A 115343-nucleotide genomic window follows, 5' to 3' on the forward strand; every position below is an offset into this window, starting at 1 on the left:
GGATATTGCTGAATCAGCGCATCCAGCCATTCTTTGTTATAAGCCTCATGTACCAAAAGATCGACTCCTTGGCTGTACTTCAGCATATTCGCTACAGGAATCGTATCCCCTGAAATAACAACCGACTTCCCGTTGTACTCAAATTTATAAGCGATCGCAGGATAAACCGGGCGGTGATCCACTTCAAAGGCTGTAATCTTGATTCCGTCCTTCTCATAGACAACCCCCTCGTTTCGTTCAGTATATTCGATCCGAGCCCCCGCTTCATCCGACAAATTGTAACTGACGCGAAGCTTGACATCGAACTCGAATGATTCCCGCATTTTACCGATGATTTCTTTGGTTGTCTCCGGACCGTAAACATGCAAAGGAGTTGATCGTCCCTCAAATACACGCTCGGGGGTAATGTGTGTACGCCAGCTTGTAATAAACACATCGAAAAAACCGCCGTTGTGATCGTAATGATGATGTGTAAGCAGTACATCGGACACCCTCTGAGGCATGACCCCTGCTTTAATCAGCTGATCCACGACACCGCCGCCGCAGTCGACCAAAAATACTTTATGACCCGCAAGTACGGCCACAGCTGGCTTCGCTCTGCCGTAAAATGCTCTTGGCGAGCCTGTGCCGAGCAAAATCACTTTTAGATACTCATGAAACTCGGGCTGAAGATTTTCCTGTGGCTGTATTTGCATACTTGATTCCTCCTGAATAGTTAAAGGTCTGTTATTTACCGCTCTTTACTTCCTGAAGCAGGGACAAATCAACATGTTGCTCAAATCCAGCCCCTTGAACTTCGATCATGTCTTGATTCCCCCCTTGATGTGTATTCTGAATTAGTGCTTAGACATGAAATTTTCGCAATCGTAAATGATCACCCGTTTCTTTTCGTATTGAATAAGATTCTGCTCCTTCCATTTGTTCAATGTCTCGGTTATTGTCTGTCTGCTGCATCCGATAATGTAGGACATTTCTTCATGACTCAGCGGTAGCCTGACATGAATTTCGTTGTGCTTCCACTCTCCGATCTGGTTCAGGAAATAAGCGAGCCTCCAAGCGACGGGTCTGGAGACGAGCGTTTCGACATACCTTTGGGTAGATAGCAGCCGCCTTGCGTTGGAAACGGTTAGTGCATAAAGCACATCCGGCCGGCTTTGCAACAAACTCCTAAAATGGTCTGCGGGCAGGAGTAGCACTTCGCTGTTCAGTATACATCGCGCGAATCTTTGCCTGTGTTGGCCAGTCAGTACCTCTGCCGCACCGAACACTTCACCCGTACTGCGTAAAAACAGAGTAATGCCGTGACCTTCCTGCGCCGATTGCGAGATTTTAACAAGTCCGGACCTAACAAAATAAATATACTGGCTTTCCTCATCCTCTCTGAAAATAATTTCATTTTTTTTATAATGTTGCGAAACCCCATATTCTTCAAATAGCTCGGCTAATATTAACTGCTCATGATTACCTTTTTCCTTTATCGGGTCCGTTGGTGAGGGAGACTGTTCATTTGACATGCTGTTGTCACCTCATTGCAAGAAATCTTTTAATTCACACTTAACTTATAGGTATTATAGAAAACTTCAAACAAATAAAACAGTCGTCTAGACGACAAAATGAAGTTTTTTTATTAAAGTGATGAACAACCGCAAAAAAAGTCCTTTCATCGAAAAGAATTGCTCACCGTAAAGCTGGCTGAATCGTAGATGATGTCCGGAAGTACACCTGTAGCAATGAGATCTTTATAGTCCTTATTTTTCCCTCTTAAAATGATGTCGAGGGTAATGTGAGGGAATTTCTTTTTGATGGCCTCCGTTACACCCGTACTTTCGAAATCAAAGATACCGGGCTGTCCGAGATATAGGGTTAAATTAATGGGTTCTTTACTCCCGCTTTCTTCGGCCTTTGGTGCAGTCTCTTTTCCCTTGCTGCAGCCCATCGTAACGACAGAGAAAATGAGTAACAAAAGTACAGCCTTATTATACATTTTTATCATATGCAAACCTCCAACTTTCCCGATTGTTGACATTTAAATACGCTGGTGTGTATCATCCCTTCATAGGAGCTCACCGGTATGATGCGGTGTGTTGTACTTTTGAACTAATGTCAGCGATGACTGGCTTGCAAAACGAAGTAATTCGTCGCGCGTAACCAGCGAGGACATTCTTACTTCTTCTTCGCCGTATACCAATCGTTAACTTCCTTCACGCTCGCATCCCCGCCGGCTGCTTTGAACTTTGCAATAAAGGCATCCAAACCTGTGAGCGGTTCCCCATCAGAGATGAATTTGACCGTTTGGTCATTCGCCATCGTTCTCAGAGATGCGTTATTTTTGGAATACTCAGCCAAATATCGCTTGCGAGTAAGAACAGCCGCTCTTCCGAATTATCGATCGCGCTCCTATTGTGACTATTTTCCTCGACCGACACCTTACCGGTGTCCACATACAAAATTCCAACAAACTCTCCACGGTACTCGAAGATAAATCCGTTTAAATAATGATCCGCGAGCTCCTGACATACGTGCTGCACCGCGTAACACAGCAGCTGCCAATCTTGTTCTGATCTCGTTTCCCGAATATCAGCAAGATTATCTACGGAGATGACAATGACCCAAAATGAGGCCGCTCGAAGCAGTTGCAAACCAAGGAAGTCCATTCTCTCCCGAATTCTTTCCGGCTGTGAAACTTTGTCGCTGATCAGCGACATCAGGAACTTCTCCCGAAGGAGCGGCATACTCTCCTTCAGCTTCACCTGCATGTCCTGCATCATCCTGCGTTCCGTAGACTCCGCATGGAGATCGGCAACTACGCGTTCGATGACAGAACACAGTTCTTGCAGGTTCACCGGTTTGAATATATAGTCGACAGCGCTTACTTTCATCGCGGATTTCATATACTCTGCATCATCATGGCCGCTTACGAACACAATCTTAATATGCGGATAACGGCTCCGAATCTCCTGTGAAAGCGTAATCCCATCCATATTGGGCATGCGGACGTCTGTGAGCACGATATCCGGCATGAATTGCTCGATCGCTTCCAGAGCCGTGTCTCCGTCATCCGCCTCCCCTGAGAACTCGATGCCGTATTTTTCCCAATTCATATAATTACGTAAGCCGTATCGAACAGTCGGCTCGTCATCAACTACCAGAAGCTTCTACATAGTGGCATGACTCCCTTGCAACTCAGCTTACTTTACTAATAAGTATATAAGGATGTGCTACATATGAAATATAGGGGAAATCATGAATAACTGGTTGTATTCTATATAATTTTGTTACGGATGCTGAGAGAGGAACAAGCTTGAACCCTTATTTCTATTGATATAAGCACTTATACGAGAATTCATCATTTAAAAATGAAACAAAAATGGAACTAACAAAGGAACTTCTCTTTAACTATACTTAACGTTACTAAAGTAAACAACACAAAAAGAGGTGTTATAAATGGTGAATTTCAGCAAAATCAAGTACTACGAGGGGCCATCTGCATCAACCGCCACTCCCACTGTCAATCGTACGGATTTGTGTATTTATGGTGCAAGCTCTGCCGGAATCGCCGCAGCCATTCAGGCAATCCGCATGGGCTTAAAGGTGGTCGTCACGGAGTTCGGTGAGCGTGTGGGCGGACTTACTACAGGAGGACTTGGCGCTACGGATATCGGAAACAAAGCAGCCATTGGCGGTATTTCTCGGGAGTTTTATCAAGCGCTTGGCCGGCATTACGGTACGACGGAGGGAGACGGAACCCAGTGGACATTCGAGCCGTCCGTTGCGGAAGCCGTATATCTGAACTGGATTGAACAGTATGGCATCGAGGTTCATTTTGGGCAGCGATTAGAGCGTTTGGAGAAAAAGAACGGAAAAATCATTCGCCTTGTCACGGAGAATGGCAATATTTACGAGGCTGGCATGTTTATCGATGCAACGTACGAGGGAGATTTACTGGCAGCCGCCGGCGTATCTTATCACGTCGGCCGGGAAGCGAATTCCGTCTATAAGGAAACATTGAACGGGATCCAGTTCGGGAGTCCTCATCATCGTTTCAACGCGTTTATCGACCCCTACGTCATCCCTGGGAAACCTGACAGCGGCTTGCTCTATGGGGTTTCCGATGCTGCTCCTGGCGTACAGGGGGAAGGGGATCGTTCCGTACAGGCATACAACTTCCGAATTTGTTTGACGAATGTACCTGAGAACAGGATCCCTTTTCCGGCACCGCCGAATTATGACCCCGACAAATTCACACTTCTTGCGCGGTATATCCAGGCCGGCATTTGGGATGCGCTTCGGCTGCACACAAAGATGCCAAAGGGCAAGACCGATCTCAATAATAAAGGGGCGGTTTCTACCGATCATATCGGAATGAACTATGAATGGCCGGAAGGAAGCTATGCCCGACGCGAGGAGATATTTCGGGATCACTTGCAATACAATTTGGGCATGCTTTATTTTCTAAGTAATGATGATCGTGTGCCTGAAGCGATTCGGGAAGAGGTGCGTCAGTGGGGATTGCCTGCAGACGAATACATGGCCTTTGGACATTGGACGCCACAGCTCTATATCCGCGAAGCAAGACGAATGGTTTCGGATGTCGTCATGAACGAGGGCCACTGTCGCGGCTTCCAAAGCGTTTCCGACCCGATTGGGCTGGCTGCTTATACGATGGATTCCCACAATTGTCGGCGAATCGTCTTGGGAGGGCAATGCGTGAATGAAGGGAATGTAGAAATCCCGCCTACCCGACCCTATCCGATTTCCTACCGATCTATCGTACCGAAGGAAGAAGAGTGCGTCAATCTCATTGTGCCTATCTGCCTCTCTTCCTCCCATATCGCTTATGGTTCGATCCGGATGGAGCCCGTATTTATGATACTAGGTCAATCCGCCGCAACTGCAGCTGCCTTAGCGCTCAAAGCTGACGTGCCCGTGCAGAACCTAGATTACGACCAACTGCGTAAACGATTGGTTGAGGACAATCAGATATTGGAATGGGCCAAGGCTTGACAGTTAGCAAGGACGCAAGATTGGAGTGAAACTTTTAATTTACAAATCATTTCAGATTACCCCCGCCCTGCAGATACGTCGGGGGTAATCTGATATAGAGTCTGTGTCCAATATTTACTGCTCCAATGACTGTTTTTGAATACGCTACTCCGGGCCGGTATCAATGCCAGCCTAGAACTCTCGTTATCTATATTTTCTTTTCGATTGCTCATCCACAAAAAAATGGACATTCCCGTCTCTAGAAAACGGGTGTCCACATATAATGTGCACTAAATAATTCATTATTAATTAATTATATTTAATAATTGTTAAATCAATAGCCGTAAAAAAGAGGCTTGGCCGACAAGCCCCGTAATAAGACGTTATGAACTTCTCGGCTTGTAGTCCATCCTTAGTAAAATATCCTGGTCGTAGTTTCCGAACTTGCGGCCGAACAAATTGATCCCCCCCTGATTCACGGCATCGGGCTTAACGCCGATCCTCACCTTAAAGGAGTGACTACCATCAATCCCCAATTCGTTAACCCTCAAATTCGATACTCTTGTGCCGTCGATGAAGGAGCCTCCCTCGGTTACTTTCCATTTCTTCAGCATCCCGAACTGCGAATCCTGCGTCTCCCACCATGCCGGAGTCAGGTGCCCCCGCTCGCCGCCGAAATCCCCCGGGCTCATCCATGTCCCGATCTCCATCCCGTTGATCCATACCGTAATATCCGACGGCCAATCCGGATTGTGCAGCGGAGCCTCGGAGCATAGCTCCATAGACAGCTCGATTCCGGTCAGCTCGCAGTCGTACGGAAGCCGGTTCGGAAACATATACTCGACAAAGCCCTGCCTGAACCAGAGCAGTTGGGCATTCACCTTGTCCGGTTCATAAAAACTGCGCGGATTATCGAAGAAGCCAATAACGCCGGTTTCCGCGGCTAACCCGCAGGTTGGGCGAACTTCGCAATCGACATAGTGACCGACAGGCATATTGATATGGCAAAAGTTCGTATCTTCCGCCTCCGGAATGGTGCCAAGATGTATGACCAGCCGATCGTATTGAGCGGAGCATATTTTTTGCGCCCCTCTGAGGCCGGGAACCAATTCCGTCCGGATCAATTTGGCGTCCTCCAGCTTTTTGATATTCACGGTAGCAGTCGACGGCGGCAGATTGAACATTTCCGCAATTTCGTTGACATTGACTTTTCTTTTCTGTATTTCCTTGAATATGTCGATCCTGATTTCGGAAGCTAACGCTTTTGCTATTTCCAGCAATTCATCGACCGTGATAGACAATACACGCGACATCTGTTCAAATCCTCTCAGAGCGGCAATTTATTTCATCATTTTAGGTTTTAGTTTCATTTTATCATAAGCGCCCCCATCAGTCGACTTGAACAGAAGCAGCCGTCGTATCGGCCTCACTTTTCTCCCAGCTTGATATTGGCGATATTTTTGTCGGCCTCTTCTTTCGCTGTTCTTAAAGCCGTGTTGATATCCGTTTTCCCCTCAAATACGGAAACGAAAGCTTTCCTGATCGCTGCGTCCACCGGACCGTTATACTTCGATTGCGGGATCAGTGTAGATGGTTCGCTCTTGAAAATTCCTTTGATGTTTTTCCCTTTCGCAAATTCTTGATCGGCGGCAAACTGATCCAAAATCTGGGCGTTTTTCAACACCGTCAGCTTCCCACTGCGCGTGGCGATCGTCTGAACCTCATCGGATAGTGCAATCTTGAGCACCTCCATCGCGGCATCGATGTGCTTGCTCGTTCTGCTGACAAGGAATTGATGGTAGTCTGCCTGAAGATACTTATTCGGCGCTTCCGGATGGGACGGAAGCTGAACCACATCCCAATCCAATCCTTTCGCTTGCGGCAGGAAACTAAACATGCCGATGGAATAATAGGCAGCCATGGCAATATTCTGGTCCTTAATAAATGCATTGATCGTGTCGAGTCCCACAACTTTCGGTTTGTTGTTCGGAATATCGTAGATCTTCATCGCTCTTTCGAAAATGGTTTTCCAAATGTCCGGAACGAGAGCCTGCTGCGTCTTCTTATCTACCATTTCGATTGAAAGTGGAGAAGCAAACGTCGTTACCCCTCCATGAGTGACATACAGTCCGAGATAGTTGACTCCGCCTTCCAAACGGGATACTTTCTTAGCCAGTTCGGCCGCTTGGTCCCAGGTCATTCCGTCCGTCGGATACGGAACGCCGAATTTATCGAAAATCCCTTTGTTGTACCAGAGGGCGAAAGCGTTTTGTGTAAACGGCAACCCATAAAGCTCGCCATTGTCGCCAAGCTGCTTGATCGAATCCATGATGTTCGGATTTATTTTCGAAATGTCGATATCGTGCTTCTTGAGCTGCTCTCTCAGGTCGAGCGGAATTTGCATATCGACCCTTTCGCGTTGCGGCGGCCCTCCGTATATCAAATCGGGGATATTGCCTGCGGCTACCAGGTCGTTTAAAGTTTGACCCTGTGTAGGCCTCAAAATCTCGAATGAGATTTGGGGATACTTCTTTTGTACTGGATCCGTAAAATACTTATTCCATTCATCGTCGGTCATTCCCGGTATTTCGATTAACACTCTCAATGTTACCGGGTCTTTTATGACAAAGGCATCCGATTTATCCCCCGGTGCGTCTCCCGATTTCGTTCCGGAAGAACTGCATGCCGCCGACACCACCATTAGCGCAGAACATAGAACTGCCAACCATCTCTTTTTCATTTTGTACACCTTCCCCTTTTTGTTTTGACACTTCAAGTTAGTTGCCCGGATGATGGAAGAAGTACCGTACATCCGCATCCTGCAATGGTGTATTGTAAATGGCGATTTCGTCCATCAAACCTTCAAAATACGCTCCATCTCCTTGGTCCCCGAATGCATCTTCGGAGAAACGTCTACCCAAACCTCCCCGATCATCATGAGTACCGACCTGCTTGAAGCTTGCTGTCGTTTGATTCAATAATTTTCCGTCGATATAAAGCCTGAAGTCACCTTCGGCAAAAACGACTGCCACATGGTACCATGAACCGGTTTTCGTGAGCTCGGCAGATACGGTCGTCCGCGCTCCTCCTTCCGCTACTGCCGCTTTTACCCGTCCATCCTCAAGCTTGATGGCTAGACCGCCGTTCACCCCTCCTTCGTCGTACAACAATTGTGTCTTTTGTATTCCCTTCGGGTTTACTCGCAGTGATACCGTTCGGAGTGCAAACGGATCACGCATAGAGCCTATACCAGAGCTTTTGTCCGCAAAAGGAACCCCGTCTTGCTTTCCGCCGAATTGCAGCGGTCCGGCTTCGTCCATAGGGTAGCGGGCCGCCACAGAAAAACGTTGTATTAGTCGAAATAATTCTTCTTCCGATATAGGCAAGAAAGTGGCATGCCGGGCTTGATAAGGAAAACGGAATGAACTCTTCGGCAGCTCCGGCGACCAGTGGATCATATCGCTTGATTCTTTTACGCCGAATTTACCGTCGGCCCAATAATCGTAATAGAGATACCACTTTTGCTGCCCTGACAATTGCAATGTTTCTGCCGCCTCTGTCACATTGGGAGTGATGTGCGAACTCATATCGCCATATCCGCGATCAAGCAGATTCGATATGGCAAGCCGGTTTCGCATCGGCCGTTCTTTCTCGTCCTTAAAGAACAAGTAGTATTTGTCGTTATAAAATCTGATGTGCGAGTCGATGACACTAAAACCCGGATCGAATAACAATTCAGCGGGTGTAAACGCTTCCCAATCTGTTGTATAAGATTTGTATATCCGGTTGTTATCCGCTTTGTCCGACCCGAGGGTAGAGGACCAGTGAATCATATACCGGTTACCGGCGGCATCCCAATTCCATTCCGGCGCCCATACGTTAGTTGAATTAGGGAAGCTCTCCATGACAGTCAATGCTTTGGGACTTGTAAACGTTATCAAATCTCTCGATCTGGCGTACCCGAGTTGTTTTCCCCGTTGCGCGGATCCCGCAGACGAATTCATCGTATACACCAGATGATACGTACCGTCAGGAGCTTTGCCGATGAAAGGATCCCGAATAACGCCAGCTCCGACGGAAGTCTTCCAGACCGCTTTGTTGTCGTTCAGTTCGTACCAATGAAGTCCGTCGCGGCTGAAAGCGTAATGCAGCCTCAAATCCATTTGCGTTTGATTCGGCCCCGAGCGAAAGTAAGCCATCAAATATGCGGGGCTCCTGTCGATTTCTTTCATCTGCGGATCGTCACCTTTCACGTGAACGGCTTTCCAGCTGTCGTTGTAGATAGTAAAGCACAATACAATAAAAACGATAGCGAAAAAAGGCAAAGCAAAAATAAACCATCTATGTCTCAACATTCGACTGGCCCCCCCTATTTCATACTTCATCACCGCCATTGTTTATCTTAATACTTTATATTTATGTGTTAATATTTATTATTTCATGAACTAATCGGCATGTATAGGCGCTACTACACTCGATCCTTCGAAGGAACCGGCTGTTCGGTAATCGTCGGTCCCACCACATAGATGCTGCCGTCTTCCCGGAATCCCATCCGATCCATGCACACTTGGCGGTTGCCGCCACCCTTTTCCGGATCCGTGTGGGTATGATAAATGATGAATAACTCCGTACCATCCGGCGAAGCAATAATGCTATGGTGGCCCGGACCGGATATTTCATCGCAGTTGCTCTCAAGGACAGGGTTACTTTCATATTTGCTAAACGGCCCTAATGGCATCTCAGATACGGCATAGCCGACAGAGTAATGACGCCCGCCGAAATGGTTGGCGGAATAAGTCAAATAATAGATACCGTTTCTTTTCAGCACGAAAGGACCTTCATTCCATAAGTAACCTCGATCGAGAGATTTCATCTCCCACTCCTGATCCGGTTTCGTTAAGCAAACGGCGTCTCCAGTAACAGTGATCATGTCACTTCCCAATTCGATGCCATATAAATGGCTTTCATGGCGGCCTTTCACGATATTTTCCGAGCAATCCCTGGAGTAGTACATATATATCTTGCCGTCATCGTCGAATAAAATATGAGCATCGATCGCCGCATAGCCAAAATCGAAAAGCGGATGATCGTACACATCGATATACGGGCCCTCGGGCCGATCCGCGATAGCAACACCGATCCGCAGACTGTCTTTTTCTTTCCATCGGGCTGTATAGTACATGTAAAACTTTCCATTACGTTCTACTACCTCGGGCGCCCAAAATTGCTTGTATCCCCAGGATCGTTCGTTTTTTTCGTATACAAATCCTTCTTCCTTCCAATAAACTAGATCGTCTGAAGACCATGCTTTGAAGCCTTGCTCGACCGCCGACGTCGGAAAACAGTAATATTTTCCGTTGGATGCTCTCAAAATGTATGGATCCCCAATTTTTTGAATGGGAAGCGGATTTTTGTAATAAGCAGGTTTAGAGGTCACGAATGATTTCTCTCCTCACTATTAAGATATTTTTAACAAACATAAAAAAAGACATTACCTTAATAATTGTTATTTATGTTCTATTTTACATGAACTATTATCGATTTAAAAGCCCCCGTAGGAAAAAACTCCAAATAAAGTTCATATTATCCCCGTCGAATCGCCTCGCATTACCCGGTTATGTCTTCCTTTCGTTGGAAACAATATATATTGGGTAAATACGGCAGAGGTGATGAAATGAAAATCATACTAATTTTTTTCCTCATGTTTTTTTTGAATATGTCCCTTGCCGTTATGGTCGATCTTATTAAGGGAATGAACCTTTCGATGTCTTTGAGTGTGATCCGACATTCTTTTGCGGCCATGTCCCTTGCGGAATATATTATTATTTATGGGATGTTGTGTCTTCTGTTCATTTCAGTGTTCACTCCGTTGTTCAAAATGAAAAACGCCGATCGGACTCCGTCACAGCCGCCGAACGCGTCTCCCACCAAAAAAAAATAGCATCAATCCTCTACATTTGTGGAAAGCGGATGACGATAAAGCCCGAATCGTTTACGAATCAGATGAATTCCGAAAAGCATTACTGGAAAGACGATACAAAATAGAGTTAAGTAATTTTTTAAAAACACTTTCCCTTCCTCGATATGCTCTGAAAAGCTCATTGCGATCATGAGTGATGACAGTAACACTACGAGTCCGGCAGGCAGTACCAGTTGTTGCCGATGGTCATCGTTTCCAGCCATAGATTCGGATTCTTAATCCGACGGCGGACAAGCGAAACATTCACTGCGATAGACTCGGTAAAACCGTCTTTGGGACCGCGAATGACCACTTGGGAGGAAGGCTCAGTTACTTGTCTTACTTCCCCGCCGCGCGTGCTTCCGCTAACCGCTTCCACCGATCCGTTAACCAAGATTACCGTATCCCCGGATAAAATGGATAATATTAATCCGTTCCACTCACTGATGACCTTAACTTCGCCGATAGCCAGCGCGTTATCTTTAATGAAATCAAACATCGTTTTACCGAAAGTTTCTTCAGTGTTGTCCAACATCAGGGAACGTATCATAAAATCGTTGACAATATTCGTATCCGAAAGACGACCGACCGTATACACCGCCGCAACTCGAACGAGCGGGTTGCCGACCTCAAACTCCCTGATTATGACATCCGGGCTGTTTCCGACTTCTGTCTGATCCGTTCTAGGTTGATCCTTATATTCGGATTTAGGGGATTTTTGCCTATGTTCTTAATCGGCTGCGCGATGCCGGTACGTTTCATCGCATTCGTTTGTCTACGGAATCGATTCCAAAAGAACATTCTGCTCCCCTCCCGTTATACAGGCATTTATTCTCAAATCAATTTGTTTTTATACTTCCTGCGCTCTCACAATTATTCCTCAAGCCGGCTTCGGAAGCAGCCGTTATTTATTTGTCCAAAAGCACGGTTTAAACCTGTTTTGGTAAGAATATATAAAAGGGAGAGGCCAATTCGCGGAAAAGAGGATCTACATGAGGGAAATTACCTTTAAAGCCATTGCGATCACGAATGAAATCGATCTGAACAAAGTAGCTATCGATTGTGGCATTCCTAAAAAATATACATGGGAGCAGCCGTTAATTCTGAGAGGGGATATACTTCGGTCGATTCTCCATAAGGATGTGAACGAAGCGCAGCAGGTGCTTATTTTTTCCTTTGGCAGCCTTGTGTTCATCAATCATTCCAACGATCATGAAATAACCAGCTTTCTAAAATATTTGCAAACGTTCGAGCCGGAGATTGACCTTCAGCAGATAGAAAACTATACGGATGACTACAGTCTTCAGATCGGCGACACCGATACGGTCGAATTGACTGATGAATATGTTGTAGTTCCTACCTATGAAGATTATTATCCGGATTTGATATCGACAGTGCTCGCCAAATCTGTAGCGCTTGAGAAGATTGAGGAGCAGCTTGGCAAAATTCAGGACAGCCTCGAAACGATGATCGACCGATTAGAGAGAGGGAAGCTTCGGGTCGGCAACAAGGAACTGGCGAAAACGACCGCCAAAATCGTACGCCACGAGTACAATACGCTAGCGTACATAATGATTCTGGATAAACCGGATATTACGTGGACAAATAGCTCGGCAAGCGAATTTCACGACAAAATGATGGAGTTTTTCGAATTAAACGATCGATACAAAGTATTGAAGAGCAAGACGGACATTCTGTATCACATTATGGAGGGCATCACTAACATGAGTCATTCCATCCGCGGATTGTTCGTTGAATGGATTATCGTTTTTCTGATTGTCGTAGAGGTTATTCTAACTCTTATAGAGTTTGCGGTTCGGTTTTCATAACATGCCCGTTTGGAGAGTTATTTGGCATATACAAGTATAAGTATAATCTTTCAAGCTTCTTTGAAAAAGCTAGACAAGATATTAGCTGGTTTAACGCAGGTAAAGCTGCCGGTTAATTGAGAAATAGGCAGCAGATCATCTCTGACCGGCTGCCTTATTACTCCATCTTCTTTAAAAAACCCATTTCTTAGGCTATACAGGAATGTTTAGCTTAATCACAAGATCAAAAAACAAAAATCTTGAAGCAGCGGATGGCTACAGCCTCACTTCTCTTCCTAATTCGGCGGATTGATATAGCGCATTAAGGATTTTGATCATATCCACCCCGTGCTCCGGCGTAAGGATAGGTTCTGCACGCAGCTGAACGACATCGATAAAATGTCTTAAGTGAGCTCCATGCGCATCTACCGGTTTTTTGCCCATAACAGGTGAAATGTCGGTCAGCTGGCCCGCCATCTCGGTAAATATCCGGAGATCGCCTTTCTTAATGCTGGATCCCGCTTTTGTTCCTCTCAGCTCCACGAAGTTCATCTCTTCGCCGATATTTGAGGCCCAACTGAACTCGATTTGTAAGGTTGCACCGTTCTCGAAGCGAATAAAACCGATCGCCAAGTCTTCAACGTCAAACGTGCCGCCTGCTTGCTTTTCACCGAACCCACTGTGTACGGAATCGGAGATTTCATTATTGGCGAACTTGGTGTAGGTGGCGCCAGAGACGGCGACAGGCTTTGGATTGCCCATTAGCCATACGGAAAGGTCAATCATGTGTACGCCCAAATCGATCAGAGGACCGCCTCCGGATAGCTCTTTCGTCGTAAACCATCCGCCTTTCCCCGGAATTCCTCTTCGGCGAATCCAGCCGCAACGGCCGGTATACACTTCTCCCATATGCCCTTCCGAGATATAGTTTTTCAAATATTGCGCAGCTTGCGTAAAGCGGTTATTTCTCATGGTCATCATCGTTTTCTGCTATCTCTGGCGGCATCCGCCATCTTTTGCGCCTCTTCGGGACTGACCGCGTCCGGCTTTTCGCAAAACACGTGCTTGCCTGCCTTTAGTGACGCAATGGAAATCTCCGAGTGATACAGGTTCGGCGTACATATATCGATCGCGTCGATTTCTTCCATTTGCAACAAGTTCCGGTGGTCTGAGAAGACGTACGGAATTCCGTGTTCCTCTGCGATTTTCGCAGCTTTTTGTTCATTCGTATCGCAAACGGCGACGATCTCCACCTCCGGATGCTCCAACAACGGCTTCAGATGCGCCGACTTAAAAATATTCCCCGTTCCTACAATGCCGAGCTTCAACTTGCTTTTCATGACAAGATGCCTCCCCTTACATTTTTTCGATCATCTGTATCAATTGAGTGTAGCTGGTATGCAGGCAATCCATCGCATCGCGCGGACATACGTCCTGTTCCACTACGTACCAATCAATGCCGTTACTTTCGCCCCATTGTAAAATCGGAACAAAATCAATCACGCCCGTACCGATTTCGGCAAATGTCTGTTCTTCGTCCGACGTCATATCTTTGAGGTGTATGATCGGCATGCGGCCCGCATAGGCGGCGATAAAAGAAAGGGGATCGAATCCTGCTTTCCGGATCCAATACACATCGATTTCAGCTAATATCAAGTTATCCGCCGATGGCTTCAGCAAAAATTCGAGCGCGGAAACGCCTTCTACCGTCGTATCGAATTCAAACGCATGGTGGTGATAAGAGATTCTGTAACCTTGATCTTTCACACGATGGGCGGCATCGTGCAGCGTTTGTTTGATCTCCCGGTACCCTTGCTCCGTCCGCCGGACAGGCTGGACAAAAGGACATATAATATCCCTTGTCCCGAGAATGGCGGCATCTTGCACTATGGCATCCAGACCTGCCGCCAACTGATCATACCCGACATGCAGCCCTGCGGCCCTGAGTCCCGTCTCCTTCAGCACTTCGGCGAGCTCCCCGGGCTCGTGTCCATGGTAGCCGGCAAACTGCACACCGGCCCATCCCCTTCTGCTCAGCTCGCGAAGCACGCCAGGAAAATCCTGCTCGCATTCTTTGCGCAGCGTATACAATTGAACCGCCAGCTTATCCTTCATCTTTGGCTTCCTCTCCCCCGTATTTCGAATCACGAACGACCAAGGTTTACCTTGAACTGCATTAATTTACGGCGATGGAAACGAATGCATTTTTCGGTACTTCGAAGGATTCATTTTGAAATATTTCGTAAACATGCGGCTGAAATACAGACCGTTCTCGTAACCGCACAGCCGTGCGATCCGGTCGATTGAATAATTCGTCTGCACGAGCAGCGATTTGGCCTTCTCCATCCGGATCGAGTATAAATATTTGGAAGGCGGCATAGCGTACACCGCCTGGAACCGGCGCGTAAACTGCACCGGGTGTATCCCTATATATTCCACGATATCTTTCATTTGGACATCGCGAAATGCATGCCGCTCGATCATATCTTTCGCTTCTTTCATCAGCGGGTCGCTCACGACGTTCCCGAATTGGGCGAGCACTTCCGTTTCCATGCAGAATAACAGCCACAGATCGTAGACGAAGTGGGAAGACCATCTCAAATTATCGTTCCGGCTCATTCGGCTGGCCCGGAGCAAATGCCGGAAATCGTTGTACAGCCGGTCCCGCTCGGAAGAAGTGAATTTATAGGAAAACAGGCGACGCAGCTGCTCCGATAACTGCGCTTCCCCGCCGTCCTCTCCGGCATAATAAAACTTGATATAGAAAAAAGAGAGAGGTGTAATCATTTCACGGTGAAAATCTTCATGCGGCGGACATAGGACGATATCCCCCGCCGCAGCTTCGCCAGACAGTTCGCCGATTTCGTACCGGAAACGGCCGGCTTCGACGGCGATCATGATCCAGCACCGCTCGCGCTCCACCTGCTGCACGAATGCGGGCTTTTCTTTCCAATAGCTGTTGCTGATCAAACGAATCGGATGGATGAGCATCGCCGGATTCTCCGTTTCATATGCTGAGCTTTCATCCATGGTACACCAGTTTCGTCCCCCTATTCAATAGCGCTATCGGATTACAGCATCTTCCAGTCGCCGACGCCCGTTCCGACCTGAACGGCGATGTATTGGGCCGAGCCGTCGGCGCTCCTTATGATCTCCCCCAAATACTGGGCGTTAAACACGGGAGTGCCGGAGAAAGACCGACTCGGAACGACTTTTGTCGCCATCGTATTGATGTTCCTGTCCAAACAGTACGCGATCGGCGATACGCCCGGTGTCACTCCGGAATAGGCGCTGCCGGACCCGCTCCATGAATTGCCGATCGCCGTAAGCTCGGACAATATTTTACCGCTCCCGCCCGCGTTAATATTGACGCACTGCAATGTAATTCCCGAGCAGCTGTTGCCGTCGATCATCAGTTTCCCGGCATCGCCTCCGGCCGCGATATCCGCGTACAGAAGCCGCAACCCGTTCCGCACGATATTGCCCCTTATGCCGAGCTCAGCAAAAGACTCGGTGCGAACCGCATTCAGCGTATCGAAAAATTGATTGTCGCGAATGACGATGCCCCGGCTTCCCGAGCTTCCGCGAAACCGGATTCCCGCGTAATTTTTGGAGGCATCCCCCGTGTTCAGGCAATAGAAGCGGTTATCCGCAATCTTGACGTCTTGAACGTCCAACGCACCCCAGGCCGGGGAAAAATTGACCATCTGCCTGGCGTCCGAGCCGGCGGTTGCCGAACGCACATCGTACAACTTGTTTCCGCTAATATCGAAGTTGCGGGGATTTCCGGCAGGAGAGCCGTAGCTCCTCAGATTTATGATGCTGCTTCCCGTGGTATTGAATATTTCATTGTCACATATTCCGATATCCCGCAAAGATTCGCTGTTGAAATTATCGTCATTGATCGCTTCGATCGGAATATTGGCGCAGCCTTCTATAACATTGCCGCGCACTATGCACTGGCTCGTTATAATAATGCCCTTGTTGTTCAGCAGCCGTTTGCTGGCGTTGTCATCGAAGGCGCCGATCCCGAACGTCTGGCCGCATGTAATCTGGTTATCGGCAACGATCGAATAATATCGTCCTTGCATCGAGATCCAAGGTCCCCCAGTCCGGTCGATGCCGTTGCCCGAAAAGCCGACGACGCGTATTCCGTCAGGAAGCATGTCTCCAGGCTGCACGGCTTGCGTCATAATATCGTTGCCGATTATCGCAAACTTCCCGAAATCGCCCCATATGGCGGTCGGGGAATAGCTGCCGCTTCGGCGTTTGTAACCTACGTTGCGAATAACGTTATCCGTAATGAGGCATTGCTCGCAGGAGCGGACGAAGAGGCCGATCACACCGGCTTGGTCGCTCGTATTGCCACGAACGACGATTTGCTTGTTCCGTTCGGACTCGGCTATGGAGATAACCGGTATCCGTTCCGATGCAGCCGTGTAGTCCCGCGGCCATTCGCGGATTTGCAGCTGCGCCCTATCCCCTTCATACCGGTCGGACGTATACATATCGCTCCATCCGTCCCGCAAGCTCGTATTCCCCTCGAACAGAAGCGAGGCGAACCCGGCGCCGCCGAAACCGTTGATCGTATTGTTGGCGGAATAATTATTCCGTATGGTCACATTACCGCACTGGATGAACATAGCGCCGCTAAGGTAAGCGTTCTCAAAAGAGCATTGTTCAACGATAACCGTCCGGGTCCGGTAGGCGCTTCCGGACGGACATACTTCGAGTATGCCGTTGGTTCTTCTCGGAACCGTACCTCTGCCGAAGTTATTTTTTGTCGCCGGATAAGTTTGGCCGTCCCGGTTGCCGTCAAAGGCGACGCCGCGAATGGTGAACCGCTTGCCTCCCTGCACGCGGAGAATCGCCTTATGATTGCCGTAATCCACATCGGTATTGACAATCGATCCGGCAGCAAGCCGGAACCGGCAATCTCCCGATATGTCCAGCTCTCCCTCCTGCCCGAGATCGGCGACGCTTTCGCCGCTGAAAACGTATATTCCGTAAGCGGTCAGCACCGGTAGAGGGTACGCGAGGGCGGCTTGCATGGCGGCTGTATTATCGGCTGCGTATGCATCGTACTGCACCCGCAATCCGACCGACGCCAGATCGACTGCACCGCCGCCGCTCAATACGGCCACATTGCCGTTCGCCAGCAGCTGATCGATATAGCCGTTCCCGTTGAGCGCGCTTTCCGGACCGAGCGTATTCCCCCGCAGTGCATCGTAGTCGGTACGGGTGACGATCCGATACATCGCCCCTCCCCGGGGCGAATCCGTCACCGCGTTAGCGATCGCGTAATAGGACGCGGTCCGCACGCTGATACCGGCTTGCAGCGAAGCCGTTTTCATGATTCCGACCGATTCGAAATGCATTCCGCTCGCCGAGCAGTTCGAGTCGCCTGAATTCCCGTAGGTAGCTGCTGTGACCGTAGCGTTGCTCGGAACGAATGGGACGGCTCCGGCCATTCCGGCCGCAAGTACCGCACCCGACCCGCCTAATGCATAGGACAAGAACGTTCGGCGCGATAAAATGTTCCGGCTCTCCTTACTATCTTTCCGCTGCTCATCGTTCATCGGTTGCTCGCTCATCCGCACACGTTCCTCCTCGAAATTTATGTGGATCGTACAACGATAATCCGCTTCTCAAGCCTACTTCTTCATTTCCGATTCGATATATTTATTAATCTGCTCCTCCGCTTCGCGAAGCGCCGTATTGATATCTTTCTTGCCCTGATACACCGGCACGAGTGCAGCATTGGTAAAAATCGACTTCGCCTGCCCGTCGTACGCCGTAGTAGGTACCGGCTTTGCTATCGCGTCCTGGAAAAAAGCGGCCAAGTTTTTGCCATCCAGTCCTTTCAAATCTTTCGCATACTCTTTCTTGACGTTCTCCGAATTGATGATCGGAATGCGGCCCTGACGCGCCATAATCGTCTGTACCTCGTCGGACATCAGGAAAGCGATGACTTGAAATGCGGTATCCTTATGCGGCGTGGACGGCGGAATCACATAGAACGGCGCGTTCATCTGGGAGCTCGAACCGCTCATCCCGTTAAACCGGGGCAGCGATACGAAATCGACATTCAGACCGGCCTCCATCGCCGCGGGCAATTCGGTAATATAATTCGGTCCGGTACGCATGGCTACCGTCTGGTTTTTCAGGAAATTGACTTTCTCGTCGCCGGCCTGGGCGTTGCCGTCAATTTTGTAGAACGAGGTCATGACGTCCAGCCATTGTTTCCAGGCGTCGGTGTTGATCGAGGCCTTGTTCGTCTTCGGATCGACGAAACCTTGCGCCAATTGGTCCTTGTACACGACGTTAAGCGCATTATATTGGAAGCCCTTATATTGAACGCCGTTGTCAGTTCTGGTAACCTTCTTGGCGATATTGAACATGTCTTCCCAAGTCATGCCGTCCTTCGGATACGGAACACCGAAATTATCGAAAATGTTTTTGTTGTAGTAGATCGCGTTGTTGTTCAGCTCAAACGGCATCAGCAGAAATTCCCCTTTGTCGGAATACGATTTTACGGTATCCACGACGCCGGGAGCCAGACGCCCCAGGTCAAAACGGTGCTTCTGAATCAGCGGCGTCAAATCGCCGAGCAGACGCAGCGTTCTCAGATCCTGCAGACTTCCGAGCGAATAGGAGATCAGATCGGGGGTTTGTCCCCCGTTCAAGATGTCGAATATCGTTGTGCCTTTGCCGTCCTTTATCGTTTTCAGCGTAACGTGCGGGAATTTCTTCTGGACGAGCGACTCGATCGTTTCCGCCAAAACGATCGAATTACCATGGGTAAAAAATGTAAGCGTAACCGGAGCAAGCGGCGCCCCGGAGTCGGCAGCTTTGTTTTTCTCTACGGACTTGCCGGAATTGCTGCATGCCGAAGTCATGATAGCTGCAATGCTAACCGTAACGATCAAACCGAATAACTTGCGACCCCTTTGCATTATGTTTGATCCATCCTCTCTTTTCTTATATTTGGAAGCTGAAGATTTAGCGTAGACGCGCTCCTTGTTTTATTAACGATTGCTGTACGTTGCCTACATGGAGTTGACGAGGATTGACTTTGTCCTGCACGCACAGCGCCGCTGCAGTGCCCGCCGCCTGGCCGATCGCTATCGCAATCGGCTGTACCCGAATAGCCGAATGCGCTTCATGCGTAGCCGATATCGGACGGCCGCCGACAAGCAGATTGTCGATTTTCAACGGGATTAATGAACGAAGCGGAATATCGTACCATTCTCCGGGCTTCAAGCTTTGGATGACGGTTCCGCTGCCCGTCGGATTGTGGATGTCGACAGGGTATGCGCCCCGAGCGATGACATCGTCGAACTTGCACGCCGATAGCAGCTCTTCGGCAGTCAACACGTGCTCTCCAATGACCCGGCGGGATTCGCGTACGCCGATCTGCGGGGCGGTCGTTTGCAGGTAAGCGTTTTCGAAGCCCGCGACATCTCGTTTCAAAAAGGCTACCAATTGCTGCACTTGGCGTCTTCCCTCGATTTCGGCTTCGGTTAGCTGCCACGGATCGGTAGCGTCCTTCAAGATGACCCGGGTCGTATTGAAATGGATGACGTCGGGCTGATTCGCATAAAACCATAACACGTCTTCGCGCGGGCAGTCCACTTCACCTTTCTCTTTCGCTTCCAGGAATAGACGCGTAATTTCATTTTTGTCCGGCATGTGCTGAACATCGACATTGGCCATTCGGAAGTTGAGCGTCATCGGCTGGCAATTGCTGTCCACCTCCCGGCCCTTATCCACGACCGCACCGGCTAGCGCCGCCAAGTCCGCATCGCCAGTAGTGTCGACGTACATCTGCGCCTTCATTTCGACGAGCCCCTGCTTGTTGGCCAATTGAATCGATCGGATCGTCTTCCCGTCCTCGTCCATCTTCACGCCCGCTAGAAACGTATGGTACAGCAAGGTAACGCCCGCTTCGATACTCAGCTTCTCGGCGACGACTTTAAGCGCCTCCGGATCGAATGCATTTCTCGCTTTCGGATGTCCGTACATGCCGAGCTCGCTCATACCGTCGATCAGCTCCTGCAGTACGCCGAAAATAATTTGTTCCCCTCCGTTTCCTGCTCGATACGACATCCACGGGTTGACCATCATAGCCGTTCCCGCTCCTCCTAGAAAACCGTAACGTTCAATCAGAAGCGTCCTGGCCCCTTCGCGGGCGGAAGCGACCGCCGCTGCGATCCCGCTTGGTCCGCCCCCTGCAACAATTACATCGAAATTGGTAAGATTACTTTCCACCTGTTCCATCTCCCATCCTGGTGAATATGCATTTATTTAACAACCTCTTATAGTATAAAGGCATTATTCCGGATAAAACGATACAGGAATTTAATAAATTATGCATTTATTTTCACAACTCCAATCGTGTGAAGCTGTTCTCTATCTTGAGAAAATAAAGTATTAACGTTCCGTGCAGGGGAGGGCTCCCAGTTCACTGCATTCACTTTATGTTACGCAGCACCTATTATTATTGGGTGAATAAGTTAGGTAAACCCGATCCAGCTGCTTCTCTGATGACCGCAACTGTACAGAGCATAAATAAAATCGCCCTCCACTTTGCCAAGAAGGCAAGCTGAAGGGCGATTGCTCGTTGTTGGAGTAAAATCCGATTTTGACTCAACCACTCGGTGTGTTAATGACCGAGGCGGGGACTTTAAGCAGCATTCTGATTGTCGGTTTTATACGATTTCGTGGGTTTTCCTCTTTTCCTTCAATTGTCGGGAATGAGATCATGTACTTGTCAAAATCGGGAATGGGATCAAGTTCTTGTCACCCGACATATGGTTTATGTCACAATAAATCGCTTTTATGAAGCAAACCATTCGCTATGTGAAAATTTCGGGGTAGCGTAACGATCGATCCTCGATAAATGTTTTTTTCTCAGTCCGGAAAATAAACTTTACTCAACCAAGGTCTTGATAATTTTCAGACTAAAAAGCGGAGGTACGACCATTACTGCGATCTTAACGATCCAGTACTTTTTTTTATGAGCTCAATCGGACAATGTCTTGAAATCCCCGGAGCTTACTTCTTTTCCGCCGCCTGCAGCTCTGCTATCTTTTTATTCGTATCTTCTTCCGCACCTCGCAGCGCCGTATTCAAGTCGGTTTGGTTCAAAATATATTTCGTAAAGGTGCTGTTCATAATCGTTTCGGCTACGCTGTTGTATTTCGTCAAAGCAGAGGCGGGAGCGTACGTGTCCGGCAGCATCGCTTTAATATTTTTCCCTTTGTAAAGCGCGGTATCGGCTCCGAACGATTTACGCAGCATATCGTTTTTAAGCGCGGTTAAAAATTCGCCTTTCTTCACCCATTCCATCTGATACTCTTCCGTCGCCATGAAGGCGGCCACCTGGAAGGCGTCATCTTTATATTTGCTGGATGTCGTAACGAAAAATGCGACCGGGTACGGCTGCGGCCCGACATTCGGTTTGTCCTTATAGGTCGGGAAGCTCGCCATGTCCCAGTTCATCCCTTGCAGCTCCGCTTCCGTATGCAATGTGCTGACAGGCAGCCACATTGCTACACTGCGCTTTTTAATAAATGCATCGCGCTGGAACGCTAGTGCGGCCGAGGCGGTTGTCATATTCATATTCGGGTTTCTATAAAATTGCCCGGACTGCTCGAACACAGACTTCCAGGCATCCGCATTGAAAGCGGCCTTGGAAGTGGCCGGATCGACGACATTCAACGAATATTGATTTCTGCGGATGACATGGGCAAACGATAGAAACAAACCATAGTACTGCTCGTTTCCATCGAGTCGAGTCAATTTTTTGGACATCTCGTTCAAGTCATCCCAGGTCATTCCGTCCTTGGGATACGGGACGCCGAATTTATCGAATACATCTTTGTTATAGTATAAGGGGGATGGCGACATAAAGGACGGAATGCCCCACACCGCGCCATTGCCGAATTTCTTGAACATATCCAGCGCGGCAGGCTCCACTTTGCTCAAATCATAATTATATTTTTTGATGAGCGGAGTGACATCATATTGAAGGCCGAAATCGACCACCCTAGCTTGAAGAAGCCCGCTGGAAGATATGACGAGGTCAATGGGCTCTCCTGCCGTAATTCGTTTGGAAATGTCGCCTGAAGCAATCCATTTTAACGTAATATGCGGATACTTTTTCTTGATTGGCTCGGCAAATACTTTATTAAACCGTTCGAGCGGAAAATCACCTAGTCCGTCGGCGACGACCAGTTCAACCGGCACCGCACTTTTCGGCGGTTCCGCTTTGCCCGAATTCCCAATAGCCTGGTCATTCTCTCCGCCTGAGCCTCCGCTTGTACCGGCACATCCGGAAAGTACCGATACGAACATCAGACCCGCTAACGCCAATGCACTTTTCCTTCTAACCATGCGACCACGTCCTTTTCTTTTTTTCAAATCTCTCTGCTCACTGCCCGTTGCTTAATGTTGACTTGCATCCCCTTCATTTTTGTAAGCGCATACAAATACAATGTTGATTATTGTTCGTCTTGTTGTCCCGTTCTTGCACTGTTTCGCTTTATCGGCATGAGATCAATGACCACTGCTATTTAAAAAATAACATATGCCTTCCCCGTCCTGCTTTATTCCTAGTGCGTATAATTTCCGGTCACTTATCTCAAAGTGCTAAAAGCGTTATCAAATGCTGCTATACGAAAAATCCACCGCTTCATCAGCGACGGCGTTATTGCCATTTTTCAATATAAGGTTATGAGAAATTTTCGGTATAGCTTAAAACTAAGCAGCACATATGTATCAAATCTCACGTATTTTTTGAAGATGCAAAAGGAGCTGCGCAGGCAGCTCCTTCGTCGTTTATGAAGCAGTTCTTCTTGCTACCCGTTATAAGAAATATGCTTGGTTACAATTCGTCTATAGCTCTCCGGATAGACCGCCTTGCGTCATTGATATTGCGGTTTGCATCCTTCAAGCTATCAAGTGCATCCCGAAGGTCGTCTTCTTGTTTAATCTTATATGGTCTCTTTTTTACTTGAGTTACTTTCTTTTTTACTTGAGTTACATTTATCCTTTTCGTCGCCATTTTGAGTTCCCCTCCTATTTTGAAGATACTTAAATAATATGCCGGAAGCGCCATACCGGTATCAAGCTATTGACTATCTTTATAGTAACTGTACCTAGATTTTTTAAATATGTACGATTCCCTAAAGTATGCAATGTAAAGCTGCCCGATATGCTCCATCAGCGGTGGCATCGATTGCCCAATAAAACGGATGAATCGCTTTTAAAGATGCTGTACCTTTCAACGATGGATGTACTGAAAAAGTGGACGGGACGTGTACAGAACTGGGGACAAATTTCACTGCAATTGCCGGTATATTAGCCAGAACGCGTCCAAGTACGCTAAAAGCAACTTTACTTGGAGGGGGTGGCACGAAAGGCTGGATGCCAGTGCGAATGGGGCATCTTTACTTCATCTCATCTTATAATGGTGAACATTAGTCAATAGAGCAATAGAGCAATAGGGCCCCTATTCACGCTTAGACTACAGTTAATCCCCGTACATAGTCGATGTACGGGGATTTCGCCTGCGACAATCTGTTATTTATGTGCGGCCGGCTGATATTCTCCAGGTACCATGCCCGTTGAAATCGCCATTCGATTCCAACAGTTGATCGCATTAATTGCCATAATTAAATCGACAAAATGGCCCTCGTCGAAATGTTTTCGGACTTGCTCATACAATTCCTGCGGCACGCCAGCTTCCGAAATTTTGGTCACAGCTTCCGTTAATGCTATTGCGGCCCGCTCCGCTTCCGTATAGAACGGAGCTTCCCGCCATGCGCTAAGCATATACAATCGCTGCTCCGTCTCCCCCATCGCACGCGCATCTTTCGTATGCATATCAAGGCAGTAGGCGCATCCATTAATTTGCGAGGCACGAATTTTAATCAGCTCCAACAGTTTGGGGTCAAGACCACTCTTCTTCACATACCCTTCCAATTTTAAAAGTGTTTGTAAAGATTCGGGTTGCACTTTCGTATAATTCAGTCTCATTTCCATGTATCATTACACCCCTTATTTTTTGGATAACCTAATTAATACTTTATAACTTTCTTAAACCCACCACACAAGTTTCATTATGGAACAAAAATAACAATTTTAAAACCCGGAGCGTATGATTTCTCTGCATAAATTCCACCCCAACTACAAAGCGTTCTCAAAATAGGTTCAAGTGATTGACCAAGTTCTGTAGTTGAATATTCGACTTTCGGAGGTACTTGGTTGTACATTTCCTACTAATAAGTCCGTCAGTTTCTAATTCTCTAAGCATTTTAATAAGAATTTTTGAGTAATATTATGCACAAGACGCTTTAACTCGTTCGTCCGATTCGGCCTTTAAATGAGAGTAGCACTATCGTCGATTGTTTAATAATCTCTTCCCCCACGGTTTTAGATACGAAATTGCAGTTAAAAAGATTAATATCGCTAGAACGACCGCGCTTCCAGCCAATAACATTTTTTGACTATGAAGATAGTCAGGGTTTTGCATGGGTTCAAACTCATTTAGGGATAGCGCATGTAAGGCCTTTTCAATCCACGTACCAATGAATATACTTCCAAAGAAAATCGTTGTTAAATTGCCGACCCACTTCACGATAACCCAGTAATAGTTGATGATTCCCCACGCTCCAACAGCTAGCCATAATCCAGTGGCTAAACTCCCTAACGCCCCCGGAACGATTAAGTACCAATCGAAATATTTGATGAAATAATGGGCTGCATAAATAAGTTCGCGATCTTTAATAAAAAGCGTAAAAAGAGTTAAGACGAAGTTGCCTAATACTCCTGTAAAATACATAATCACAAAAAGAACGTGAGAGATCACCCACCATTTTTTCTGTTTAGCGTTTAACCTGATATCCCTCATTTTACCAATAGAGATTACCGGTACTGCAATCAGCAAAACCAACAAAAGTGTCCATAAAAAAGCAATCATTAAAAACAGACCCCGCCCTCATAATTTTCAACTTGCAACTGAACAAGTTTCATTTTACAGGTAGATTGCTGACAACTGTATGTCATAGATCATCTTCATATTGGTAGTTACTTTACACATTTTTTTCTTACGACAAGTACAAATCGGGAGCCTTTGGTGCTCCATGCGATTAACGGTCTCACAGCTCAGTAACGTTATTAAGATTAGCAGGAAAAAACCGTTAAAAACCTTGTTCAGAGAATATTGACATCAGAACCTATTTTTATTATCATCTAATTAAATTATTATCTAATTACTTGGAGGGACATGATGTCGGAACAAGTTGCAAATGCACTGTCCAAAAACGAAAAGCTGAAGAAATCTGTGCTTCGAAATTTTTTCACCGAGCAAGGTAGCCTAAAGCATCTTCCGTCACAATTGAAAAAAAGGTTAATAGTACTCGAGCATCTTGCTCACCAGCTTAATCCCAAAAAAAAGTACACAGAGAAAGAATTTAATGAATTCATTAAGCCACTGAATGAAGACTACGCTACAATACGTAGGGAACTTTTTATACACAAATTTGTAAACCGAAATAACGACATATACGAAGTGAATGAACCTGGAGATTGGCGAGATTGGAGAACTCTCAATTAGGAAATTTGATCAACTTCGATAAATAATCGTAAGTCTTCTTCCAGAAAGGCATTCGACTCAAATGATGACGCCGCGTTGTTATTTCCTGAGTTGTATCAGGGTAGTTCAATGAACAGTCCCTAAAAATGATACAAATAGCTCTTTCCGCTTATGATATTCAGGTGAATCAGAAGGTAACAAACCACATGCATACTCTATAATCACCTTCCGACCGAAAAGAACTTTTTCTGAAGCTTTAACACCACAATCTTTGCAGTTGAAACCACATCCATCTTGTACGTTTTTCCATTGTCCTTCAAACGTGGTAACAGCTTGATGTTCCGCGAAGCTTACAGTGACCCATGGCGAAATTATAATTCCTGAGACGATGAAAACAAGGACTATCGCGATAACAATTATGTGTTTCATGATTCGCCCCCCTACTATGTCTAACATAATTACCATATAATTGTATATTTGATATGCTGTCTGCTTGTTTACCGTTAACAGTTCACTTGTTCCTCCATAGGTCAATAACTTTTTATAACCATTTTTGACCTCCTTAGTTTTGTATCATTTGTTATAATGATCGTGCGCTTAATGAGAGTCTACCAAGGAGGGTCACTGGTTTTATGATATTTGGAGAACTTCAATATACATGTACAGAAGCAAAACAATTTGCCGATCGCGGACAAATCGAGAAATGGGTTCACCTGTATTTGAACTCTGCAGGTAAAAACCCAAAGTTTTCGGACGGACTAATGAAACAGAAACGATACTGGGTTGGTCCCATACTAGTTGACGTTGATCGATTACAACGTTGCCACGGACCTGAAAACGAACCCAACATGGAGTACTATTCCTCGGTGGAACATTGGGAGTATAAAGTGGGGAGATTTGAACGCATGTTTCGCGATAATTGGGATGCCCCTCCTCCAATTATACAACATATAAATGGAGTACTATCCGTACGTGATGGTAATCGGCGAACAGCAGCACTAAAGCGTGCGGGCATCTTGCAATATTGGGTAATCATTTGGGATGATGAAAGTGTAGAGCATATCTTGAATACACTTAGCAAATGATTTTTTTAATAAACATCCCCATGACTTGCGAGACTGTTGTTAAAAGATCCAAACCCAAGCCAGAGCCGTTAAAGCGGGTGTTTGTATAATTCGATCACATTGCCATCGGGATCGCGCAAATGGGCAACCCTGGCATTCCATGCCTGCCTATCATGTGGCTCGTTAAGGAGTACCACCCCTTTATCTTTCAAACGGGCGCAAACCTCATCAACTTGATCCACTTCAAAAGTGAGTAAGAATTTCGATTTTGATTCTGCCTCGGTTAGAAGATTGTGTTCACCGATTACTTCCGCCATATTTTGATTGGAGAAAATTTCGATTTTGGTTTCGCCGGTCATAAACGATGCGAACTGCATTTTCTCTTCGGAAAATTCCAATGGAATCTCCATCACATCTCTGTAAAAAGCCACACTTTTCGACTGCTTGAAAATGCAGAAGAATTCGCTTGCCGGCCGCTTCCAAAGGAATGTCAAGCTGTCTGTTGTACCAGACGAACGGATGATGGGCTTCTTCGCCGATGCCGCTCGCATTCGTCTCGTAAATGAAAGGGACGATAATGCTGCGGTCGCCGCCGAAGTCCCGCTGCCACCCCGCTGCTTCACCGGCGCCCGCATCGTCGAAGCCGAAGCGCCACTCGCCGTTCAGATCGACCCAGTGATCCCTCACGAACTGAGGTCTCGGATAATTTTTCACATATTTCTTAGTCGTCATATCGTTCCTTCCACCCCTTGAGTTATGTCAGCTAATCAATGGACCGAACATTCAAATGAACCGCTTCAAATCCCGCCACATTGGAACGCAGCCCTATTTTCCCATGCGTCCATGCGTTTGCATCGGAATATTCAATGACCGGCGTCTTCATGTCATTCCAAAAAACAGAGATACGATTCCCCTGCGCGCGGATCTTCACTTTGTTGCTTTGCCCCGCTTCCACCTTTACGTTTGCGCTTGCCGCATGTTCAGAACCGTAATTCAGCTTTTTCAACGCCAGCTTATTGGAGTGAATCGACAAGTAATACCCCATCATCGAATCCTGTACCTGAGCCGGGTATTGCGATTCGTTCGTAGCACGAAACAGAATCCCGCCGCCACTCGCTGCATTTGGCGCCTTGACGGTAACATCCGCTTCGATTTCGTAATTCGTCCAGCCGTCATGGCCGATATACAGCTTCACATCCTTGTCATCCTGTGAGATTACAGACGTAGCGCCGTTTGCGATCGGATTCCATGTTCCATGCATCGTTACTTTAGATAGATCGCCAAGCGCATTGGCCATTTGCGCCTTCTCATCCGATGCCTCAAAGAGCTCCATTGATCTAAACGTGATACCGCCCTTGACCAGCTTGATCTCCAACTGATGGAAGCCCTGCTTAAGCTGCATTTTCCCGATTGTTTGCTTGATCCAAGCCTCTTTCATGTCTGCTGCGTGAGCATGAATTTCGAATTTTCCAACCGACTTTCCGTCCAAAAATAGTTCAACTGCCGCTGCTTTAGCCAGCTTCCCCATTGCCAAATCCAATCCGTAAAGTCCGCTCTTCTTCACATTAACCTTATAGCTCAGCCAGTCGCCGGACTGCTTAAGTTCAGCCGCATACCCTCCGTCGCCGCCCTCTCGTATATGCACCTTTTCGCCTGTTCTATATGGATTTTCCCCTGCTGCTGCACCTTGAGCAAAGTACCCCCGATTTTCCTCTTTCATAAAATGAACCGCTTGGATCGTCCCGGGCACGGTTTTGAACACTTCAAAATCGCTGCTCCCATTCACGTCATTGCTAAATGCGGTGTACGAAAAAACAGGCTCCATTCCCTCATATACATACCCAATCGCACCGCCGCCAATCGGCAGCTTGCCTTGCACTTTTTTCATCCCGTCAATATAGATGTGAACCTCATTATCATTCTTCTCTACACGAATGGTGTGCAGCTTCGAAAAATCAGTGTCCGCTGAAAGCTTGACCGGCTCTCCGATCTGGCTTGCAGCACCGCCCTTCATGTGCTTCAGGCTGATCGTTTTAGCCGCAGGATCAATCGATATGTAGGCGTAATTTTTCTTGTCCTTGTACGAGAACATCATGCCCAGCCATGCACCGGTACCATGTTCAGAAACCGTCTGCCCCTTGAAATTGTACTCCGCTACAAAATTTTCTTTCGACGCTTCTTTTGAAGTGATCATAAGCCCCTTACCGATTGCTTCCTTTTGAAAAAACTGCTGCCCCTCCGTACTATCCAACCAGGTGTAAAAATCCGCCTTCTTAGGCGCTTCCTGAATGAAATTCGTCGGTCCGGTGACGGACATTTTTTCCCCGTTAAACACGATTCTATCGATATTAGCCTTTCGGACGACTCCGTTCGAACCCGGTCGCTTGCCAACCAAATTATGATAGACCACATAATAAGAGTCCAAATCCGGCCCGATCGTCACCATGGCGTTGCCAAGTCCGTTCAAATCGTCCTTGGTGCTAAGCAAGAGCGTATAATCGGTGTGCTGAGTGTATTTGCCGATCGGCCCGTCCTTTGAAACCGAATAATCGACGCGATACCCCTTGCTCAAATAATGATTTCCCGTATAAAGCAAATAATATATCCCGTTTCGTTTAAACATGGAAGGCCCCTCGGTCCACCAATTTAAATAAGCGTTCAGCTGCTTTTCAGGACCGATCGTGAGCGAATCCGACATCGGACGGCCGATGATTCCCTTCCCTCCGGCATGGATCATATACCATTTACCGTCATCATCGATAAAAACGTTTGAATCGATTTTCAGTTGTGAGAAATTTTCGGATTGCCTCGTAAACGGCCCCAATGGGCTTTCACTTTTGAATAAATAGTGGTTATTGCCGTTATTTACAGCAGGATACATATAAAACTGGCCATTATGATAAGTGACGCCCGGATCCCATACATTATTCGCATCCGGATCCTTGGAAACAAAATCTTCATATGTCCAGTTGACCAAATCGTCCGAGCTCCAGGCTTTAATCCCCCTCCCGCTGGTTACATACAAGTAATACCTCCCGTTGAAACGTAAAATATTAGGGTCTGCAGCTCCGAACGGCCATTCTTCTTTTAACGAGAACGGATTTTTATACGTATTGGTCGGATTCAATGGAGGTGTTTCAATCCTTTCCTTGGAGGTTTTACAGACGGACAAACCGATTACTAATGCAGCGCCCGCAACAATCATACAGCTTGAAACAATAGTGAGAAGCTTTCTATATCTCTTATTTCTTGGTTTTAGCTTCATCTGTTACCACCTTAAAATTGAACTCCGCCCTGACCGCGATCCAGCTTGAATTCCATGCGGTATTGCTGCTTTTGAACGGAACGGACATTGTCCAATACTTCGTCTGACGTTCTCATCCCGCAGATGGCGACGCTAACTCCCGGATTAGACAGTACGAAATCCAATGCAATCTGCTGGGTATTGAGCTTTTCCGCCGCTTCCGGCGCAACTCGCTTCATAAAGCGGGCAAAAGCCTGGCTGGTGAGCGGCCTCATAACGACGACGCCCACTTCGCGACTTGCCGCTTCGGGAATAAGAGGGTCGGCCGCGCCTTGATAAAACAGATTGTAACGAACCTGGATCACATCAAAATGTCCCGATTGAATCGCCCACAGCAAGGTGTGATCCGGGTTTTCATTCGTAATTCCGATAAAACGGATTTTGCCTTGCTTTTGGCATTCTTTGAGCGCGTCGAGAGGCCCGTCATGTATAAGTCGCTTATAATCCCCCTCTGTCAAGTACCCTCCGTGAAACTGCATCACGTCAATATATTCCGATTGCAATCGCTGCAGGCTGGCATCTACGGACCGCTTCACCTCATCGTAGCCGAGGCTTGAAGCTACCTTCGTGGCGATATACGCTTCCGTACGGCGCGTTTTGAGCACTTCCCCGATAATACTCTCGCCTAACCCCTGACCGTAACCCGGAGCCGTGTCGATATAATTTATCCCTTGGTCGAGAGCCGTGTGAAGCGCTGCTTCGACGTTGCCGCGGCTGTTCCTGGCATCGTAAGCCTCCAGGTAATTGTTGATTCCCATCGGCGCGCCGCCGAATCCGATGCACGAAACGTTTAGACCGGTACGTCCCAGTTTTCTGAACTCCATGTTAATCCTCCTCGTATAATCAGTTTTGAAACTCATTTTAAGCTATTTACCAGTTGATCCGGACAACGGAAGAGAGCTTAAATAAATTTCCAATTAAAAAGATGGTGATCATCTTAACGTTGGATGTGGGCGTAGCCGCCCCCGTACCGCAGCCCGAAAGGCGAGAAACGGAAGTCGGGGGAGCGAAGCCTGCGCTTTTTAGCTCTCGATTCGATCCGGACGAATTAGGCTTGCTTGTGGAACTTAAACATTCGAAATCGATTAAACATCACGCATTCGCGTTTTCTTTCCTCTTATCTTCGTAATTCAATTTAATGGTCGTGTTCATCGGGAGGCGATCCTCTTTGGCCATCGACCACAGGAGCAGCTTCCGGTCGAGCCCGTGAACGATAGGGTCATAGGCCGGGTCGCCGAACAAGTTCGTCAGCTCGTGCGGGTCGCTCTTCAAGTCGTACAGCTCCCCTTCCCCGTTTGCATAGACGTTCAGCTTCCAGTCGTGGGTGCGGATGCTCTTCCCTTTGCCCAGCCAGGCGTCCCGGTAAGCGCACCAAACGAAGTACCGTTCGTCGAACGGATGCTCCGGCCGGCCGGTAATATCCGACAGCTTCGGCGACTCTCCCTCTTCTCCGCTTTCCATAACCACATACTCCCGAGGGAAGTAATCCTGCTCCGACCGGAGGAACGGCGCGAGGCTCCGGCCTTGGCAGCCGTACGGAACCGGTACTCCTACCATCTCAAGCAAGGTCGGCATGACGTCGACCAGCTCGACCATATAGCCGGTACGCTTCGGTCCTTTGTAACCCGGCGCATAGACGATAAACGGTACATGCGTAAACGAATCGTAGAACCCGTTATGCTTCTGGATGAGCCCATGCGCCCCCATCGAATCCCCATGATCGGAGGTGAAGACGATCATCGTATTTTCCATTAAGCCGAGCGATTCCATCTTGGTGAAAATGGTCGCGAGCGTATCGTCGATAAACTTGATCATGCCGTAGTGAATTGCCCTTACCTTGCGGATCAAGTCGTCGTCGGCGCGATCCATCGCGTCCATCACGTGCATGACCTTCTGCCGCTCCGGCTTGCCATCCAGATTATCTTTAGGCGGCAGCGGCACATCGGCCGGGTCGATCATACTGGCATAAGGCTCCGGCACCTGATACGGAGTGTGCGGATCCGGGAACGACAGCCATGTGAAGAACGGCTTCTCCGGATCTCTAACCTTCTCCAGATAGTCTACCATTGATTGGCCGAGGAGGTAGGTGCCGCATTTCTCCAGCCGGGCCGGATTTGTGCCATGTCCGAGCGGGCTGTTCCAGCAGTTGCGCTGAGCCCATTCATGAGCCGCGATACTTTCCGGATCGTTCCGGTACCCGTCGACCATATGGCCGTGCTCGGCAAGACGAACGTGATCGAATACTTGCCGCAGCAGACTGGCCTTCTCGGGAACGGAGCCCGGATAGTACGATTTGGCCGCGTCATTCATGAACGCGTGATTTTTCCCGATAATCGCGGTCTGGTAGCCGTTCTCCTTCAACACCTGAGGCAGCGTCGTTTCGTTCGGGTTGATTAACATATGATTCGCATGCACGCCAATCGTCGAAGCGTAACGGCCAGTAAACATGGATGAACGCGAGGGCGAGCATGCCGGATAGTTGCAGAACGCAAGCTCGAACACGACCCCTTTCTCCGCAAGACGCTCCAAAGCTGGAGTTTGCAGCACCGGATTGCCGTACAGACTTAACGTTTCCGCCGTTTGCTGGTCGGTTTGAATAAGCAGGATGTTGGGTCTGGACATCGGGTTCTCTCCTTATAAAATATTCTATTTCATCGAATTGATATAATTCTCTATCTCTTTGTCGGCCAATTCCCCGGCTTCTCTCAAAGCGGTATTTAAATCGATGTTGTCGATCGTCGCCCGCTGCAGCGCGTTAGACAACTGTACGACGACATAATCGTCATAAAGGGTAAACGGTCTTGGCCCCGCCGGTTGCAGCGTCGTGACCGCCTTCACGTTTTTGCCAGACAGCTCCTTCAGATTGGCCCCGTACTGATCGCGGATCGCTTTATCGTTCAAGACCGTCAGACGACCTTCTTTATTGTAATACGTCTGCATCTCATCCGACAGCAAGTAAGCGATCACCTTGAAAGCTTCATCCTTATGGGTAGACGTAGGCGTAATGCCATAGTATGGGGTATTCACCTGTGTAGCCGTACCTGGCAAATCGCTGAAGGTCGGCATCGTCACCATATCCCATTGCAAATCCGAATCCGGAATCGACATCAAATTGTTCAAATAGTTAATATTGCCGATAAACATGGCGAGTGTCTTTTCCTTGTAAAACAGAGCCCCGTTGCCGATCATTTTGGGCGGCTTGTTGCCGGGTACGTCGTATACCGCCTTCAACGTGGACATAAACTTTTGCCATCCGTCCGAGCTTATGATCGCTTTATTCGTCTTCGGATCGACGAACGGCAGCGACATTTGGCTATTGTTGATCGGGAAAAAACGGTCGAATTCGAGCCCTCTGAACTGTGTTCCGTCATCTGTCTTGCTGACGTCACGTGCAACCGTCATCATTTGCTCCCATGTCATGCCATCCTTCGGATACGGAACCCCGAATTTGTCGAAGATCGCTTTGTTGTACACGAGAACGAGCGTGGCCATACTTTCGGGCAATATTTCGATTTTACCGTCCTTGGAGTAGCTCTTGATCGTTTCAAGCACCATGGGGTGGAGTCTGCCCATATCGAAATTGTACTTTTGGATAAGTGGTGTCAGATCATCAAACACATGACTCAGCTGAAGCTTCCCGTACCATCCGGGCACCGAATAGAACAGGTCGGGAACATCACCGGAAGTCAGTAGAATGTTCATCCCCTCGGGACCGCCTTTTTCCGGCAGCTGCCGTTCCAATGTAACATTAGGGAACTTTTTCTCGATCGGTTCCTTTACGAATTTTGCGTAAACTTCGTCGGAAAATTCTTTAGGGAAATAGATCTTTAGCGTCACCGGCTTCTCGATTACATCCATTTTCCCGGCCGGCTGAACGTTCTCGTTCTGCTTGTTTCCTGCGCCGTCCTTTTGCCCCCCAAAGCTGCACCCCGCGAGTGCAATTGCGAGAAAAACTACCATCAACGCCATCAAACGCTCTCTCTTTTTCAAAGCTGCTTACCTCCCATTTTTCGATACATGTAAACGCTGTTACACATTCGATAAGCGAATGTGCTACAATAAAATAGTAGCATAACGGGTTGCCGAGCAATCGATTAACAATTACGCATTTTCGATTATGTTGGTCCACGTTCAGGAGGAGGCTGGCTCGGGTGGCCATATTAAGCAGAATCAAATTTGTCGATGACCTCTTTATGCGGATGGCATGGGTTATCGAACATGTTGTGAACGCCGAAACGGAGTTCCCTCGGGCGAATTATGCAAAAACGATTATATGGATCGTCGTGGAAGGAAAAAGAACGATCGAGGTGAACGGCTCTCTTCATGAAGTGCAAGCCGGGGATATCGTCGTCATTCCGCCTCAAACACCCAGAACCGTTTTGCCAAGCGACCCGGCTTCCGGTCCGTTTCACTACTATACGATAGGCTGCGATATCAAGATCGGCTCCTTAAACTTTGCGGAGTTGTACAAACTCCCTTTGCTAACGCGGGTCGCGGATATTTCCGCCTTTACGGAGATTTCGAAGCTGACCGCGAAGCTTCTGGTGCAATCCCTAAAAGTGATCAAAGAGCTTAATGCCTTGGATCAGCCCCAGCTGATCATCAGTAGGGTCAATACCGACGAAACGGCCGCGCTGTTCGCCTTAAACGCCTCGTTTCACTTCTGGTTCGCCCGCTTCCTCGACATGATGCGGTGCTATTTGCCTGACGAGCCCCAGGAGATCGATCCCCGCATCAGCAGGATATGCACATATATGCAGTTGAACCTGGACAGGAGGCTTAAGCTGCCCGATTTGGCCAATTATTTGTATATAAGCGAAAGTCACCTGCGTCTTCTGTTCCGCAAAACAATGGGCGTATCGCCTACGGAGTATTTGCGGCAGCTTCGCCTTCAGCGCGCGAAGGAACTGCTCGTCAATACGTCCTACTCGCTGAAGGAAATTGCGGTGCTATCGGGCTTCGAAACACTGAATCAATTCAGCCGGGTGTTCAGCACATACGAGTCCGTTCCGGCCATCCAATACCGGAAGCGTTATTATGGCAGCGTTCAGGGGTAGCTGCCGCTCCACCAGCTTGTGCGGCATGTGCGGAACGGGTGCGGAAATTCACCCGTATGAAGACTACCTGCAAGTTGACAAAAGGACATCTTTTCGCAAATTGCCTTTGGAGCAGTCTGGTCCGTCATTATGCCTACAGAGCCTTTTAACTTCCGTAGATCGATAGGTCCGGTCGGACAAGTGTTGAGCAACGGCAAAAAGCCCGCTTCGCACAGGGCATGCGAACGGACTTGATGTACGGCGGAAAATTTATTTACCTAAAACCATAATTTCGGACAACTGGTCCGTCGCTATGCTTTCGGGGCTCCTTTTATTTTCTGCAAATCGATCGGCCCGGTCGGTCCTTCTCCATCGTTTTTGCCCTTCCAATATTTCAGGTACTCCTCTTTCTTCAGGACGTTCGCCCTTTTCGTCCATTTCTCGTATTCGTCGCTTAGCCGCTTCACGACCTCGGGCTGACTTCTGGCCAAATCGTGCATCTCCGTACCGTCCTTCTCCAAATCGTACAGTTCCCACGGATATTTCTCGAATTTTACCAGCTTCCAGTTGTTGTTCCTGACACCGCAATTGCCCTCATGTTCCCAAAATAAATATTGCTTGCTCGTCGTATCGTTCTCGAGAATCATAAGAAGACTGGTTCCTTCGGCCGGTATAATCTTATGCCCTTTATACTGTTCCGGATACTTGGAGCCGCTCACCTCAAGAACGGTTGCCATCACATCGGTAAGCTGAGCAGGCTTTTTCCTCAGTGCGCCTTTCTCCTTCAAGCCGGCAGGCCAGTGAACGATAAACGGAGACGCGATGCCGCCCTGATGAATGTAATGCTTATACATGCGGAAGGGGGTATTGGATAAGCTGGCCCACCCGGCACCGTAATGACCGTTACCCTCGGCGTAACCCGGTCCGCCAGGCAGCTTCTTCGTATCTTTAATATTGAGAAATTCGGCATTCCCGCCATTGTCCGAAAGAAACACCAGGAACGTATTGTCGAGCTCGCCGGACTTCTCCAGCGTTTGAACCAGCCGTCCGATATTTTGATCCATACAGTCGACCATCGCGGCATACACCTCCATCGCCCGGAGCCTCCATGACTTGGAGCTCTCATTCTCCCAGGCGACGGCTCCCGAATCGGTCATTGCAGGCAGTTCCCACTTCGGGTCGATAATGCCCATCTCCTTCATGCGAGCGAATTTTTCCTGGCGCAGCGCTTCCCATCCCCGGTCGAACCGGCCTTTATACTTGGCGATATCCTTGTCCTTAGCCTGAAGCGGGAAATGCGGTACTGTGTACGACATATACAGGAAAAAAGGCTTTTCCGGCGTCGCGCTCATATGATTCTCCAAAAGACCGATCGCTTTATTCGTCATATCGTCCGTTGAATAATAGTTTTTGCTGATTGACGAAGGAGCGACCTTCACCCCGTTAAGCGAAATACTTTCTGTGGCGAAATAGTCGACGCCGAGATAATGGTACGCTTTGTCAAAGCCTCGCTGATGCGGAAAACCGGGACCCAAATGCCATTTGCCCGCCATGTAAGTGCCGTAGCCGTTATCCTTCAACACCTCCGCGATCGTTACGCAGCTATCGTTCAGCTTCTGCGTGTAAGGACCGAAGTAGCCCTGCAGATGAGCCATTCCTGCTTGATGAGGGTGCAACCCCGTCAAGAGTGAAGCTCTTGACGGCGAGCAGCGGGCCGTATTCGTAAATTGGGTCATCCGGATTCCGCCTGCGGCCAGCTTATCCAAATTCGGCGTTTCGATTTGGCCGCCATAGCAGCCGATATCCGAATATCCGAGATCATCCGCCAAAATAACGACGATATTAGGCTTCTTCTTCATGGCTGCAGGACGTTGCGGAACGCTCCCGTCTCCTGCAGGCAATGCTCCGCCTTCGGGGTTCGACGGGCTGCGCAGCAGCCAGCCTCCTGCCGAAGCGGCAAGCACGGTTCCCCCTAATGCTCCGAGTCCGATCACAAACTCCCGACGCGACAATTTTTTATTCATCCCCACATTCCTCTCACCTGTACTCTGCTGGAATCATTTGGCCGTCTTAAACTGTCGGACAGCCTGATATCATATATAGCGCTATTATATCAACATGCAGTATTCGAGCCTACGTCAGGATCGATTAAGCACTATGCCGATTCGATTAAAAATTTAAACAGCGGCAAAAAGCCCGCTTCGCATATGGGCATCCGTGCGGGCTTTTTGTGCGCGGATGTTCGCGTGCGACCGCGCTTCGTACCTTTTTTGTCGCCGGGCATGTTAGTGTCTAAAAACGGTTATGCACAAATAGTGCATGGACATATAAAATAAAAAAAGCCGCGATAAACGCGGGTATGATCGGCCGATCATCTTATCGTCCGAAAAGCGATGATGTTGTTTCTGTAGTCTAGAATGATCATTCTCAATTTCTCCAATTCTTAACTGTCACTTTTGGGTTTGGCTTGAGATATTCTTAACCGTAGGATTCATTCTACTTTTTGTCATAATGTCATGTTACTGATTACACAGTAAGAGGAGTACTGTCATATGCCCCAACAATAGATACCATCATACCTCCTTCATTCGACGATGCCGTCGAATTCCCGTACGACATTCGAGCATTTTGTCAGAATTGTCGTATATACTCAAATAATTGTGAAGATGGAGTCGACTCCTGCGCTTGCCCGGGAAATGATGCAGGCAATAACTTTACATTTCCCAATGCCGGGCCATATCCGAATTATACAGGACAAGAGCTCAAAGCCTCGTTCATACCGGCTTGGTTCTTGTTCGCTCTTCAATGTCTCGCTCCATCTCCTTGTAATAATCGGTCTTCTCGTTTAAGACCTCTAATGTTACGGTAAGCTGGCCGATCTGCTCCTTGATCTGTTGTTTATGATCCTCGAGCACCCGTCTGCGCTCGGCGACCGTCTCCTCCCCGCGGTAGCGCAGCTCGGCGAAATGCTGCATCTTACGGATCGGCATGCCGGTATCGCGGAGGCGGATGAGGAACCGAAGCCATTCCAGGTCCGTCTTGGAATAAAGGCGGTAGCCGTTATCTTCTCTTGCAATGGCGCGGATGAGACCGGCCCTCTCGTAATAACGCAGCGTATGAGAGGAGAGGCCGGTCATCTCAGTAACTTGCTGAATGGTATACGTCGTTTTCATGCTTTAATTATATCAGAATGCAACGTTATTTCACTTCTCCCGGCAATGTCATGCTGTTCAGCAGGTTCATTCCGTTAATGGCTGTAGGGAACCCCCCGTAAAGAACCGTGTGAATAATAAGCTCCTCCATTTCCTGACGCGTCAGCCCTACGTTGGAACCGGCCACGATATGCACCTTCAGTTGAGTCTCCCTGCCCATCACGGTCAGCATGGCGATCGTTGCGATTTCCCGTTCCCTTAGGCTTAAACCTTCGCGGCCGTAAATATCGCCGAACGTTTCCACGAGAATTTTCCCTAAATCCCCCAAAGGAGCCACAACGGCTTCCCCTGCATGTCCGTCCACCTTCTTCAGCATTTCCATTCCGAATTCATACCGATTTTTCATATGATCAGCTCCTTATGTTTTGGCTGATTCTCATTCTAAACTTTAGAGCGCGCTCTAAAGCAAGACATTTTTCAAATGATTACGATATGTCATCGGGAAGGAATTATATCCCCCGTCTCAAGACAAATAGAAAATTATTCATTCTGCACTATGTGGAAATGCCAGTCGATCATTCTGGGTTGGTGCTGCCTGTCCATCCGAGTTGGCAGAACTATTGCGTATGTTATGCAATGGAGCCGTTATGCTATCTTATATACATCAGTCCGACTTTAACCCCGATAATTTTTCCAGAGCGGCACACACGCTCGTTGATTCTCACTTGTTCGGTTGGGCTCCAACCAGAAAGGATGATTAAATTGCAATATCTCTTCGATATTCATCCAAACAATCGTTGTGTACGTGAATTGTGCGAAAACGATCCTTTACTAGACAAGCTGATAAATTGGATCGGGCACATCCGAATTCCAGGTCAGCAAGATGGTTTTACTTATCTGACGAGATCGTTAGTCGGGCAACAACTTTCGGCCAAGGCCGCTGAAACGATTTTTCGCCGGGTAGAACTTATATGTGGAACTATAACGCCAGATACCATCATAGCCACAAAAGAGGAACTCTTGCGCTCAGCAGGACTATCCAAGAACAAGCTCAGCTATATCCGGAACGTCGCCGAACGGGCAAAACAAGATTTGGTTGACTTTCAAGTGTTTGGCGAGCTGGATGACGAGGAAGTCGTTCGAATATTAACCTCAATTAAGGGGATTGGCCGTTGGACTGCGGAGATGTTTCTCATTTTCTACTTGGGAAGACAGGATGTTATATCTTTCGGGGACAGGGGACTTCATCGTGCTGCGGAATGGCTTTATGCTACAGAAGAGAGCGATGGAAAATCTCAATTGCAACGCAAACATGTCGAATGGAAGCCTTATTCTACAATCGTATCCCTCTACCTGTGGGAAGCAATTAATATAGGCTTGCTTCAGGCTGAACCATTATAAAGGATAAACCATCGAATTCAAAATCACTCTTACTGAATAAAAGCTGCTAAAACCGGCGTTAGATGCCCCAAGACCTCGATACACTCATCGAAGCACCAAAAAGAGCCCGGCCCTAGTGAACGGATCGGACTGAAAAAAGGAAGGCATGACGTTATTGCAGCCAAGAAAACTCGTCTTTTTTCTTCTTTGTCAATTTGGCCTTTTTGGCGATCTTCGGCAAATGCTTGTAACTCCGGAGCATCTCTCCTCGGCATAATGGGCATTCCCGTGAAGACGTAGATAGCTCCTCGCGCACCCAAGCTTTACATTCGGCATTTCTACACTTCAAGATTGGGGTGGGGATCAGCTCAGGCTTAACATCGTCTTTTTGCAAGGTCGTACACCTCCCGCTATAACGTTTCCCAATCGCTTCATGTTCATACAAATTAACTATGTAATAGATTGAACGCAGTCTGTTTGGATAAGTTCCTACTCCTGACCCCAAAGGTTTCGCTAAGCACCGCTTTTCTCCCGCAGTCGAATGTGTTAATCCAGCACGGCTCATAATTCCTTTGTCATAAAGACGCTATACGGATCTTCAATGTAATTAGAAAATGGTTTGCAGTACTGGAAACCAACACTCTCATAAAGTTTCCTAGCTGGTTCGAATGATTCCATAGAACCCGTTTCCAAACTTAGCCTCTGATAACCACGTTCCTTTGCTACTGTAACGATATGTTCAATGATTTTTCTAGCAACACCTTTTCTCAGGTGTAATGAAGACGTACGCATGGATTTAACCTCCCCATGTGTACCATCAAGCTCTTTTAGTGCCCCACAGCCAAGTAATTCATCTTGTTCCCATGCACTCCAAAATGTAATTTCCGGCCTCTTGAGACCATCAAGATTAAGAGCGTGAATACTTTCTGGCGGGGTATTTTCTAACATTCCATTGAGATGTTCACTGATTAATGCTATCACTTTTGACCCTGTCAGATCATCAATCTTGATTTCCAAATTAATCACTCCAAAGTCTCTATTATTTGATATATTTTATCGCACGCACGTTCCTGTGTAAATTCATTCCTATCTAACTCTCTTGCACTTAAGTGAGGTTCATTTCCAACGCCTTCAATGCGTGCATTGTTCATATAAATCTCAGTAGTTCTAACCGTTAAGACTTGTTCACCGGACTGATTTACTTTGAACTTGTCTTTAACCTCATACGTTTCATGAACGGCTGCAGGCAAATCAACAACCGTGCGGTTACTGGTTGATCACCCCAAACTTGTTTCTCCAACAAAAAAAGCCGCCGATGGTTCCGGCAACTCATTCTCACTTTCCCCGACCAAAAGTAAACCGTCAATAATCCCGACTAATGATATAAGTCAGCAAATGTTTCAAAAATACAGGATTGCGCGGCAGCTTTTTCAGCTCCTTCATGGCGAGGCTGTAGTGCTCCCACATCTCTTTTTTGGCGCCCTCCCTGCCCAGGACGGTCACGAAAGTCGAGGTGTTGTTTTCAATGTCAATACCGGCGGGTTTCCCAAGTACATGCAGATCCCCCTCTGCATCAAGCAGGTCATCCTTGATCTGAAAGGCAATGCCCGTATGATAGGCAAATTTGGTTAAACCGGCAATTTCCGCCGCCTCGGCTTTAGCGAGAATGGCCGGCATGACCAGCGATGCCTCAAAGGCGATTCCGGTTTTGTAAAAACATATGCTGTTCAATTGCTCCAGTGTCAGCACTTTTCCTTTGGATTGCAAATCCATCGCCTGACCCGCGCACATGTCCCCCGCCCTTTGGGACGAATATTGCATCAGGGCCATCACTACTTTGGGATCAAACCCGTCCAGGGAAGCCTGTTCTTCTATCGCCTTTTGGATCAGAAACAGGCCGGTCAATTCCGCGGTGGCGCTATCGTGCACCTCGTGTAAGGTTGGACGTCCTCTGCGGACGGACGCGTTGTCCTGCGACGGCAAATCGTCGAAAATCAGGGAGGCCGTATGCATATATTCCAACGATCTCAGAAGCGGAGCGATCGCGGCTGCCTGAAGCCCGTATTCGTCGACTCCCATGACCCAGGCCAGTATGGGCCGCAGTCGTTTGCCGCCCCCTTCGAGACTGTAATTGGCGGAGTCGATCATCGCCTCCTTCATCGGCGGAATCCCGTCTTGCTTCGGAATGAGCAGCAGACTATTGATTTGTTGGCGGACCGTTTTGACCGTATCAAGAAACTGCTGCTTTTCTCGCCGGTCGTTTTTCAGAACGGTCACCATCTGGTCCCTGAGCAGCTTGTCGAAAAAATTCACATCGTCCGCTCGTCTGACCATTTGTTGGACAAGTCGATTGAATTCCGGAATTCCAGAGGCGAACGCACCTATGATTTCGTTATACGTTTCCACGCCTACACGCTGCCTACATCGTTTTAAACCGTTGATGGCACGGTCGAGAATCACTTCCCGGGTTTTGGCGTCGGAGTCATACACGTTATGGATCAAATGCGAGATGACCGCCCAATACAGCTCAAAGGGATTGATCAAGTCCGGACGCTGGCCGCCGTAGGTCAAATAATACGTAAAGGGTGTCACTGCTCCGGCCTTCATATCTTCAAACATATCCGCAAAATCGTCGGCAAGCTGGTTATAGATGCCGTAATAAAAGGTTCGTTCGTCGAAGCCTTCGTCCGCAGGGGCATGAATGACAGACCGGACAATCAGCCGGGAAAAGGCGGATTTCAAGATGATCGGCACATACAGCTCTTCGTTCGTGTAATCCGGATTCGAAAGCTCCTTTGTCCGGTCCATATCCTGGGCATGAAAAAATATATAGGACTGTTCGAAAAAAAGGCGCTGCGTTTCCGGTTGCTGATGCCTCTTGATATACGCGTAAGCATCCCGAAGCTCGGTGTGCACGTACCGGATCAATTCCTTGTTTGGTCCGGCCAATTTCCCGGGTTCCGGTACGGTTCCAGTGAGAAGAGCGGTTCGGATCATGCGGCCATATTGTTCTTTCTCTCGAACTGATAAGACCGGGGAATCGAGCAGATCGTCAATAAAAGGATAAGTCAGGCCGTACGAATACCCGAGCCGGATCGCTTCATCCAGTCTGTGCGCACGCTCCGCGGGCGATGTATGGTCACCCATCTCTTCGATTACGTGCAGAACAACCCCGGTAATGATTTTGATGAGCTTGCGCAGCGAGTGCTCGGAGTTCATTTCTTTCGGAATGTGAGAGGAAACGGCGTTGAGCTTGTCGATTACCCAGATTATGGCGGTTTCTATCCCTTCTTTCCGGGCCCAACGGTACAGCCCGGCCAAGCTCATAAACTCCGGCTCTGCCCCCCCATTTGCCGCCAGGGAACGAATCAAGTACCTTTTGACGTCGGCAACCACCCGCTGAATCCGGTTTTGGGTGGCGGGAGCATTCAGCGATTTGCCCAGATCCCGCATATAAATATAGGAAATGCTTCGATCCAAGAAACCATCCAGTTTGCCCGTATGGTTCAGCCAGCGTATATAGCTGTGATAATCCCGGGAATCCGGTTTTCCAATGGCTTGCGAAAAAAAGGACAGTAGCGAATAGCGACCCATATGGCTTTTTTTCCACAATTGAAAGTCATTTGTCAAAACAGGCACATAGGTTTTTTCCTTGACCTGCTCGTAAAGCGATGTAAAATATCGAGCCGCCTTTCGCTCGGCCAGCCGATACCACAGATCTGCTTGAAGCGTAATTTCCTCATTCATAGGACAGTTCCCTCGACTTCTGTTTTTGTTTAACAAGAATCCATGAAAGGGATTATGTTTACATTTCTATACGTGAAAGTCGGGGCCGGGTTACGAAATCGGCTGAGGCTGGGCGGTTTCCACTATTCTCCATGGCGTTACGCGGCAGGATCGGGATGACACCGACATAGGCGAGCTTCGAGTTCGTGCCTTCGTCCGTCCGCATGCGAAATTCGATTTGCCCGTGGCTTCCACGATCTCTGCGATTCCCCCTCCGGGTTTGCTTAGACGACACTGCCAGTCTAAAACTTTATTTTCATGGTCTAAAAAGTTATTTTCCTTGAACAGCTACCGCGGCGCTCTTTTTTAACAAAGGCTATTTCTTACAACTATTCATTTCATGTCACATGCCTCCCTGACAGCATATTAAAAAGCCTCGGCTCGATATGCCGACGCTTCTTGTCATTCTATATTTTTATTGACGACTACTACTTAAAGCTCAACGAATAAATACATTGGAATTATCTTTATGCAGCTTGTCCACATGATCGATGATTTCGTTAATATTACTACTTTCTAATTGGAATCGGTCATTTAAAGTAATCATCCACTTATCGTTAATATAAGATACTAAGATTACTCCATTAACAGCTTTAACGGCAACGTTACGCATCTTTGCATTTTTCAAGCCCATAATCTCATCATACAAAGGATGAGGTTCGCCATCTCGGAAGAGTTCCATAAAAACCTCCTTTTTAGTTTTAGCCTTTCCCAAAGTTTAGACATTCATTCCCTAGTTTGGGCAATAATGAAACAGTATCACTGCTATCTCCGCCTTCTCTGTCTTGAGCCCGAAAAGGTTCTATCCGGTGCCATCGTTGTTACAGGATAATCTATAGGAGAGGTGTCCGTCGCCATTGCCGATGAGTACGCAGATGGTGACGTGTCCGGAACCATGACAGCTGGTTGTTGGAGAGCCGCCAAGCTTAAGTGAAGTGCTTCCATCAAGTCAATGACAGGCGAAATTTGAGGTTGCTCAATAGCCCTGTTTTGAATCTTAGCTTGAATGAGCTGCTGGAGTGCATCTTCATAGTTGCTTCGATAATCGTTTCGGAAAGCCCCACTGATTTTGTTGATTAATTGAACGGCCATTTGAAGTTCAGATTCCGTAAACGGCGCCTCAGCTCCTTCAAGCCCTGGCACTTCCCTCACTGGTCGCACTTCCGCGGGATAATAAATAAAGTTAAGAACAAGACAGTTACGGTGCACTCGAAGGACGCTCAGATGCTCGCTTGTTCTAAAGGCGATCTTCGCCACTGCGACCATTCCAGTCTGATTCATAGCAGCGTGAAGAAGTTTATAGGCTCTGCCACCGAATTCAGCCGGTCCCAGGAAATAGGCATTTTCATAATAAATTGGATCTATGCTATCCTGATCCGTAAAGTGAAGAATTTCGATCGTCCTCAACGTAGGAAGCGGCAACTTGTCCATATCTTCATCGGTAATGGTGATGAAATTCCCTGGAGCATACTCGTAGCCTCGTATAATTTCTTGATGTTGAATCTCGCGGTGACAAGAGGGACACCATTTTTTGTACTGTATGGGTTGGTGACAAGATGCATGCAAGCTGCGGAAACTAGTCTTATGCTCTTCCGTCGCTTTAAACATACTAACTGGTATGTTCACCAACCCAAAGCTGATCGTGCCTTTCCACATTGCCCGCATATAGACTGCCTCCTATTGGTTTTTCCTTACATTTCCCCTAGCAGGACAAAATTAACCAAGTCTTGTGCTACAAATACTTCATAGAAAAACGCACTGTCGCGGTCACAGACAATGCGTTTAATGAGCCTTATCGGTAAAATGATTTTTTTACGCTGTAGAAAATCCCTCGAAAATAAGGCGGCGCATCAAGATTAAAGAACAACTACCACGCTATCCTGCCCAATTGCTTAACGAGGCTACCGATTGATCCTATTCGGCAGCCTCGTTGTGCATGAAGCACACTAAATTCCGTTAATCAAATGTCCTGACCCCGATCCCGTTGTTCGCTGCCGACTATGCCGCATGATCCTGGATAACCGTCGCTCATCTGCATATCCTCAATATTCTCACGCATTGTCGCATCCCCGGGAATATCGGCAACCAGCTTTACAGGAGGTTGCCTGAACTCCACATGCCCTTTTCTTTTTTGCTTCGTCAATTCTGCTCACCTGCCGTTAATGAAGTCGCAATCCCCTGTAGTTTGTAACCGACAAAAGAATTTTATCCCAAGTTCAACTGCGTGACTCTTTCGCTGCGGCAACCATATTTGAGCTATCGCTGCTTGGCAAGGTTAAACTTTCTGCCCAGCCGGGATCTTGTGTCAGGAATTCCTCGATTAACGAAAACCTTAGGCAAACTTACAAAAATTACTCCTTCTTATTTTGTTGTAGGATCAACAAAGGTGGTCATTAACACTTCGTTTTTCATTGTCTTAAGGATTATCGCTAAAAATACTAAACCTTTTGATGTCACTCCAACCGCAGAAGGTATGGGGGCGTTCAGCGGCAAATTGATACGTATCGGAAAAGATTTTGTCGAATTCGTGCAAGTACCCGGGAGAGTTAACCTCAGAGTGTATCATCGGTTGTGAAGCGAGGTATTTCGGACTGGCTTTCAGCGCGGATCGGAAAAGTTCTCACATGATCATAATAAGAGCACCTCCTTGATGGTAAGGGTTTCGAACCCTTGAACAAACCCATCATACCGAGGCGCTCCTTTATTGGCACAGGACGTTTCTTATCCCTTATAGCAATGTTTAGCCTTAACATATTTCCTAAATCACAGGACCGTTTCTGAAGCATCTAATCTATTCCTGCCAGGTCACTGGTTTATCGAGTATGACGCCATCCGTCTCCACCCATTGACGGAGACTTCCCTCCTGGACTTGAATTACGATGAAATACAAATCGCCAGTACCGTTATTACGCAGCGTACGTTCGCCTTTAGGTGCAACGCGAACAGCTGTTCCTTCTTTCACTTCAAGTATCTGTCCATCCACTTGGAACTGACCTTGGCCGCCAATGAAAAGGTACAACTCCTCATTCTCGCGATGTGTGTGATAGAACGGGATAAAGCCTCCCTCCGGCAGTTGGTTCAGTGAAACCTCCATGCCAGTTAATCCAAGCCTATCCTTCAGAAAGTACTTACCTGGGACGGGATCCTTCGTCATACTCAAAAGACCGCTAAAAGAACCTGCTTCGACCACACTGAAATTTGTTCCATTCATTTGTCGAATCACCTTTCCTGAATTTGTATTCTTTAATCAAAATGTCTTGATTGATAAAGCAATATTATCATAACCGTTGAGATTTGGTTTCTTTTGTATTGCTATTCTTTACCTAATTTTGAATCGCATTAACTCGATACTATCCTGGAAATACATCGCAATCAGGTTTTCCCGGCAAACGCCCATGTCTTGCTTAATCCTTTCCCTCCGACCGTTGCAGCGCTCCGACCAGCTCTACAAAGTGACGCCCGCGTTCTTCAAAGTTACTGTATTGATCATAAGCAGTGCAGGCAGGGCTCAGCAGTACAGTGTCACCCTGTACGGCCAGCTTGTGCGCCTGCACCACTGCCTCGGCCAGGCCTTCACAGCGGACAATGGGCGGGCAGCTTGGCACTCTGCGCGCCGCAGCCTCGATTTGACTGGCCGCTTCGCCGATCAACAGCAACACCTTGACATGATTAGGCAGCAACCGGGCCATCTCGTCAAACGGTACCTTCTTATCTCGCCCGCCGGCGATCAGCAGCACTCGACCCACGTGCGCGTGCAGCGTGGCAATGGTACGGGCGGGGCTGGAGCCGATGGAGTTGTTGTAATAATGCACGCCGCCCACAGTTGTCACCCACTGGTTTCTGTGCTCCACGCCGACGAAGGTGCGCACCGTCTCCAGAATTGCCTCATCCGGTACGATCCCCCGAACGGCGGTCATGGCTGCCATGACGTTTTCCACGTTATACCACCCCGGCAAACGAATGTCACGGATAGGTACCAGCCCGTCGATCATGTCATAGCGGACCATGTGCCTACTGAAATACTTGGTCCGTCCCCGTCCGCACATTGCGGCGGTCGCCGGATTGTCGCCGTTGAGGACTGCAAGTTCGCCAGCCCACTGAAAATCCAGAAGGCGGCGTTTGGCGGCGATATATTCATCCATGTCGCGGTGCCAGTCGAGATGATTGGGCGAGAGGTTAGTGATCACCGCCACATGGGGAGAGCGCGTCATATCCATCAGCTGGAAGCTGGACAGCTCGACCGCACATGCATCCCGCGGTGACATCTCGCCCGCGCGCGTCAGCAGTGGCGTGCCAATGTTTCCGCCAAGGTGCACCGTACACCCCCCGTTGGCCAGCATATCTGCAATCAGTGACGTGGTGGTCGTCTTACCGTCCGAACCGGTCACGCCGAAAATGGGACATGGACACAGCGCGAAGAATTCCTCCATTTCACTGGTCACACGGCTGCCGCCCGCTCGGGCCGAGTCCAGCGCAGGATGGTCTGGGCGCATGCCCGGAGTGCGGAACACCATGTCGCCCCCAACGCGATCCAGGTAATTCTCCCCTAGGTGCAACTCGACGCCCAGATCGTCCCATTCCTCTCGGGGCAGGGCCGGGTTGCGGTCGCGCACGGTGACCCGCGCCCCGGCAGAGCAAAGCATGCGGATCAGCGGTGCGTTGCTGACGCCGGCGCCGATGACGGTTACCTCACGACCGGCCAGCGACTGGATATAGGTGTCAAAAGCAGGATTCATAGGCACCTCCGCTTAGGAAATGTTAGGATAAGCATTCTATCTCGATTTAAATCGGTTTGCACGTGTCGTACCACATAAATCAAGCAATAACCCCCTTGAATTGCATATCATTAAATCAAATATACCACATATTGGAACTATCCTCCCCGTTAACGTAATGAAGCCGCCTGTCATACCGGCAGCTTCGTCAAAGTACCCGTTGCTTCAATTAGAGCAAACGATTGTTTTAAGATAGATGGAATCCTTCAACATCTAAATCGAATGAATGATATTTCATTCCCCTGTTCTGAACCCAAATCTCTAAGGGTATTACCCACGGACGAAAATTTATAAATTTGCGCAATTGCTCTACGTCTACAAATTGAATTTCGATTACATCTTGGTCGGGGTCCTCAATTTATATTAAAGCCCGTTTCTTTATACCCTTGTCTATTAGTAGTTATTCGGAATGTTTCCCCCGGCTCGACTGCTCCTTTCGGCAAACTCCAACCAGACTTATCTTTTACCAAAAGCACAGTATTGTCTTTAATTACACGATTCCAGCAGCAAGATTATGAGCCATTTATTTTCCACACTTCGCAGGTAGCAGATATATAAGTGTTCTATTGACCAAATTATCCCATATTGTTGGAAAGAATTGGGTGACAATTTTGAGAAAATAGTAGGATTCATAAAAAAGCTTTATTCAGATGGTGGTGGCGGGTATTACATAAGCTTCTCAGCCAAGACTTGCATGTTGGCGGGAATTGCTGTAATATAAAAACTCTGGTCGAAGTTAATGATCACAGTGCTCGATTATACTTTCGCGGGGTGGAGCAGCCCGGTAGCTCGTCGGGCTCATAACCCGAAGGCCGCAGGTTCAAATCCTGCCCCCGCAACCAACTTTCAATTCAAGACCGTCACATAAAATAAAATGCCTTCAATCCACGATCAGTGGTTTGAAGGCATTTTTGCTTCCCTTCTTCATTCTTTGCATGGAAGCCGCCGCGGCGGCCATACGCCGAAACCATTTGCTCTTTACGCTTTCATTCTCCCCTTTCAAGGCATGTAAGGTCTGAAGCGCCATTCGCATTGCTAAAAAACCGCTCTTTCGGGGAGCGGCTTCGCAGGTGTCGTCTATGATTGATTAAAACGGCCTTCAATACGCAAGCAGGCTTCCTCGGCACTTTCCATCCCCGCCCAAAGCAAATGAAGCTCGTCGCTTACCATGCCGATCTTTTGTTGGCTGAGGCCCAGCCGGTGAAGCGGAACGGCAAAGGGCAGGACATCGAGGAAACGGTTGTAATGCAGGGGGTGGATGTCCGGATTCAGAAGCGTATCGTCCTCCGCCGCCTCCCGCAGCACGGGGATGGTGCAGCCGAAGCTCTTGAGCAGCTTCTGCGCTTCTATGCTTGTCATGTAATCGATGAGGCGTTCGGTCAGCCGGATCTGTTCGCTTCTCCCATTGACGGCGAGTCCTCCGCCAAGAAGCAGCGTCGCCTGCTTCTTATGATGCGGCACGGAAAGAACGTCCCACTCGATCGAATGATCCCTGAACTCGTTCATGAAATAATAGGTCGACATGATCATCGCAACCCGCTGCTTCATAAATAGGCTTTCCGCCAAATGGCTGCTCCCGTGCGCGTAAATCGGCGAAACGTGATGTTTGTACATGAGCGATGTACAGTATTCGAGCGCCTCAATGTTTTCCGCTTTGGCCAGCGTACTGCGGGTGCCGTCTTCGCTTATCAGCCCGCCTCCATTTTGCAGCAAAAACACCGGCCAACGGTTATACGAGGAAGAAAAACAGAACCCGTACTGCTCCGTCAGACCGTCGCTGTTCGTATCCCTCGTACACTCCCCGGCTACTCGCAGAAGGTCATCCCAATCGCGCAGCGGCGTCTCCTCCGACACTCCATTCTCGCGGAATATGGATTTATTAAAGCAGATTACGACGGGGGAGAAAATAAAGGGCGTAGCCAGCGGCCGGCCTTCGTCCGTAAAAAGCCCGAACACCTCAGGATAGCTGCTTTGCACATGGAGATGGGGAGAAACGTATCCCGTTACGTAATCGCTTTTGCCGGATTGGACCCATTCGCGGAAATGGAAATCCGACATCATAAAAGCATCAGGCCCCTGCCCCTGCTCCATCATGCGGATGAGTAGGTCCGTATAACCGTGCTCGGGCAACAGCTCCAGCTCCACCTTGACGAACGGATGCTTGTCTTCAAAGGCGCCGATGATTTTGCGTACGATGCCGATTTCATACGAGCTGGAAAACCAGGCAAGCCGCAGCGTCACAGGCGTCGTATCCTCGTCCGGCATTTTCACCCGGTTGCCTTTGCCGGCGATTTTCTCGATAAGTCCTTCCGAGACAAGCTCGGCCAGCGCTTTTCTCACGGAGACCCGACTGATCTCATACTGCTGACTGAGCGTATTTTCCGGCAAAATATACTCCCCCGGCCGGATGATCCCGCTGACGATTTCGTCCTTCAGCTCCTGCAAAAATTGATTGTATCGCTCTTGAAAGTTATTTCTTCTGCGCAGCAATATATACCGCTCCTATACATGTCTTTGAGCTTCAGTATATCACGGAGGTATTCGCAATACCATCGTCGCGGGGGAGGACACGAATGCATGTCAGGAGCTTTTCAACCAACGATCCAAAAATTCGTAAGCCAGCTTTCTCGCACGGGGTGGAAAATCATGACCGGATGGGCCCATCCAGAATTCAAACGCTTCCGGCGAAGCGTCCTTCCGATACAGCCGCTCAAGCTCCGTCATCCCTGACGCAATAGCGGCCCAATTCGAGAAAATCCGGTCGCTGATCCCGCTCCACATGAACATCGGGGTCGGCAGCGCCAACGCCGCGATTTCATGCCATTCAAACGGAATGCGATCCGCTTTCAGCAGCTCCGTTAACGCCGGAAAATGCGAGAACCATTCCCGCTGTCCCCACCGGTACGGATCCGGATCGTCCGTGAACATGGAGAAGCCGCAGCTGGAGGCGGCAGCCTTGATCCTGCGGTCCATCCCGGCCAAAAACCATGCGTTGTAGCCGCCCAAGGAGTGGCCGATCGCTCCCATTCGGCCTTCATCCACTTCGGGCAGCGCCGCGAGCAGATTCAGCGCCGCGATATGATCGTCCAGCATTTTGCCCACTGCGGTCCAACCGGGATACCGCTCGTAGAAAGGCGCCGTTTGGAATGGTTCGGTGCCGGGATAAATCCGATTTCCGAACGCGATCGAATCGGGCGCCAGAACGACGTATCCTCGGGAAGCCAATTCGAGGCCGTATCTGCGGTTTTCCCGTCCCTGCGGCGTAGCCACATCGGCCCGTCCTTCGGCCGTCGTCGGATGGAGCGCCAGCACCGCCGGATATTTGCCGCCGCGAAGAGGCGGCTCCTGCAGCGGCACAAGCAAATAGGCATACAGAGTCTCGCCATGATTCGTCCGGTACCGGATGTCCAGCCGCCTGTGATCCGATTCCGCCGTTTCCTCCACGACCTCGAACGAAATCTCATCTCCCGGCCGCGCCGGAAGGTACGACGCCGGGGGAGTACCCAGCAACTCCCGCCAAGCCCTGCGAACGTGTTCCTGCCTCCGTTCCCACAGGCCCGCCGACTCCACAGAATCGGTCAGGCTGGGGATGTTGGTTATGGAGCAGGCGGAAAGCTTGTAATCTTCCATCTATGCCTGCATCTCCTTCCAGTTGAAGCTCCACAGCTCGCTGCCCGAGCCGTAATAAATGTGCCCGTTGTCATATGCAATGCCGGCTGTCGCTTCTTTGGGCGGCACAGCGATCAAGTTAAGCTCGTTCCTTCGCTTGCGGCCTCCCCGAGCTTACGTTTATTACCGCTTCTTCGGACATCCGTTCACTCCCAAGCTTCTTTTGCATCCTTAATCGTGATGCCGCTGTTGGTCTCCTTGATGAGCTGCTCTCCGCCTTTTGACTTCCATTCATCCACCATCTTGTTCCAGTCGGAAATCGGCCGCTGCCCGGCGATCATTTTCGACTGCTCATCCAGCAAATATTTTTTCAGCTCCGCGCCCTTGGCCAGGTCGGTTTCGGATACGACGGTCAGCGCAGGATTTTTGTAATACTTCATCGTCGAGTATGTTTTGGAAATGTTTTCGATCAGTTTGGACATAATCGGCAGGCTATACAACTTGGGATAATCCACATCGCTATCCTTGAGCGGATAGCCGACACCGTCCGTCAAATATGAAATAGGTGCGGTACCCTGCGCTTGGGCCGTTGTTTTCGCAACGCCTATCCCGTCTTTAAGCTCGTAGCCTTGGCCCAAGTTGCCGTATAACCAATCATAGTCTTTGTTCTTATCGTTCTTTTGCTCATTGCCGAAGAAGGTCCGGCCGAGATCAAGCATTTCCAAGATCCGCTTGACCTTGACCGGATCTTTCCCGGCTTCCGCCGATATGGCGGTCATCCCCAGAAATCCGCGGTTCGAGGCGAATCCTTGAGAGCCGTCAGGCGCTTTGAAAGGCTCCAGGTGCACGAACTCGGCCTTCGGATTGATTTGCAGCAAGCTCTCCATGTACTGCTGTGACATGCCTCGCGGCGTAGCGATGAAAATCCCGGCTTTCCCGGAGTAAAACTCCTTATTGGTGGCCCCCCAATCGAGCGATACGAAATCCCGGGTCATGGCCCCTTCCTTATACAAGTCCGCGAACCATTGAATCATATCCTTGCGGGCATTGGATATCATTCCCGGAATAAAGCGGCCTTGCGCGTCTTTATGATACCAGGCGTCCGGATCCCAGTAGGCGCCCATTGGAATCGGATGATTGATGTCTTTGCCGATCGCGAGGCCATATGTATCGTTTTTGCCGTTTTTGTCCGGATCGTTTTTCGTAAAGGCGATAGCGACCTGCTTCAGCTCGTCGTAATTGGTCGGGACCTTCAAATTCAGGCTGTCGAGCCAATCTTTTCTCAGAAGGACGGTAAAGCCGAAACGCGGATAGTACCCCGGAATGGCATACACCTTGCCGTTTACCTTGAATTGATCGAGAACAAACTGGGGAATTCGTTGGAACGTCGGATATTGCTTGATATATTCATCCAAAGCAAGGAAGGCACCCTGCTTGGCAAACTTGTTGTAGCGGTTCGTCAAATCCCCCGATTGCAGCATAATCATGTCGGGGATTTTACCGGAAGCCAGAACCGCGGTCAGCTTTTCGTCATAGGTGCCTTGGGGTACGAGATTTACCGAATAATCCACGTTGAACCTCTCGTTGATCATCTTGATCCCCCGTCCGTCTGAGGGAGGAATGTCTCCGTAAATGTACTTCATGGCGGTTACACCCAACTTCTTGCCGGTGCCCCCCGCAGCACCCTTCGAATCGGTACCGGCCGGTTGAGTCGAAGAACAGCCGATCGCCGATACCGTGATCAGCATCGTCATGATCGCGCTTCCTGCAGCTTTCTTTTTCATGGAATCCCCTCGCTCTTACATTATAGTAAGTACTCGTTTCCGCCTGGACTTCCGGCTTGCGCTCACGCTTTCGCTATCCTTTCACCGAACCGACCATCACCCCCTTCACAAAATATTTTTGCAGAAAAGGATATACGAGCAGGATCGGCAGCGTCGCCATGAGAATGGCCGCCATTTGAATCGTTTCGGGAGGAGGCGGGTTCTCGAACAATGAGATATCGAGCGCACCGAATGCTTTGGAGTCGTTCTGCACGACGATTTGCCTCAGTATGACTTGAATCGGCCACTTGGTCGGGTCGTTCAAATACAAGATTCCCGCGAAGTACGTGTTCCAATGGCCAACCGCATAAAACAAGGCGAACGCCGCGAGCACCGGCTTGGACAAAGGCAGCACGACGCTCCAAAACGTTCTCAGCTCGTTTGCTCCGTCCATAATCGCCGCTTCATACAGCTCGCTTGGGATATTCGTAAAAAATTGCCGGACGATGATGAGATTAAACGGCGCGATGGCGGAAGGAAGAATTAACGCCCAGATCGAATTGATGAGACCCGTCGCTTGAACGATGAGATATGTAGGAATCATGCCCGCGCTGAACAGCATCGTGAACAGCACGGCGAACTGCATCGCGCGATGTCCATATAGATGCCGGGCAAGCGCATAGGCGAACGTGGCGGTGAAAAACAAATTGACCAGCGTACCCATCACCGTCAAATAAACGGTAATCCCCATCGAGCGAAGAAACGAATCCGATTGAAAGATGTAGACGTAAGCGTCGACGACCCATTTCTTCGGCCAAAGCAAGAGCTCGCTGTGCAGAAACTCATCCAGCGTCGTGAAGGAGACGGAGAAGATATAAAGGAACGGAAACAGCATGGAAGCGGCCAGTACGGCAAGAAGAAAGTAATTCGTCCAATCAAAAATGCGGTCGGCTAGCGAACGATGGTACATAATTTCCCTCCTTCAATAAACGCCTTCCTCTCCGAAGCGCTTAGCCAGTTTATTCGCCCCTGCGACCAGGACGAGTCCGACGATGCCTTTGAACAAGCCGACGGCGGTTGCGAAGCTGTAGTTCGATTGTTCAATCCCTTTGTAGTACACATAAGTATCGAGGACGTTGGAGATTTCTTTATTGAATGAGTTTTGCATCAGGAAAATATGTTCGAAGCCGCTGTCCAGTACATGTCCGAGCCGTAGAATGAGCAGGATGACGATGGTGCTGCGGATTCCGGGCAGGCTGATATGCCAGATTCGCCTCCAGCGTCCCGCCCCATCCATCACGGACGCTTCGTATAAGTCCGGGTTGATCCCGGCTAACGCGGCGAGAAACAGAATCGTGCCCCAGCCGACTTCCTTCCACAACACCTGCATAATAATAAGAGGTCGGAATAAGCTCTGATCGGTCAAAAAAGGTACGGGCTTATCGATGCCGAAGACAACTTCAAGGAAGTTGTTGATTAATCCCTCTCCGCGCATGAAGATGACGAAAATGCCGACGACCACAACCCAGGACAGAAAATGCGGCATATAGACAATCGTTTGGATGATTCTCTTGTAGATTTCAATCCGGACTTCATTCAGCATAAGGGCTAAGACGATCGGCGCGGGGAAGGCAAATGCGATTTGCAAAAAGGAAATGACAATCGTATTCCATAAGACACGGATGATTTCAGGCTCGGAGAAAATGGTGCTGAAATGCTTGAGGCCAACCCAGGGGCTTCCGGCGAAACCCATAAACGGGCTGTATTCTTGAAAGGCGATAACGGTTCCGAGCATCGGGATGTACTTGTAGACGAGGAAATACAGTAGGCCGGGCAGCGCAAGGAGAAATAAATATTTGTCCTTTCGGAGTCTTTGGAGCATCTTGCTCCTCTTAGGATTTGCCGCCATCGCAGATTTCGCTTCAAGCGCCGTTTGCTGCATGCAGGTTCCTCCATTTTCGGAAAACTCACTCGATATGTTATTTATAAATACAAGTAGTATACATGTATTAATCATATCGAGTTCAGTAATCATTGTCAATTTAAAATAAATTATTTTGTCCAATGAAAATATAGTATTAAATAGATTTCTTGCTGTTTTAGAAGACACAAATCTGTGGACCTCGATTTTTATACTGAAGTGCTGCAATGCAAAGCGGCAGCCTTGGACCAGAAAATGTCCTAGGCTGCCCTGCTTACGCGATGATTGAATTTATATTTACCACGTCACAAAATAAATCAATTCAGTCATGATAATGGTCCAGCAGCAAGGAAAGAATGCCGATATTCATCAAGTGGATAGGAAAAAAGAGAAACTAAGCTAATGAAAAAGGCACTGACCTACCATAGGTCAGTGCCTCTTACTTTATGGAGATGAAGCGCGGCATGACAAATCCATAATCCGCCGCCGCTTATCGTCAGAAGCGGATTTTGACAAATCAATGCATAGCTTGTTCAGACCAAGGATCGACGCCAGGGTCTTGGCCTTGCGCTATCGATTGAATGCGAGGCATGTAATGCGTCCAGCCTTGTACATGAGAAGCAACCTCCGATGCCGGCAGATCGTAGTGAGTCAACTTTAAGAGAGTGCCGTTATCCTTGGGAGTCAGTCGAAATTCTACGGTACTTGACCCAGGCGGGACTAGTTTCGATTTCTCCCAACCCCATGTCATGACAATCTTCTCGTTCGGCACGATTTCCTTATATTCACCCATCGCAATGTCACTTCCGTTAACATCAATTCGATATTTGCCACCGATACTCGGATCCAGTAGCACGTGGCGCCCCATCCAACGTACTAATTTATCAGGGTCTGTGAAAAAGTTGAAAAGTGTCTCCGGACGGCATTCGATAAATATCTCCTTCTTGATCGTGTCACTGCTGCTGGTTGTGGTCATGCTTTCTCCTTTCCTCCTCTTCCGCGGCTTCCTTCAAGCGCATCAAGCTGTCATCCCAGAAGCTCTCGATATAATGCATTAATTCGGTAAATCCTTCCCTCCTAATACCATAGAATCGTTTGGTGCCTGCTCGCCTAACGACGACGAGTCCGGCTTCTTCCAAAACCTTAAGATGCTGCGATATCGCGGGTGCTGTAACGTCAAAATGCGACGCAATGGCGCTGGAGGTTAGCTCCCCATAACGGACGAGATGTAATATATCTCTGCGCCTAGGCTCCGTTAATGCTTGAATGGCTTTATCGATCATGATATTAATTTAGCACACGCTTAATTTAGTGTCAAATTAAATAACAACCCAATGAAAGATGATCGCAGTTGTTAAACCAATAATAGTCGAAATCGAATTTATGTTAAAAAATTGTAGGCACCATGCCTCCATCCATACGGATTGGGGAACCTTTAAATGCCGATGCATAAGGACTGCATACGAATGCAACCACCCTGCCTATTTCAAAAGGCTTGATAAACCGCTGTATTTCGGATTGGGGCAGGTTTGCAGTCATAAATTTTTTCTCTTTTTCCGAAAATGCCATATCATCAGGAAACAAACTTTCAATGATTTGATATACATTTTCGGAAAGCGTTGGTCCTGGCATGATCGTATTAGATGTGACTTCCGTTCCTATCGTTAATTTAGATAAGCTTTTTGACAGTGATAATAACATAGATTTGGTCATACAATACTGAGGCATTTGCCCTGAAGGCATAATCGCTTCCTCACTTGCAATAAAGATTATTCGTCCATAATTGTTTTTCAACATTTTAGGCAAATAAAATTTAGATAATCCATTAGCGGCAAGGACATTCGTTCGGAAGTATTTCTCCCATACTTCATCGTCAACGTCCTCATATGACATGATTTCATAAATACCCATATTGTTAACCAAAATATCGACATGGGGATATTTCTCAAATAAAGCTTCCCTTTGCTGTGTATCCACAATATCTGCTGCAGCATTCTGGGGAGACGTAGCCGGGAACTCCGACTTCAATTCATTTACGGTTCGTTCTACCTCTTCATGATTCCGTCCATTAACGAGGACATTAACGCCTTCTCTGGCAAGTTCAATGGCAATTGCTTTCCCTATTCCTTTCGTCGATCCGGTTACTAAAGCTGTTTTGTTCCTTAATCCCATATCCATCACATATGTCTCCTTTGTTGTCATTCACGGCAAGCTGAATAAAAGTTATTCTTGGAACATCCTTGTGCTCCGGATAGAGATTATATTACTTTGTCTGGATCGTTTGGTAACTAGCGTACAACGCCAAATTTCTTGTTTAACCCGCCAAATAATAAAACCTAGAAAATGCTAGCCCAGCGCAGAACGGGTTAGGTTGGGGGGATTCTATGACGGCGGGTTTGCCCCAAAATATTCGGAACGCCAATTTGAAGGAGTATCGCCTTCCCAAAGGCGAAAGGCGCGGTAAAACGAGTTTTGGTCTTCATATCCAATTAAGAAAGCCACTTCTTTTATATCGAGCTTGGGGTCTGCCAAGTATTCTCGTGCCTGTTCATGCCGAGCCTGCGACAACAGCTGCTTGAAAGTAGTGCCTTCGTCAGTAAGACGGCGCTGCAAGGTACGATCGCTCATTCCAAGCTCGCTCGCCACAGCCCGAATGTCAAGGCGTCCTCCGGTTAGGTTGCGCTTCAAAATCCACTTCACCATCTCGGGGATTGAACGGCTGCGTTGTTCATCCAATGATCGGTCCAATACGGGAGTCAGGATCTCCAGCAACTCTTTGTTATATGAAATGAAGGGGCGGTCCAGGTCTCTTCGATGCAGCGTCAATCGGTTATCGGTTGCATCAATCCGGATAGGGCAACCAAAGTAAGCTTCAAGGGCCTTTACATCGCCCATCGATTGACAAAATTCCACGGAACGTGCAGTTAAAGGCTGGCCCGTGCCTCGTCGCCCAAGCTCTAGAAGAAACGCCATCGTAGTTCCAATCAACACTGGCGGTCCGGGCTGTTCGCTACGCATCCATTCCAATTCGATTGTACAGCGCTCGCCCTCTTCGGTTATACGCAAGCTTTCCGGAGGGCACAGTTGTTTGTACCGGGCCATTCGGTTAAGGGCGTCACGATAGTCGCGAGCATGGTAGGTCGTTAAGACGGTCGGTGGGTATTGTGCCGTTTCATAGACGGTTGCAAGCTTGATGATTCCGATGGCAGTGTCACCAACGAGATCGGAGTATGCTTGCCAGATTCTGAAATATTGGGTGGCGGTGACTACAGCTGTTTCCGTAATAATGGTCAGGGGCAGCCGCGCTTTGCGAGCTACTTCGTGTGGGGAAATTCCTAATTGTTGTAATCCCGCCCAAAATCCCGGCGGGAATTTTATACGGTCAGATTTCATTACGTATGGATCTCCTTCAGCTTACCTATTCGTTCCGGTTATGATTAAGTATACATAAGAATGTTCTTATTTTCATTATATCGCCCGGCTAAAGGACATGAATTGCCCGTTACATCAATAAACATCAAATTGGAGCAGCGCCGCGGCTAACTGCTCCTTGTTTTACTTCTATGACCGAATGACTATAGGGAATTACGGCGGTAGTAGCTCCCCTTTCCATTCTTTAAGCTATTACGGATTCTCGTAGTTTTTTAACGGCATGCCTACATATTCGCGAAAGGAACGGATCCGATCCGCCTCGAACTCAAAGACAACCGTAAGCTCATTGCGATAAGGCAGACCATTCAGAGTTCCATCTGCGCGAAAAACTACCATCCCGTAGCTCTCATTCTCAAGCTTGATGAGCGGAGTCAGTTGCACCTGCAATACGGAGCGCTCGAACCTGATCAATTCCTCGAACCGTTCTTTGCCTTGCTGTTCTTGATTCCACCCCTCCAAAGGGAGCGGAACGAAGAAATGAAAATCTTCCGTAACCTTATTAAGAAAATCTACTGTATTCCCTGTTTCGAAAGCCAGTCTGAAAGCATCAAATATTTCATGATTTCGGGATGGTACTGAGCCTACGGATTTCTCCATGGAAGAAACCTGCTGTAGTACTATATCGGTATTAACAATCGATTTTGTCATAATAAAACACCTCCTGATTTGGGTTTTGTTATGTGGTTCGCATTATTTGACGAGCTTAAGCTGGCTTGATATGACTCCAAGGTGAATCGCTTCATGCATCAAAGCGAAATTAAACAATTCGCCGGCTGTAACGAATTGGAACGGACCCATTTCAAACGGCGATTGCAGCTTCTGCTTGAGCATTTCAGGTGTCAGTTCGGAAAGACGGGAGAGCTGTGCCATTAACATCCCGATCAGTTCATCCTTCGACGGAGGTGTTACCGTCCAATCCGATGGTTTCGTCCCGGAGTTGAACAGTGTCTCGTATTGAAACGGGATGGCGGATGGAGAGCCGAAGCTTAGCGAAGCGTATTTATCCAACCAATAAACCATATGACCGATATTCCAGCGAACCGTATTAGGGAAGCCCTCCGGCTGGATGTCCATCTGTGACTCCGATACTTCCTGTAACTGGCCGATAATGATCTGACGAAGCACTTTCCCCGTATTGATAATCGATTGTGCCATTCTTGATTCCTCCTCATGTTTGGTTGTTCTTTTCACACCTTAAGCTTACAATTACGCACACTACGCAACAATCACGAAATTCCGATGCAATTGATCGGTTTCAGTAATGATGAATTAGAATTGCTGGATTGGGGGTTAGCCATTATAATGACGAAGGAGATCGATAATCGAAAGGGGCATTGGCATTGGAACTTCGACAGCTTGAATACTTTGCTGCCATTTGTAAGGAGATGCATTTCTCTAGGGCGGCCGAAAACCTCTGTACTACCCAGTCGAATTTGAGTCAGCAGATCAAATTTTTGGAGAACGAGCTTGGGCTCCCTCTATTCGATCGTATTGGCAAGCGGATCAAGTTAACCGACGCAGGGAAAATCCTGCTCGAGCAAAGCCATAGCATCCTTGAACACGTTGACTATGCAAAAAGGGCAATATCGGATCTTAAGAGGATGGAAGGCGGAAGGCTGGATATCGGCATTTTACCGGGAGACGGGGATTTGCTGTTTGACGCTTTACTTATCGATTTCCATAAAACTTATCCTAAGCTATCGATAAGCGTTACGGAGACCACGGATGTCTACGAACAGGTCCTTAATGGCACAAGAGATCTCGGGGTTACAACGGTGCCCCTCAAGCCTGATGACAATATTTCGATTATTCCGTTGTTTCACGAAGAGTTTGCTTTAGCCATCCGAACGGATCACCCCCTGGCGAAGTCAAAGGCTATTCCTTTCGATCAACTTCAGCAGCTCAAAATGGTCATGTTCGGCTCTGGACATCAGATTACGAAGGTCATCCAGTCGTGCTGTCAGGAAAAAGGAATTGCAATTGACAATCCGATCGTAACCTCAACCTTATCGACGCTTATGTCTTTGGTCGGTCAAGGAATAGGAGCTTCTATTCTTCCCCAGATGTTGCTAGATTATATGAACAACGAGAATATCGTTGCCGTAAAACTGCTTAATCCCACACCTAGTCAAGATATTTGTATCTTATATCGTACGGACAAATTTATGGGGCAAGCATCGAAGTTATTCATTAAAGAATTGCAGTCTTTCCTTCAGAACGTCATGAATCATACCAGTCGCTCGTTAGGATAGTACGTCGGCATTATACTTATTTGTGCAACGTACTAATGGCTTATCAAAAATATTAACAAATTATTTATTTAAATGATAAAAAACAAAAATCGAAACTAGCATGAATCTGCGAATGAATGCCGGGTTTACGATAAACAGCGAAAGCCACGGGACAAGCAGCATCCCCCACATGATAACCTTGCTATAAAACCATTATATATCTCCTTCCAGACTGCTGCTTTCAGAATGTGTTTTAAATAGGAAGTTTATGCGAAACGGACTAAAGCATATTCAGCTCTAATAATTTATTTTTGCCAAGACAACTAATAAAAGTGTTAGAAAGTGACATACTATGATGGTCGCGATGTGCGGCCATTAATAGTGAAGGGTGATTTGAATGAACGAGCAACAACAAAAGCAAAGTAGTTATGAAAGCATTAAAGAAGAACAGGCTATCGAACAACAAAATGAAAAAGATATGAATAATAGCCAGTCTCAATCTCAAGGTGGTTGCGATTCTCAGGACAATGACGGTTCTTGCTAAGCGAATGAACAAGCAGAACACCTATTATTTTAGGTGTTCTAATTTTTTATGGTAGATTTATTATTTCCTAAATCAACTTTTTTACAAGTTTTTTGCTACGCCTGTCAGCTTGCTTTTTTGTTGCTCAATGGAATGTGTTCCGTCTACTTCAAAAGCTCTTTAATGAACTTTTTCTGCATCGCTTAAAACAGCTTGTAAGTTATGAATTGGATCTACTGACGACGCCATTTGTTGTAGCTCAAAAAGTTGGCCTTCAAGCATGCTTAACATTTCTGCATTTCCAAATTGCTCTTTTATCTACTGCAACAATGTTTCGACTTCCGACAATTGATTATCAAGCTCTTTCAGTAAATTTATTTGAAGCGCGGTTTCGGATTGTTCCAATAGCTGTTGTTGAAAATTGCTGGCTGATTTGCTGTGTTTGTTGTTGGGACTGCTGAACAAGCTGTTGCATTTGACTCAGCATTTGAAACGATTGAACCGTTTGATTTGCTTGTGCTAAAGTCTGGGAAGCCTGCTGAATCGATTGCTGCAGTTGAGTCATTGCCTGTTTTTGTTGACTTTGAATTTGATGGCTATACTGGTTCATTTGGTTTACAAGCTGACCGATTTGCTGCTGGTTTTGTGAAGAGCCAGTAGAGATTTATTGAGGTTGTACTTGAGAAAGAATTTTTTGCATTTCCTTCAGTTGATTCTCTAAAGGAGACAGCTCATTGGCAATTTCTACCTTCACCGAATCGGCGATTTCTTCCGCTATCGCAGCATGAGTGATCGTAACGGCTTTATTCACTTCTTCTTTTTTCAATGTCATTAGTGGTTTTCTCCTTTAAGGTATGAGTATAGTGATTTGAACACAAGGACTATTTTGTCTCGTCTCGACTACTACGGTAATATTCTTGGTTTTCTTTGTAAGGGCCACTTTTATCAGAGGTGGTCAGGCAGTCGGTAAAAAGGCTGACTTGTGTACATTGAAAGGCCTAGTCGTTACCGAAGTCGGTTTGTCAATCTTTGATAAGGCTGCCTGTACATCTTCATCTTCATATCCGCTCGTTACCCCGCATCATTACCTCTCATCGCGCTCATTGCAAGCAGTATACATGTCACACAGCACTACGCACAAAATCATTGTAATAGGCTGGTAGGAATATCCCGTAATTCGTCGAATTTTTTAATACAGGAGGTGACCACATATGCAAATGATTCCGGTTTCATCCGCAAATATACACTCGATCGGCTACGATCAAACATTAAACAAACTATATATCCAATTTCACACGGGTGTTACCTACATTTACTTTGAAGTTCCGAGTCACGTACACGTCGACTTAATGCGAGCGGGCTCTATAGGCGGCTATCACGCGGACTTTATCAAACACAATTATCGCTATCAACCCGCTTAGTCCTGGTAACGAGAATCCAGCTGACTTCCACCTTCTCCCCCGCTTCCCTTCCGCAAAGCAGAAGATAGATAACTTTAATTTCATCGCGGGGTCTCAACACCTTCAACGATCAAGGAGTAGGTCACCGCGGCGCCTGCTCCAATTGTAATCATTTCCATATTGTATCCGTTAGTGTAATCTGATCTGTCAATATGTACATAATGATCCTACTCAGTGATTGACTTCTCTATGTTATGGATTTAAAAGTACAGACAATTCTATTAGTCAGCACCTATTTGTTTCTCTTTTTATTTATCATTCGTTTCATTAAACGATTTCCAGAAATCTGCAATATTATCGCCGATTTAAGGACACAGAAACAGTTCGTTGAATATTATCCCATTTATTTCCCCTCCAAGGATCTCACAAAAAGACTGGGAATGCCCTCCGCCACTGATTTGTTTGATATATCATACATGTCTTTTCTGACTGCCGGCCGGGTTTCGTTTCGGCGCCTACCTAACGTCTTATAAAATCGATAACCCGAATAATGTATAAGCTTGTCATATTACTTCATGAGGCTGATACGTCCGTTAACCTGCCTGCATGATCGGCAGTCCAGTCCGTTCAATACACAGGTTTTTACTATATACGTACCCGTTCGGAGTTTTAACAAATTTCGGGCATTTCGGCAAGATCATTCGCATTAAAAAAAGAGTGAACAGGGACCCCTGCCCACTCCTATTTCATGTGGAAAATAAAATCACAATGAAACACCTAAGAAGCCGCGTGTTAATTGGAAATCAATGTTACCCTGCTGGTAGAGACGCGGTGTGTAGGCATGCTCAATGATTTGCTTGCTGCGCTCGAGTATCTGGTTCGTCCAAGCGTTCGGATCTCCCACGAGCAGCAAATCCAAATCATTGTCATAGTTTTGCAGCATTGCTGGCGCCGATGCCATTTGCAGTATAGGAACGAACGGATGCGCCTGCATCGGGCGATTACCGACCAACGCGATAATTAATTCTACACCCGTGGCTGCTAGGCCCGTAACCGTCTCCACCCAATGCTCGGTCGGGGTCTCCATGATGTGGAAGCCATTGCGGCGGACATGCTCGCCATACTCGATTGACGGCCGGACATTGGATGAGGTGAATATATTTTTGCTGTAAGCAGCCGTGGAAAGCAGACCGCTATTCTCAGGAACAACCACCACGCCGCCTGCGCCGACAACCATTTTGGTTAGCTTCGCCAGCTGCTCTCCGGCTTCGTCTGAGATGGAGCCATCGCTTGCGATGCCAATGCGCAGTCCTTCCAGACCAACAATCTCCTTCTCAGCAGCTCCGCCTGCTGCCAATTGATCGGCAAACCATGCTTCTACCTTCTGCGTTACCTTCGTAATTCCGCCATCAAGCTGAATGCTGGCAAAACCAAGCTGGCTCGCGTCAACACCCATTTCTTCCAACTGATGGCGCATGTAATCGTTGTGGGTTTTCTCGCAGCCATGCTCCAGCAGCAGACAATGTTTCACCATCGGGTGGGTGATATAGCCGATCATCGTTCGGGCATACAGCTGTTCTGCTTGGCCCCCCGAATTACCGCAGCCTTCCGTGTGCGCCAAAGCAACAAAGCGCGAAAGCTCGGGTTGTCCAGCATCCTGTTTGTTCAGCCGTTGCGTAATCATATTTGCTACCTGTCCGGAACAGAGACTGGTCGGCAGGATCAAGCCAATGTTATCGCTGGCTCGGCGATCTTGATGACGTGTGAAAACGAATTGGATCGGATTAACCATTGCTTCTGTATCCTCTGGAATCTCAATAGGCTCTCCAGTCGGCAAAGTGGGATACATCAATCTCTCCAGTTGGCTAGCATCATTTTGCCGCCAGTTGCGCCAGATCTGCACCTGGGCATGACCCGCCTTCTCACCAACGCTGCGCTGACCGGAGGCAATTTGGATTGTCAATTCGAATGCCTCTTTGCCGAGCTCATCCATAGATGTGCCTTCAAGAAACTGACCCGCGTTCACATCCATATCATTGGACAGCAATTGGAAGCGACGCGTCGTCGTGACCACCTTGACCGTCGGCACATAAGGGAAATTGGTGATCGAGCCGTTGCCCGTCGTAAAGAAAATCATATTGCAGCCTGCAGCCACCTGTCCGGCGATGCTCTCGAGGTCGTTGCCGGGGCTATCCATGAAATAGAATCCGCCATCCTTCATCAGCTCCCCATACTCTGTGGCATAATCAAGGCGAGTTGTCGGATCTTTCTTTCGGGCAGCACCAATGGATTTGAGATAAATGTTATAAAGGCCGCGATATTTGTTACCGCCGGATGGATTTCCTTCCGCACTAGCACCATGCCAAGACGTACGCTCCTTGAAACGGTCCACAAGCTCCAAGAATTTGCGGGCGGTTTCCACGTTGCGTACCCTCGAAAGAACATAGGGCTCGGCGCCGATTAGTTCATCGGTTTCAGCCAAGCTGGCAGCGCCGCCGTAGCGCACCAATTCTTCTGAGAGCCAGCCCAGTAGCGGGTTCGCAGAAATGCCGGAAAAAGCGTCCGAGCCGCCGCACTGCAGTCCGATCTTCAGGTGGCTAATGGATTCAGGCGTCCGCTGCATCGCATTGACTGTCGGCAGCCACTCGCGTAAAATTGTTTCGCCTTTGGCCAGATTCTCTTCAAAGCTGCCTTGGAGCGAGACAAACTTATGCAGCACTTCATCGATCGGGTAACTGTGTTCGCGTAAATACGCTTCCACCATCTTGTTTGTTACCGGTTCAATGCCATAATCAGCAATCAAGACTGCACCTACGTTGGGATTCACAATAAATCCGGCGAGCGTCCGCAATAGTAAATCCAGGTTATTAGGCTTTTCCGTGCCGCCCTCCGTATGCGCCGCCGGGACAATTCCATCGACATTGGGATAGTTCTTCAGTTCACCTTGCAGACGAGCGGCAAGCTGCTTCACATAGCTGCCCGTGCGAGAGGTGGTGCCGAGCAGAACCACGTGGTTACGAGTGCCGACGCCGCGGGCTTCACTGCGGCGATAACCCATGAAAGTACGAGTTTCCGAGTAAGCGGGTGATGCCTGGGCGGGCAGAAAGTTTGCCTCGTCAAGAACATAGGGATGAACTTGATCCGCAAAATTGGGCTTCGCAGGCAGATCAAATTGCAGCTGACGCACACGAAGTTCGTCCAATACCGCCTCGTTGATCACATAATGGCCGGGCTGTATCGCGTGCAGAGCCACACCAAAAGGCAATTCCCAAGAAAGCAGCTCTTCACCGGGAGCAATCGTCTTCACCGCGAAACGATGGCCCTCCATAACCGTATAATCCATGATCAAGGTTTGGTCTTCATAATGAATGACGGTGCCGGCGTCCAGTTGGCGAGTCGCAACCGCGCAGTTATCCCCCGGTAAGGGAAGTCTAGCAATTTCGTCAAATTGATAAACTTCGTTCATTGATTTATGGCTCCTTTTTAGTAAATTTCGCATGAAATACAAATCAAAACCCACAGCACTACTCTGTTGCGGTTCGTGTCAATTGCCTCAGGTCGCATGCGTGGAAATGGAGAACGTTGGATCCGCTCATACTTATCCGACCAATAATCAAACGTGCTTAAAGGCTTGTATATAATTTCGATTGCAATACGCAATCCCGACCTCTAGTTTAACGAACATCAAAGAGGAGCTATTCCTTGCTCTTCGTTCTCCGTTATCAAATATGTCGCTCGCCCTGTGCAGTAGTCTTTATTCCGATATGAACATTTCTGTTTTTGCAAAAGGCAATGGATTTCGGCTTATTTTTGGATGTTTGCCGCTCACTGTTGTGATGTTTCGGCAAATGATTTTTTTACATGGGATATAAGGATATGGCTTGACAGCCTCTTGACTCGAATCATCACACGGATTGGAAAATAGATAAAAGCCTTCATAATCTTCCGGGACGTTGGAATCGTCTATATGCAGATTGATAATCTCCACATGCTGAGGCATGTAGCACGTATATCCAAAATCGTGCAAGCCATTATTTCTCATGGCAAAAAGTTCAGGCGTACGGACATCACCGTTAGATGGAATCCACTTGGAGTCCCGAATGATAACATCGCCTTCCCACGTGCTGCCATAATCACTCCGAAATTCTACTAGCGAATTCCCGTAAGCGACTACATTATCAAGTGTCAACAGCCCTCTGCCAATGGCTTTGACTCCCTGCCATCCTATATAGCTATCTTTTATGGTATAAGTACCGGATACACCCATATGTGCATCAAGCCTAGAAATAACACAGTTTTCCACTCGTATATTTTTACAAAAATTAGATGCGACAACCCCCCAGCGGGTTCGGTCTGTAATATTGTTCATCCTGCAGTTTATCAACTTAAAATCAATTACACTATTCGCGTGAAGATCATAAGATCCCATCGATACCGGCTCACCCGCAGAACCAATGGTTGTATAAATCTTATGTCCGCTTACAAAGCAGTTCTGAATGGTCACATATGCACAGCGCACTGCATTTAAAAATCCTCTATATGGGGAGCCGTGTCCTACTTCGCCTGCTATATAATGGACCATTCCGTCAATCACTGTATTTGAACGAGTTATATCGATCCCGCGGCCATAATAATCGTATTTGGACTCTCCTCGGTTCGCTATTGTTGTAAAAATACCACCGCTGATTTTCAGCACGGTCTTTTCGATTGGCCATGCTTCTGCCTTAGTAATCTCCTCATAATCCCAATCAATGGGTGAAACAATAGAGCCGTCTTTATTCAATATAAAGCAGTCCGTTTGATTAGACCCGTTGTTCTGATTTAATCCAAAACGGATAAATTTCTTTACGTTTGCGTTGGTTACTATAACATAACAATCATCCTCCAAAACAATATCCAATTGTTGCTGATCTCTGGTCAATGTTGGAATCTTCAGCTCAAACGGTTTATGTACCGACTTTACATGGAAGCAAGCCAGTTTATGATTCTCTACAAAAGTGTCATCGATGGTAAATCGTGTTGTGCTCCAATCTACATCCGTTTCAATCACGGCTGTCAAAGCTTTTGATCCAATATAATAAGTAGCACTAGGTTTTGTCTTAACCGGCAAACCGTGCGTATTGGCATAGGCATGCGCAGCACATATAGCCTCCATGTCGTCTGTCTCGCCATCCCCCATTGCACCGAAATCTTCATAATTGACATATTGCATTATTTTTCCCATTGTTCCTTCCTGCCTCCCCTATTAGGACGGTCAATATTTCGGGTATTCATTGTCAATATTTTTCCATGCTATATATTTATTTCAATCTCGGTCAAAGAATGAAAAGATTCGCCGCAGCCGTCTCGTCATGCATCATAATGTATGACGTAATGTCCCATCCGGGTATTGTAATACCCCGTACTGTATTCGATGACCTCGCCCCTGTCGTCATAGGAATAACGAAATCTTTGCAATAAGGCGGTTCCGCCGGGTACGCCCAATATTTCCTCGACATGAGCCGGAGCCTCAGCGACAGCAAACTCGTCCCGAAACTTCTCCAGCGATATGTCATGATCTTCAATGAGTCCGTATAAGGACTCTTGATTCAGATCCGCTAGTTCAACCACTTCGAGCAAGGCTGTTAAATAATGCGTGTAATGAATATAGGGCTTACCGTTTAGACGGTAAATCCGTTCGATGAGAAGACAACGTTCCCCGAACAGGCGGTAAGGCTCGGTCCCCTCTTCATTCGTTATCACCTTTGCTTGCAACAGCTGCTTTTGAATATGGTGACCTTCTTCAACCAGTACTTCCGTGAACCGCTTCCATTTGGACAGCTTGGAGGCGGATGTATTGCGTTTGACCTTTGTTCCTTTACCACTGCTCTTTTCAAGATATCCTTCTTGCGCGAGCTCTTTAATCGCGTTGCGCACCGTAATTTTACTGACGCTGAATTCCGCTTCCAACTCCGGTTCCGAAGGAATGTTCATCCCCAAGGGATAGACGCCGTGCAATATGCGATCCTTAATAATATTTTTAATTTGCAAATATAACGGCCTGCTCCTCCGAGATAACTTCATTTCGGCTTTCACTACCTTTCTACATCGCCCAATGCTTCAGTCATGATCCGGACAATATCGCTCTCTGATGACATCGGGGTATCGCCAACAACGGTATGTGCCAGCATGCCTGCCGCCACTGCAAAACCGACCGTCTTTTCCGGAGAAAATTGTTCCGATTCCCCGTGGACGATCCCGCTTGCGAATGCATCTCCGGCTCCTATTCTATCATAGACCGAAAACGTGAGCGATTTCGACAAAGTGAAGATGTTCTGCTTCAACATAAATCCTTGCAATACATGGGTGTTGTCGCCGTTAATGGAGCGGTGCGTGCCCGCGATGACCCGGATGTTATATCTTTGCGCAACCGCCGGCAGCAATTCCGTTAATTGTTCGTGACGCGTTTCCTTCTCTGTCTTCATGCCGAGTACATGGATGGCGTCCTTTTCATTCATCATGACGATATCGGCCAAATGCAGCATGTCTTCTATATGAGGCTTCGCCTTTTCATAACCGTTATCCCCCCATAGAGATGGGCGATAGTTGCAGTCGAAAACGACCGTCCCGCCTTGTTCCTTGACCGTTCTCGCAAACCGCGTCATGTGCGATCTGACCGAATCGTTCATAGCCAGCGCGATCCCGCAAAAATGAGCGATATCGATGTTTTTTGCAATCGTCTCAAAATCATACGTTTCTTCCGGCGCCGTGTTAAAGCTGCTTTCCTGCCGGTTCGTATACGTTACGCGACTCGGCCTTACCCCAAAGCCGTTTTCCAGAAAATACATGCCTACGTAGTTCCCGCCGCGGGCGATGTGCTTCTCCGCGATGCCCAGCTTGCGAATGTAGGAGATCGCCGCTTCTCCTAAGGGATTCGCCGGCAGTCGGGACACAAGATACCCTGTATGCCCGAAGCGTGCAAGGGCCGATAAAACGTTCACTCCCGTGCCTGAGAAGGAGTAATTTAATGTACTCGCCTGGGACAATAATTCATACCCGGGCACCTGCAAGCGCATCATGACCTCGCCGAAAGCCGCGATCCTCTTAGCCATAAAGATCGACCAGCTTCTTCATAGTGATGAGCAATTCGCTTACGTCTCCGGCCTTCGTTTTCCCCGTTTCCGGATCGATAATCGAGGAATAGACGTGAGGGATGATCTGCGGCACCTTCGCTTCCAGCGCAATGCGAAGAATAGCTTCGAAATTATCTTTATCAATTCCGCCGGTCGGCTCGAGCGCAAAGCCCGTTTCGCCACACGCCTGCGCAATCGCCCTGAATTCCTCTTCACGTGCCAGACCCTTCATCGGAAAATACTTCAAGGCATTGCCTCCCATATCGCGGACAAGCGCAATCGCTGCTTTGACCGGTACAATCGCATGCTCGTCCTGTGCGGCGCTGACCGGTCCAGTCGAGATGTTCACATAACCGGCACGACCTGTAGGAGACACCAGGCTATTAATCCAGCTTTCCTTGCCGCCAAGATTGGCGCGCGTTGCCCCCACGGCAGGAAAGACCTGGTTCATGTGACTACCCGAGTAGTGCTTCGCAATCTCAGCGACGACTGCGGCTTGGCGGTTATCACCCGAGCCTAAGCCAACGGACACCGCTTCGTCGACGGCCCTGCCGTATTCCTTCATTGCTGCTACAGCTGCTTCGACCGTCGGATAATCTTTGGACAACACGCCGACCAAAACATAGCCTTCCGCGGCTTCAAAAATCTCTTGGGCGTTCTCTATGCTGCTTGCCAGCACATTCAAGGCCACCCGGTTTTTATAAAATCGTTTCGACATGCCGGACATCTTATTTTCCACCTGCCAATTCACGGATTCTCGAAGCGATGATCTGAATGTCATCCCCTAGAAGCGGACGCGGATCGATATCGAAATAGCCTTGTCTGACGCCGTAATCGCGCGTATAAATCGCGATCTCGCCTTCACGCAGTCCATCCACGACTTCCTTCGCTGTCGTTTTCGCCTGCCCGGCGTCAATGTGAATGCGCGCACGGAATATGGCCCGGCCAGCTTCGTCCTGTACGATGGCAACTTTGACGCCATCCATTTCATTCAGCGGCATTAACGCTTGCAGCGCCGCTTTCTCCTGCTCGCTCTTATCTTCTTTGACGCCGTATTCATCAAGTGCCTGGAGCAAGCCGAAGGTCGTTTCTTTCCCAACCTTCATGCTGCGCCCAATGCCGTGCAATTGAACCTTCAGCCAATCAATATACATTCGCTTCCCACCGACAATGCCGGACGTCGGACCCTCTATGGCCTTCGAGCCGCTGTAGATCGCAAGATCCGAGTATTTCACATGCTTTTGAAGATCTTCCTCTGCAGCGGCATCGACGATCAGCGGAATATGGCTGCGCTGTGCAATCTCCCATGCTTCCTCCAGATAAATCATGTTTTTCTGCACGCAATGGTGCGACTTCACGTAAAGGATGGCGGCTGTGTTCCCGTTAATCGCATCTTCGATATGCTCCGCCTTGCCTTCGTTGGCGTAGCCGACTTCAACGAGCCTGCCACCGCCCAAATATACCATTGTCTCCACCGGCGCCCCGTATTGGACGTTATGACCCTTCAGCATAATAATTTCATTATTAGGGATCAGCTCCTGATGCAGCCGTTCGCTCGTGCGACGGTTGCCCCGGGTCACAACGGCCGCCACGGAAAGCGCGATGCCGCTGGAGGCCGAGTTCACGATCACGGCTGCCTCCGAGCCCAGAATGCGCGCGACGTAATCTCCGGCCTTGTCGACCAAATCCGCAATCTCCACATATTGTTGTCCACCTTGTTTCATGGCTTCCATGACGGTATCCGTCGGGGCGGAAACCCCCAGGATGCTCATGCGTCCGCTTGCATTGATGACGCGTTTCAGCCCATATTTAGCATTTAATGAACTCGCCATTTACAACCACTCCCTTTGCTTTAATTGTTTTTGCGGCCTGTCTCGTTTCCCCTTCGGAATCAAAAAGTGTAAGCGGTTTATTTTTGACCGTAAAAAGTGTTAAATTCGCAGTGTCGCCCACCTGTATTCTTCCCAGCTCCGGCCTTTGCAGCCAGTTCGCCGCGTTCATGGTGACCGCTGCAATTACTTCTTCAAGCGTATAGCCTAAATGCAGAAACTTCGATAACACATTCGCCATGCTGTATACCGGACCGTTCAACCGATTCCCGCGGTAAATGTCCGTGCTGATCGTATGGAGAGGAACCCCGTGCCTTTTGGCTGCTTCCGCAATTCGAAACGAAAAGCTTGCCGTACCATGACCGACATCCAGATGTACGCCTCTTTGCGACGCATCCAGCAATACTTGCAGCGGCTTGCCTTCCTCATCAAACAAATTGTTCGGTTTCCCGTGAAGGTAGTGCGTAATGACATCTCTCTTGTGCAAGAGCGGAACAATCTCCTCGATGGCCGGAGGACCGGAACCGATGTGCACCATTAACGGAAGCGAGGTGGCATCGGACAGCGATCTTGCGATATGCAGCGGCTTGATTCCGCTGTCTCGGACAACGCTTTTGCTCATGCGCGCCTTCAATCCGACGATAAATCCTTTGTACGCCCGGGCAGTCTGTACCGCCTTCTCCTGATCCAGCCATGCCAGATCGGACAATTCATCAACTCTGGACAAACCGATCCGTGAAATATTCAAAAATGCGAACAAATTTGTTTTTGCCCGTTCTCTGCTGTCCGCTAGCTCCGCCATACAATCCGCCCCGCAGCTCCCGGCATCGACAATGGTGGTAACGCCTTGCTTTACACCGATCTCGTCAATCTCATCACCATACGGATCAAAAGTAGGAAATGCGTGGACATGCAGGTCGATCCATCCGCTTGACACATATACATTCGAGCAATCGATGATACGTTGAGCCCGGCCGCTTCCCGCCGCAGTTACCTTTGAAAGGATACCTTCCTCGACGACGAAATCGGCCGTAAAGCCATTCACGCAGGTTGCATTTCGTAAAACGAAGCTTTCCTCCATTGAGCTCACCATCTTCTATAGCATCAAAACATTATAACGTTATAGTTATAAAATAACACAGAAAAATTTCAATGTATATATAACGTTATAATGTTTGTTTATACATCCTTCAATGATATCTCCGAATGCAGGTAACACTTTTAAAATTGATTCATCGTCAAAAATGCTTACTGGTCGTTTTGCGTTATTGCATTTGTATACAAAATGGAAATACAGCCATAATAAACATAGTTTCTTATTCCATTGGGAGGAATACGGTTTGCTCCAACGAACTCTTCAGTTCAAAGTACCCATACAAATGGGGAATGCGATCTGGTTTTTGATTTTGGCTGCTCTAAGCTTGATTCTTGTAGCTTATACTTTTTATAAAAAAAAAACTTGAAGTTATTGCCTTTGTTTTTAGGGCTGGGCGCAATTGCGTCTTATTTCGAAAATGTGATTTTGCACTGGTTTCATAGCTACGAATATACCCCCGGCATATTGAATATCCGCTATTACGACTTATCATTAGGGGCATATCTTTCCCAAGTCTACTATGTCTCATCGGTCGCCTTTTTCATTGCTGCGTTTCAACTTCGCTTTGGCTGGACACTGCTTTTTTCAGCAATGTTTGTCGGTATCGAATACGGTTTTTTAGCATTAGGGGTTTATAAGCTGATTTGGTGGCATCCGGCTTTTACCGGAGTTGCTTTGCCTGTTTATTTTTGGATAGCCAAGAAGTGGTGGATCCTTTTATTGCAAGGCTCCTCACGCTTTATTCGATGGTTTACTTTGGTAGGGACGAATTACGTTATCTATGCTGATCTTGAATCAATCCCTTTTTTTAGCGGCCACTATCATTTTACGTCCGGTTGGTTTCAAGACCTAGCGAGAGACACGGTAGTAGTGCTTATAATCTATACTACCGTCAGAGCTGCGATCACAGCTACGGTTTGTTTTTACCGACTCCATTGGAGCATTTTGGGAATGGTGACAGCAATATTATGGATAGGTTATCTTGTTTCGATGCAGTTGCACATTTTGACATTCAAATACCTATGGAGCTTTTATGTATTTTCGGCGTACGATATTGTGATACTGTTCATTTGTTGCAAGTTCAACCTATTGCTGTTGAATAATGCTCGTGACAAGACGACTTTGCGATCCTGGTTTCAACCATAGTCGCAAACATTACTCCTCGCGTATTTGGCAACGATAGCGCCCCCAACAATCGTGCCTTCACCTGTAATGACAGCCTCGTCGGGAAACAGATAATGAAGAAAGCCGCGATTTACGCGGCAATGATGATGCATTATGACAGGGGCACACCTCTATCGTAAACCTCGCAATCCAAAGCTCGAACCAAGAACTAAAAGCTAAAGGATACAGGGGCACCTTTATAAACGATCTTCTCGTCACAAACGATCTCGCAATAGTCCGGCTTCATATGAACATCGATCAATCGCCCCCGGTACCGATATCCTGTTATGGAGACGTTCCCTTCCTGAGGCGGATTAGGAAATACCGTAAGCGTACCGTCCATCCCGGGTTTTAATCCTGCCATGCCGAACAATATGGCTTCGCAACCGGAAAGACCGGCAATGACGTTCGCACGCTTGTGGGCGGGTACTGCAGGACGGTCGCAAAAATGTTCTTGAGGAAAGTATGGCAAATGCCTTCCCATCCAGAAAAGCCGCTTTAACACGTCCCATGCGAGCTCCGATTGTCCGCTTTCCCACAGCGTAAGAGCCAATATTGTGCATTCTCCCGTATAACTGCCTCCGCCGGACCAATCCGGATCGTTCAGCTCATAATGAATTGTATCTTCGGCCGAAATGCTGCTTACACCGTAAGGAGCGAGAAATGCGCCGTCCCGCAAATGCGAAAGCAAAGCGGTCGTCATGCTTTCCGTGCATGCACCCATTCGTAGCGAATCGTAAGCTTGAACCGTGTACACCCGTTCGACGTGGCCATTAGGATACCTGCAAAGAAACCATCCCGCTTCTGCATCCCACAGATGCTCCCGAAGTGCGCTGCGGATCCGTTCCGCTTTATCCCGCAAGCGCGAAGCTTCGCCGTTCCCCAGCCGCTCGGCCATATCCGCAAGCCGGTCATAGCACCAAGCCCTCTCCGCGTTCGGGCTGGAAACGACATGCTCGTGCGCAGCGCTTCGCATCTCAAGCAAGTTGCGCTGCTTGCCGTAATCGAGCAGCTCACCCCAGGAAGGAAGCCTTTCTTCATCGGCCAGCAACAGATTCCGCATCACATCGTACAACGCCAACCCTTCACCGTGCTGTTCCAGGTTGCTCCAGACCAAATTGAAAAAGGACCAAAGACTGTAGGAGTATGGAACATCCTTGCCCTGTCCGCTCGGCGAAAATCTCGAATGGCGTTCAATGCCGCTGCCGGCCATAAGCTGTGCCAATTCCATCGTTTTTCCGCTGCCGAGCAGCATGGCTAACATCCTTCCAGCGTAACCGCCTGCATCCCACGGATAACAGCAAATGCCTGCGCCTTCGATACCGGACACGACCGGGAACGGCTGCATGGCAAAGTCGGGATGTTCCCATAGACAGATCAAGCCGCTGACCAGCGAACGCCGGTAGTAATCCTCAAGCCCGGGTATATCGCTTTTCAGCCCAGGAACGGCTTGGCACGTGCGCTGAATCCTTTCCAGCCACACATCTTCTGTACGCCGCTCCCAGCCCGCAAGGCTATCCATACCCGTGCATGCTTCACCGCTGCGAGTTAGTACAACGGCCATACGGCAGACAGCCTCCTGCCCTGGCGAAATACCGGGCGACCGTAATTCTTCATGCAGGAACGTCATTCGCACCTGATGATTTTCCCAAATCCCCGTACCGCAAGCTTCCGCCGACTCCCCTGGAGCCGGATGTCCGAAATCCCAATCGTCCAGTCCGTGCCAGCTTAGCCGACCGGGCGTAAGGCAAGGCTTTACGCATAGATCGATGCTTCGATCGTTTCGGTTGACAATAAATATAGATACGATAAAACCGGCCCGATCCGCAAGCGGAACTAGCGTGCTCCGGACGGAGAGAGATATCAGACGGCCTTCATGAAAATAATGATAAGTCCCTTTTCGCTCAATGCGGTCCGGACGCCACTCGGCTCCCGAATACAACAGTCCGCAATCCCCTTTTCCAAAACTTCCGGTATCGCCAACGATATGACCGTCGGCTTCGATATCAAGCAGAAGCTGAACGTCGTGAGCAGCAAACGGAGGAGAGAACAAGCCCTTCACTCCCGCAACCGTATTGGGAAGGGGAGCAACGGTACTATACCCGCTGCACACCCAAATATGATTGGACGGAGCCAAGCTCGCCCGCAAATCGAAAGCAAAATCATTCAATTGATAACTCATGGTTTCACCCTATCCTTCGCGGGGATGAGCCGGCCAGCCGCAGTTATTTTTTATTTGAATCTATCCACTTGTTGATCTTTTCGTTCGCTTCTTTCAAGGCCGTGTTAAGATCTTTGCCATTAAAATACTCCTCGAAGCTTTGAAACGAAATATTTCTTACCAAAGAATCGTATGGCGAATAAACCGGAGCCGGAGCCGGGCTGCTTTTGAAAATGGACTGCAGGTTTTTCCCTTTCAAAAACGCCATATCTGCGCCCAGCTGTTTTTTCATCTCGGGATTTTTCAATGCGGACAACCGTGCCGTCGATCTTGCGCTCTTGAGCTGTACTTCATCGGAAGTAGCTACGCTCAGCAGCTGCATCGCTTGATTTTTGTATTTGCTTGTCTTGGTAACGGCAAATATTTGCGTATCGACATGAGCGTACGTATTCGGCTTCTCTTTGAAGCTCGGAAATTGCGCCACATCCCAGTTCAATCCGTTTTTCGCGGCATCTTCAAGTCCGATATTCAGTAAGTTATTGTAGGGCAGCATCGCCACATTTCTGTCTTTCATAAACCAGTTTCGCGACTGGTAGGAGTTCAGCTTATCCGGCGTATTGTTCGGAATCGACCAGATGTCCTTGGCAAGCGTAAATATGTTTCTCCAGCCGTCACTATCGATCGCCGATCGGTTCGTTTTGGGGTCCACCAAGGTGACAGGCAGCTGCATGGCCATGCGTGCGATCGTGTCGGGATCGAGCCCTTTGTACGTTACCCCGTTGTCTGAACGCGAAAGCTTCTTCGCTACCTCGATGACTTCATCCCAAGTCATGCCGTCCTTCGGATAAGGGACGCCGAATTTATCAAAAAGATCTATATTGTAAAATAATCCGCTGAAATGTGCGAAGAAAGGCAACCCGTACATTTCCCCCTTTTCCGAAAGGATTTTCACGGAATCGAGCAAGACCGGATCGAAGCGGCTCAAATCCACCTGATGCGCTTTGGCCAGCGGCGTAATATCTTCGAGCAGATCCAACGTTTTGAATCCGGTTAAATCGAGATTCGAGGCATAGATGATATCCGGCGTCATTCCTGCAGCGATAAGTTCCTCGATCGTCGTACCTTTCCCGGGCCGTATCACTTCAATGCTAATGTAAGGATACTTCTTGTTAAGCGCCTCTACGATAAGCGAATTCACATCCTGATCGCTAAATGAACCGTTGGAGAAGTACAGTTTCAGCTTCACTGGAGTCGTGTCTACAACCGGTGCCTTATTCATTTCGTTTTGTTTTGCTTCGCTCCCGGTACCCGTCGCCCCTCCTCCCCCACAGCCTGCAATCGCCAGCACCATGGCCGTTAATGACATCAGCAATGCTTTCCTCTTTAGCATTTACGCCTCTCCTTCTTTCACAATTATTCGTGATGAAGCGCTTGCATTTTTAAGCAAAGAGTACGTTTAAACTTACTTCCCCTTAGCGGAGCGAGCTTCAATTCAATCTTGGCTGCACGAATCATTGAAAGCGGTTACTAATGTAGCAACATTTGTTCGCCATTGATGCCGGAAAACCACAGGAGCCTCCTTCTCCGAAAAATCTTTTACAGGATTTGCTTACACTATAATTGATTTATTTGATACGATGCTACCTAACTTTTTTGGATAAATTTACGATTTTTTGTAATATCGAAAATGACCGATTTATGAGCTATAACGGAGAAAAGAATACATCGTCTAAAAGTCGCTTTCCTTTACTGTTGGAATGAGGTCATTCTGATGAGCCTCGACTCTTGCCTTCTATGTGGATACCGTTCTATCCGTTGTGTTCAAACTTATGTTGTTTTGTGATATAAATGGAGTACAATACTTACTTTTGTTGTGCAGGGAGGGACTACCGATGGAGCCAGCACAGAAAAAAGTAGAGAAATTCGAGGGAAGTCGTTTTCCATTTACGATGACCATTCAGCAAGATCGCTTTTCTCTTGTTGATCCTCATTGGCATGAGCACTTGGAATTTATCAAAATATTACAAGGTCCGGTACGGTTTCAAATCGATAGTCAAAGCTTCGACGCTGAAACGGACGAAATTTATTTTATCAACAGCTGCCAAGTTCATTCGGTAACGTGCTTGCCCGGAGTTAGCGGCCGCATTCGAGGCATGGTATTTGATAGGGCGCTTTTGCTTTCGCCTGGGAACCTTGAAATCACACATCTTCTCACCCTATTTTACAGATCGAACAAAATTCTCAACAAATACGGCAAGTCCCACCCGTTTTGGCAGGAACTGAATGCTGAAATCGAAAAGGCTTACCAAGAATTCACTCAAGCGAATGTAGGGTACGAGTACAACGTTCTCTCTAGCGTATACCGCATCATGATTTCATTGCTGCGATTGCACCAACAAGATTTGAACAAGCATACTCCCCGCCATTATGTAAATCAATACATGAGGCTAAAGCCGGCTATTGATTACATGGAGGAGCATTTTGCCGATAAAGTGTATATGGATCGCATATGCGAAATCATCAACATGAACACCGATTACTTTTCCAGCGTATTCAAGAAAGTTTTCGGCCTACCGCCAGTGCAATATTTGACCAAAGTACGCATTGACCACGCCAAGCGCCTGCTGCTGGACCAGCAAAGATCCATTACGGAAATCGCGGAGCTTAGCGGATTTTGCAATATTAATTATTTCGATAAAGTGTTTAAGGAACAAAGCGGTTTTACGCCTATGGAGTTTCGCAAACGATATATCAATCAGGACTAGCCGGGGTGCAATAAATGTTTGCAAGACAAATTGGTTATGGTTTCGCAAGCTGATTATGGCATTGTATTGAAGCGCTTACAAACATTTGCAATTTCTGCCGCGGAGTTTAGCGATTTACGCGGCACATACTGAGATCATGATCTTGTTCTTGTCACTTAATATGAATTTTCGTCTGAGCGTCTTTCGTTCCTCCCCTCTCTACGAGTCAGTGAACGGAATAAACTTGCAGCGTTCACGATCCACTCGCAGAAAACGCCGCCGCTTGCATGCTGTTGTGTTTTAAACCATCGATGGGGACTTGACTTCCCGCCTCACTTCTTCGATGATCTCCCGAACCCCCTCCTCGATTTGCTCCGGCTGCGCCCGTGAGATACTGATCCGCAAAAACTTCTCCCGTTCCAAATAATTCGATAAATAAAACTGCTTGCCGGAGACAACAACGATATCCTTTGCCGCAAGCCGCTCGATTAGGCGTTCAAGATTGACCGTCTGTGGCAGCTTGAACTGAACGTACACACCGGAGCGAACATCCGATATACTAAGTAATCCTGCATCGTTATACTGCCGCACCGCCTCGTTCAGAGCGCGAATTCGCGCTGCATATTGGCTGCATATTTTACGTTTGTGCCGATCATACATGCCGTTTTTGATATACACTTCGAGCGCCGCCTGGGACAGCTGCGAGGTGTCCGCGTATCTTTTGTATTCGCAGAACGACTCAAGCAGCTTTTCCGGCAAAACGGCGGCGCCGAGCCTGAGTCCCGGAAAAATGATTTTCGAGAAACTTTTCAAATAAACAATGTGCGACGTACGGTTATAGGCGTATATGGGATCGGTGCCCGGCTCTTCGCCTAAGTCTGCCATATAATCGTCCTCTACGACGTATACGTCATATTTGCTCGCCATACGTGCGATCGCTCTCCTCTCGTCCGCGCTGTACGAGGTGCCGAGAGGACTGTGGTGCCTGGGCATGGTATAGAAAAACTTGATTCCGCCCTGTCTGAATTTCTCCTCCAATTCCCGTAAATCAATACCTGCTGTCGTACGAGTGATTCCTTGTACCGGAATCCCCTCCGCCTCAAGAAACCGCAAATAAATATCGTAGCTCGGCTGTTCGACCAGGATGACCGAATTTCCGTTCGGAAACGGTATTTTCGCCAAAATCTCTAGCGCCTGATTGGCACCCGACGTTATGATGATTTGTTCCATTTTGGCAAACACCTGATATCCAGCCAAATGGGATACAAGCGTCTGACGAAGCGTCTCCAGTCCTTTCGAATTGCCGCAGGTGAACAGATCGTACTTGTAAGTGTCTAAAGCTTTGTTCAAGCAGTGCTGGAAATCCAGATACGGAAACACGCTTGGATCCGGCGAAACGGAGGAAAAATCGACTGTCTTACTCTCCGTTACGTTGAGCCGTTTTCCCAGCTTTTCCACCACGTAATAGCCACTTTGAGCAATCGAGTAAATGGCGTGGCATTTCTCCAATTCCACGTATGCCCGTGCTATTGTGTTGGCGCTGCAGCCGTACAGCTTCGCGGCATTGCGGACGGAAGGCAGTTTTTGACCCGAAGCGAACTGCCCTTCGTTGATTTTTTGCTCTATATCGGTGAGAATATCCAAATATTTTTTCATTCCGCCCCCTCGCTTTCTTAATGCCATTATACTATACTCGATCAACTGTATTGATACACTTTTGGAAAAATGCTATTGTTCCAAGCCGCGGATTGGCATAACATAGCACGTAACGGATTCAAGTTCGCGAACACGATCCCGGCATGGTTACAAATTACACACAAAGGAGTCGATCGAAAATGTCATCCGCTGTTCAAACCGACTTTTTCACCATAATCCGTGAACGTCATTCCGTAAGATATTTCGATGCATCATACAAACTCAGTGAACAAGAAATCAAGGAGCTTCTGGAACTTGCCGGCAGCGCCCCGTCGTCTTGGAATCTTCAGCATTGGAAGTTCATCGCCATTACCGAGGCGGCAGTCAAGGAAAAACTGCTTCCTATTGCGAACGGCCAAAAACAAATCGTCGACGCTTCCGTTATCGTCGCCATACTCGGTGACCTGCAGGCCAATCAGAATGTCGAAGCCGTATATAGACCCGTTATTCAAGCCGGAACTGAAGATGCTTATGCGGGTTATTCTTCTCACCGGATCATGTTCGATCAAATTGAAGAGGCTTATGCAGCGGGCATATCTTCCTCATATCGGCGCGACGAAGCGATTCGCAACGCATCGCTTGCCGCTATGCAACTGATGCTCGCTGCTAAAGCGAAAGGTCTCGACTCGGGCCCGATGGTCGGCTTCGACGCTGACGCCTTCGTCAAAGCATTCAATGTCCCGCAGCGTTATGTTCCGGTCCTGCTTGTAGCCATCGGTAAGGCGGCTAAACCCGCCCGGCCTACCTCACGCTTCCTAGTGGAGCAGACGATCATCTGGAACGGGTTTGAGCCTGAAGATCGATGCTCTTGCTAAAGAAGTAGAGGAATTGATTCTTAGAACCGCGCCCGGATTCCGCCGTTCTGAATCGGTTCGCTACGGTCGACGTTAACTTGATCGTACTCGCAGATGCCGCATATACTGTTCCACATGACGCATAAACAAATGGTCCAGACTGTTCAAATGATCTTCCCTGTACATGATAAAAATTTGATTCAACGGAAACGGATTGTGTTCAATCGGAATCGCCACCATCTCTCCCGACTCGATTTCCGTTTGCATGTACAGCGGGCAAGATAGAAAAATGCCCATCGTGCTTTTAATCCAAAATTTAATCAGCTGCAAATTATTCGTTTCATAATGGGGATCGTACAGCATATTCAAATCTTTGAAGGTTAGGTCGATTTTTTGCCGATAGAGGCTGTCGGCTTCGTATAGGATGAGCTTTTCTTTCAATACATCTTGCAGGCTAAGCGTATCGCGTTCCGCATAAGGATGTTCACGGGAGATGACCGCATAAGCCGGGTGAGCATAGAGCAGCTTGAAGGTGATTCCCGGGTCATTGGCGGTATAACGGGTGATGCCGATTTGGATATGCTTGCTTTTGAGCATTTTGATCTGTTCCTCCGTAGAGTAACAGTGCACCTTCAGCGCGATGCCCGGATGCGCGGCCATGAAGCTCTTCAGAATCGAAGGCAGGATCGTGCCGGCAAACGAGTTGTTGCAGCCAAGAGACAGCGTACCGGTCAGCCCCTGATTCATCTGCTCGATCGCCTCGCGTCCTTGATCGAGCGCGGCCAGCGCGCTTAGGGCATAAGGCAGGAACGCATGGCCTTCTTGCGACAAGCGGACAGTTCCGTTCGCGCGTATGAGCAGCGGCTTGCCGAGTTCCCTCTCCAGCTGCTTGATCCGGTGCGACACGGTAGGCTGCGGTAGAAACAGCTTCTCCGCGGCTTTGGATATGCTGCCGAGACGGTAGATGGACACGAAGGTTAGAATCTGATCGAAGTTCATATCGCACCTCCTTTTTCGCAATAATCAGCGCTTTGGCACTTAGCTGAAGCTGCAATAAGGATATTCAAAAAATGAATAAGGTCATTCATTTTCGCTCATTTACTTGTCTTGCCATTCTTCATAGTATAGATACTGCAGGTAGGCTTCCTTTGTAGGATATACCTGTGAGCTCACCAATACAAGAGATCCACACAAGATATATAGAAGGTGACTTGCTATGAATATGGAAAAAGCAGTGCGGGCCGTCGGGATTTACGGCGGCGGTATTTTCTTTGGCGTGATGTCCGTAGCGCAGCCGTTTTTCACCTTATACGCTGATGCGCTCGGTGCCTCCACGGCATTAATCGGCTTCATTGTGACACTTCGAGCGCTGTTTCCCATGTTTATCGCGATGCCGATCGGTCAAATGATCGATACGCTGGGTCCGATGAAGATGACGAAGATCGGCTGTCTGCTGCTTATGATCTCCCTCGCGCTGACGTCCTTCAGCACCACCTTGCCGGTCCTTGCCATCTCCCAAGTGCTGCTAGGCACCAGCATGATTATTATGGCTTCATCGCTTCAAGTATTAGCGTCGGACGGAGAGCAGGACAAGGAACTTCGCAACAAGAACATTAACCGCTTCTCCATGTGGAACTCCGCCGGCAATATGGCAGGTCCGCTGCTTGGCGGATTAATCGTCACTCAGACCGGCTCGTCCTTGTGGAGCTACCGGTCCGCCTTCCTGGCGTCGCTTGCCGTATGCGCCATCTGCTATGTCCTGATCCTGCTGATCCGAACTCCGGGCGATTCCGGCATGCGCGGCAAAACCAAAGAGTTGTTCCAGCCCAAAGAGATACTGAATAGCTACGTCAGCGGTCTTCATTTGACCCGGCATAGAGGAGTTCAGTTTGGCCTGGTCGGCACGTTCCTGATCATGTTCATTCAAGCGCTGTACGGCAGCTTCATTCCGCTGTATTTGAACAATCACGGCTATTCCGCCATCGTCATCTCTGCTGTCATCTCGCTGATGGGTCTGTCCGGGTTCATATCGCGCTTCATGTTGGGGCGGCTAATGAAGCTGGCGGCACTGGAGAAGATTCTGATCTTCGCCGGCTGCATTGCTTCCGCCTGCCTAATCTTCATTCCTGTCGCTTCCCTGCATTTGATCGGCATCGCCGTGCTTACGTTCCTGCTGGGCAGCTGCATCGGTATGAATTTGCCCGTCACGATTATGATTATGGTCGAGGAGACGAAGGATACCGAGCGCGGCAAAGTGATGGGACTGCGGCTGCTCACCAACCGGCTGTCGCAAATGACCGCACCGGCCATGTTCGGCCTGCTCGGCCAGGCGTTTGGCTTGACGGCGGCCTTCTACACCGGCGGCGGCATCCTGCTGGCTACGATGCTCGGCTTCGCGGTGTACAGCTCGCGTCGGGCACCCTCTGCAACAACCGGCGCCGCAGCAGCAGCTGCAGAATCTCCTAGACGGGTTTAATTAGTGTGGCCGGACTTTTACCGGCTAGAAGATGTGTGGCTTCAGGGTATGTTGAACATCGAAGAGGAGCTGTCCTTTGCGGCAGCTCCGTTTGCTTAATCTCTGTTTTGTAGTACTTATCGATGTTCCCAAATTCGCAGATCCATACAAAGAGAAGGGAGCCGTGTTCATCGGAACGGACTCCCTCCTTCTTTGATTATTTTTTTAGCACCCTGCTTACGAAGGTCACCGCTTCCGCTCGCGTGGTCAATCCTTGAGGCTTAAGCGTCCCGTCGGAATAACCGTCCATAATCCCTTCCGAAACCGCCGTATATACGGCTTCTTTGGCCCATGGAGAAATGTCTCCCGTATCCGCGAACATCGGAGCCTGCCCCGCATTTATACTCTTCAAGACGTTGGCGTTGGCTAGCATCAGGACGATTTGCTCGCGCGTAATGGGATCGTCCGGCCCGAATGAAGCGCTGCTATAGCCGCTGACAATGCCGGCTTGAGCTGCGGCAGCAATGTAGCTTTTGGCCCAATGCTGCGCCGCATCGGCAAAACCCGACTCACCGCCCGGCCCAATGCCCAGCTCTTTTACCAGAAACGTTACAAACTCGGCTCTTGTGATGCCGGCATCCGGCTTGAACGTGCCGTCCGGGTATCCGTCCAGAGCCCCCCGCTCGACGAACCTCTTGATCTGGGCTTCGGCCCAATGCCCGCGAATGTCGCTCAGTTTTGGATAGGCCGGCGGCTGAGGCTGTGATGGTTGCGATGGCTGGTCATCAAGCTTTTTCTCGACCGCCAATACGGCAAACTTACCCAAATGGGTTATCGTGCCGCTGATTTCTACTTTTTGCAGATCTACGGCAAGATTGTCGAGGGGGATCCAGGTGTCCGTACTTTCGTCAAGCCAAGCGAGCACCAGCTCTTGCTTCGACAGATCCACCCCGGACTTGTCATAAGCCAGCGTGACCGTCACGGGCTTCGTAAAATTACCGGCGATATGTTTGCTCATGTTAAACACTTGGCTCGCCAATACGGAGCGATCGTTTAGCGAAATAGAATACCCATTGGAATACGCTTCGATTTTGACGAGCACATTATCCGGAAAAGCCAGCCTCGGAATCGTTACGGAAGCACCCTCTACCGAAACGGTGCCGCCGAGGGCTGCTTGAACCAGTTCCCCGGCTGAAGTCGAATCTCCTCCGTCGGAAGAAGAATCGCTGTCGCCGCTGTCAGAGGGCTGCTCCTGCAGGCTTAAATCGCGCAGCGACTTCACCTGAAACAAGGCACCATAGTCATAAAGCAGCTGCACGGCAGAGTCAACATAAGTATCCGTCGTCACGCTATCGGATAAACCTGCGTTCCACGCGGCAATCGTGTAACTTCCTTTGGGTACTTGAAACAAGTACCTGAACGCATTTCTTTCGTAACCGTCAGCCACCGTATACAATCCATACGGCGAAGATTGCCTATGCGCTCCGTAGCTTGCCGTAAATTCGTTCAGCTGCACCGCGGATTCGTTTACGTTCGTTACATCCGATTTCACGAAACCCGCCAGCATCACCGTTTCGCTTAGTTTAACTCCATGTTTCTCGAGCTGCAGAAGGAACGGAGCCATCTCTTGGGCAGGGTTATCATACAGCGTCATCGTTTCCATGTGCGGTAGAAGGCCCGCCAGTTGGGACATGTTTGCAATTTCGTTATGATCCAGTTCGAGCAGTTTCAGCTTTTGCAAAGAAACCAGAGCCGAAATATCGCGGATTTGATTATGACTGAGACCCAATTCGGTCAAGTTGGTCAAATTCCGAAAGGCCTCAATGTCCGTTATTCGATTATTGTTCAAGTACAGCTTCTCAAGCGACGTAACCTGACTCAGTGAAGCAATATGCTCGATTTGATTACCGAACAGTATGAGTTCATTAAGCTGGCTCAATCCTTTAAGCGCCGAAATATCGTTAATCTGGTTATGGGGCAGTACCAGCTTTTGAAGATTTACGGCATATTCGATGCCGCTCAAATTGGAAATCCCTTTGTCTTTCGCTACCAGCTCCGTCATCCGGCTTAAATCCTCGGAAGTCACATACCGCTCGGGAATCCCAAGCGTTTCCCGAATGGCGGATTCCAACCGGGTATCCGGGAAATATACGGCTCCCGTCACTTGATCGTAAACGCGGGATGTCACGCTTGACTGCGGCTCGGCCAGCCCCTCCGCATACGACTGCTCCAAGCAAGTAAACAAAGGAGCCAATAACATGGCAACTATGATCCATACCGATAAACAACTTCCTTGCCTTTTCCATTGCTTGTAACGCATTGGTATGATTCCCTCCTCAAACGCATCAAGCCAAGCCATGCTACGATTAGATCCGATACGACAGCACTCAGCCTGAGGCTTCCTACTCCCCTCCGGGGATTCTCTAACGATTTCATGGCACGGGACGCTTAATTATAATCGAATACTTCGGGCATATCGTAGTATTCGATTTTGGACAGCTCCACTGACGATCACCCGATACCCGTACTCCTCGTAAAATTGCCGTCCACGAGCGGCTCCCGATGATGGACAGGCAAAATTTTCAGATACACCCCCTCTCCCGTAGCTTGCTCACCGGATAGGTGACCGCGCCGAAATACGGCGCATTGGATTTTTCCCATGAGCCTGGCATTACTTGCCAAGACAGCTTCAGCGGGCTGATGTAAGGTTCAATCTACATAGCCCCACCTCTAGCCTATGTTATCGTTTCAGCTTCCATATTCTTTCCCCTCCATATGTCTCCTATTGTTCATGTTCTATATCATTCAACGCAGCCAGGAGCATTTACCTAACGCTTGAGCTGGCAAGCAAAAAAATGTAATGTAATTCAAATAGGTCAACAGCTACATAATCAGATTCGATTGGAATTGCTGATGTTATCGCCCGGCGCTTTCTTCATTCGTTTTCACTCCTCGCAGATATTAATCATTATGAATAAATAAGGAATAAGTTTCCAACAAGTGAACGGAAAGTCCGCATTACAGCCCATCCCTGAGCTTAGCAAAAAAGGCTGCCGAATAACCGGCAACCGCGTCGAAGTGTTTATTAAGTTTGGAATGATTACTTTGTATTTTCCAGAATATATTGATTAATTTGTTCTTCAGCGTCCCGCAACGCTGTGTTTATATCCTTTTTGCCGTCTGCATATAGCTGAAATTGATTGCTGAGAATGTCTCTCGATTTCGGATAATGGATCGAGAATGGAGGAGCCGAGGCGGGTTGGCTTTTAAAAATACTTTGAACGTTCTTTCCCTTTAGAATCGGCATATCTGCGCCGAAGGCCGTTTTGAATTTCGGGTCTTTCAGAGGAGATACCCTCCCTGTCTCTTTGGTGCTCATCATCTGTACCTCGTCCGAGAAAAGCACCTCAAGCACTTTCATCGCTTCATCCTGGTATTTGCTTGTTTTGCTGATGGTCATGACATGCAAATCGTACATGCCGTATACGTTCGGTTTGTCCTTGTAACTCGGGTACTGAGCGACGTCCCAGTTCAAATCCTGGTACTGCGCAAGCGAATTAAAGATGTTAACGCCTGCAAACATAGCCACGTTACGATCCTTAATAAAAGCGTTCGTAGAGTTTATATTCCACTTCGACGGTTTGTTTCCCGGAACAGAATAAATCTGATACCCCGTATCGAACAGCTTTTTATAAAGATCGCCGCTCACAAGGGATTTATTCGTTTTGCCGTCGACAACGGTTGCGGATAACGGGTACATCAACCGGATGATGCTTTCCGGGTCCAATCCCCGATACTGCACCCCATCCTGGAGCCGCGTCAATTTCTGGCTAACGCGAACGGCATCCTCCCAAGTCATCCCGTCGTTCGGATAGGCTACCCCGAATCGGTCAAAAATGTCCTTATTATAATATAAAGCGTTAAACTGCACGTTGTAAGGTATGCCATACAGCTCGCCCTTGTCAGCGATCGCTCGGACCGTTTCCAACGATCGCGGATCGAACCGGCCAAGATCAAATTGAATCTTTTGAGCGAGTGGCGTTATATCCGTAAAAATATTAAAGTCTTTATACGATGGAATATGACCGTTATATATCGTCAGAAGATCCATCTGCTCTCCGGTAGCAATGTATTGAGTCAACGAGTTGTTTGGCGTTTCGATCGGCTCGACGGTAATATAAGGATATTTTTTCTGAAGCGGCCCATTGATAAGGTTGTTCAGATCGTCTTTATTGAATGGCTGGGTCGTAAACATTTTTAATGTGACCGGATCGTGCGGTTTTTCCGCCGGAGGTTTATTGGAAGCTTCCTGAACGCCGCCTCCCCCGCAGCCCGCTAAAGAACCCGCGAGCACACCAATGATGGACAGAATCGCCATGTTTTTCATTTAAACGCCTCCTCATATCGTTTATTCGAGGGCAGTTTTACTTGCGAATCCACGATGGAATCTCAAAACAACCCGATACCGGTTTGGAAGTAGCGTGTCATTTAGACGTAACGGAAACATTCGGATATTTGCGTGCGATCGTCTTGAGATCTTCGATGGATAGTGGCGCAAGCCGATAATCCCATTCTTTTAAAGCCTCTGGCGAAGTGGATGCGACCCATTTCTCCACGATACGTTCGGTCGGGGCATCCATGCCGTCTTCCGGCTTCCACTCTTCGTCTACTCCATAGTTTTGTTCCTCGATATGCAGGAACCCTTTCTCGCTAAGGCTTTTCTTGAAATCTTCCGCTATGGAACCACCGGTATTTCTGGAAGCATTGATCCAAATCTTCAGATCTTCAAATCGAGTATTCGGGAAATAAAGGCGGACCGCATTACGCACCATTTCATTCAAGCGTAAGTCAATCGTATTCTGAGTTGTATTTCCCTGATAATACACGAGAGGTACATATTGAATTGTCGTTTCATAAAACGGATGCGACAACAAGTAAGGACTCAGCGTCACCCCACGGACGATCGGTCCATCAGAAGAAAACGCCTCCTCGTTTTTTTTCATAAATTCCAAAACGGCAAACGTAGGCAAATCATATAATCCCAGTGATGCGCGTCCGGTCACGAAAACAATCTCTCGAACCCCAGTAGACGCTTTGATATCATCACTGAACTGGTCAATTTGCCGCTTGATCACACCACCCTCCCAATCGGATAAATGACGGGTATATTTCTCCAATGGTACTTCGCCAAAGTCTTTAATTTCCTTGTTCAGCCAGGCAATGTCCTCCGCCGTTGCCCGCTGTTTATACACGACGTATATATCGCCGGGGTCCGTCCCGGTCGGTTTAACACCATTGCTAACGACCTTTTTTACCAGATCTTCCCCGCCGTTCGTTTCATCGGCACCCATCAGTACCACATGCTTCACCTGATGCTGATTCAGGAAATCCTTATACTCCTTGGGCAGACCGAGCAGCTTCATCCACGCCACCCCGGTCATCGGCATCGAACGCGCATAACCGATGGATGCGAAGCTTGGAATTCCGTTGTCATTGGCATATTGAAGCATCGTACGCAGTTCCTTGATCGTATCGAGACTAACGAGATACTGTAGCGGCAGCACCAGCGCTTTCATCGTTCTGGATAGATAGGATACGGGCATCACTCCGGTAGAAATGATGACGGTATCGAAAGGCGTCTCCATCCCGAATTCTTTATTGTAAAAATCGACTGTCTGTTTGATCGATTGTTGTAAAAATGGCCTTGTTCCGTAAACCGGGTACGTCCCTCCCTTGGGAGATACATACCACGTATGGGAGACCGTGGCCCCCAGCATTTCCGCCGACTTCTGGACTGCATATTCCGCACTCATTCCGCCGTCCAGCGTATAAACGTCGAACCCTTTGAAATTATGCTTATCGATATGATAGACCGTACGTTCCGAACCTGAGACAATGCGTATAAAGTTGGCATATCGCTCTGCAATGTAACCGTTGTCATATCGAAATTGGAGGTAGATCCCGTAGGAACCGGTGGCGATATTGCTTGGAATCGTCCAGAGATGATTTGCGGATAGCTGTACGGATTGACCTGGCAAAACAGTCAACCCGGATTCTAACGGAATTTCTTGCAAAAAATACGGGTCGCCGAATTTGAATATTTTCGCATGAAGCCCGGACAGCTTTACCTTGTTGTTTTTGGACGGATTTCGTATATTATATTTCAAATTTACAGGTTGACCGGCAGAATACAGTTCCCGATCGAACGCACTCTGTTCGATTTCTAATGGGAGCGCGTCATTCACAACTTTCGTTGGGAGAGGATGGCCGTACACTTTAAAGTCACTGATGTGCGCGCTGTTGTTTGCGGAATTGTGCGTTATATAGACACGGACGTACTGTGCGACCGCCTCTACAATGAATTGATCCCCTTCGTCGGTGGCTGTGCGATCATCCGATTTCACAGCGATGGGGAACCAATTTGTTCCGTCTGTACTTCCGACAATATGGTAATGATAAAACCGTTTTCCATCGACCCAGTTGCTCAAACGGATTCGATTAATCGTATGTATGCTTTCTAAATCCACTTGCATCCAGGTACTGCCGGAGGAGCCAAGGGACGAAGCCCAGTAACTAGTCGCATCCCCATCCATAGCGAAAGCAGGCTCATGGGCCTTTTCCGAGGAAATACTGGTTACCGGTTTATTCAAACTAATCAGTATCGGCTTATCTGATTTACCGTTTGAGAATAATTTCGTTACAGCAAGACCGGCAATTGCAACAAGATGAAAAAGCAATGTTACGGTTAAATACCATCTTATTTTATGGCTGGCATTTGGCCACATCGATGCCCTCCTTACTTTGATTTTGTTTACCGAAATCAATACCGTCAAATATCAGGCGCGATTCCGCTTAATAAAAATTAGCGATGATGCCGCTGCTCTGAACAGGAAGTCCGGCTTTGTAAAGATGCGAAACATCCCCCATCCCCAGACAACGCGGAACTGCCCGAGCTGCTGTTCTTTGATCGAATAAAATGGTCGTTACCGAACTCGGAGCCAGCCAAAAACCGCTCCATGCAAAGGAAAGCGGCAGCTCGAGCAAATGCGATATCCATGCAAGTCCGAACCCCATGTGGCAAAACACAGCGATCTTTAGTTCGTTCGTTCGGACAATCTCATACACGCCATCGTTTCTTTCGTATCCGAGTTCCTTGAGGAATAGGTCGGAGTCTTTCTTCAAATTCAAAAATCTTTGATTTAAATCCGTTTGATCATAAATCGGATTGCTATGCCAGTTCTCGCTTGAAGGGAACGGCTTATGGCTGCGAATCCGTTCACCGTCGACATTCCATGCTACCGAGTGTTTGCCCGATGATTCCGGCACCTTCCAGCCTGATAATTCGGCTAACCACGGTTGAATTACTGGTTCCAGACCGGTTATTTCTGCGGTGTACTGCATGGTGTGAAGCGCTCGCCCCATAGGAGAGCTGTATATTGCATCGATTTTTTCCTCACTTAACCGGTTAGCCAGAGCTCGTGCTTCCAAATGTCCGGGCGGGGTGATCGTGTTGTTTTCATAGTCCGGATCTGCATGACGAATAATATACAGTCGCAATCCATTATTCCTCCTGAATCGATTTGATATGTCGGATAGTGGCTAGGCAAGACGATATTGCTCAATCCTGAACGATATGACTCTAACTGTGATTACGTTACCAACTTTCGTAGCAGACCTCCTCCGTAACAATAAAATGATTATTTTCGATCATTTTATCTAATTATGTTCAGTGTCTTCACCATTGTAAAACATAATTTGATTATCATCAATCTCATATTTGTAAATATATTGCATATTTATTATGTTTTTTATTTAAATTCAATATATAATGATTATCTTCAATCATTTTCATTTATTAATATGAGATAAGCGAGCCGCTCAGTCTTTACATGTAATGATAATATTTGTATACTTTTCGATAATGAAAATATAAGGAATGACGTAGATGAAAAAGAAGGAAAAGCGTTTTGCCGCCATCTTGGAACTGATCGAAAACAATCAGTTTATGAATATAGACGAAATGTGTCAAATCCTCAAAGTATCTCCGGCAACCGTCCGACGAGACTTAGCATTTTTGGAAGAGATCGCTCAAATTAAGCGGGTTAACGGCGGTGCCCTAATTTCTAAAAGCCAAAAAGTGGAGCTCCCCCCTGTTCGCTTGTTAGAAGAAAAACAACGAATCGCTAAAGCCGCGGTGGATTTGGTAAACGAAGGGGATACTATTTTTATGGACGGCGGCACGACAAATTTGGAAATAGCGAGCAAGCTTGCCCTCTTTTCCAATATCACGATTGTCACCACCAGTATTGAGCTTGCCCATAAATTCAGCCAAAGAAAAGATATTTCCATATTTGTCTGCGGGGGCATCATGAGTGACGTAAATCCGAAAGTTAGCATTATTGGACCGCTCGCGGAAAAGATGATTTCCTACTTTCGCGCGAACATTTGTTTTTTGGGTACTTCGGGTATTCATATCAAGAACGGCATTACTGCTCCATATTTAACGTCCGCCGAAGTCAAAAATGTAATGATGCGTCATTCCGCCAAGTCTATTCTTGTCGCGGACCACAGTAAATTCGGCAAGGTGTATTCGGCATTTGTTTGTCCGGTTGAGCATTTTGACATGATGATTACAGATCGGAAAGCGCCGCAGGAAGATATCGATCAACTGGTCTCCAAAGGTGTATCCATTAAGTTGGTTTAAATTTTAAATCTAAGCCCATACAATCGACTACCTCATTATCGTTCGTTACTTCAATGAACGTCAAAGTGGAGCTATCCTTGCGGCAGCTCCACACTATCGTTCTCCGCTACTTGTATAAAATAAAACCATGCACTTAATGATTACAAATCAAGTAAAGCGGGTTCATGCAACTCGATTATTTTGTTATACCTAGACTTCGCTTATACGCGAAAATCTCCTCGACGGCTCGATGATACCCGCCCGCAGATCGGAACGAATCGCCAATTTCAACGCTTACCATTCGAAGTGACGCATCCTTGAACACTCGTTCCGCCGCCTCTCTGAGATCCCCCGCGGTTAAGCCTTCTTGATTTAGGTGAATGCCTGCACCGATTTCAGCCACACGCCGGGCCACCATAGGCTGGTCGGCGCTTTGGGGAAGTACAATCAGCGGCACGCCATAATAAAAGCCTTCGCTGGTGCTGTTCATGCCACCGTGTGTAATAAACAATTTGGCTCTTTGCAGTACTTCGAGTTGCGGTACGTAGTTGCGAACGATAAAATTCGCGGGAATGTCTCCTAATTCCGCTATCTGGGTTTGTCTGCCGACGGATAGAATCACGGTGTACTTCGTCTCGGAGAACGCCGCAAAACAGAGCTTGTAAAAATCAACTGCTTGATTGAAAACAGTGCCGAGAGATATATAGATCAGGTGATCCGTATCCACATGAGATAAATCAAATTGACCATGTGAGCGCGGCACGATAGACGGTCCCACAAACTTGTATGTCTCGTCGAAGCTTTCTCCTCTTGGTTGGAAATGTTTCGACGTGTAGACGATGGTCAATGGCGCGGGATTGCAGAAAACCTCGTAGGCGGAACCAACCTGCACATTGTATTTCGTCTGCATGTTACTGACCAGCTGTTGAAACTCCTGTTGTGCACGTTCATTCACGTCTGCTGAGAATTGGCGTGAGAGGTGGTCTTGCTGATTGTCGAAGCTGTTTTGTTGAATTGCAAAACTCGTGCACGAGTTGATTGCCGGCAAGTCGAGTATTTGTGCAAGCAAACGCCCACAGCCGAACATCGAGTCATGAATGATGTAGTCAAAACGTTCTCCTTTGGTTTGTTCCAGGACACTGGGAATGACGATGTCGGCCGTGCGCAAAAGTCCACCCACTCTTGCCCAAGGATTTCTTCCACCGGCAAGGAACGCCTCCACAAATTTACCGCCATCGAACGTGATCACCTCTGCGCCCGTCCCCTCGACGCGATCACGATATTGTTCCGCCGTAACGTAAACTACCTCTTCACCACGACTAATAAGTTCTTGAACCACACCTAGCGTTGGATTGATATGTCCTTCGGAACCTCCATTGATCAGCAAAACGCGTGCCATAGTCATCACCTTTCATAATAAATACACCGCTTCGAGCACCCACCAGTTGCGGCAACGGAGCGTGTCCAACCGATGCCGGAACTCTCATACTTCAACCCATCCCCTAATACTCACCTATTACCAATAGTACCACACTATATTGCCCGTTATTCAATGAAAAAGCTAACCCGTCTCTTTCACTTGAAATGAATGCAATAAATTTTATTAATCTCATATAATTGAATTAATATTACAAATAGACAGATATAAAAAATTTTTAATGACAAAAGGTGATATATTTATCGATAAAGAGCGATTTACTATTTTGAAGAAGCGAGACCCGCAGTGGGGCTATGAACTTGCCGGCGTTGGGAGGTAGTATACGGTTATGGATATTCATCTTAATATTTTCGATCAGCCTTACAAGATTGACCATGTAACAACGAACCTAATGAGTGGCAGAAAAGGGCGTATTACAAAAACGCACCGTCATCCTGTTTTTCATTTCATTTACGTTACAGAAGGACGGGGCGAATTTGAAATAAACGGTCGTTTGTCCCATGCTGAGCCCGGTTATTTTTATATTATTAATCCGAACGAGTGGCATTCATTCAGCGGCAGTGAAGAAGAGCCGTTATGCGATCTGGAGAGCACGTTCCTGCTGTTGGATGCATGCGGTCAACCGGCTGTTCTCAATTTTTTCGACGTCATCGAGCAAGGGCGGCAAGTACTGTTGCCCCCCGCTTTAAGACGTGAACCACTGGTTGTCCCACCGGATCAGAGGCCGCTGCTCGTTGAAGGGTTTCAACGTTTGATCGATGCGAAAGATTCTTTTTTTTCACATGGCCGTCTTGAAGTGATGCTTCTGGATTTGCTCACGCGATCTGAAGAAATCATCATGAGGATGAACAGTTTGGAATTGGTCGAACCACCCCATTCCCTTGATTCGGTCCATACGACAGCATCCAAGCTCAAAAGTTATTTGCATACTTGTGTGGACAAGCCTGTCACCTTGAGAGAGCTTGCAAATACGGTTCATTTGACCCCCAATTATTTATGCCGTCTATTCAAAGAATATCTCGGGGAAACACCGATGGGCTATCTGCAGCGTCTCCGCTTACAAGAAGCCCGGAGGCTTCTTACGCATACGGATCTGCCTGTTTCTGTGATCTCCGAAAAATTATGCTATGAGGAGCCATCCTACTTTGCCAGATTGTTCCGCAAACGGTATGGTATTTCTCCTACCGACTACAGGCGGGCAAGATGGTCTGCCAGTTCCGATAATAGGTTAATATAGTGTTCAAACGCTGTAATTTTGTACTCCTGAACTGACTATTTTTTCGACTATACTTGAACTAATCCATTCAAAAATAAGGAGCTGAATCGAATGAAGCTTTCATTAGAACAGATCATCGATTTTCAGACGAAAGGTTTTTTGATCGCGGAGGATGTGTTGACAGATAACGATTTACAGCCGGTGATCGATGAGATCAACCGTACCGTCGAAGAACGGGCGCAAGCGCTCTACGCACAGGGAAAAATCCGCGATTTGCACACGGAGGAGCCGTTCGAAAGACGCTTTTTGCTGCTGCAAAAGCAATGCCCGGAAATCGGCAAAGCTTTTGACATCATGCATCTCCGCGGAAAAGCGATGTTTGATTTTTTGAAAAACGAAAATCTGCTCGATATCGTCGAATGCCTCTTGGGCAGTGAAATCATGTGCAATCCGATTCAGCATTTACGCGCCAAGCTTCCGGTCGATCCAACGGCGGAACGCGTGAGCTCGTTCGAGAATGTGCCGTGGCATCAGGATGCCGCCGTCACACTTGAGGAAGCGGACCCTTCCGAAATCATTACCTTCTGGATGCCTCTCGTCGATGCGACAGCGGAAACCGGCTGTATGGAACTGATGCGGGACGTATTCAAGGGTGGATTGATCAAACATCAAGCTGCAGGCGGAACAATGATAGTTCCGGAACTGATGCCGAAAGTGCAGCCTACAATTGGCGAATGCCGCAAAGGCGGCATGGTTATCATGAACAAATATACGCCTCATCGCGGAACGACGAACCGCTCGAACATCATCCGCTGGTCGCTCGATTTGAGATACCATAAGACAGGAGCAGCATCCGGCAGGCCTTTCCATCCATCCTTCGTTGTACGCAGTAAATCCCATCCGGACAGTGTGCTGAACGATCATGAGGAGTGGTGCCGGCTTTGGGAAGACGCATTGGTCAGCTCGAAGGGGCAAAGAGGTCACCGAGTTTGAACACGAGGCACAGTCATGGATTTTACTTATCAGACGGCACTCGAGATTCATGGTGTCACATATAGCATATTGGCTACAATTGAAAGCGCATTCTTGAGAGAAGACACTCGAAAGGGGAACTGCGTATGAAATTGTTGAAAAGGATGTTGGTTGCTACGACAGCTTGTTTACCATTCGTTTTATCTTCATGCGGTGGCACGGATATCAACGGAGTTTCAAACAAGGATACGGCACAAGAAAGCCGCGAACCGACGGAACTGACCATCTTCTACCCCTTCCCTGCTGACTGGCCGCCTGACCTATTTGAGAAAGTGTTCACTCAGCCGATCCAACAGAAATTCCCCCACTTGACGATTAAATATATTCCCGCTGTGAAGGGCTCCTCCATTAAGGAGCTCATCACGGCAGGACAGAAAGTGGATATCATCTATACTTCCAGCGGCTCAACTTTCGGCCAATTGATCGATAACGACCTGCAGTACGATATTAGTCCTTTGATCAAAAAGTATAATTACGATTTGAACAAGCTCGATCCCACAGTCGTGGATATGGCACGAAAGCTTGCAGGAGATAAAGGTATTTACGGACTGCCTGTATTGGTACTGCCCAGCACGATGTATTATAACAAGGATATTTTTGATAAATTCGGCGTTGCTTACCCGAAAGAAGGGATTACTTGGGATGAGCTGTACGAATTGAGCAAGCAGCTTTCCCGTTCCGATGGACAAATTCAATACGTTGGGCTTGGCGCTTCATTCGGGCATATGGCTACTCTGAATCAATACTCTCTCCCGCTGGTCGATCCGGTGACCAAGACCACGACCATTGACAAAGATGAAAGATGGAAATCGTTCGTACAAAATATTGTACGATTTTACCAAATCCCAGGTGTGGCAAGCGTTAGCAAATCGTGGTCGGAACCTCATGAGCGGAACCGGTTTGTCAAAGACCGGACGGTAGCTATGTTTTTGGCGCAGACGGCGCTGTACACGGAAGAGGAACTATCCAACATGAACTGGGATTTCGCCTCCTATCCCGTAATGGCGGATAAACCGGGAATCGGGGCTCAGGCCTATCCAATCAACTTCTATATTACTTCCCAAAGCGAGCATAAGGAACAAGCATTCGAAGTGATTTCCTATCTGACTTCCGAGGAGTTCCAGTCGAGGAATGTGAAGCAGGGCAGATTTATTACCGCCCTGAACGACAAGTCAATCAGAGCCTCATTCGGTAAGGAAAATCCCCTTTATCAAGGCAAAAATGTGAAGGCGCTTCAACCGCAAAATTATGCCCCTCCTGCAGTTCCAAATCAATATAACGGGATGGTTGGAATCAATTCAGGCATAATCGATATCATCAACACGGGTAAGGATATCAATACGATGCTCAGAGAAGTTGCGGAAAAGGCGAACAAGAGCATCGCCGATGCCGAAGCGGCAAAGTCAAAGTGATGTATCTGCCCGCTTAACAATACAAAGGAGGAGCTGCTGCGATGAAGCAAGCTCCTCAACATTATCTCTATCATCTCCGCCTACACTGGCTCCGGTACGATATTAGGGAAAATGCGCAGAGACGCGGACATTGTTGTAGCATGAAGCTACATGCCGCAGTACTGATATGCGCCTTGGTACAGGTATTGCCTCAGCTACCCAGGTGGCGAGCGGTGGCGGGAAGTATAGTACGAGCGGGACTAACTCCGCAATCGAAAGCGGGAACCAAACAGCAGCACGCTGTCGGCGGAGGCGGAACGGCTTTGAATAATTTACTCAACACTATGCAATAATTGCCGGCTGCCCTCCGTAATTTCCGTCATTAAACGGCCGCCATCGTACGCTTCTTCGTCATGGCCCTATCTGGCTCTGAACGGCTTTGTTGGCTTTTTCTTCCGCATCCCGCAATGCAGTGTTAATGTCCATGCTGCCGTCCACCACTTTTTTCAAATTTTCTTTCAGAGGCTTGTTGGCAGCATCATAATACTCCGTTCTAACCCCGATGGCTGCCGATTTCACTTTAAAGATGCTCTGCACGTTCTTCTGCTTCATGACCGGGTTGTTGGCCGCGAAACTTTTCTTCAGCTCTTCATCGTTCAAAGATGGCAATTTTAACCCTTCCTTGGCGATGACCATTTGATTTTCTTTACCGACGATTTCCTGTATAACTTGAAACGCTTCCTGCTTATACTTGCTCTGAGAGCAAATCATCATCAGCCAAGGACCGCTGGCGGGGCCGACCCCCGGATTCTCTTTAAACGTAGGATAGGAGACCAAATCCCAATTCATCCCCGTCCCGCCTTGATTTTCCGCCGTCATGAGGTTGCTTGCGTACGTTCCCCAGTCCGGAAGCATGGCCAATGTTTTGTCTTTCAGAAATCTGTCTCTTCCCGAACCATACCCGGATTTGTTATTCGGCAAACCTGTAATGTTTTTCATAAGCTGGAATACCGCTTTCCATTGCTCATTATTAAATTGCGCTTTCCTTGTCGCCGGATTGACGAGAGGCTCCGGGGACAATTGACTGTATACATAAAACGCATCCACCTGGCTGCCCAGTGGATAATATTGGGTGGTTCCATCCGTTCCGCCTAACTTTCTGCCCAACTCCAACACATCATCCCATGTCATGCCATCTTTCGGGTACCCTACCGCAAATTTGTCGAAAATGTCCTTGTTATAATATAGCGCCGTATATTGGGCAGCCCAGGGGATCGCGTACAAATCGCCTTTTTTGCCGTATAAATCGTTCACGTTCATAAGGGTCGGCGTATATTTTGTCCGATCGAATCCGTTCGCTTTGGCAAGCGAGCTCAATTCTTCGGCCATCCCCACATCTTTCATCTTGAGAACGGAATAAGTGTCGACCGTCATAATATCCGGATAAGTGCCTGCGGCAATCAGATCTTCCAGTTTTTTGTTACGAAGCACTTCAAACGTAATATACGGATATTTTTTTTGCATCGGTTCTTCAACATACCGCTTAAATTCATCCTCGGACATCCCTGCGGAATGCATGTAAAAAGTAAGCGTTACCGGTTCATGTGGCGCGGAGGTTTTGCCGGATTTATCGGCCCCCCCATCCGCCGCAGTGCCGGCGCCGCTTCCCCCACAAGCGGTTGCGAGGAAACATACCGGAAGCAACGCTGAAGCAAGTCTGATTTTTTTGTGCCACATTCTTTTTTCCTCCCTTTTGAGTGCTAGTCGGCGATATGAGGCCGGATTTCCTATGGTTCGCAAGGTAGACAGGTAAGGCCCGCGTCTTTACATTTACGATCGTATTAACCTTAAAGTCCCCGTTGTTACTGTATGCGCTTACAACCTTGCGAATAACATAATAGCTACTGCTCAGATGTACGGCATTTAAAAACATGCTTCACCTACAAGTCTGACACTTTACCAGACGGTATATCCTCCGTCTACCGTGAACACACCGCCAGTTGTATACGAGGATGCCTCCGAAGCCAAATAAACGGCGATTCCTTGAAGCTCATCCGGCACTCCGGGACGTCCCATCGGGGTCATGCTCATCCAACGATCGATCAATTGTCCGCCTTCGCGGAAAAATTTTTCCGTCAGCTCCGTTTTCATATATCCCGGTGCAATCGTATTCACTCTGATCCCGTAGGGGGCCCACTCAGCGGCTAATGTTTTCGTCAGCGAGATGACGCCGGCTTTGGATACGTTATAGGCGATTTGACATTGCGGTGTATTGACGATGATGCCGGACATGGACGAAATATTAATAATCGATCCTTTCCGCTGCCGGATCATTTCCTGCCCGATCGTTTGGGACATCAGAAAGACGCCGTTCAAGTTTACATCCATGACATCCAGCCAGTCCTGGTAGAGCACGTCTTCGGCTTTGGCATTTCTGACGATACCCGCATTATTAATGAGCACATCGATACGCCCGAACTCCCGGACCGTCTCTTCCCGTACCCGGCGTACGTCTTCGGGACTGCATACATTCGCTTCCAGCGCATAAACCCGCACCCCATATTGAGAGCGAAGCTCTTCCGCCGTAGCTTCCGCATGACTGCGGTTAATGTCGGCAATGACGATGTTGGAACCCATCTCGGCCAAAGCGGACGCCATCGATTTTCCAAGGCCAGTGGCTCCGCCTGTTACAATGGACGTATATTGCTGCAAGCTCATTTTATCCTTGATGCTCATACGCATTCACTCCTTAGTTCTATACATGCAACTCGGGATGGCTCTTGTAGAATTCGGCCCATCTTTCCAGTTCATTGGTCGTAACCAGGGAAGACGGATATTCGGCCGCTACCAATTCCATATCGGCGAGCGTATCCACCGGCCATGGATTAAGTAAGATACCGTTCGATAGAATCATGTCCGCATACTCTGCGGTCATCATGCGCATCGGCACACCGAGAAAGTCGCAATTGTTTTCTTTCATAAACGGAAACACATAAGGCATGCTGCAGGAACTTGTTAAACCAAGCCGGATATCTTTGTTAAGCCGTCTGATTTTGGCGATGGAAAAATGATCGAAGCCGATGATGATCGATTGATCCAAAGTATCCGTTTGTCGGAGCAACTCGAGCGTCTTTTCCTCCAAGCCCGGATAAAGATATCCCTGCTGCTTCAGCTCGACCATAATGGCCAAATTTTTTCCTCTGAGCAGTCGCAACGTTTCTTCCAGCGTCGGAATCGTTTCAATCTCGCGGACACGAAGCCGCTTCAGCTCATCTAATGTGTAATCCCGCACCATGCCTTGGTTCCCCGTCATCCTGTTCACCGTAAAATCATGCATCACAACTGGAATGCCGTCTTTGCTCAGCTGCACGTCAAACTCTACATACGTAAAGTTAAGGTCGCAGGCGGCTTGAAATGAAGACAACGTATTTTCCGGATATTTGGCCGGGTATCCCCGGTGGGCGATTCCTTTAATGTGCATCGTTTTTCTCCTCCGCGTTCTGATCATCTTATGCAAACCGTTCAGCTTAAAAGCCCTGCCATTTCCAAACCGTGCTTGATGCCGTCCTCCGTTACGGCTTTCGTTATGAAATCGGAGGCTTCTTTCGCTTCTTCACATGCATTTCCCATCGCAATTCCCGTGCCGACAAACTTCAGCATCTCGACATCGTTCAAGCCGTCGCCAAAGGCGAATGTATCCTCCCGCCGGATTCCCGTTTTTTCCAGCAGCGTTTGAATCCCTCTCGCTTTGGACCCTCCTGCAGGAAGCAGATCGACAGATTTCGGGTGCCAGCGGATGATCCGGAATTGCGGAAAATCGAGGATATACTTCTCCTCCCGCTCTTCACAAAACACCAGCGCGTAATACATCTCCTTATCGCCGTCCAGCTGCGGTCTGTATTCGGGCTTCTCGACCCGCAAGTCGTTAATCGCCTGTTCAACAAACGGATGAAATTCCTGATTGACCCAAAGCGCGTTTTGATCGGAGAAAGCCATCGGGTGGCCTTTACGTGCGGCAACCGCTTCCAAAGCATGCAGCGCTTCATGGTTAATATTGGCTTTGTATACCACTTCGCCACGATACACGGCGTACGATCCGTTGCAGCTGACAAAGGATTGTATGTCCAGCTCTTTCATCAAGTGCTTGAACATGACCGGTGCACGACCGGTGGCGATCGCCACATCCACTCCCCGAGCTTGCAATTCCCGAATCGCCTGCTTCGCTGAATCGGGTACTTGCTTGCGATGGTTCAGGAGAGTATCGTCGATATCAAAAAAAACAAGCTTGCCCATCACCCAGTCTCCTCTGCAGTTTTTCAAACTCAACGTAAACACGTGAACGCTTCCTAATCATACCTTCAAAGTATTTAATTAATTTTTATTATCTTTTATTATCTTTCATTCATAAATTTACATGTAAATATGAATGTAGTCAACTAATAATTACCATTTAAAATATGTTTTATTATCTTTTAGTTTCTTTTAGTGATTCGAAATTGACTTTTTCTTGCCTCCATTGATATTATGATTGCAATTGATAAGCTAAACAATGTCAGGGAGTTGAAATGATTGTCAAAGCTGTTCGCCTACGAAAGAAGGACTAAAATATCGGAATATTTAAATGAACACCAGCGCGCAACCGTAAGAGAGCTATGTCATCTGCTTAACGTTACTCCGGCGACACTACGCGCGGATTTGGATTTCCTTGTAAGTGAAGGACATATTGAGCGCACGCATGGCGGCGCGATGATGAAAGCAAACGGACGAACCGAATACAAGTTTGCCACCCGGCAATTGATTAATTCGGATCAGAAGATATCCATTGCGAATGAAGCAGTCAAAATGATTTACCCTGGGCAATGCATTCTTCTGGATTCGAGTTCAACCATCTTCGAGCTTGCGAAAATATTAGCGAGAATGAGCATCCAGGCTACCGTCATCACGAACGGAATTTATTCCGCCATGGAATTAAGTAATAATAAATTGCTTACTGTCGTCTTAATCGGAGGGGTTGTCCAAAGTGGTTCTCCTGTTATAGAAGGCAAATTTGGAAGTTCGATCTTATGCCAATTTGATATAGACACCATGTTTACATCCGCAACCGGCTTTACTTATGAGGACGGACTGACCGATTTTAACGTATACGAGGTGGACTTAAAAAAACTGATGGCCAAATTTTCTCGCAACGTCGTCGCATTGCTGGACAGCAGTAAGATGGGTAAAAGCTCCAATAACACATTCGTTTCCGCTAAGCAAATCGACACCATTATTACCGATCAAAGCCTGGAGCAACCATTAATGGAAAAATTACTGAACGATAAAGTGAATGTGATTGTTGCAAAATAAGCAGAGTATTCAGCCTGTAGTTCGCTCACAACTGTTTCTACTTGATTGGGCTCACCCGGAATCGGGTTTGGGACGGGATCCGTTCGTTCGTCGGCATGTCATTGGTAGTAATCAGAGAAAATGTACGTCTAATGGATTACCCCGGTAGACAATTCCTTAAATGTACATTTTCTCTTCTCCTCTTTAATTAAAAATAGCGGATTACGGCCTTGCTTGTGATACGCATTTCTCAATCGGGCTGTGGAACAATCGCTCCAAAACGCTGAAGCTGCACCCTGAGCAGATCTATCGGCACATCCCTTACGGATATGCGTTGATCTGCGGCGATGGAGGCGGCTAATCCCGCCACTTGACCGGTGGCCATGCAGCTCGCCTGCACCCGGAAGGCAGAATTGGCCATTCTGTCGCCGGCGGCACAACGGCCTGCCACAAGCAGGTCGTCGCTGCCCTTCGGGATCAATGACCGATACGGCATTGTCGGAACGACGCCTTGCTGAATAAATTTCTGATCAATGTGGTATCCGCTGTGATGATGCAGGTCGATCGGATAAAAGCTGTAGCACACCGCATCCGGCCACACATAGCCGGAGAGGTACGATTGCTCGTCAACCTCAGTCTCTCCCTCGATACGCCACGTTTCGCGTATGCCGCATTCATTAGCGAAATACCGAACCTCCAAATTCTCGCATCCCGGCACCTTGCGCAGCAGCTTTATGGTGTTCAGCAGCATTGCTCTAGCCTTGATCTCCGCTTGCGTCTTCATCTCAGAATCCGAAGCGTCGATTCCCTGCACATGCATGTTGATTCGCCCAACCTTAAGTTCGTGATACAATCCGGAACGGCTTCGGCTGACTTCGCCTTTCTCCAATGCCTCCGTATACATTCGCTCTAGCTGTTCCCTGGGCACATCCGCAAGATCATAGCCCGCAATATCATTAATTAAGGTTCCGGGTTGCAGAACCTCTCCTTTCTTGCGAAGATATCCCATCATCCCCGCTATGTTGGCGTCGCCGGTCGCGTCGATCAGTTTGGCGGCTTTAAACCATTTCAAGCCCGTTTTACCGGCAAGCGCTACATAATTTCCCGCTTCGGTCGGAACGATGGCTGCTGGCATTTCGTGAAGTCGAAGGCGGACACCTGCATCAAGGCACAGCTGGTCGAGAACGGCACTGTAAATGAAGCGATTGACCCATACCTGCTGATGCCAATGCTTCGTCGGAATGACGGAGAAATCCGGTAGCTTCGCCCCGCCAAGCCCTACGGTCTGTTCAATAATTTCCCAGCCGATACCGCCAATGATTTGCTTTCCCCATGCGTGAAACAAACCGGGAAAATTGACCGAGGCCACCGTCGTCGTACCGCCCAGCAATCCGTTCTTCTCGACCAGAGCCGTTCGTTTGCCCGTTCTGGCCGCTTGGATCGCAGCCACACATCCGGCAGAGCCCCCTCCAAATACAATAACGTCATACTCTTCAAGTTCGGCTGCCGGTTCGTTCATCCGATTACCAAGACCAACTGCGTTCAGCAGCCGGGAATATTCTAGATTCTTCATTTACTTATTCTCTGCCTCCAATGCTTTATTCGCTTCTTCCTCCGTTAATTGCAATGCTGAGTTCAAGTCGGTTTCACCCATCATGACTTTGGCAATATTTTTGGAGAAGGAGGTGGAAACCAACCGATCATGGTTATAACGCTCGAGTGGGGCGGCAGGCTTATTGGTGAAGACCGCCGGAATCATGTTTTTATTCTTGAAAGGGGAGTCCTGACCAAACACCTTCCGGACCGCTTCGTTCTTGACAACGGGAACAAAACCTTTCTTGGACAAAATGGTTTGGAACTCGTCGGAAACCAAATAGTTTAATACTTCCATCCCCTGATCCTTGTATTTGCTCGTACTTGTCAGGAACAGTCCGTTCGGATAAGGCTGGCTGCCGATGCCCGGCAAATCGCTAAAGACCGGCAGACTGACCATATCCCAATTGAGTGTTTCAAAGTCAGGCTGAAGCTGTAGATAGAAATTCATTACGAACATGGCTATATTTTTTTCTTTCATAAAATCGTTACTGTTTAACGTTCGCTTGAGCGTCTTCAAATACTCCCGATAGCCGCTCGCTTGTGTCGGTTCAATGAGGGTTTTACTTACCAGCTTACGGTAGGCGTCGTTATTGATTGCCGCTTTTTCCGTTGAAGAATTCACGTACGGCAGCGAGTAAGGATTCATCGTCAGCAAATAGTCCACCGCTACGCCAAGTCCGATATATTGACGCTCGTCGAAACGTGTCAGCCTCTTGCCAAGCTCAATGGCTTGCTCCCAGGTCATGCCGTCCTTCGGATACGGCACACCGAATTTGTCGAAAATGTCCTTGTTGTAGTAAAGAACAAGGCCGCCGTCATGCAGCGGATAGCCGTAAAGCGTCCCCTTGTTGCTAACCGATTGGAAAACGTTGGGCTCGAAACGGGTCATATCGACCTTGTGCTTCTTCATCAGCTCGGTTAAGTCTTGTCCTAGCCCGGTTTTGATAATGTTCTCGCGAACACCGCTTTGCGTATCATGAATGAGATCGATGGTCTGGCCGGAAGCAATCAGGTTAGAAATCGTATTTTGACGGTCTTTTGTAATATAGGTAAATTTGTATTTCGGAAACTTCAGCTTGAGCGCGTTGCCGAATCGTTCATTCCATACCTCTTCGCTATTGCCGACTTGGCCAAAAATAACAAGCTCAGCCGGTTCATTAACGTACGATTTGACCGGCTCTCCGACCTGCTGCCCCTGCAGCGGCGGTGGATCCGCTATGCTGCCGCCTGAGCTGCACGCCGTCACTGCTAAGGACATCAATATACATAAGCTCGTTACGCCCCTTGAATGCTTCCCCATTCCAATACACCTCTTTGGCTTTGAAGATAGGTGCAGCGGGCCCGCTACCATCCTTATTGTATTTGAAAGCCCTTTCACTTTTCCATGCACTATTGTAAAATGAACTATATACTTTTTAACGGAAAACAGCTGTTCATGCACCTATGTACGGATGCCAGGAATCAAATTTCTGGAGGGAGCGTTCTTGCAAATCTTTCCGCTATGCGGCCATATACCGCGTCTCACCTATTACAGGTATTTTGTGCACCATGAGCAGTTTTTCCAGTACGAAAGCATTCAGAAAGAATGGCTTATTTTTGCCGTAGAAGCAGGCTCGTTTTACTTTGAAATCGAGGACTGCCATGCAACCGCTTCCTTTGGCGATCTTGTATTATGTCCTCCCGGTGTCGTATTCCGGCGTGTCGTCATCTCCCCCGTCTCCCTATTTGTGCTTCGGATGGTTTGGATGGACGATGAGGGCCATATTATTCATCCGGACCAGCACGGCTCCATTCCGGTAGGCAAGGTCAGCCTGCACGACACGGATCGGTTGATGGACATTTACGCTGCCTTTAAACGATACAGTCCCCTGAATGAACGATGGAGCAAGGTCAGCCGCAGCCACACCCTACACCATCTTTGGCTGCTCTATTGCGAGGAAATAAATCTGCTGCTTAACGATGATCGTATACAGCCTGCTGACCATCTCATTCAACAGGCGGTCAAGCTGATTCAATCGAAAGCGTTCGAGCGGTTTAGCCTTCATGCTGTCGCACAAGAGATCGGATTGAGCCGGATGCAGCTGTGCCGAAGATTCCAGGGCGTGCTCGGGATCTCTCCGATGAAGTATTTGACCTCCCTGCGGTTAGAAAAAGCCAAGAGGCTGCTCACGGAAACAAATCTGAATCTGGATCAAATCTCGGAATGCTGCGGTTATTTGAACGGCTTCTATTTAAGCCGCGTATTTAAGAGCAACTTTCAGATGACCCCTATGCAGTACCGCAAAGAACATCGGTTGTAACATGTTCGGGTACATTCTCCGGAGAGTTTACAATCCGGTTGTGTTGACTGATTCGTAGGCACAAAAAATCCGGCAAACGTTGTGCCGGACTCCCTCATTGCGCACTATTTTTCTTTACATTCGTGTCCTTGTTTATTACCAACCGCCGTCTCTTATAGCCTTACTTCTCTTCCTAACTCAGCCGATTGATAAAGCGCATTAAGGATTTTATTCATATCCACCCCGTGCTCCGGCGTAAGGACGGGTTCTGCACGCAGCTGAACGACATGCTCCATGCGCATCTACAGGTTTTTTGCCCATAACAGGCGAAATGTCGGTCAGCTGGCCCGCCATCTCGGTAAAATATCCGAAGTTCGCCTTTCTTAATGCTGGATCCCGCTTTTGTTCCTCTCAGCTCCACGAAGTTCATTTCTTCTCCGATATTTGAAGCCCAACTGAACTCGATTTGTAAGGTTGCACCGTTCTCGAAGCGAATAAAGCCGATTGCCAAGTCTTCAACGTCGAACGTACCGCCTGCTTGCTTTTCACCGAACCCACTGTGTACGGAATCAGAGATTTCATTATTGGCGAACTTGGTGTAGGTGGCCAGAGACGGCGACAGGTTTTGGATTGCCCATAAGCCAAACGGAAAGGTCAATCATGTGCACACCCAAATCGATCAGAGGACCGCCTCCGGATAGCTCTTTCGTCGTAAACCATCCGCCTTTCCCCGGAATTCCTCTTCGGCGAATCCAGCCGCAACGGCCGGTATACACTTCTCCCATATGCCCTTCCGAGATATAGTTTTTCAAATATTGCGCAGCTTGCGTAAAGCGGTTATTTCTCATGGTCATCATCGTTTTTCCGCTATCTCTGGCAGCATCCGCTATCTTTTTCGCCTCTCGGGACTGACCGCGTCCGGCTTTTCGCAAAACACGTGCTTGCCTGCCTTTAGTGACGCAATGGAAATCTCCGAGTGAAACAAGTTCGGCGCGTTCGTTTGGTCTCCCGGTACCCTTGCTCCGTCCGCCGGACAGGCTGGACAAAAGGACATATAATATCCCTGGTCCCGAGAATGGCGGCATCCTGCACTATGGCATCCAGACCTGTCGCCAACTGATCATACCCGACATGCAGCCCTGCGGTCCTGAGTCCCGTCTCCTTCAGCACTTCAGCGAGCTCCCCGGGCTCGTGTCCGTGGTAACCGGCAAACTGTACACCGGCCCATCCCCTTCTGCTCAGCTCGCGAAGCACGCCGGGAAAATCCTGCTCGCATTCTTTGCGCAGGTATACAACTGAACCGCCAGCTTATCCCTCATCTTTTGGCATCCTTCCCCCCGTATTTCGCATGGACCTCGTTGCCAAGCCACGCGCCTTGACGAACCAACTGCTTCTGCAGCTCATCGATATTCATGCTGCGTGTACTGTTCAAGCCTTGCTTTGTCAGCAGCGCCGCAGCGGTTCCAGCCGCTTCTCCCATTGCGAAGCAGTTCGGCATTACCCGGGTCGAGCCTTGCGTCGCACGATCGGTTGAAATCGAGCGTCCCGCCACGATAACGTTGTCGATGCCGACCGGGAGCAGCGCACGATAAGGGATGCCGTGGGATTCTCCGGCAGGAAGATGGGCGATTGTCATGCCGCTTGTCGGCTTGGCCATATGAATATCAATGAAATACGCATTGCGGGCGATATCATCCGGAAAGCTGCGGCAATCCATGAAATCGTCCGCCGTAACGATCACATCGCCGATAATCCGTCTTGTTTCCCGGATCCCGATCTGCTCTCCGGTCAGTACAAGGTATCCGTCTTCAAAGCCCGGAATGGTACGCTTCAGCCATTCGACGATATGATGGACCAACGCCCGCCCTTCGATGGCCCCCCGGGTTAAATCCTCCGCTCTGGAGCCGTCAATTCCGAAAATATGCCCGAAGTTGAAGCCAGCTGTATGATCGTTTACCCAGGAGATGCCCGCCCAATCGCGTACAACGTTTAAAGTCCCTTTGGCTTTCGCTTCGTTGATGGCATGCTTCAGACTTCCACCGAATTCCTTGCAATACTCCATGTACTTCGGACGATTCAGATTGCTCATGACGAAGCACATCGTCCCCGGCTGAAGTTCGCCTTCCTCCCCGCCTTTGGCAAACTGTCCTCCCGCATGATAGGCAAGATCCGCATCGCTCGAGCAATCTACATAGATGCCTGCTTTGACGGCAAACGTACCGGATTTGTTATGAAAAATAACCGCTTCGACCTTCCCCTCCCGATGCAGTACATTGCTGATGAACGTATGGTACAACATTCGCACGTTTGCTTCGATCATTTTGTCATCGAGCAGTTTCTTCAGCACTTCGGAGTCGATCGGCACCCAATCCAGCTTGTCTCTCCACAGCTGTTGAAATTCCGGCTCCATTCGCGATTTCATCTCATTCAATATTTCGAGCCCGATTCCCCGAATGACCGGCTTCTTATGATCGGTGAAAGGGCACCATGCCGGAACTTGGGAAACGGTAGCCATCCCTCCAAGATACCCTCGCTGCTCTATAAGCAAAACGGACGCACCACACCGCGCAGCTGCCAACGCGGCGGCGACGCCTGCGGGTCCTCCACCCGCAACAAGCACGTCGACTTCATCGTACAACGGTATCGGCATGGCCGGCATGATGATTCGTTTGTCCACAATTTCATACCTCCTATAGTGGGATTCAAAGAATCCGGTAAATTTAGTGTAATATAATGAGATCTGCTTTCCTATAGTAATCTCATCGGGCCGGGGAATCCCCATACAATCTTATAGAGACTAATCAAAAGCGTATTTCTGAACGAACCATAATGAGATATAAATCCCAATATTGGCGAAAATGGCCCGTGCTTTTAATGCTTTTGCATCCCGCGGCAGCTTCCCGGCTCAGGGTCTGATCGACAACCCCTCCTTGCACCCGTTGTCCACTCCCCTTCTGTCGTTCGTACTTCGGATCCGATGCTATTATTGTAAGCCGGGAAGTACCGTTTTCCTATAGTAATCTCATTACCGGATATAATACTTTGGTGACTGAAAAGAAAACGAAATAGAAAATTGTGAGCTTGGGACTCCCCCCTGCAAATCATCGAACAATACCTAAAAAAAAGCGCAGTGCAAACGAAATGATTCGTTTGCACTGCGCTTTCAACATGGACTGCACTGATGACAAGAACGCTGCCCCGGATTCTTCCTCGAGAATCCTCGGGCCGAATAAAGGCCATAAGGGCAACAGTGGAACTAATTATTTAAAAACCTAAAGCATTCGAACGATCGGCGAGCGCCGTGATCAGTTCTTCCTCCAGCTTGAAATGCCCCTCCAAAATCTTTTTGGCCTGCAGCAAATACAGTGCCATTTCCTTCGCCTCCGAACATCGGATGGGGCCATCGCTATCTTTCACGGCATCAATGTAAGCATCCAAAAATTGCATCGGCAGTTCATGTTCCTGCTCCATCATAACAAGCGGCCCCGGTTCTTCCCCGAAATACCATACCGCGATCGGAAACATTTTCTCTTCTTCCCATTTCGCATGAGCGGCCAATTCATCCCTGAAGTTTACCGTTTTCCTTCCTAGGTCTCTCAGCGTTCCCGTCCAATTGACGGCATCCTGGTTGAAACCGATCATTTTGGCCATGCCGTACAACTCGAGCAGGCTCTCCTGCAGCTTTACATGTTCCTTCCGTAACTGCTCAATGTATTCACTCAGCCTGAGCAGTGTATCTGTGGTATGACCGAGCAGCATGTCTGTCGATAACGGGTGATTCATGATCCATCCCTCCTCAAGAAATGCCTGCTTGTTTCTTGTGAACCGTATTAATGAGACAACGATAGCATCTCTTCCATATCCTCTTGAGCGTTGCCGATTAATTTCAAGCCAAACGTATTGACCAAAACATTCATGACTCCGGGAGTAATGAATTCTGGCGGCTTGGGGCCAATACGGATATCTTTAATTCCTAAGCTGAACAATCCGAGCAGAATAGCGACGGCCTTTTGCTCAAACCAGGAGAGCACGATGCTGACCGGCAAGTCGTTGATGCTGCAACCGAATGCATTCGCCAGCGCCAAGGCGATTTTAACCGTTGAGCCGGAATTATTGCATTGCCCCAGATCAATGTACCGCGGGATGTCCGTTCCTTGCACGGTTCCGTAGTCGATATCATTAAAGCGGAATTTTCCGCAGGAAGTCGTCAAAATAACCGTATCGTTTGGCAGTGAGGTGGCAAGCTCACGGTAATACTCGCCGCCGCTTCCCGGGGCATCACAGCCTGCAATGACAAAGAATCGTCTGATTTTGCCTGCTTTAACAGCATCGATAATTTCCGGGGCGAGCCCGATAACAGTTTCATGGTGGTAGCCTGTCGTGAGCACCTGCTCGGATTCAACGCTTGCGGTTGGAAGCATTAACGCTTTTTCGATAAGCGGCGTAAAATCATTTTCTACGATCTTGGTGACGCCTTCAAGACCGGCGATGTCATACGAGAAGAACCGATCCGCATAGGTTCCTTTAATCGGCATGACGCAGTTGGTTGTCGCCAGGATCGCACCCGGGAATTGTTCAAACAGGCGGCGCTGGTCGAACCATGCTTTACCGATATTCCCTTTCAGATGAGAATACTTCTTCAGCTTCGGATATCCATGCGCCGGAAGCATCTCAGAGTGCGTGTAGATATTTATGCCTTTTCCTTCTGTTTGCTTCAGCAGCTCCTCAAGCGCATACAGATTGTGGCCGGTAACGACAATTGCGTGCCCTTCGATTTTATTTTGTGATACCTTTACAGGCTGCGGAATCCCGAAATGCGTCGTGTGGGCCTGATCCAGCACATCCATGATGCGTACGGCGGCATTGCCCACTTTCATCGCCATATCGATATGCTCTTGCACATTGAAATTGGAATTCGTGAGCGTCATGTATAACGCTTCGTGTGTAATCCGGTCAACCTCAGGGTCGCTGTAACCGAGTTGTCTTGCATGCGTTGCGTATGCGGCGATTCCTTTCAATGCGAAAATCATCGTATCCTGCAAGCTCGCAATGTTCTCATCCTTCCCACAGACACCGATCACTTTACAGCCGCCTTTGGCGGTTTGTTCACATTGATAGCAAAACATAGAGTTCATCCCTCCGCAATTTATCGTTCTGTGTTCCTTTCGTACATAGACTAACAGAATCGCGATCGGCTGGATGTGACACATATCACAAAGTAAACCTTGGTTTGATCATCATCGTAGGGAATCCAAGGTTTACGGCTGCCCAGTTAATGCACGTGCTTACACCGCGGAAAAAACCGCGGGAAGAATGCAGTACCCGCGGTAATGAATATCATATCTATGGTGTAGAGAACTGAGTATTCTTTTTACTTAATTCAGTTTTTAATTCTTGCCCGACATATCCTTTGTCTCCAATCATTTGTGCTGTTGGAAATTGTTCCGTTAAATCTCTAACTAGACTTATATCTGTCTAAATAATTTCACTCTTAAATTACGAACCGGACAACAAAGTGGCATTGGTAAGCTACCTATAATTGAAAATTTCGGATATTGCACCTTTTGTTTGGTAAGAAAAATTCGAATCATTTTTATCGTTTTGTGACTTTACCTCCCAATTGTCCGTTTTTTTCCACAAGAGTAATGTCAGCTGGAATTTGCAGCTTCTCTACCAGCTTTCTCATATAGAAAGCGGTGCTGAGCCCGGAGATGCCGCCACCTACGATAACGATCTTCTTCCGTATGCCCCCATCGTATATTCGTCCCTTCCGCGAAATATGCGGATTGCCCATTTTTTAATGAACCATCGCTCCTTCCAAGGGAAGGAACTTGACGATATCTCCAGCCCGGATTCCCGTTTTCGTCGGCGGTACCACGATAAGGCAGTTGGCATCCTTTATCGTCACGACGGCGCTCGACTTATCAGTTCCAACCGGTCTGACATAGATCATGCCTTTTTCGCTAAACCAAACGCCCCTGACATATCGTGCGTAGGCGTTCACCTTCAAATAATCTTCAGCGAGAAAAGCGGTATGCTCTTGGGCCGTTACTTCAGCACTCGCTTGCATACTTGACAAGACGGGACGGACGAACAGCTCGAATCCGACGTAACAAGCCGAAGGGTTCCCGGATAGTCCGAACAGCAGCTTATTTTGCCATAGGCCCGCACTCGTCGGACTGCCTGGCCGCATCGCGACTTTGTTGAAAAGCGTCGTTCCTTCCCATCTCGCGAAAAAATCGGCCATAATATCGTAATCTAAACGCATGCTCATTTGGATATGATTTTGTGTCGCGATCAGCTCACCGCTCCCTAGGAAAAGAAATAATCCATATCCGTCAATATTTGTTCTGTCAATGGGTAGACCAGCTCTTCTTCCATATGAAGATGGCCTTTCAGAATATGACATGCTTGAGTCAAATGCTCCGCCGTACCGACGATCTTGTCGTCATCCGAGGAAACCAAAGCTTCCGCCAAATCCGTAAAGGCATCCAAATACGCTTTTGCCAATTCGTGGTCCTTTTCGAGCACCCAAAATGACGGAATGATGGACGGACCTGCGCTCTTATGAAAGTAATCGTTTAAAAACGGATATAATATTTGTTCCTCCCAGATGGAATGTTCCTCAAGCTTCGTGTTCAACAGAAACGTTTCCTGCACCAAACTTCGAAGCGTCCGGACCCGCATCTCCGCATCGCAGGAACGAATCACGGTCTTTGCCTGCTCCTCCAGCTGAAAGATCGCCTGCTTCAAGGCCTCGTGTTCTTCCTTCAAACGGACCAGTGCATGATACAATTCCGTCGGATGAGCAGGCTCCGTTACCGGTAATGTTACCATTGGATTCCCTCCCCAAAGGCATGGATCGTTGCTATCTGTCTTTATTGTAGCCTTTGCTCCACGCATGGTTATTTTCAACTAGATTTCCCTCTCACATCTTTAATGGCGGAGCCGAAAGTCCGATTACATTCTGCAAATTTCCTTTGGACAATGTTCGCATTGACATATATTTCGAAGAAATTCAAGTTTTTTTATAACGACGTGTCCGTCCTGGTATTCAATCACTTCTTCCTTCTTCAAGTCGCTCAGCATCCGGTTGACGCTTTCTCTGGTAGCCCCGATCATATCCGCCATTTCACTGTTGTTTATTTTCAAATCAATGTAAATACCGTGCTCGGTCGTTACGCCATAGGTATTGCTGAGCCGGATGAGAAGGGAACATATCGCGCCAGGTTTCCCGAACATGAGCAAGTCCCGGAACTTGGTCTGCGTCAAACGATGCATCAGGCCCATCCACTTCATAAACTCGATAGCCAAATCCCCGTGCTGCCATAACAGCACTTCTGCATCCTTACGCTGGATGATTCCGATGCTGCCGCTCTCCGTCACTTCCGCGCTGAAACTGTGAACCGAATCCTGAAATGGATCCAACTGCCCGAACAAGTCACCTTGTTGATGAAGATACATCGTAAAGCTTCTCCCACTGTCCGAGGTTTTCGTAGTCCTTACGCGACCGCTGATAACAAAGTATAATTTGTCGGCGGCATCCCCTTCCCAGAAAAGATAGGCTCCCTTTTCTACCCTTTTTGTATACATAATGCTTTTCAGTT

103 protein-coding genes, 1 tRNA gene and 2 pseudogenes (2 of these 106 cut by a window edge) are annotated in these 115343 nt (G+C 48.1%); 20 read left to right on the plus strand and 86 right to left on the minus strand.

The features are described 5' to 3' along the window. The 5 genes from ACFQI7_RS13550 to ACFQI7_RS13570 all read right to left on the minus strand — a co-directional run. On the minus strand, positions 1-695 hold the 5' portion of the coding sequence (locus ACFQI7_RS13550; RefSeq protein WP_218101507.1) for an MBL fold metallo-hydrolase. The gene continues 226 nt to the left of window position 1, outside the view; the window shows 695 of its 921 coding nt (coding positions 1-695); its start codon is at positions 693-695; its stop codon lies beyond the left edge, outside the window. A gap of 141 nt (positions 696-836) precedes the next feature. Continuing rightward, on the minus strand, positions 837-1514 hold the full coding sequence (locus ACFQI7_RS13555; RefSeq protein ID WP_218101506.1) for a Crp/Fnr family transcriptional regulator: 678 nt from the start codon (positions 1512-1514) through the stop codon (positions 837-839). Between the two features lie 146 nt (positions 1515-1660). Then, on the minus strand, positions 1661-1993 hold the full coding sequence (locus ACFQI7_RS13560) for a hypothetical protein (protein WP_218101505.1): 333 nt from the start codon (positions 1991-1993) through the stop codon (positions 1661-1663). 170 nt (positions 1994-2163) lie between these two features. Then, a complete protein-coding gene (locus ACFQI7_RS13565) occupies positions 2164-2307 on the minus strand; it encodes a hypothetical protein (protein WP_218101504.1) in 144 nt (47 codons plus the stop codon). A gap of 5 nt (positions 2308-2312) precedes the next feature. Further along, positions 2313-3149, minus strand: coding sequence for a response regulator (locus ACFQI7_RS13570; protein WP_268966848.1), 837 nt, complete (start codon positions 3147-3149; stop codon positions 2313-2315). A 295-nt stretch (positions 3150-3444) separates the two neighbouring features. Between ACFQI7_RS13570 and ACFQI7_RS13575 the strand changes: the two genes are divergently transcribed. After that, positions 3445-5004: an FAD-dependent oxidoreductase gene (locus tag ACFQI7_RS13575; protein WP_218101503.1), complete on the plus strand. Its 1560-nt coding sequence runs from the start codon at positions 3445-3447 to the stop codon at positions 5002-5004. A gap of 362 nt (positions 5005-5366) precedes the next feature. Here the strand turns inward: ACFQI7_RS13575 and ACFQI7_RS13580 are convergent, their stop codons facing one another. The 5 genes and pseudogenes from ACFQI7_RS13580 to ACFQI7_RS13600 form a co-directional block, all read right to left on the minus strand. Then, positions 5367-6296, minus strand: coding sequence for an ArsR/SmtB family transcription factor (locus tag ACFQI7_RS13580; RefSeq protein WP_218101502.1), 930 nt, complete (start codon positions 6294-6296; stop codon positions 5367-5369). A gap of 113 nt (positions 6297-6409) precedes the next feature. Then, positions 6410-7723 carry an ABC transporter substrate-binding protein gene (locus ACFQI7_RS13585; RefSeq protein ID WP_218101501.1) on the minus strand — a complete coding sequence of 438 codons (1314 nt, stop codon included), beginning with the start codon at positions 7721-7723 and terminating at the stop codon, positions 6410-6412. Positions 7724-7760: 37 nt separating this feature from the next. Beyond that, positions 7761-9338 (minus strand): LamG-like jellyroll fold domain-containing protein, encoded by a 1578-nt coding sequence (locus tag ACFQI7_RS13590; RefSeq protein ID WP_218101500.1) that lies wholly within the window; start codon positions 9336-9338, stop codon positions 7761-7763. A 113-nt stretch (positions 9339-9451) separates the two neighbouring features. Continuing rightward, positions 9452-10420: a glycoside hydrolase family 43 protein gene (locus ACFQI7_RS13595; RefSeq protein ID WP_218101499.1), complete on the minus strand. Its 969-nt coding sequence runs from the start codon at positions 10418-10420 to the stop codon at positions 9452-9454. A gap of 691 nt (positions 10421-11111) precedes the next feature. Continuing rightward, a pseudogene (locus tag ACFQI7_RS13600) lies at positions 11112-11603 on the minus strand (spore germination protein); the annotation flags it as partial. 331 nt (positions 11604-11934) lie between these two features. On the opposite strand from ACFQI7_RS13600, the gene ACFQI7_RS13605 reads away from it, so the two are divergent. Next, positions 11935-12771, plus strand: a complete 837-nt coding sequence (locus tag ACFQI7_RS13605) for an RMD1 family protein (protein ID WP_218101498.1) — start codon at positions 11935-11937, stop codon at positions 12769-12771. A gap of 255 nt (positions 12772-13026) precedes the next feature. On the opposite strand, the gene ACFQI7_RS13610 is transcribed toward ACFQI7_RS13605, so the two are convergent. The 12 genes and pseudogenes from ACFQI7_RS13610 to ACFQI7_RS13665 all read right to left on the minus strand — a co-directional run bounded on the left by ACFQI7_RS13610 (position 13027) and on the right by ACFQI7_RS13665 (position 25735). Then, a complete protein-coding gene (locus tag ACFQI7_RS13610) occupies positions 13027-13731 on the minus strand; it encodes a Gfo/Idh/MocA family protein (RefSeq protein ID WP_230415389.1) in 705 nt (234 codons plus the stop codon). Further along, positions 13728-14090 (minus strand): Gfo/Idh/MocA family protein, encoded by a 363-nt coding sequence (locus tag ACFQI7_RS13615; RefSeq protein ID WP_230415387.1) that lies wholly within the window; start codon positions 14088-14090, stop codon positions 13728-13730. Before ACFQI7_RS13615 ends, ACFQI7_RS13610 begins: the two co-directional genes overlap by 4 nt. 16 nt (positions 14091-14106) lie before the next feature. Further along, positions 14107-14865: a sugar phosphate isomerase/epimerase family protein gene (locus tag ACFQI7_RS13620; RefSeq protein WP_218101497.1), complete on the minus strand. Its 759-nt coding sequence runs from the start codon at positions 14863-14865 to the stop codon at positions 14107-14109. Between the two features lie 66 nt (positions 14866-14931). Next, complete coding sequence (locus ACFQI7_RS13625; protein ID WP_218101496.1) at positions 14932-15780, minus strand: AraC family transcriptional regulator; 849 nt, start codon at positions 15778-15780, stop codon at positions 14932-14934. Positions 15781-15821: 41 nt separating this feature from the next. Further along, positions 15822-18344, minus strand: a complete 2523-nt coding sequence (locus ACFQI7_RS13630; RefSeq protein ID WP_218101495.1) for a hypothetical protein — start codon at positions 18342-18344, stop codon at positions 15822-15824. Positions 18345-18404: 60 nt separating this feature from the next. Further along, positions 18405-19706, minus strand: a complete 1302-nt coding sequence (locus ACFQI7_RS13635) for an ABC transporter substrate-binding protein (RefSeq protein WP_218101494.1) — start codon at positions 19704-19706, stop codon at positions 18405-18407. A 46-nt stretch (positions 19707-19752) separates the two neighbouring features. Next, positions 19753-21021: an FAD-dependent oxidoreductase gene (locus ACFQI7_RS13640; protein ID WP_218101493.1), complete on the minus strand. Its 1269-nt coding sequence runs from the start codon at positions 21019-21021 to the stop codon at positions 19753-19755. A 786-nt stretch (positions 21022-21807) separates the two neighbouring features. After that, positions 21808-23148: an ABC transporter substrate-binding protein gene (locus tag ACFQI7_RS13645; protein ID WP_218101492.1), complete on the minus strand. Its 1341-nt coding sequence runs from the start codon at positions 23146-23148 to the stop codon at positions 21808-21810. Between the two features lie 490 nt (positions 23149-23638). Further along, positions 23639-23818, minus strand: coding sequence for a hypothetical protein (locus ACFQI7_RS13650; RefSeq protein WP_218101491.1), 180 nt, complete (start codon positions 23816-23818; stop codon positions 23639-23641). Between the two features lie 518 nt (positions 23819-24336). After that, positions 24337-24798: a carboxymuconolactone decarboxylase family protein gene (locus ACFQI7_RS13655; RefSeq protein ID WP_218101490.1), complete on the minus strand. Its 462-nt coding sequence runs from the start codon at positions 24796-24798 to the stop codon at positions 24337-24339. Positions 24799-24875: 77 nt separating this feature from the next. Continuing rightward, positions 24876-25131 (minus strand): annotated as a pseudogene (locus tag ACFQI7_RS13660) (winged helix-turn-helix transcriptional regulator); the annotation flags it as partial. 19 nt (positions 25132-25150) lie between these two features. Further along, positions 25151-25735: a DUF2269 domain-containing protein gene (locus ACFQI7_RS13665; RefSeq protein WP_218101489.1), complete on the minus strand. Its 585-nt coding sequence runs from the start codon at positions 25733-25735 to the stop codon at positions 25151-25153. Positions 25736-26044: 309 nt separating this feature from the next. Here ACFQI7_RS13665 and ACFQI7_RS13670 point away from each other — a divergent pair, with 309 nt between their 5' ends. Beyond that, positions 26045-26371 carry a DUF2087 domain-containing protein gene (locus ACFQI7_RS13670; RefSeq protein ID WP_230415385.1) on the plus strand — a complete coding sequence of 109 codons (327 nt, stop codon included), beginning with the start codon at positions 26045-26047 and terminating at the stop codon, positions 26369-26371. Between the two features lie 105 nt (positions 26372-26476). On the opposite strand, the gene ACFQI7_RS13675 is transcribed toward ACFQI7_RS13670, so the two are convergent. Then, positions 26477-26779, minus strand: a complete 303-nt coding sequence (locus tag ACFQI7_RS13675; RefSeq protein WP_218101487.1) for a hypothetical protein — start codon at positions 26777-26779, stop codon at positions 26477-26479. A 203-nt stretch (positions 26780-26982) separates the two neighbouring features. Between ACFQI7_RS13675 and ACFQI7_RS13680 the strand changes: the two genes are divergently transcribed. After that, complete coding sequence (locus tag ACFQI7_RS13680) at positions 26983-27435, plus strand: hypothetical protein (RefSeq protein ID WP_218101486.1); 453 nt, start codon at positions 26983-26985, stop codon at positions 27433-27435. Positions 27436-27503: 68 nt separating this feature from the next. On the opposite strand, the gene ACFQI7_RS13685 is transcribed toward ACFQI7_RS13680, so the two are convergent. The 6 genes from ACFQI7_RS13685 to ACFQI7_RS13710 all read right to left on the minus strand — a co-directional run bounded on the left by ACFQI7_RS13685 (position 27504) and on the right by ACFQI7_RS13710 (position 34708). Then, entirely contained in the window at positions 27504-27824 is a 321-nt protein-coding gene (locus ACFQI7_RS13685) for a VOC family protein (protein WP_230415383.1), read from the minus strand. Next, positions 27712-28146, minus strand: coding sequence for a sugar-binding domain-containing protein (locus ACFQI7_RS13690; RefSeq protein ID WP_230415381.1), 435 nt, complete (start codon positions 28144-28146; stop codon positions 27712-27714). Before ACFQI7_RS13690 ends, ACFQI7_RS13685 begins: the two co-directional genes overlap by 113 nt. Before the next feature lie 31 nt (positions 28147-28177). Beyond that, positions 28178-30541, minus strand: a complete 2364-nt coding sequence (locus ACFQI7_RS13695; protein WP_218101485.1) for a family 43 glycosylhydrolase — start codon at positions 30539-30541, stop codon at positions 28178-28180. A gap of 149 nt (positions 30542-30690) precedes the next feature. Continuing rightward, positions 30691-31542 carry an aldo/keto reductase gene (locus tag ACFQI7_RS13700; RefSeq protein ID WP_218101484.1) on the minus strand — a complete coding sequence of 284 codons (852 nt, stop codon included), beginning with the start codon at positions 31540-31542 and terminating at the stop codon, positions 30691-30693. Positions 31543-31810: 268 nt separating this feature from the next. After that, positions 31811-33340, minus strand: coding sequence for a sulfatase family protein (locus ACFQI7_RS13705; RefSeq protein WP_218101483.1), 1530 nt, complete (start codon positions 33338-33340; stop codon positions 31811-31813). A 24-nt stretch (positions 33341-33364) separates the two neighbouring features. Further along, on the minus strand, positions 33365-34708 hold the full coding sequence (locus ACFQI7_RS13710) for an ABC transporter substrate-binding protein (RefSeq protein ID WP_218101482.1): 1344 nt from the start codon (positions 34706-34708) through the stop codon (positions 33365-33367). Between the two features lie 161 nt (positions 34709-34869). Between ACFQI7_RS13710 and ACFQI7_RS13715 the strand changes: the two genes are divergently transcribed. Next, complete coding sequence (locus ACFQI7_RS13715; protein ID WP_218101481.1) at positions 34870-35775, plus strand: helix-turn-helix domain-containing protein; 906 nt, start codon at positions 34870-34872, stop codon at positions 35773-35775. 290 nt (positions 35776-36065) lie between these two features. On the opposite strand, the gene ACFQI7_RS13720 is transcribed toward ACFQI7_RS13715, so the two are convergent. The 3 genes from ACFQI7_RS13720 to ACFQI7_RS13730 form a co-directional block, all read right to left on the minus strand. Next, on the minus strand, positions 36066-37778 hold the full coding sequence (locus ACFQI7_RS13720; RefSeq protein ID WP_218101480.1) for an arylsulfatase: 1713 nt from the start codon (positions 37776-37778) through the stop codon (positions 36066-36068). Between the two features lie 750 nt (positions 37779-38528). Then, positions 38529-38927 (minus strand): MerR family transcriptional regulator, encoded by a 399-nt coding sequence (locus tag ACFQI7_RS13725; RefSeq protein WP_218101479.1) that lies wholly within the window; start codon positions 38925-38927, stop codon positions 38529-38531. A 25-nt stretch (positions 38928-38952) separates the two neighbouring features. After that, positions 38953-39312 carry a carboxymuconolactone decarboxylase family protein gene (locus tag ACFQI7_RS13730; RefSeq protein ID WP_218101478.1) on the minus strand — a complete coding sequence of 120 codons (360 nt, stop codon included), beginning with the start codon at positions 39310-39312 and terminating at the stop codon, positions 38953-38955. A gap of 356 nt (positions 39313-39668) precedes the next feature. Here ACFQI7_RS13730 and ACFQI7_RS13735 point away from each other — a divergent pair, with 356 nt between their 5' ends. Continuing rightward, positions 39669-40307, plus strand: coding sequence for a DNA-3-methyladenine glycosylase family protein (locus ACFQI7_RS13735; RefSeq protein ID WP_377516949.1), 639 nt, complete (start codon positions 39669-39671; stop codon positions 40305-40307). Between the two features lie 151 nt (positions 40308-40458). Here the strand turns inward: ACFQI7_RS13735 and ACFQI7_RS13740 are convergent, their stop codons facing one another. From ACFQI7_RS13740 to ACFQI7_RS13780, 9 genes are all read right to left on the minus strand, one after another. Further along, a complete protein-coding gene (locus ACFQI7_RS13740; RefSeq protein WP_218101476.1) occupies positions 40459-40851 on the minus strand; it encodes a cold-inducible protein YdjO-related protein in 393 nt (130 codons plus the stop codon). Next, the gene (locus ACFQI7_RS13745) at positions 40848-41303 is read right to left on the minus strand and encodes a GNAT family N-acetyltransferase (RefSeq protein WP_218101475.1); all 456 of its coding nucleotides are present in this window, start codon (positions 41301-41303) and stop codon (positions 40848-40850) included. Before ACFQI7_RS13745 ends, ACFQI7_RS13740 begins: the two co-directional genes overlap by 4 nt. Before the next feature lie 345 nt (positions 41304-41648). Then, positions 41649-44033: a polyprenyl synthetase family protein gene (locus ACFQI7_RS13750; RefSeq protein WP_218101474.1), complete on the minus strand. Its 2385-nt coding sequence runs from the start codon at positions 44031-44033 to the stop codon at positions 41649-41651. A 478-nt stretch (positions 44034-44511) separates the two neighbouring features. After that, entirely contained in the window at positions 44512-44754 is a 243-nt protein-coding gene (locus tag ACFQI7_RS13755; protein WP_218101473.1) for a hypothetical protein, read from the minus strand. Between the two features lie 83 nt (positions 44755-44837). Continuing rightward, positions 44838-45737, minus strand: a complete 900-nt coding sequence (gene ku, locus ACFQI7_RS13760; RefSeq protein WP_218101472.1) for a non-homologous end joining protein Ku — start codon at positions 45735-45737, stop codon at positions 44838-44840. Positions 45738-46032: 295 nt separating this feature from the next. Beyond that, complete coding sequence (locus tag ACFQI7_RS13765) at positions 46033-46215, minus strand: hypothetical protein (protein ID WP_218101471.1); 183 nt, start codon at positions 46213-46215, stop codon at positions 46033-46035. A gap of 648 nt (positions 46216-46863) precedes the next feature. After that, entirely contained in the window at positions 46864-47283 is a 420-nt protein-coding gene (locus ACFQI7_RS13770; protein WP_218101470.1) for a cupin domain-containing protein, read from the minus strand. Between the two features lie 193 nt (positions 47284-47476). Continuing rightward, complete coding sequence (gene murD / locus ACFQI7_RS13775) at positions 47477-48808, minus strand: UDP-N-acetylmuramoyl-L-alanine--D-glutamate ligase (RefSeq protein WP_218101469.1); 1332 nt, start codon at positions 48806-48808, stop codon at positions 47477-47479. 392 nt (positions 48809-49200) lie between these two features. Continuing rightward, complete coding sequence (locus ACFQI7_RS13780; RefSeq protein ID WP_377516954.1) at positions 49201-49323, minus strand: NUDIX domain-containing protein; 123 nt, start codon at positions 49321-49323, stop codon at positions 49201-49203. A 289-nt stretch (positions 49324-49612) separates the two neighbouring features. Between ACFQI7_RS13780 and ACFQI7_RS13785 the strand changes: the two genes are divergently transcribed. Further along, positions 49613-49689, plus strand: a tRNA-Met gene (locus tag ACFQI7_RS13785). 235 nt (positions 49690-49924) lie between these two features. Here ACFQI7_RS13785 and ACFQI7_RS13790 read toward each other — a convergent pair. The 11 genes from ACFQI7_RS13790 to ACFQI7_RS13840 form a co-directional block, all read right to left on the minus strand. After that, a complete protein-coding gene (locus ACFQI7_RS13790; protein WP_218101467.1) occupies positions 49925-51337 on the minus strand; it encodes an extracellular solute-binding protein in 1413 nt (470 codons plus the stop codon). A gap of 90 nt (positions 51338-51427) precedes the next feature. Beyond that, a complete protein-coding gene (locus ACFQI7_RS13795; RefSeq protein WP_218101466.1) occupies positions 51428-52477 on the minus strand; it encodes an alpha/beta hydrolase family protein in 1050 nt (349 codons plus the stop codon). Between the two features lie 185 nt (positions 52478-52662). Further along, positions 52663-54240 (minus strand): extracellular solute-binding protein, encoded by a 1578-nt coding sequence (locus ACFQI7_RS13800; RefSeq protein ID WP_218101465.1) that lies wholly within the window; start codon positions 54238-54240, stop codon positions 52663-52665. A gap of 73 nt (positions 54241-54313) precedes the next feature. Further along, positions 54314-55189 carry a carbohydrate ABC transporter permease gene (locus ACFQI7_RS13805; RefSeq protein ID WP_218101464.1) on the minus strand — a complete coding sequence of 292 codons (876 nt, stop codon included), beginning with the start codon at positions 55187-55189 and terminating at the stop codon, positions 54314-54316. 12 nt (positions 55190-55201) lie between these two features. Continuing rightward, entirely contained in the window at positions 55202-56161 is a 960-nt protein-coding gene (locus tag ACFQI7_RS13810) for an ABC transporter permease (protein WP_218101463.1), read from the minus strand. A gap of 496 nt (positions 56162-56657) precedes the next feature. Beyond that, on the minus strand, positions 56658-57116 hold the full coding sequence (locus tag ACFQI7_RS13815) for an SRPBCC family protein (RefSeq protein WP_218101462.1): 459 nt from the start codon (positions 57114-57116) through the stop codon (positions 56658-56660). Continuing rightward, the gene (locus ACFQI7_RS13820; protein WP_218101461.1) at positions 57094-57423 is read right to left on the minus strand and encodes an ArsR/SmtB family transcription factor; all 330 of its coding nucleotides are present in this window, start codon (positions 57421-57423) and stop codon (positions 57094-57096) included. The genes ACFQI7_RS13815 and ACFQI7_RS13820 overlap by 23 nt, the downstream gene beginning before the upstream one ends. 103 nt (positions 57424-57526) lie before the next feature. Further along, complete coding sequence (locus ACFQI7_RS13825) at positions 57527-58318, minus strand: SDR family NAD(P)-dependent oxidoreductase (protein WP_218101460.1); 792 nt, start codon at positions 58316-58318, stop codon at positions 57527-57529. Between the two features lie 204 nt (positions 58319-58522). Continuing rightward, positions 58523-59533 (minus strand): AraC family transcriptional regulator, encoded by a 1011-nt coding sequence (locus tag ACFQI7_RS13830; protein WP_218101459.1) that lies wholly within the window; start codon positions 59531-59533, stop codon positions 58523-58525. A 231-nt stretch (positions 59534-59764) separates the two neighbouring features. Continuing rightward, the gene (locus tag ACFQI7_RS13835; protein WP_218101557.1) at positions 59765-60169 is read right to left on the minus strand and encodes a nuclear transport factor 2 family protein; all 405 of its coding nucleotides are present in this window, start codon (positions 60167-60169) and stop codon (positions 59765-59767) included. Between the two features lie 93 nt (positions 60170-60262). Next, a complete protein-coding gene (locus ACFQI7_RS13840) occupies positions 60263-60727 on the minus strand; it encodes a DinB family protein (RefSeq protein ID WP_218101458.1) in 465 nt (154 codons plus the stop codon). A 185-nt stretch (positions 60728-60912) separates the two neighbouring features. Here ACFQI7_RS13840 and ACFQI7_RS13845 point away from each other — a divergent pair, with 185 nt between their 5' ends. Next, positions 60913-61824, plus strand: coding sequence for a LysR family transcriptional regulator (locus ACFQI7_RS13845; RefSeq protein ID WP_218101457.1), 912 nt, complete (start codon positions 60913-60915; stop codon positions 61822-61824). A gap of 376 nt (positions 61825-62200) precedes the next feature. Beyond that, positions 62201-62347, plus strand: a complete 147-nt coding sequence (locus ACFQI7_RS13850) for a hypothetical protein (RefSeq protein ID WP_218101456.1) — start codon at positions 62201-62203, stop codon at positions 62345-62347. A gap of 334 nt (positions 62348-62681) precedes the next feature. Here the strand turns inward: ACFQI7_RS13850 and ACFQI7_RS13855 are convergent, their stop codons facing one another. Then, positions 62682-62936 carry a hypothetical protein gene (locus tag ACFQI7_RS13855; protein WP_218101455.1) on the minus strand — a complete coding sequence of 85 codons (255 nt, stop codon included), beginning with the start codon at positions 62934-62936 and terminating at the stop codon, positions 62682-62684. A 54-nt stretch (positions 62937-62990) separates the two neighbouring features. Next, positions 62991-63158: a hypothetical protein gene (locus ACFQI7_RS13860; RefSeq protein ID WP_218101454.1), complete on the minus strand. Its 168-nt coding sequence runs from the start codon at positions 63156-63158 to the stop codon at positions 62991-62993. A 385-nt stretch (positions 63159-63543) separates the two neighbouring features. Here ACFQI7_RS13860 and ACFQI7_RS13865 point away from each other — a divergent pair, with 385 nt between their 5' ends. Further along, positions 63544-63747 carry a KTSC domain-containing protein gene (locus tag ACFQI7_RS13865; protein WP_230415409.1) on the plus strand — a complete coding sequence of 68 codons (204 nt, stop codon included), beginning with the start codon at positions 63544-63546 and terminating at the stop codon, positions 63745-63747. A gap of 742 nt (positions 63748-64489) precedes the next feature. Here ACFQI7_RS13865 and ACFQI7_RS13870 read toward each other — a convergent pair. The 7 genes from ACFQI7_RS13870 to ACFQI7_RS13900 all read right to left on the minus strand — a co-directional run bounded on the left by ACFQI7_RS13870 (position 64490) and on the right by ACFQI7_RS13900 (position 73748). Continuing rightward, positions 64490-67192 carry a UxaA family hydrolase gene (locus tag ACFQI7_RS13870; protein ID WP_218101452.1) on the minus strand — a complete coding sequence of 901 codons (2703 nt, stop codon included), beginning with the start codon at positions 67190-67192 and terminating at the stop codon, positions 64490-64492. 288 nt (positions 67193-67480) lie between these two features. Beyond that, positions 67481-68950 (minus strand): hypothetical protein, encoded by a 1470-nt coding sequence (locus ACFQI7_RS13875; RefSeq protein WP_218101451.1) that lies wholly within the window; start codon positions 68948-68950, stop codon positions 67481-67483. A 125-nt stretch (positions 68951-69075) separates the two neighbouring features. Continuing rightward, positions 69076-69789, minus strand: a complete 714-nt coding sequence (locus ACFQI7_RS13880) for a GntR family transcriptional regulator (protein WP_377516961.1) — start codon at positions 69787-69789, stop codon at positions 69076-69078. Between the two features lie 11 nt (positions 69790-69800). Continuing rightward, a complete protein-coding gene (locus ACFQI7_RS13885) occupies positions 69801-70817 on the minus strand; it encodes a sugar kinase (RefSeq protein ID WP_218101449.1) in 1017 nt (338 codons plus the stop codon). After that, positions 70810-71565 carry a 2-dehydro-3-deoxy-phosphogluconate aldolase gene (gene dagF, locus ACFQI7_RS13890; RefSeq protein ID WP_218101448.1) on the minus strand — a complete coding sequence of 252 codons (756 nt, stop codon included), beginning with the start codon at positions 71563-71565 and terminating at the stop codon, positions 70810-70812. The genes ACFQI7_RS13885 and dagF overlap by 8 nt, the downstream gene beginning before the upstream one ends. Position 71566: 1 nt before the next feature. Further along, complete coding sequence (locus ACFQI7_RS13895) at positions 71567-72670, minus strand: DgaE family pyridoxal phosphate-dependent ammonia lyase (RefSeq protein ID WP_218101447.1); 1104 nt, start codon at positions 72668-72670, stop codon at positions 71567-71569. After that, positions 72648-73748 carry an amidohydrolase/deacetylase family metallohydrolase gene (locus tag ACFQI7_RS13900; protein ID WP_218101446.1) on the minus strand — a complete coding sequence of 367 codons (1101 nt, stop codon included), beginning with the start codon at positions 73746-73748 and terminating at the stop codon, positions 72648-72650. The genes ACFQI7_RS13895 and ACFQI7_RS13900 overlap by 23 nt, the downstream gene beginning before the upstream one ends. A 393-nt stretch (positions 73749-74141) precedes the next feature. Here ACFQI7_RS13900 and ACFQI7_RS13905 point away from each other — a divergent pair, with 393 nt between their 5' ends. Further along, complete coding sequence (locus ACFQI7_RS13905) at positions 74142-74909, plus strand: hypothetical protein (protein ID WP_218101445.1); 768 nt, start codon at positions 74142-74144, stop codon at positions 74907-74909. A 187-nt stretch (positions 74910-75096) separates the two neighbouring features. Here ACFQI7_RS13905 and ACFQI7_RS13910 read toward each other — a convergent pair whose 3' ends face one another. Together ACFQI7_RS13910 and ACFQI7_RS13915 are read right to left on the minus strand one after the other, a co-directional pair. After that, positions 75097-77109, minus strand: coding sequence for an MGH1-like glycoside hydrolase domain-containing protein (locus tag ACFQI7_RS13910; protein WP_218101444.1), 2013 nt, complete (start codon positions 77107-77109; stop codon positions 75097-75099). Between the two features lie 43 nt (positions 77110-77152). After that, positions 77153-78478 carry an ABC transporter substrate-binding protein gene (locus ACFQI7_RS13915; protein ID WP_218101443.1) on the minus strand — a complete coding sequence of 442 codons (1326 nt, stop codon included), beginning with the start codon at positions 78476-78478 and terminating at the stop codon, positions 77153-77155. Between the two features lie 502 nt (positions 78479-78980). On the opposite strand from ACFQI7_RS13915, the gene ACFQI7_RS13920 reads away from it, so the two are divergent. Then, positions 78981-79853 (plus strand): AraC family transcriptional regulator, encoded by an 873-nt coding sequence (locus tag ACFQI7_RS13920; RefSeq protein WP_218101442.1) that lies wholly within the window; start codon positions 78981-78983, stop codon positions 79851-79853. 279 nt (positions 79854-80132) lie between these two features. On the opposite strand, the gene ACFQI7_RS13925 is transcribed toward ACFQI7_RS13920, so the two are convergent. Further along, the gene (locus ACFQI7_RS13925) at positions 80133-81488 is read right to left on the minus strand and encodes an aminotransferase-like domain-containing protein (protein ID WP_218101441.1); all 1356 of its coding nucleotides are present in this window, start codon (positions 81486-81488) and stop codon (positions 80133-80135) included. Positions 81489-81667: 179 nt separating this feature from the next. On the opposite strand from ACFQI7_RS13925, the gene ACFQI7_RS13930 reads away from it, so the two are divergent. After that, entirely contained in the window at positions 81668-82342 is a 675-nt protein-coding gene (locus tag ACFQI7_RS13930) for a nitroreductase family protein (RefSeq protein WP_218101440.1), read from the plus strand. Between the two features lie 72 nt (positions 82343-82414). Here the strand turns inward: ACFQI7_RS13930 and ACFQI7_RS13935 are convergent, their stop codons facing one another. Further along, a complete protein-coding gene (locus ACFQI7_RS13935; RefSeq protein WP_218101439.1) occupies positions 82415-83320 on the minus strand; it encodes a LysR family transcriptional regulator in 906 nt (301 codons plus the stop codon). A gap of 217 nt (positions 83321-83537) precedes the next feature. Between ACFQI7_RS13935 and ACFQI7_RS13940 the strand changes: the two genes are divergently transcribed. Further along, complete coding sequence (locus tag ACFQI7_RS13940) at positions 83538-84797, plus strand: MFS transporter (protein ID WP_218101438.1); 1260 nt, start codon at positions 83538-83540, stop codon at positions 84795-84797. 196 nt (positions 84798-84993) lie between these two features. Here the strand turns inward: ACFQI7_RS13940 and ACFQI7_RS13945 are convergent, their stop codons facing one another. The 4 genes from ACFQI7_RS13945 to ACFQI7_RS13960 all read right to left on the minus strand — a co-directional run bounded on the left by ACFQI7_RS13945 (position 84994) and on the right by ACFQI7_RS13960 (position 92333). After that, positions 84994-87096: an S-layer homology domain-containing protein gene (locus tag ACFQI7_RS13945; RefSeq protein ID WP_218101437.1), complete on the minus strand. Its 2103-nt coding sequence runs from the start codon at positions 87094-87096 to the stop codon at positions 84994-84996. Positions 87097-87876: 780 nt separating this feature from the next. Beyond that, complete coding sequence (locus ACFQI7_RS13950) at positions 87877-89163, minus strand: ABC transporter substrate-binding protein (protein ID WP_218101436.1); 1287 nt, start codon at positions 89161-89163, stop codon at positions 87877-87879. A gap of 97 nt (positions 89164-89260) precedes the next feature. Then, positions 89261-91561, minus strand: a complete 2301-nt coding sequence (locus tag ACFQI7_RS13955) for a discoidin domain-containing protein (protein ID WP_218101435.1) — start codon at positions 91559-91561, stop codon at positions 89261-89263. A 67-nt stretch (positions 91562-91628) separates the two neighbouring features. Beyond that, a complete protein-coding gene (locus tag ACFQI7_RS13960) occupies positions 91629-92333 on the minus strand; it encodes a histidine phosphatase family protein (RefSeq protein ID WP_218101434.1) in 705 nt (234 codons plus the stop codon). 388 nt (positions 92334-92721) lie between these two features. On the opposite strand from ACFQI7_RS13960, the gene ACFQI7_RS13965 reads away from it, so the two are divergent. Next, positions 92722-93480: a DeoR/GlpR family DNA-binding transcription regulator gene (locus ACFQI7_RS13965; protein ID WP_218097539.1), complete on the plus strand. Its 759-nt coding sequence runs from the start codon at positions 92722-92724 to the stop codon at positions 93478-93480. A 175-nt stretch (positions 93481-93655) separates the two neighbouring features. Here the strand turns inward: ACFQI7_RS13965 and ACFQI7_RS13970 are convergent, their stop codons facing one another. Continuing rightward, positions 93656-94858, minus strand: a complete 1203-nt coding sequence (locus tag ACFQI7_RS13970; protein WP_218097540.1) for a macrolide family glycosyltransferase — start codon at positions 94856-94858, stop codon at positions 93656-93658. A 367-nt stretch (positions 94859-95225) separates the two neighbouring features. Here ACFQI7_RS13970 and ACFQI7_RS13975 point away from each other — a divergent pair, with 367 nt between their 5' ends. From ACFQI7_RS13975 to ACFQI7_RS13985, 3 genes are all read left to right on the plus strand, one after another. Further along, entirely contained in the window at positions 95226-96134 is a 909-nt protein-coding gene (locus tag ACFQI7_RS13975) for a helix-turn-helix transcriptional regulator (protein WP_218097541.1), read from the plus strand. Positions 96135-96224: 90 nt separating this feature from the next. Further along, positions 96225-97106: a phytanoyl-CoA dioxygenase family protein gene (locus ACFQI7_RS13980; RefSeq protein WP_218097542.1), complete on the plus strand. Its 882-nt coding sequence runs from the start codon at positions 96225-96227 to the stop codon at positions 97104-97106. 125 nt (positions 97107-97231) lie between these two features. After that, a complete protein-coding gene (locus ACFQI7_RS13985) occupies positions 97232-98557 on the plus strand; it encodes an ABC transporter substrate-binding protein (RefSeq protein ID WP_218097543.1) in 1326 nt (441 codons plus the stop codon). Positions 98558-98947: 390 nt separating this feature from the next. Here the strand turns inward: ACFQI7_RS13985 and ACFQI7_RS13990 are convergent, their stop codons facing one another. The 4 genes from ACFQI7_RS13990 to ACFQI7_RS14005 all read right to left on the minus strand — a co-directional run bounded on the left by ACFQI7_RS13990 (position 98948) and on the right by ACFQI7_RS14005 (position 102829). Continuing rightward, positions 98948-100273: an extracellular solute-binding protein gene (locus ACFQI7_RS13990; protein WP_218097544.1), complete on the minus strand. Its 1326-nt coding sequence runs from the start codon at positions 100271-100273 to the stop codon at positions 98948-98950. Positions 100274-100492: 219 nt separating this feature from the next. Further along, on the minus strand, positions 100493-101272 hold the full coding sequence (locus tag ACFQI7_RS13995) for a glucose 1-dehydrogenase (RefSeq protein WP_218097545.1): 780 nt from the start codon (positions 101270-101272) through the stop codon (positions 100493-100495). Between the two features lie 19 nt (positions 101273-101291). Next, the gene (locus ACFQI7_RS14000) at positions 101292-102017 is read right to left on the minus strand and encodes a glycerophosphodiester phosphodiesterase (RefSeq protein ID WP_218097546.1); all 726 of its coding nucleotides are present in this window, start codon (positions 102015-102017) and stop codon (positions 101292-101294) included. A gap of 41 nt (positions 102018-102058) precedes the next feature. Then, positions 102059-102829, minus strand: coding sequence for a Cof-type HAD-IIB family hydrolase (locus tag ACFQI7_RS14005; protein ID WP_329958205.1), 771 nt, complete (start codon positions 102827-102829; stop codon positions 102059-102061). 276 nt (positions 102830-103105) lie between these two features. On the opposite strand from ACFQI7_RS14005, the gene ACFQI7_RS14010 reads away from it, so the two are divergent. Continuing rightward, on the plus strand, positions 103106-103882 hold the full coding sequence (locus ACFQI7_RS14010; RefSeq protein ID WP_230414657.1) for a DeoR/GlpR family DNA-binding transcription regulator: 777 nt from the start codon (positions 103106-103108) through the stop codon (positions 103880-103882). A 229-nt stretch (positions 103883-104111) separates the two neighbouring features. Here ACFQI7_RS14010 and ACFQI7_RS14015 read toward each other — a convergent pair whose 3' ends face one another. Together ACFQI7_RS14015 and ACFQI7_RS14020 are read right to left on the minus strand one after the other, a co-directional pair. Then, positions 104112-105434: an FAD-dependent oxidoreductase gene (locus ACFQI7_RS14015; RefSeq protein WP_218097547.1), complete on the minus strand. Its 1323-nt coding sequence runs from the start codon at positions 105432-105434 to the stop codon at positions 104112-104114. Then, entirely contained in the window at positions 105435-106757 is a 1323-nt protein-coding gene (locus ACFQI7_RS14020; protein WP_218097548.1) for an ABC transporter substrate-binding protein, read from the minus strand. A gap of 184 nt (positions 106758-106941) precedes the next feature. On the opposite strand from ACFQI7_RS14020, the gene ACFQI7_RS14025 reads away from it, so the two are divergent. Beyond that, on the plus strand, positions 106942-107757 hold the full coding sequence (locus ACFQI7_RS14025) for an AraC family transcriptional regulator (protein ID WP_218097549.1): 816 nt from the start codon (positions 106942-106944) through the stop codon (positions 107755-107757). Positions 107758-108317: 560 nt separating this feature from the next. On the opposite strand, the gene ACFQI7_RS14030 is transcribed toward ACFQI7_RS14025, so the two are convergent. From ACFQI7_RS14030 to ACFQI7_RS14075, 10 genes are all read right to left on the minus strand, one after another. After that, positions 108318-108593: a Gfo/Idh/MocA family protein gene (locus tag ACFQI7_RS14030; RefSeq protein ID WP_230414658.1), complete on the minus strand. Its 276-nt coding sequence runs from the start codon at positions 108591-108593 to the stop codon at positions 108318-108320. 29 nt (positions 108594-108622) lie between these two features. Continuing rightward, positions 108623-108721 (minus strand): Gfo/Idh/MocA family oxidoreductase, encoded by a 99-nt coding sequence (locus ACFQI7_RS14035; protein ID WP_377517127.1) that lies wholly within the window; start codon positions 108719-108721, stop codon positions 108623-108625. Then, positions 108688-108990, minus strand: a complete 303-nt coding sequence (locus ACFQI7_RS14040; protein ID WP_218097979.1) for a hypothetical protein — start codon at positions 108988-108990, stop codon at positions 108688-108690. The genes ACFQI7_RS14035 and ACFQI7_RS14040 overlap by 34 nt, the downstream gene beginning before the upstream one ends. A 61-nt stretch (positions 108991-109051) precedes the next feature. Beyond that, a complete protein-coding gene (locus ACFQI7_RS14045) occupies positions 109052-110413 on the minus strand; it encodes an FAD-dependent oxidoreductase (RefSeq protein ID WP_230414659.1) in 1362 nt (453 codons plus the stop codon). A gap of 587 nt (positions 110414-111000) precedes the next feature. Continuing rightward, a complete protein-coding gene (locus tag ACFQI7_RS14050) occupies positions 111001-111519 on the minus strand; it encodes a hemerythrin domain-containing protein (protein ID WP_218097550.1) in 519 nt (172 codons plus the stop codon). 47 nt (positions 111520-111566) lie between these two features. Continuing rightward, positions 111567-112862, minus strand: a complete 1296-nt coding sequence (gene hcp, locus ACFQI7_RS14055) for a hydroxylamine reductase (RefSeq protein ID WP_218097551.1) — start codon at positions 112860-112862, stop codon at positions 111567-111569. Positions 112863-113329: 467 nt separating this feature from the next. Next, entirely contained in the window at positions 113330-113530 is a 201-nt protein-coding gene (locus ACFQI7_RS14060; RefSeq protein ID WP_218097552.1) for an FAD-dependent oxidoreductase, read from the minus strand. 3 nt (positions 113531-113533) lie between these two features. Beyond that, positions 113534-114010: a molybdopterin-binding protein gene (locus ACFQI7_RS14065; protein ID WP_230414660.1), complete on the minus strand. Its 477-nt coding sequence runs from the start codon at positions 114008-114010 to the stop codon at positions 113534-113536. Positions 114011-114048: 38 nt separating this feature from the next. Continuing rightward, complete coding sequence (locus tag ACFQI7_RS14070; protein ID WP_218097554.1) at positions 114049-114573, minus strand: hemerythrin domain-containing protein; 525 nt, start codon at positions 114571-114573, stop codon at positions 114049-114051. Positions 114574-114696: 123 nt separating this feature from the next. After that, positions 114697-115343, minus strand: partial view of a Crp/Fnr family transcriptional regulator gene (locus ACFQI7_RS14075; RefSeq protein ID WP_218097555.1) — the 3' portion only. It continues 58 nt past the right edge of the window; the window shows 647 of its 705 coding nt (coding positions 59-705); its start codon lies off the right edge, out of view; its stop codon occupies positions 114697-114699.

The sequence above is a fragment of the Paenibacillus allorhizosphaerae genome (assembly GCF_042659105.1).
GTDB lineage: Bacteria > Bacillota > Bacilli > Paenibacillales > NBRC-103111 > Paenibacillus_G > Paenibacillus_G allorhizosphaerae.

Coding starts and splice junctions, on each gene's coding strand:
- ku (WP_218101472.1), bottom strand. CDS start 45,737: ATGCGGGCAATGTGGAAAGGCACGATCAGCTTTGGGTTGGTGAACATA.
- ACFQI7_RS13610 (WP_230415389.1), bottom strand. CDS start 13,731: ATGATGACCATGAGAAATAACCGCTTTACGCAAGCTGCGCAATATTTG.
- ACFQI7_RS13690 (WP_230415381.1), bottom strand. CDS start 28,146: ATGACGACTAAGAAATATGTGAAAAATTATCCGAGACCTCAGTTCGTG.
- ACFQI7_RS13750 (WP_218101474.1), bottom strand. CDS start 44,033: ATGAATGAGGAAATTACGCTTCAAGCAGATCTGTGGTATCGGCTGGCC.
- ACFQI7_RS13720 (WP_218101480.1), bottom strand. CDS start 37,778: ATGAATAAAAAATTGTCGCGTCGGGAGTTTGTGATCGGACTCGGAGCA.
- ACFQI7_RS13700 (WP_218101484.1), bottom strand. CDS start 31,542: ATGGAGTTCAGAAAACTGGGACGTACCGGTCTAAACGTTTCGTGCATC.
- ACFQI7_RS13825 (WP_218101460.1), bottom strand. CDS start 58,318: ATGGATATGGGATTAAGGAACAAAACAGCTTTAGTAACCGGATCGACG.
- ACFQI7_RS13910 (WP_218101444.1), bottom strand. CDS start 77,109: ATGAGTTATCAATTGAATGATTTTGCTTTCGATTTGCGGGCGAGCTTG.
- ACFQI7_RS13585 (WP_218101501.1), bottom strand. CDS start 7,723: ATGAAAAAGAGATGGTTGGCAGTTCTATGTTCTGCGCTAATGGTGGTG.
- ACFQI7_RS13995 (WP_218097545.1), bottom strand. CDS start 101,272: ATGAGCATCAAGGATAAAATGAGCTTGCAGCAATATACGTCCATTGTA.
- ACFQI7_RS13680 (WP_218101486.1), top strand. CDS start 26,983: ATGATATTTGGAGAACTTCAATATACATGTACAGAAGCAAAACAATTT.
- ACFQI7_RS13800 (WP_218101465.1), bottom strand. CDS start 54,240: ATGAAAAAGAAAGCTGCAGGAAGCGCGATCATGACGATGCTGATCACG.
- ACFQI7_RS13645 (WP_218101492.1), bottom strand. CDS start 23,148: ATGGTTAGAAGGAAAAGTGCATTGGCGTTAGCGGGTCTGATGTTCGTA.
- hcp (WP_218097551.1), bottom strand. CDS start 112,862: ATGTTTTGCTATCAATGTGAACAAACCGCCAAAGGCGGCTGTAAAGTG.
- ACFQI7_RS13630 (WP_218101495.1), bottom strand. CDS start 18,344: ATGAGCGAGCAACCGATGAACGATGAGCAGCGGAAAGATAGTAAGGAG.
- ACFQI7_RS13665 (WP_218101489.1), bottom strand. CDS start 25,735: ATGATTGCTTTTTTATGGACACTTTTGTTGGTTTTGCTGATTGCAGTA.
- ACFQI7_RS13975 (WP_218097541.1), top strand. CDS start 95,226: ATGGATATTCATCTTAATATTTTCGATCAGCCTTACAAGATTGACCAT.
- ACFQI7_RS13580 (WP_218101502.1), bottom strand. CDS start 6,296: ATGTCGCGTGTATTGTCTATCACGGTCGATGAATTGCTGGAAATAGCA.
- ACFQI7_RS13725 (WP_218101479.1), bottom strand. CDS start 38,927: ATGAAAACGACGTATACCATTCAGCAAGTTACTGAGATGACCGGCCTC.
- dagF (WP_218101448.1), bottom strand. CDS start 71,565: ATGTCCGGCATGTCGAAACGATTTTATAAAAACCGGGTGGCCTTGAAT.
- ACFQI7_RS13835 (WP_218101557.1), bottom strand. CDS start 60,169: ATGGAGAAATCCGTAGGCTCAGTACCATCCCGAAATCATGAAATATTT.
- ACFQI7_RS13685 (WP_230415383.1), bottom strand. CDS start 27,824: ATGGAGATTCCATTGGAATTTTCCGAAGAGAAAATGCAGTTCGCATCG.
- ACFQI7_RS13565 (WP_218101504.1), bottom strand. CDS start 2,307: ATGGCGAATGACCAAACGGTCAAATTCATCTCTGATGGGGAACCGCTC.
- ACFQI7_RS13875 (WP_218101451.1), bottom strand. CDS start 68,950: ATGGGAAAAATAATGCAATATGTCAATTATGAAGATTTCGGTGCAATG.
- ACFQI7_RS13930 (WP_218101440.1), top strand. CDS start 81,668: ATGTCATCCGCTGTTCAAACCGACTTTTTCACCATAATCCGTGAACGT.
- ACFQI7_RS13650 (WP_218101491.1), bottom strand. CDS start 23,818: ATGGCGACGAAAAGGATAAATGTAACTCAAGTAAAAAAGAAAGTAACT.
- ACFQI7_RS13770 (WP_218101470.1), bottom strand. CDS start 47,283: ATGAATGGAACAAATTTCAGTGTGGTCGAAGCAGGTTCTTTTAGCGGT.
- ACFQI7_RS13955 (WP_218101435.1), bottom strand. CDS start 91,561: ATGTGGCCAAATGCCAGCCATAAAATAAGATGGTATTTAACCGTAACA.
- ACFQI7_RS13925 (WP_218101441.1), bottom strand. CDS start 81,488: ATGAAAAAATATTTGGATATTCTCACCGATATAGAGCAAAAAATCAAC.
- ACFQI7_RS13870 (WP_218101452.1), bottom strand. CDS start 67,192: ATGAACGAAGTTTATCAATTTGACGAAATTGCTAGACTTCCCTTACCG.
- ACFQI7_RS14000 (WP_218097546.1), bottom strand. CDS start 102,017: ATGCACATTAAAGGAATCGCCCACCGGGGATACCCGGCCAAATATCCG.
- ACFQI7_RS13895 (WP_218101447.1), bottom strand. CDS start 72,670: ATGGCGAGTTCATTAAATGCTAAATATGGGCTGAAACGCGTCATCAAT.
- ACFQI7_RS14070 (WP_218097554.1), bottom strand. CDS start 114,573: ATGGTAACATTACCGGTAACGGAGCCTGCTCATCCGACGGAATTGTAT.
- ACFQI7_RS13970 (WP_218097540.1), bottom strand. CDS start 94,858: ATGGCACGCGTTTTGCTGATCAATGGAGGTTCCGAAGGACATATCAAT.
- ACFQI7_RS13620 (WP_218101497.1), bottom strand. CDS start 14,865: ATGAAGGATAAGCTGGCGGTTCAATTGTATACGCTGCGCAAAGAATGC.
- ACFQI7_RS13555 (WP_218101506.1), bottom strand. CDS start 1,514: ATGTCAAATGAACAGTCTCCCTCACCAACGGACCCGATAAAGGAAAAA.
- ACFQI7_RS14015 (WP_218097547.1), bottom strand. CDS start 105,434: ATGAAGAATCTAGAATATTCCCGGCTGCTGAACGCAGTTGGTCTTGGT.
- ACFQI7_RS14065 (WP_230414660.1), bottom strand. CDS start 114,010: ATGAGCATGCGTTTAGATTACGATATTATGGCCGATTTTTTCGCGAGA.
- ACFQI7_RS14020 (WP_218097548.1), bottom strand. CDS start 106,757: ATGGGGAAGCATTCAAGGGGCGTAACGAGCTTATGTATATTGATGTCC.
- ACFQI7_RS13590 (WP_218101500.1), bottom strand. CDS start 9,338: ATGTTGAGACATAGATGGTTTATTTTTGCTTTGCCTTTTTTCGCTATC.
- ACFQI7_RS13755 (WP_218101473.1), bottom strand. CDS start 44,754: ATGGAACTCTTCCGAGATGGCGAACCTCATCCTTTGTATGATGAGATT.
- ACFQI7_RS13990 (WP_218097544.1), bottom strand. CDS start 100,273: ATGTGGCACAAAAAAATCAGACTTGCTTCAGCGTTGCTTCCGGTATGT.
- ACFQI7_RS13980 (WP_218097542.1), top strand. CDS start 96,225: ATGAAGCTTTCATTAGAACAGATCATCGATTTTCAGACGAAAGGTTTT.
- ACFQI7_RS13885 (WP_218101449.1), bottom strand. CDS start 70,817: ATGGCTAAGAGGATCGCGGCTTTCGGCGAGGTCATGATGCGCTTGCAG.
- ACFQI7_RS13945 (WP_218101437.1), bottom strand. CDS start 87,096: ATGCGTTACAAGCAATGGAAAAGGCAAGGAAGTTGTTTATCGGTATGG.
- ACFQI7_RS13840 (WP_218101458.1), bottom strand. CDS start 60,727: ATGGCACAATCGATTATCAATACGGGGAAAGTGCTTCGTCAGATCATT.
- ACFQI7_RS13830 (WP_218101459.1), bottom strand. CDS start 59,533: ATGAAATCTGACCGTATAAAATTCCCGCCGGGATTTTGGGCGGGATTA.
- ACFQI7_RS13670 (WP_230415385.1), top strand. CDS start 26,045: ATGTCGGAACAAGTTGCAAATGCACTGTCCAAAAACGAAAAGCTGAAG.
- ACFQI7_RS13815 (WP_218101462.1), bottom strand. CDS start 57,116: ATGACCACAACCAGCAGCAGTGACACGATCAAGAAGGAGATATTTATC.
- ACFQI7_RS13625 (WP_218101496.1), bottom strand. CDS start 15,780: ATGGATGAAAGCTCAGCATATGAAACGGAGAATCCGGCGATGCTCATC.
- ACFQI7_RS13605 (WP_218101498.1), top strand. CDS start 11,935: ATGAGGGAAATTACCTTTAAAGCCATTGCGATCACGAATGAAATCGAT.
- ACFQI7_RS13860 (WP_218101454.1), bottom strand. CDS start 63,158: ATGACATTGAAAAAAGAAGAAGTGAATAAAGCCGTTACGATCACTCAT.
- ACFQI7_RS13965 (WP_218097539.1), top strand. CDS start 92,722: ATGAAAAAGAAGGAAAAGCGTTTTGCCGCCATCTTGGAACTGATCGAA.
- ACFQI7_RS13675 (WP_218101487.1), bottom strand. CDS start 26,779: ATGAAACACATAATTGTTATCGCGATAGTCCTTGTTTTCATCGTCTCA.
- ACFQI7_RS13635 (WP_218101494.1), bottom strand. CDS start 19,706: ATGCAAAGGGGTCGCAAGTTATTCGGTTTGATCGTTACGGTTAGCATT.
- ACFQI7_RS13575 (WP_218101503.1), top strand. CDS start 3,445: ATGGTGAATTTCAGCAAAATCAAGTACTACGAGGGGCCATCTGCATCA.
- ACFQI7_RS13915 (WP_218101443.1), bottom strand. CDS start 78,478: ATGCTAAAGAGGAAAGCATTGCTGATGTCATTAACGGCCATGGTGCTG.
- ACFQI7_RS13655 (WP_218101490.1), bottom strand. CDS start 24,798: ATGGAAATGAGACTGAATTATACGAAAGTGCAACCCGAATCTTTACAA.
- ACFQI7_RS13820 (WP_218101461.1), bottom strand. CDS start 57,423: ATGATCGATAAAGCCATTCAAGCATTAACGGAGCCTAGGCGCAGAGAT.
- ACFQI7_RS13880 (WP_377516961.1), bottom strand. CDS start 69,789: ATGAAGTTATCTCGGAGGAGCAGGCCGTTATATTTGCAAATTAAAAAT.
- ACFQI7_RS13950 (WP_218101436.1), bottom strand. CDS start 89,163: ATGAAAAACATGGCGATTCTGTCCATCATTGGTGTGCTCGCGGGTTCT.
- ACFQI7_RS13900 (WP_218101446.1), bottom strand. CDS start 73,748: ATGGAGGAAAGCTTCGTTTTACGAAATGCAACCTGCGTGAATGGCTTT.
- ACFQI7_RS13935 (WP_218101439.1), bottom strand. CDS start 83,320: ATGAACTTCGATCAGATTCTAACCTTCGTGTCCATCTACCGTCTCGGC.
- ACFQI7_RS13615 (WP_230415387.1), bottom strand. CDS start 14,090: ATGAAAAGCAAGTTGAAGCTCGGCATTGTAGGAACGGGGAATATTTTT.
- ACFQI7_RS13865 (WP_230415409.1), top strand. CDS start 63,544: ATGATTCCGGTTTCATCCGCAAATATACACTCGATCGGCTACGATCAA.
- ACFQI7_RS13705 (WP_218101483.1), bottom strand. CDS start 33,340: ATGTCCAGACCCAACATCCTGCTTATTCAAACCGACCAGCAAACGGCG.
- ACFQI7_RS14060 (WP_218097552.1), bottom strand. CDS start 113,530: ATGGGCAATCCGCATATTTCGCGGAAGGGACGAATATACGATGGGGGC.
- ACFQI7_RS13740 (WP_218101476.1), bottom strand. CDS start 40,851: ATGAGCCGTGCTGGATTAACACATTCGACTGCGGGAGAAAAGCGGTGC.
- ACFQI7_RS13855 (WP_218101455.1), bottom strand. CDS start 62,936: ATGAACCAGTATAGCCATCAAATTCAAAGTCAACAAAAACAGGCAATG.
- ACFQI7_RS13985 (WP_218097543.1), top strand. CDS start 97,232: ATGAAATTGTTGAAAAGGATGTTGGTTGCTACGACAGCTTGTTTACCA.
- ACFQI7_RS13850 (WP_218101456.1), top strand. CDS start 62,201: ATGAACGAGCAACAACAAAAGCAAAGTAGTTATGAAAGCATTAAAGAA.
- ACFQI7_RS14005 (WP_329958205.1), bottom strand. CDS start 102,829: ATGGGCAAGCTTGTTTTTTTTGATATCGACGATACTCTCCTGAACCAT.
- murD (WP_218101469.1), bottom strand. CDS start 48,808: ATGAATCCTGCTTTTGACACCTATATCCAGTCGCTGGCCGGTCGTGAG.
- ACFQI7_RS13795 (WP_218101466.1), bottom strand. CDS start 52,477: ATGGAAGATTACAAGCTTTCCGCCTGCTCCATAACCAACATCCCCAGC.
- ACFQI7_RS13805 (WP_218101464.1), bottom strand. CDS start 55,189: ATGTACCATCGTTCGCTAGCCGACCGCATTTTTGATTGGACGAATTAC.
- ACFQI7_RS13730 (WP_218101478.1), bottom strand. CDS start 39,312: ATGAAAAATCGGTATGAATTCGGAATGGAAATGCTGAAGAAGGTGGAC.
- ACFQI7_RS13920 (WP_218101442.1), top strand. CDS start 78,981: ATGGAGCCAGCACAGAAAAAAGTAGAGAAATTCGAGGGAAGTCGTTTT.
- ACFQI7_RS14050 (WP_218097550.1), bottom strand. CDS start 111,519: ATGAATCACCCGTTATCGACAGACATGCTGCTCGGTCATACCACAGAT.
- ACFQI7_RS14030 (WP_230414658.1), bottom strand. CDS start 108,593: ATGATGACCATGAGAAATAACCGCTTTACGCAAGCTGCGCAATATTTG.
- ACFQI7_RS13940 (WP_218101438.1), top strand. CDS start 83,538: ATGAATATGGAAAAAGCAGTGCGGGCCGTCGGGATTTACGGCGGCGGT.
- ACFQI7_RS13810 (WP_218101463.1), bottom strand. CDS start 56,161: ATGCAGCAAACGGCGCTTGAAGCGAAATCTGCGATGGCGGCAAATCCT.
- ACFQI7_RS13560 (WP_218101505.1), bottom strand. CDS start 1,993: ATGATAAAAATGTATAATAAGGCTGTACTTTTGTTACTCATTTTCTCT.